At 58.6% G+C, this 113,587-nt stretch carries 107 protein-coding genes, 1 other RNA gene and 1 riboswitch (2 of these 109 running past the window's edge); of the genes, 55 read left to right on the forward strand and 53 right to left on the reverse strand.

What is annotated here, in order from left to right:
- From AC22G1_RS06115 to AC22G1_RS06135, 5 genes are all read right to left on the reverse strand, one after another.
- Positions 1-352 carry the 5' portion of a methylated-DNA--[protein]-cysteine S-methyltransferase gene (locus tag AC22G1_RS06115; protein WP_487315972.1) on the reverse strand. The gene continues 128 nt to the left of window position 1, outside the view, so 352 of the gene's 480 nt are visible here — the first part of the coding sequence; its start codon is at positions 350-352; the stop codon falls past the left edge of the window.
- A complete protein-coding gene (locus tag AC22G1_RS06120; RefSeq protein WP_487315973.1) occupies positions 349-1,752 on the reverse strand; it encodes an Ada metal-binding domain-containing protein in 1,404 nt (467 codons plus the stop codon). Before AC22G1_RS06120 ends, AC22G1_RS06115 begins: the two co-directional genes overlap by 4 nt.
- Positions 1,753-1,838: 86 nt before the next feature.
- Entirely contained in the window at positions 1,839-2,960 is a 1,122-nt protein-coding gene (locus AC22G1_RS06125; RefSeq protein WP_487315974.1) for a pyridoxal-phosphate-dependent aminotransferase family protein, read from the reverse strand.
- A gap of 70 nt (positions 2,961-3,030) precedes the next feature.
- On the reverse strand, positions 3,031-3,684 hold the full coding sequence (gene rluA / locus AC22G1_RS06130) for a bifunctional tRNA pseudouridine(32) synthase/23S rRNA pseudouridine(746) synthase RluA (protein ID WP_487315975.1): 654 nt from the start codon (positions 3,682-3,684) through the stop codon (positions 3,031-3,033).
- A 36-nt stretch (positions 3,685-3,720) separates the two neighbouring features.
- Positions 3,721-4,146: a lytic transglycosylase domain-containing protein gene (locus AC22G1_RS06135; RefSeq protein ID WP_487315976.1), complete on the reverse strand. Its 426-nt coding sequence runs from the start codon at positions 4,144-4,146 to the stop codon at positions 3,721-3,723.
- Positions 4,147-4,284: 138 nt separating this feature from the next.
- Between AC22G1_RS06135 and ffs the strand changes: the two genes are divergently transcribed.
- Positions 4,285-4,381, forward strand: an RNA gene (gene ffs / locus AC22G1_RS06140) — signal recognition particle sRNA small type.
- A 75-nt stretch (positions 4,382-4,456) separates the two neighbouring features.
- Entirely contained in the window at positions 4,457-5,545 is a 1,089-nt protein-coding gene (locus tag AC22G1_RS06145) for a tryptophan 2,3-dioxygenase family protein (RefSeq protein ID WP_487315977.1), read from the forward strand.
- Positions 5,546-5,569: 24 nt separating this feature from the next.
- On the opposite strand, the gene AC22G1_RS06150 is transcribed toward AC22G1_RS06145, so the two are convergent.
- The 5 genes from AC22G1_RS06150 to dinG are packed head-to-tail and all read right to left on the reverse strand — an operon-like array spanning position 5,570 to position 10,362.
- Positions 5,570-6,469 (reverse strand): histone deacetylase family protein, encoded by a 900-nt coding sequence (locus tag AC22G1_RS06150; RefSeq protein ID WP_487315978.1) that lies wholly within the window; start codon positions 6,467-6,469, stop codon positions 5,570-5,572.
- Positions 6,469-7,014 (reverse strand): DUF2057 family protein, encoded by a 546-nt coding sequence (locus AC22G1_RS06155; protein ID WP_487315979.1) that lies wholly within the window; start codon positions 7,012-7,014, stop codon positions 6,469-6,471. Before AC22G1_RS06155 ends, AC22G1_RS06150 begins: the two co-directional genes overlap by 1 nt.
- Entirely contained in the window at positions 7,015-7,590 is a 576-nt protein-coding gene (priC, locus tag AC22G1_RS06160; protein WP_487315980.1) for a primosomal replication protein PriC, read from the reverse strand.
- Positions 7,578-8,357: a TSUP family transporter gene (locus AC22G1_RS06165; protein ID WP_487315981.1), complete on the reverse strand. Its 780-nt coding sequence runs from the start codon at positions 8,355-8,357 to the stop codon at positions 7,578-7,580. Before AC22G1_RS06165 ends, priC begins: the two co-directional genes overlap by 13 nt.
- Positions 8,358-8,373: 16 nt before the next feature.
- The gene (gene dinG, locus AC22G1_RS06170; RefSeq protein ID WP_487315982.1) at positions 8,374-10,362 is read right to left on the reverse strand and encodes an ATP-dependent DNA helicase DinG; all 1,989 of its coding nucleotides are present in this window, start codon (positions 10,360-10,362) and stop codon (positions 8,374-8,376) included.
- A gap of 483 nt (positions 10,363-10,845) precedes the next feature.
- On the opposite strand from dinG, the gene AC22G1_RS06175 reads away from it, so the two are divergent.
- From AC22G1_RS06175 to AC22G1_RS06220, 10 genes are all read left to right on the forward strand, one after another.
- On the forward strand, positions 10,846-13,587 hold the full coding sequence (locus AC22G1_RS06175) for a TonB-dependent receptor plug domain-containing protein (protein WP_487315983.1): 2,742 nt from the start codon (positions 10,846-10,848) through the stop codon (positions 13,585-13,587).
- A 140-nt stretch (positions 13,588-13,727) separates the two neighbouring features.
- Positions 13,728-14,378, forward strand: coding sequence for a TIGR02466 family protein (locus AC22G1_RS06180; RefSeq protein WP_487315984.1), 651 nt, complete (start codon positions 13,728-13,730; stop codon positions 14,376-14,378).
- Positions 14,379-14,539: 161 nt separating this feature from the next.
- Positions 14,540-15,322, forward strand: coding sequence for a DUF3450 domain-containing protein (locus AC22G1_RS06185; protein ID WP_050657484.1), 783 nt, complete (start codon positions 14,540-14,542; stop codon positions 15,320-15,322).
- Entirely contained in the window at positions 15,319-16,677 is a 1,359-nt protein-coding gene (locus tag AC22G1_RS06190; RefSeq protein WP_050657485.1) for a MotA/TolQ/ExbB proton channel family protein, read from the forward strand. The genes AC22G1_RS06185 and AC22G1_RS06190 overlap by 4 nt, the downstream gene beginning before the upstream one ends.
- Positions 16,677-17,204 (forward strand): MotA/TolQ/ExbB proton channel family protein, encoded by a 528-nt coding sequence (locus AC22G1_RS06195; RefSeq protein WP_487315985.1) that lies wholly within the window; start codon positions 16,677-16,679, stop codon positions 17,202-17,204. The genes AC22G1_RS06190 and AC22G1_RS06195 overlap by 1 nt, the downstream gene beginning before the upstream one ends.
- 12 nt (positions 17,205-17,216) lie before the next feature.
- A complete protein-coding gene (locus AC22G1_RS06200) occupies positions 17,217-17,621 on the forward strand; it encodes an ExbD/TolR family protein (RefSeq protein WP_050657486.1) in 405 nt (134 codons plus the stop codon).
- A gap of 2 nt (positions 17,622-17,623) precedes the next feature.
- Positions 17,624-18,259, forward strand: a complete 636-nt coding sequence (locus AC22G1_RS06205; RefSeq protein WP_487315986.1) for an energy transducer TonB — start codon at positions 17,624-17,626, stop codon at positions 18,257-18,259.
- A gap of 5 nt (positions 18,260-18,264) precedes the next feature.
- On the forward strand, positions 18,265-19,533 hold the full coding sequence (locus AC22G1_RS06210) for a tetratricopeptide repeat protein (protein ID WP_487315987.1): 1,269 nt from the start codon (positions 18,265-18,267) through the stop codon (positions 19,531-19,533).
- 712 nt (positions 19,534-20,245) lie between these two features.
- Positions 20,246-22,888 (forward strand): TonB-dependent receptor, encoded by a 2,643-nt coding sequence (locus AC22G1_RS06215; protein ID WP_487315988.1) that lies wholly within the window; start codon positions 20,246-20,248, stop codon positions 22,886-22,888.
- Between the two features lie 406 nt (positions 22,889-23,294).
- Positions 23,295-25,916, forward strand: a complete 2,622-nt coding sequence (locus tag AC22G1_RS06220; protein WP_487315989.1) for a TonB-dependent receptor plug domain-containing protein — start codon at positions 23,295-23,297, stop codon at positions 25,914-25,916.
- 141 nt (positions 25,917-26,057) lie between these two features.
- Here the strand turns inward: AC22G1_RS06220 and AC22G1_RS06225 are convergent, their stop codons facing one another.
- The 3 genes from AC22G1_RS06225 to AC22G1_RS06235 form a co-directional block, all read right to left on the reverse strand.
- The gene (locus AC22G1_RS06225) at positions 26,058-27,200 is read right to left on the reverse strand and encodes a prephenate dehydratase domain-containing protein (RefSeq protein WP_487315990.1); all 1,143 of its coding nucleotides are present in this window, start codon (positions 27,198-27,200) and stop codon (positions 26,058-26,060) included.
- Positions 27,201-27,398: 198 nt separating this feature from the next.
- The gene (locus AC22G1_RS06230) at positions 27,399-27,731 is read right to left on the reverse strand and encodes a hypothetical protein (protein ID WP_487315991.1); all 333 of its coding nucleotides are present in this window, start codon (positions 27,729-27,731) and stop codon (positions 27,399-27,401) included.
- Positions 27,732-27,800: 69 nt separating this feature from the next.
- A complete protein-coding gene (locus AC22G1_RS06235) occupies positions 27,801-28,727 on the reverse strand; it encodes a tRNA-dihydrouridine synthase (protein WP_487315992.1) in 927 nt (308 codons plus the stop codon).
- 156 nt (positions 28,728-28,883) lie between these two features.
- On the opposite strand from AC22G1_RS06235, the gene AC22G1_RS06240 reads away from it, so the two are divergent.
- The 12 genes from AC22G1_RS06240 (at position 28,884) to AC22G1_RS06295 (ending at position 40,779) form a co-directional block, all read left to right on the forward strand.
- Positions 28,884-29,399 carry an HvfA family oxazolone/thioamide-modified RiPP metallophore gene (locus AC22G1_RS06240; RefSeq protein WP_487315993.1) on the forward strand — a complete coding sequence of 172 codons (516 nt, stop codon included), beginning with the start codon at positions 28,884-28,886 and terminating at the stop codon, positions 29,397-29,399.
- 45 nt (positions 29,400-29,444) lie between these two features.
- A complete protein-coding gene (locus tag AC22G1_RS06245) occupies positions 29,445-30,275 on the forward strand; it encodes an HvfB family MNIO-type RiPP peptide maturase (RefSeq protein ID WP_487315994.1) in 831 nt (276 codons plus the stop codon).
- Positions 30,272-31,000 (forward strand): HvfC family RiPP maturation protein, encoded by a 729-nt coding sequence (locus tag AC22G1_RS06250; RefSeq protein WP_487315995.1) that lies wholly within the window; start codon positions 30,272-30,274, stop codon positions 30,998-31,000. Before AC22G1_RS06245 ends, AC22G1_RS06250 begins: the two co-directional genes overlap by 4 nt.
- Positions 31,001-31,059: 59 nt before the next feature.
- A complete protein-coding gene (locus AC22G1_RS06255; RefSeq protein ID WP_487315996.1) occupies positions 31,060-31,425 on the forward strand; it encodes a YbaN family protein in 366 nt (121 codons plus the stop codon).
- A 72-nt stretch (positions 31,426-31,497) separates the two neighbouring features.
- A complete protein-coding gene (apt, locus tag AC22G1_RS06260) occupies positions 31,498-32,049 on the forward strand; it encodes an adenine phosphoribosyltransferase (RefSeq protein ID WP_487315997.1) in 552 nt (183 codons plus the stop codon).
- A 90-nt stretch (positions 32,050-32,139) separates the two neighbouring features.
- Entirely contained in the window at positions 32,140-34,428 is a 2,289-nt protein-coding gene (gene dnaX / locus AC22G1_RS06265; protein WP_487315998.1) for a DNA polymerase III subunit gamma/tau, read from the forward strand.
- A gap of 9 nt (positions 34,429-34,437) precedes the next feature.
- Entirely contained in the window at positions 34,438-34,767 is a 330-nt protein-coding gene (locus tag AC22G1_RS06270; protein ID WP_050657501.1) for a YbaB/EbfC family nucleoid-associated protein, read from the forward strand.
- 3 nt (positions 34,768-34,770) lie between these two features.
- Positions 34,771-35,373, forward strand: a complete 603-nt coding sequence (gene recR / locus AC22G1_RS06275; protein ID WP_464950481.1) for a recombination mediator RecR — start codon at positions 34,771-34,773, stop codon at positions 35,371-35,373.
- A gap of 109 nt (positions 35,374-35,482) precedes the next feature.
- Positions 35,483-37,333, forward strand: coding sequence for a molecular chaperone HtpG (htpG, locus tag AC22G1_RS06280; protein ID WP_487315999.1), 1,851 nt, complete (start codon positions 35,483-35,485; stop codon positions 37,331-37,333).
- Positions 37,334-37,525: 192 nt separating this feature from the next.
- Positions 37,526-38,170, forward strand: coding sequence for an adenylate kinase (gene adk, locus AC22G1_RS06285; RefSeq protein ID WP_487316000.1), 645 nt, complete (start codon positions 37,526-37,528; stop codon positions 38,168-38,170).
- Between the two features lie 99 nt (positions 38,171-38,269).
- A complete protein-coding gene (gene hemH, locus AC22G1_RS06290) occupies positions 38,270-39,349 on the forward strand; it encodes a ferrochelatase (protein WP_487316001.1) in 1,080 nt (359 codons plus the stop codon).
- A gap of 125 nt (positions 39,350-39,474) precedes the next feature.
- The gene (locus tag AC22G1_RS06295) at positions 39,475-40,779 is read left to right on the forward strand and encodes an inosine/guanosine kinase (RefSeq protein WP_487316002.1); all 1,305 of its coding nucleotides are present in this window, start codon (positions 39,475-39,477) and stop codon (positions 40,777-40,779) included.
- A 24-nt stretch (positions 40,780-40,803) separates the two neighbouring features.
- Here AC22G1_RS06295 and AC22G1_RS06300 read toward each other — a convergent pair whose 3' ends face one another.
- Positions 40,804-41,391 carry a hypothetical protein gene (locus AC22G1_RS06300; RefSeq protein ID WP_487316003.1) on the reverse strand — a complete coding sequence of 196 codons (588 nt, stop codon included), beginning with the start codon at positions 41,389-41,391 and terminating at the stop codon, positions 40,804-40,806.
- Between the two features lie 143 nt (positions 41,392-41,534).
- Here AC22G1_RS06300 and AC22G1_RS06305 point away from each other — a divergent pair, with 143 nt between their 5' ends.
- Positions 41,535-42,635, forward strand: a complete 1,101-nt coding sequence (locus AC22G1_RS06305; RefSeq protein ID WP_123420909.1) for a 1-acyl-sn-glycerol-3-phosphate acyltransferase — start codon at positions 41,535-41,537, stop codon at positions 42,633-42,635.
- Here the strand turns inward: AC22G1_RS06305 and AC22G1_RS06310 are convergent.
- The 3 genes from AC22G1_RS06310 to AC22G1_RS06320 form a co-directional block, all read right to left on the reverse strand.
- Entirely contained in the window at positions 42,586-43,428 is an 843-nt protein-coding gene (locus AC22G1_RS06310) for a DUF817 domain-containing protein (protein WP_487316004.1), read from the reverse strand. The two genes, AC22G1_RS06305 and AC22G1_RS06310, sit on opposite strands and share 50 nt — an antisense overlap.
- Before the next feature lie 9 nt (positions 43,429-43,437).
- Positions 43,438-44,814: an ATP-binding protein gene (locus tag AC22G1_RS06315; RefSeq protein WP_487316005.1), complete on the reverse strand. Its 1,377-nt coding sequence runs from the start codon at positions 44,812-44,814 to the stop codon at positions 43,438-43,440.
- 77 nt (positions 44,815-44,891) lie between these two features.
- The gene (locus AC22G1_RS06320) at positions 44,892-45,569 is read right to left on the reverse strand and encodes a response regulator (RefSeq protein WP_050657511.1); all 678 of its coding nucleotides are present in this window, start codon (positions 45,567-45,569) and stop codon (positions 44,892-44,894) included.
- A 132-nt stretch (positions 45,570-45,701) separates the two neighbouring features.
- Here AC22G1_RS06320 and AC22G1_RS06325 point away from each other — a divergent pair, with 132 nt between their 5' ends.
- Positions 45,702-46,397: an alpha/beta fold hydrolase gene (locus tag AC22G1_RS06325; RefSeq protein ID WP_487316006.1), complete on the forward strand. Its 696-nt coding sequence runs from the start codon at positions 45,702-45,704 to the stop codon at positions 46,395-46,397.
- Here AC22G1_RS06325 and AC22G1_RS06330 read toward each other — a convergent pair.
- The gene (locus AC22G1_RS06330) at positions 46,388-47,587 is read right to left on the reverse strand and encodes a cytochrome-c peroxidase (protein ID WP_487316007.1); all 1,200 of its coding nucleotides are present in this window, start codon (positions 47,585-47,587) and stop codon (positions 46,388-46,390) included. The two genes, AC22G1_RS06325 and AC22G1_RS06330, sit on opposite strands and share 10 nt — an antisense overlap.
- Positions 47,588-47,724: 137 nt before the next feature.
- Here AC22G1_RS06330 and acpA point away from each other — a divergent pair, with 137 nt between their 5' ends.
- Positions 47,725-49,275 carry an acid phosphatase gene (gene acpA / locus AC22G1_RS06335; RefSeq protein ID WP_487316008.1) on the forward strand — a complete coding sequence of 517 codons (1,551 nt, stop codon included), beginning with the start codon at positions 47,725-47,727 and terminating at the stop codon, positions 49,273-49,275.
- Positions 49,276-49,310: 35 nt separating this feature from the next.
- Here the strand turns inward: acpA and hisIE are convergent, their stop codons facing one another.
- From hisIE to hisG, 8 genes are read right to left on the reverse strand one after another with little or no spacing between them, the layout of a single operon-like run.
- Complete coding sequence (gene hisIE / locus AC22G1_RS06340; RefSeq protein ID WP_487316009.1) at positions 49,311-49,922, reverse strand: bifunctional phosphoribosyl-AMP cyclohydrolase/phosphoribosyl-ATP diphosphatase HisIE; 612 nt, start codon at positions 49,920-49,922, stop codon at positions 49,311-49,313.
- Positions 49,919-50,686: an imidazole glycerol phosphate synthase subunit HisF gene (gene hisF, locus AC22G1_RS06345; protein ID WP_487316010.1), complete on the reverse strand. Its 768-nt coding sequence runs from the start codon at positions 50,684-50,686 to the stop codon at positions 49,919-49,921. The genes hisIE and hisF overlap by 4 nt, the downstream gene beginning before the upstream one ends.
- Positions 50,668-51,402: a 1-(5-phosphoribosyl)-5-[(5-phosphoribosylamino)methylideneamino]imidazole-4-carboxamide isomerase gene (locus AC22G1_RS06350; RefSeq protein WP_487316011.1), complete on the reverse strand. Its 735-nt coding sequence runs from the start codon at positions 51,400-51,402 to the stop codon at positions 50,668-50,670. The genes hisF and AC22G1_RS06350 overlap by 19 nt, the downstream gene beginning before the upstream one ends.
- A complete protein-coding gene (hisH, locus tag AC22G1_RS06355) occupies positions 51,396-51,983 on the reverse strand; it encodes an imidazole glycerol phosphate synthase subunit HisH (protein WP_487316012.1) in 588 nt (195 codons plus the stop codon). The genes AC22G1_RS06350 and hisH overlap by 7 nt, the downstream gene beginning before the upstream one ends.
- Entirely contained in the window at positions 51,980-53,047 is a 1,068-nt protein-coding gene (gene hisB / locus AC22G1_RS06360) for a bifunctional histidinol-phosphatase/imidazoleglycerol-phosphate dehydratase HisB (RefSeq protein WP_487316013.1), read from the reverse strand. Before hisB ends, hisH begins: the two co-directional genes overlap by 4 nt.
- Positions 53,040-54,029 carry a histidinol-phosphate transaminase gene (gene hisC / locus AC22G1_RS06365; protein ID WP_487316014.1) on the reverse strand — a complete coding sequence of 330 codons (990 nt, stop codon included), beginning with the start codon at positions 54,027-54,029 and terminating at the stop codon, positions 53,040-53,042. The genes hisB and hisC overlap by 8 nt, the downstream gene beginning before the upstream one ends.
- Entirely contained in the window at positions 54,026-55,288 is a 1,263-nt protein-coding gene (hisD, locus tag AC22G1_RS06370; RefSeq protein WP_487316015.1) for a histidinol dehydrogenase, read from the reverse strand. Before hisD ends, hisC begins: the two co-directional genes overlap by 4 nt.
- 3 nt (positions 55,289-55,291) lie before the next feature.
- Positions 55,292-56,203, reverse strand: coding sequence for an ATP phosphoribosyltransferase (gene hisG, locus AC22G1_RS06375; RefSeq protein ID WP_487316016.1), 912 nt, complete (start codon positions 56,201-56,203; stop codon positions 55,292-55,294).
- A gap of 371 nt (positions 56,204-56,574) precedes the next feature.
- Between hisG and AC22G1_RS06380 the strand changes: the two genes are divergently transcribed.
- The 10 genes from AC22G1_RS06380 (at position 56,575) to rnd (ending at position 65,559) form a co-directional block, all read left to right on the forward strand.
- Positions 56,575-56,778 carry a hypothetical protein gene (locus AC22G1_RS06380; RefSeq protein ID WP_487316017.1) on the forward strand — a complete coding sequence of 68 codons (204 nt, stop codon included), beginning with the start codon at positions 56,575-56,577 and terminating at the stop codon, positions 56,776-56,778.
- A gap of 47 nt (positions 56,779-56,825) precedes the next feature.
- The gene (gene yoaA, locus AC22G1_RS06385) at positions 56,826-58,727 is read left to right on the forward strand and encodes a DNA repair helicase YoaA (RefSeq protein WP_487316018.1); all 1,902 of its coding nucleotides are present in this window, start codon (positions 56,826-56,828) and stop codon (positions 58,725-58,727) included.
- Positions 58,724-59,398, forward strand: coding sequence for a tRNA (adenosine(37)-N6)-threonylcarbamoyltransferase complex dimerization subunit type 1 TsaB (gene tsaB / locus AC22G1_RS06390; protein ID WP_487316019.1), 675 nt, complete (start codon positions 58,724-58,726; stop codon positions 59,396-59,398). Before yoaA ends, tsaB begins: the two co-directional genes overlap by 4 nt.
- Positions 59,399-59,406: 8 nt before the next feature.
- Positions 59,407-59,676, forward strand: a complete 270-nt coding sequence (locus AC22G1_RS06395; RefSeq protein WP_487316020.1) for a hypothetical protein — start codon at positions 59,407-59,409, stop codon at positions 59,674-59,676.
- A complete protein-coding gene (locus AC22G1_RS06400) occupies positions 59,673-60,284 on the forward strand; it encodes a M50 family metallopeptidase (protein WP_487316021.1) in 612 nt (203 codons plus the stop codon). Before AC22G1_RS06395 ends, AC22G1_RS06400 begins: the two co-directional genes overlap by 4 nt.
- Positions 60,285-60,287: 3 nt before the next feature.
- Entirely contained in the window at positions 60,288-60,926 is a 639-nt protein-coding gene (locus AC22G1_RS06405; RefSeq protein WP_487316022.1) for a Slp family lipoprotein, read from the forward strand.
- 14 nt (positions 60,927-60,940) lie between these two features.
- Entirely contained in the window at positions 60,941-61,741 is an 801-nt protein-coding gene (locus AC22G1_RS06410) for a class I SAM-dependent methyltransferase (RefSeq protein ID WP_487316023.1), read from the forward strand.
- Entirely contained in the window at positions 61,738-62,568 is an 831-nt protein-coding gene (locus AC22G1_RS06415) for an alpha/beta fold hydrolase (RefSeq protein ID WP_487316024.1), read from the forward strand. Before AC22G1_RS06410 ends, AC22G1_RS06415 begins: the two co-directional genes overlap by 4 nt.
- Before the next feature lie 154 nt (positions 62,569-62,722).
- A complete protein-coding gene (gene fadD / locus AC22G1_RS06420) occupies positions 62,723-64,405 on the forward strand; it encodes a long-chain-fatty-acid--CoA ligase FadD (RefSeq protein ID WP_487316025.1) in 1,683 nt (560 codons plus the stop codon).
- Between the two features lie 59 nt (positions 64,406-64,464).
- Entirely contained in the window at positions 64,465-65,559 is a 1,095-nt protein-coding gene (gene rnd, locus AC22G1_RS06425; RefSeq protein WP_487316026.1) for a ribonuclease D, read from the forward strand.
- Positions 65,560-65,582: 23 nt separating this feature from the next.
- Here the strand turns inward: rnd and AC22G1_RS06430 are convergent, their stop codons facing one another.
- The gene (locus AC22G1_RS06430; RefSeq protein WP_487316027.1) at positions 65,583-66,815 is read right to left on the reverse strand and encodes an MFS transporter; all 1,233 of its coding nucleotides are present in this window, start codon (positions 66,813-66,815) and stop codon (positions 65,583-65,585) included.
- 118 nt (positions 66,816-66,933) lie between these two features.
- Between AC22G1_RS06430 and AC22G1_RS06435 the strand changes: the two genes are divergently transcribed.
- The gene (locus AC22G1_RS06435; RefSeq protein WP_487316028.1) at positions 66,934-69,240 is read left to right on the forward strand and encodes a glycoside hydrolase family 65 protein; all 2,307 of its coding nucleotides are present in this window, start codon (positions 66,934-66,936) and stop codon (positions 69,238-69,240) included.
- Positions 69,237-69,887 carry a beta-phosphoglucomutase gene (gene pgmB, locus AC22G1_RS06440; protein WP_487316029.1) on the forward strand — a complete coding sequence of 217 codons (651 nt, stop codon included), beginning with the start codon at positions 69,237-69,239 and terminating at the stop codon, positions 69,885-69,887. Before AC22G1_RS06435 ends, pgmB begins: the two co-directional genes overlap by 4 nt.
- A 2-nt stretch (positions 69,888-69,889) precedes the next feature.
- Here the strand turns inward: pgmB and AC22G1_RS06445 are convergent, their stop codons facing one another.
- On the reverse strand, positions 69,890-70,894 hold the full coding sequence (locus tag AC22G1_RS06445; RefSeq protein ID WP_487316030.1) for a LacI family DNA-binding transcriptional regulator: 1,005 nt from the start codon (positions 70,892-70,894) through the stop codon (positions 69,890-69,892).
- A gap of 172 nt (positions 70,895-71,066) precedes the next feature.
- Here AC22G1_RS06445 and AC22G1_RS06450 point away from each other — a divergent pair, with 172 nt between their 5' ends.
- Positions 71,067-73,538, forward strand: a complete 2,472-nt coding sequence (locus AC22G1_RS06450) for a TonB-dependent siderophore receptor (protein WP_487316031.1) — start codon at positions 71,067-71,069, stop codon at positions 73,536-73,538.
- A gap of 69 nt (positions 73,539-73,607) precedes the next feature.
- On the opposite strand, the gene minE is transcribed toward AC22G1_RS06450, so the two are convergent.
- From minE to minC, 3 genes are read right to left on the reverse strand one after another with little or no spacing between them, the layout of a single operon-like run.
- On the reverse strand, positions 73,608-73,871 hold the full coding sequence (gene minE, locus AC22G1_RS06455; protein ID WP_487316032.1) for a cell division topological specificity factor MinE: 264 nt from the start codon (positions 73,869-73,871) through the stop codon (positions 73,608-73,610).
- Between the two features lie 3 nt (positions 73,872-73,874).
- Positions 73,875-74,684 carry a septum site-determining protein MinD gene (gene minD / locus AC22G1_RS06460; protein WP_050657534.1) on the reverse strand — a complete coding sequence of 270 codons (810 nt, stop codon included), beginning with the start codon at positions 74,682-74,684 and terminating at the stop codon, positions 73,875-73,877.
- Between the two features lie 18 nt (positions 74,685-74,702).
- Positions 74,703-75,383 carry a septum site-determining protein MinC gene (gene minC, locus AC22G1_RS06465; RefSeq protein ID WP_487316033.1) on the reverse strand — a complete coding sequence of 227 codons (681 nt, stop codon included), beginning with the start codon at positions 75,381-75,383 and terminating at the stop codon, positions 74,703-74,705.
- An 82-nt stretch (positions 75,384-75,465) separates the two neighbouring features.
- Here minC and AC22G1_RS06470 point away from each other — a divergent pair, with 82 nt between their 5' ends.
- The 3 genes from AC22G1_RS06470 to AC22G1_RS06480 are packed head-to-tail and all read left to right on the forward strand — an operon-like array spanning position 75,466 to position 77,173.
- Complete coding sequence (locus tag AC22G1_RS06470; RefSeq protein WP_487316034.1) at positions 75,466-75,741, forward strand: YcgL domain-containing protein; 276 nt, start codon at positions 75,466-75,468, stop codon at positions 75,739-75,741.
- Positions 75,738-76,724, forward strand: coding sequence for a lytic murein transglycosylase (locus AC22G1_RS06475; RefSeq protein ID WP_487316035.1), 987 nt, complete (start codon positions 75,738-75,740; stop codon positions 76,722-76,724). The genes AC22G1_RS06470 and AC22G1_RS06475 overlap by 4 nt, the downstream gene beginning before the upstream one ends.
- A complete protein-coding gene (locus AC22G1_RS06480; protein WP_487316036.1) occupies positions 76,721-77,173 on the forward strand; it encodes a YcgN family cysteine cluster protein in 453 nt (150 codons plus the stop codon). Before AC22G1_RS06475 ends, AC22G1_RS06480 begins: the two co-directional genes overlap by 4 nt.
- Before the next feature lie 44 nt (positions 77,174-77,217).
- On the opposite strand, the gene dsbB is transcribed toward AC22G1_RS06480, so the two are convergent.
- Together dsbB and nhaB are read right to left on the reverse strand one after the other, a co-directional pair.
- Positions 77,218-77,724, reverse strand: a complete 507-nt coding sequence (gene dsbB / locus AC22G1_RS06485) for a disulfide bond formation protein DsbB (RefSeq protein WP_487316037.1) — start codon at positions 77,722-77,724, stop codon at positions 77,218-77,220.
- A 76-nt stretch (positions 77,725-77,800) separates the two neighbouring features.
- Complete coding sequence (gene nhaB / locus AC22G1_RS06490) at positions 77,801-79,390, reverse strand: sodium/proton antiporter NhaB (protein ID WP_487316038.1); 1,590 nt, start codon at positions 79,388-79,390, stop codon at positions 77,801-77,803.
- Positions 79,391-79,577: 187 nt separating this feature from the next.
- Between nhaB and fadR the strand changes: the two genes are divergently transcribed.
- Entirely contained in the window at positions 79,578-80,288 is a 711-nt protein-coding gene (fadR, locus tag AC22G1_RS06495) for a fatty acid metabolism transcriptional regulator FadR (protein WP_487316039.1), read from the forward strand.
- Between the two features lie 16 nt (positions 80,289-80,304).
- On the opposite strand, the gene AC22G1_RS06500 is transcribed toward fadR, so the two are convergent.
- The 5 genes from AC22G1_RS06500 to sodB all read right to left on the reverse strand — a co-directional run bounded on the left by AC22G1_RS06500 (position 80,305) and on the right by sodB (position 86,305).
- Complete coding sequence (locus tag AC22G1_RS06500; RefSeq protein ID WP_487316040.1) at positions 80,305-81,819, reverse strand: SpoVR family protein; 1,515 nt, start codon at positions 81,817-81,819, stop codon at positions 80,305-80,307.
- 8 nt (positions 81,820-81,827) lie between these two features.
- Positions 81,828-83,096, reverse strand: coding sequence for a YeaH/YhbH family protein (locus AC22G1_RS06505; protein WP_487316041.1), 1,269 nt, complete (start codon positions 83,094-83,096; stop codon positions 81,828-81,830).
- 9 nt (positions 83,097-83,105) lie between these two features.
- On the reverse strand, positions 83,106-85,028 hold the full coding sequence (locus AC22G1_RS06510) for a PrkA family serine protein kinase (RefSeq protein ID WP_487316042.1): 1,923 nt from the start codon (positions 85,026-85,028) through the stop codon (positions 83,106-83,108).
- 145 nt (positions 85,029-85,173) lie between these two features.
- Positions 85,174-85,665, reverse strand: coding sequence for a DUF6942 family protein (locus AC22G1_RS06515; protein ID WP_487316043.1), 492 nt, complete (start codon positions 85,663-85,665; stop codon positions 85,174-85,176).
- 58 nt (positions 85,666-85,723) lie between these two features.
- Positions 85,724-86,305: a superoxide dismutase [Fe] gene (gene sodB / locus AC22G1_RS06520; protein ID WP_050657546.1), complete on the reverse strand. Its 582-nt coding sequence runs from the start codon at positions 86,303-86,305 to the stop codon at positions 85,724-85,726.
- 182 nt (positions 86,306-86,487) lie between these two features.
- On the opposite strand from sodB, the gene AC22G1_RS06525 reads away from it, so the two are divergent.
- Entirely contained in the window at positions 86,488-86,835 is a 348-nt protein-coding gene (locus AC22G1_RS06525; protein WP_487316044.1) for a Grx4 family monothiol glutaredoxin, read from the forward strand.
- A 55-nt stretch (positions 86,836-86,890) separates the two neighbouring features.
- Here the strand turns inward: AC22G1_RS06525 and AC22G1_RS06530 are convergent, their stop codons facing one another.
- Together AC22G1_RS06530 and AC22G1_RS06535 are read right to left on the reverse strand one after the other, a co-directional pair.
- Positions 86,891-88,216 (reverse strand): Na+/H+ antiporter family protein, encoded by a 1,326-nt coding sequence (locus AC22G1_RS06530; RefSeq protein ID WP_487316045.1) that lies wholly within the window; start codon positions 88,214-88,216, stop codon positions 86,891-86,893.
- 99 nt (positions 88,217-88,315) lie between these two features.
- Positions 88,316-89,425: a hypothetical protein gene (locus AC22G1_RS06535; RefSeq protein ID WP_487316046.1), complete on the reverse strand. Its 1,110-nt coding sequence runs from the start codon at positions 89,423-89,425 to the stop codon at positions 88,316-88,318.
- Positions 89,426-89,890: 465 nt separating this feature from the next.
- On the opposite strand from AC22G1_RS06535, the gene AC22G1_RS06540 reads away from it, so the two are divergent.
- The 7 genes from AC22G1_RS06540 to AC22G1_RS06570 all read left to right on the forward strand — a co-directional run bounded on the left by AC22G1_RS06540 (position 89,891) and on the right by AC22G1_RS06570 (position 98,597).
- Positions 89,891-90,496, forward strand: coding sequence for a cysteine hydrolase family protein (locus tag AC22G1_RS06540; RefSeq protein WP_487316047.1), 606 nt, complete (start codon positions 89,891-89,893; stop codon positions 90,494-90,496).
- Between the two features lie 146 nt (positions 90,497-90,642).
- Entirely contained in the window at positions 90,643-91,614 is a 972-nt protein-coding gene (locus AC22G1_RS06545; protein ID WP_487316048.1) for an HlyD family secretion protein, read from the forward strand.
- The gene (rbbA, locus tag AC22G1_RS06550) at positions 91,611-94,286 is read left to right on the forward strand and encodes a ribosome-associated ATPase/putative transporter RbbA (RefSeq protein WP_487316049.1); all 2,676 of its coding nucleotides are present in this window, start codon (positions 91,611-91,613) and stop codon (positions 94,284-94,286) included. Before AC22G1_RS06545 ends, rbbA begins: the two co-directional genes overlap by 4 nt.
- Entirely contained in the window at positions 94,283-95,395 is a 1,113-nt protein-coding gene (locus AC22G1_RS06555; RefSeq protein WP_487316050.1) for an ABC transporter permease, read from the forward strand. The genes rbbA and AC22G1_RS06555 overlap by 4 nt, the downstream gene beginning before the upstream one ends.
- Before the next feature lie 88 nt (positions 95,396-95,483).
- Positions 95,484-96,557, forward strand: a complete 1,074-nt coding sequence (locus AC22G1_RS06560; RefSeq protein ID WP_487316051.1) for an AbrB family protein — start codon at positions 95,484-95,486, stop codon at positions 96,555-96,557.
- A gap of 79 nt (positions 96,558-96,636) precedes the next feature.
- Entirely contained in the window at positions 96,637-97,374 is a 738-nt protein-coding gene (locus AC22G1_RS06565) for a toll/interleukin-1 receptor domain-containing protein (protein WP_487316052.1), read from the forward strand.
- Between the two features lie 878 nt (positions 97,375-98,252).
- Entirely contained in the window at positions 98,253-98,597 is a 345-nt protein-coding gene (locus AC22G1_RS06570; protein WP_487316053.1) for a hypothetical protein, read from the forward strand.
- A gap of 68 nt (positions 98,598-98,665) precedes the next feature.
- Here AC22G1_RS06570 and AC22G1_RS06575 read toward each other — a convergent pair whose 3' ends face one another.
- Together AC22G1_RS06575 and rimK are read right to left on the reverse strand one after the other, a co-directional pair.
- The gene (locus tag AC22G1_RS06575; protein ID WP_487316054.1) at positions 98,666-99,688 is read right to left on the reverse strand and encodes a succinylglutamate desuccinylase/aspartoacylase family protein; all 1,023 of its coding nucleotides are present in this window, start codon (positions 99,686-99,688) and stop codon (positions 98,666-98,668) included.
- A 2-nt stretch (positions 99,689-99,690) separates the two neighbouring features.
- Positions 99,691-100,596 (reverse strand): 30S ribosomal protein S6--L-glutamate ligase, encoded by a 906-nt coding sequence (gene rimK, locus AC22G1_RS06580; protein ID WP_487316055.1) that lies wholly within the window; start codon positions 100,594-100,596, stop codon positions 99,691-99,693.
- A gap of 135 nt (positions 100,597-100,731) precedes the next feature.
- On the opposite strand from rimK, the gene AC22G1_RS06585 reads away from it, so the two are divergent.
- On the forward strand, positions 100,732-101,295 hold the full coding sequence (locus tag AC22G1_RS06585) for an LOG family protein (protein WP_487316056.1): 564 nt from the start codon (positions 100,732-100,734) through the stop codon (positions 101,293-101,295).
- Between the two features lie 26 nt (positions 101,296-101,321).
- On the opposite strand, the gene lysC is transcribed toward AC22G1_RS06585, so the two are convergent.
- Both lysC and rnt read right to left on the reverse strand, forming a co-directional pair.
- Positions 101,322-102,668: a lysine-sensitive aspartokinase 3 gene (lysC, locus tag AC22G1_RS06590; protein WP_487316057.1), complete on the reverse strand. Its 1,347-nt coding sequence runs from the start codon at positions 102,666-102,668 to the stop codon at positions 101,322-101,324.
- Between the two features lie 65 nt (positions 102,669-102,733).
- A riboswitch (Lysine riboswitch) is annotated at positions 102,734-102,904 on the reverse strand.
- Positions 102,905-102,969: 65 nt separating this feature from the next.
- Positions 102,970-103,641 carry a ribonuclease T gene (rnt, locus tag AC22G1_RS06595; protein WP_487316058.1) on the reverse strand — a complete coding sequence of 224 codons (672 nt, stop codon included), beginning with the start codon at positions 103,639-103,641 and terminating at the stop codon, positions 102,970-102,972.
- Positions 103,642-103,746: 105 nt separating this feature from the next.
- On the opposite strand from rnt, the gene AC22G1_RS06600 reads away from it, so the two are divergent.
- Positions 103,747-104,628, forward strand: coding sequence for a flagellar protein MotY (locus tag AC22G1_RS06600; RefSeq protein ID WP_487316059.1), 882 nt, complete (start codon positions 103,747-103,749; stop codon positions 104,626-104,628).
- Positions 104,629-104,669: 41 nt separating this feature from the next.
- Here AC22G1_RS06600 and gloA read toward each other — a convergent pair whose 3' ends face one another.
- Genes gloA through rsxA form a run of 8 tightly spaced genes read right to left on the reverse strand, consistent with a single transcriptional unit; the run spans position 104,670 to position 111,732 of the window.
- Positions 104,670-105,077: a lactoylglutathione lyase gene (gene gloA, locus AC22G1_RS06605; protein WP_050657561.1), complete on the reverse strand. Its 408-nt coding sequence runs from the start codon at positions 105,075-105,077 to the stop codon at positions 104,670-104,672.
- A 16-nt stretch (positions 105,078-105,093) separates the two neighbouring features.
- The gene (gene nth, locus AC22G1_RS06610; protein WP_050657562.1) at positions 105,094-105,729 is read right to left on the reverse strand and encodes an endonuclease III; all 636 of its coding nucleotides are present in this window, start codon (positions 105,727-105,729) and stop codon (positions 105,094-105,096) included.
- Positions 105,729-106,424: an electron transport complex subunit E gene (gene rsxE / locus AC22G1_RS06615; protein WP_050657563.1), complete on the reverse strand. Its 696-nt coding sequence runs from the start codon at positions 106,422-106,424 to the stop codon at positions 105,729-105,731. The genes nth and rsxE overlap by 1 nt, the downstream gene beginning before the upstream one ends.
- Entirely contained in the window at positions 106,421-107,059 is a 639-nt protein-coding gene (gene rsxG, locus AC22G1_RS06620; RefSeq protein WP_050657655.1) for an electron transport complex subunit RsxG, read from the reverse strand. Before rsxG ends, rsxE begins: the two co-directional genes overlap by 4 nt.
- Positions 107,059-108,114 carry an electron transport complex subunit RsxD gene (gene rsxD / locus AC22G1_RS06625; protein ID WP_487316698.1) on the reverse strand — a complete coding sequence of 352 codons (1,056 nt, stop codon included), beginning with the start codon at positions 108,112-108,114 and terminating at the stop codon, positions 107,059-107,061. Before rsxD ends, rsxG begins: the two co-directional genes overlap by 1 nt.
- Positions 108,111-110,579: an electron transport complex subunit RsxC gene (gene rsxC, locus AC22G1_RS06630; RefSeq protein WP_487316060.1), complete on the reverse strand. Its 2,469-nt coding sequence runs from the start codon at positions 110,577-110,579 to the stop codon at positions 108,111-108,113. Before rsxC ends, rsxD begins: the two co-directional genes overlap by 4 nt.
- Positions 110,579-111,148, reverse strand: coding sequence for an electron transport complex subunit RsxB (rsxB, locus tag AC22G1_RS06635; protein WP_487316061.1), 570 nt, complete (start codon positions 111,146-111,148; stop codon positions 110,579-110,581). Before rsxB ends, rsxC begins: the two co-directional genes overlap by 1 nt.
- 2 nt (positions 111,149-111,150) lie before the next feature.
- Positions 111,151-111,732, reverse strand: coding sequence for an electron transport complex subunit RsxA (gene rsxA, locus AC22G1_RS06640; RefSeq protein ID WP_050657567.1), 582 nt, complete (start codon positions 111,730-111,732; stop codon positions 111,151-111,153).
- A gap of 93 nt (positions 111,733-111,825) precedes the next feature.
- Between rsxA and AC22G1_RS06645 the strand changes: the two genes are divergently transcribed.
- The gene (locus tag AC22G1_RS06645) at positions 111,826-112,704 is read left to right on the forward strand and encodes a DMT family transporter (protein WP_487316062.1); all 879 of its coding nucleotides are present in this window, start codon (positions 111,826-111,828) and stop codon (positions 112,702-112,704) included.
- Between the two features lie 11 nt (positions 112,705-112,715).
- Here AC22G1_RS06645 and AC22G1_RS06650 read toward each other — a convergent pair whose 3' ends face one another.
- On the reverse strand, positions 112,716-113,587 hold the final stretch of the coding sequence (locus AC22G1_RS06650; RefSeq protein ID WP_487316063.1) for an EAL domain-containing protein. It continues 925 nt past the right edge of the window; the window shows 872 of its 1,797 coding nt (coding positions 926-1,797); the start codon falls outside the window, past its right edge; the stop codon is at positions 112,716-112,718.

Below are 113,587 nucleotides of genomic sequence, written 5' to 3' on the forward strand. Positions count from 1 at the left end.
CATTGGCTGCCGCCACGGCTCGCACCGCACTGGGTTTACCCAGATCTCTCGCCAGTTCGCCATAGCTGCAGGTTTGGCCGAAGGGAATTTGTTGTAAGGCCTGCCAAACTTGGCGCTGAAAGTCGGTGCCGCGCGGCGCCAGCGGCAGGTTGAAATGGGTAAGACGGCCGGTAAAAAAGGCGCCAAGCTGGCTGGCTGCTTCCTTTAATAGCGGCTCTTGCCCGGCGCTTTGCCAATCGTCCGCCGCCGGGAAGTGCTTTTGGCCGTCAAACCAAGCGCCAATCAAAGCGTTCTCTTCGGCGACAAGGTGCAGTGCCCCCAAAGGGGTTGCGAGACTCAGGTGGGCTTTCATAACTGACTCCACAAATGCTGGGTGGCGTAGGCTCGCCAGGGGCTAAAAGCGCTCATGTAGTGGGCGAGGGCCTTGGGACTATCAAGGCCGGTGGCGGCCTTGAGGCCGTGGTCGTTTACAGGCCAGGCGTCGGGCCAATGCAGGGCGCGCATGGCGATATAGCTCGCTGTCCAGGGGCCGATGCCGGGCAGGCTTTGCAGCTTGGCCGTTATCTCGTCGATGTCGGCCGAAGGCGATAACTCAAGACCCTCCGTCACGGCGCTCGCCAGGGCCAGCATGGCGCGGCTTCGCGAACGGATAACCCCCATCTGCCCTAGCTGCTCTTGGCTTAATGCCGCTACTTGCGCTGGCGTCGGAAAGCAATGGCTCAGCCCTTCTGGTGCATCCGGGCAAGGGCTGCCCAGGGTGGCCAGCCTACCGGCCAGGGTCTTGGCCGCTGCTACCGTGATTTGTTGGCCAAGGATGGCGCGCATGGCCATTTCAAAGCCGTCAAAGGCCCCGAGGGCGCGTAGCCCCGGATTGTTAACCAATGGCCCCAGGTTGGCCGCCACTTCGGCCGGTTCGGCGTCAAGATCGAACAGGTGACGAAGGGCGCTCAGCACCGGCGGCACTGCTTTAATCAAGGCGTTGCTGAGGGTAACGGTGAGTTCATTGCCGGCCAGTGCCACCTTCAGCCAGCCCTGGTGCATCTTGCCTTGGTAATCGAGGCGCACCGTGCGCCAGTACTCATTGGCTTCGATTTTCTCGACGCCAGTAATGGCGCGATTTTTTAAAAAGGCCAGCGTTGCCTGCCAATCGAGAGGCGGCCTGAACGCCAAGCGGCAAGTCAGTTCGGTCGCCGGCGCTTCGGCTTGGCGGCGAAGCTTGGAGGGAGTGAGCTGGTAGCGCTCGGCAAAGAGGCTGTTCATGCGCCGCAAGCTGCCAAAACCGGCGGCCATGGCAATATCCACCACCGGTAAGGTGGTTTCAGCCAGCAGCTTTTTAGCCAGCAGTAGCCGCTGGGTTTGGGCGTAGGCTACGGGGGAGACGCCAAAGCGGCTGGCAAAGGCGCGGCGAAGGTGCCGGTCTGTGACCCCAAGGCGCTCGGCCAGGGTGGCGAGATCGTGAAAGTCGCCCGCCCTGATAGCCTCTTCGGCGCGGCGGGCCACCATGGCAGCACCATCGCTCCAGGCCTGGCCCGGCGCCAACTCGGGGCGGCATTTAAGACAGGGGCGAAAACCGGCGGCCTCGGCGGCAGCGGCATTGCTGAAATAACGGCAGTTCTCGGCAAGGGGTTTGCGGGCCGGGCAGACGGGGCGGCAATAAATGCCGGTGCTGAGTACGCCAGCAAAGAAGCGGCCATCAAAGCGACTGTCGCGGCTGATAAGGGCCTGGTAGCAGGCGTCATCGTTGAGTTGCATACACCATCTCCGCTGAGGATGGTGCCATGATAGCGAGCCAGCACGGTACTGGCTCGCCATTTTCGGACCTGGACTTTAAGGCGCCGTTATTTGTTCAGCACCTCGGACAGGGCGGCCAGGCAAAGGGTGACGTTCTCGCGCCGGGCGCCGTAGCCCATCAGGCCGATACGCCAGGCTTTACCGGCAAAATCGCCGAGGCCAGCGCCAATTTCCAGGTTGTAGTCATTCAAAAGAGCGGCGCGCACGGCGGCGTCGTCAACCCCTTTGGGGATGGTCACCGTATTGAGCTGGGGCAGGCGCTCGCCTTGGGGCACGATAAAATCAAGGCCCAGAGCGCCGAGGCCTTCGGCCAGCCGCTCGTGCATTTGGCGGTGGCGCTGCCAGCTTTGTTCCAGCCCTTCGCTGTGCAGTTGCACCAGCGCTTCGTGCAGGGCATAGAGGGCGTTGACGGGGGCCGTGTGGTGGTAGCTGCGCTTGCCGGCCCCTTCCCAATACCCCATCACCAGGCTTTGGTCTAAAAACCAGCTTTGCACCGGGCTTTGCCGATTTTTTATCTTCTCGACCGCTGCCGGGCTAAAGCTCACCGGTGATAACCCCGGCACGCAGGACAAACACTTTTGGCTGCCCGAATAAATGGCGTCGATGCCCCATTCGTCCACCTTGACCGGCACCCCGCCAAGGGAGGTAACGGCATCGACAATGCTGAGCATGCCGGCTTGGCGGGCCATGGCGCACAGCGCCTCAGCATCACTGAGGGCGCCGGTGGAGGTTTCGGCATGGACAAAAGCCAGGAACTTGGCGTCCGGGTGGGCGCTGATGGCCGCTTTGACCTTATCTAGCTCCACGGCCCGGCCCCAGGGGCTGTCGACCACCACCGCCTCGGCGCCAAGGCGCTTGACGTTCTCTAGCATGCGCCCGCCAAAAACGCCGTTGCGGCAGACAATCACCTTTTCGCCGGGCTCGACCAGGTTGACAAAACAAGCCTCCATGCCGGCGCTGCCGGGGGCCGAGATGGCCAGGGTCATGGGGTTGCTGGTTTGAAAGGCGTATTGGAGCAGGATTTTGAGTTCGTCCATCATGCCGATGAACAGCGGGTCGAGGTGGCCGAGGGTAGGGCGGCTCTGGGCGGCCAGCACATTGGGGTAAACATCCGAGGGGCCGGGGCCCATCAGGGTACGACGTGGCGGAATAAAAGAGTGAAAGCTCATGGTGGTTTCCCTGCTGTTTTTGCCCATGTTGGCGGCAAAAAAACAGCAGTGCAACCGCCATGGGCTGATGCTAGAACGGCAGCGGCGCCACCAGCTTGAGTTTGTCGCCGCTCACCGGATGCTGGATCTGCAGCCAATGGGCATGAAGCATCAGCCGCTCGGCCGCCGCCAGGGCCTCACCCTCGGCGTAAAAGCGGTCGCCGATAATGGGGCAGCCCAGCGCCTGCATATGCACCCGCAGCTGATGGGAGCGGCCCGTTACCGGGGTCATCTCCACCCGGCTGATATTGCCCTGCTGCTCGGTCACTTTGTAATGGGTGAGGGCGTGTTTGCCGTGCTCAAAGGACACCATCTGCCGGGGCCTGTTGGGCCAGTCGCACACCAGCGGCAGCTCCACCTTGCCCGACAGCGCCTCGGGGCAGCCCCAAATCAGCGCTTGGTAGCCCTTGTGGGTTTGGCGCTGCTGAAACTGGTTTTTGAGGTTGCGTTCGGCTTCTTTATTAAGGGCCAGCACCAGGATGCCGGAGGTGTCCATGTCCAGGCGATGCACGGCCTCGGCCTGGGGGTGGCGCACTCTTACTCGGCTGACCACCGAGTCTTTGTGCGCCTCTTCGCGCCCCGGTACCGACAGCAGCCCCGAGGGTTTGTCCACCACCAACAGGTGCTTGTCTTCAAACAGGACGGCCAGGGGATCTTGTGGGGGGCGATAAACGAGGGGCTGCATGGGGTCTCTCCGAAAAGTCGGCGACACCTTATCACATCAGCGTTTGGCCTTGGAGAACTCCAGCCAGTAACTCACCACCCGCTGCTGATACTTCTCTTTGTATTTGTCGGTTTTGGAATGGTAGCGGCCCACCGCTTCCCAGATGTCGCCGCCGGTTTCGTCGAGATGGCTGCGAAACAGCCGGGCGGCTACATGGACGTTGGTGCAGGTGTCTGTGGCCAGCTTTTGCAAGGTCAGGTGCGGGTAGTAGCGCTGCATCTCGGGCAGGTGGATGGAGTTTATCTGGGCGACGCCAAGATCGAGGGTGCCATTGGTGTTGACGTTCATGCTGCCTTTTTTGCCGCCTTCGGCCTTGATGATGGCGTAGAGCAGGGAGCTGGCCAGCTTGAAATCCAAAGCGGCCTTGGCCACACAAAGCCTGAGCTCTTGAACGGGAACGTCGGTGGGTGGTGGCAAGTCCATGGGCAAGCGTCTTATTGGTATGTTGCTAAAAAGTGTAGCTTTTGGCGCTTTCTAATAAAAGTGCCGGATTTCTGAGCGAACGAGCCATTGCGCCTTGCCGTTGGGTGGGGGGCTATGGATAATAGCGCTCGGCGACCTCTCCGGTCCCCTCGCAACGATACCCTGTGAACCTGGTCAGGTCCGGAAGGAAGCAGCCACAGCAGGTGACTCGTGTGCCGGGGTGTGGCTGGAGAGGGAGCCACCTTCCTTGCCTTACCCCTATCCCTGACGTAGCCTTCTGCCTGATTAAAACAACAGGCCACTCAAGGTTATGCGCAAAAATCTCAATGCCTGCTATTACAGCGACTACCTGCAGCTCAATAAACTGCTGGACGCCCAGGCCATGGAGAGCGAAAAACATGGCAACCCTGCCCATGATGAAATGCTCTTTATCGTTACCCACCAAGCTTATGAGCTGTGGTTCAAGCAGCTGCTCCATGAACTGCGCTCGGTGATGGCGCTCTTTGCCGGGCCGGTCTTAGACGACAACGCCCTGGCCACCGTGGTACATCGGCTCAAGCGTTTTACCGCCATTCAAAAGCTTATCAATGACCAAATTGGGGTGCTGGAGACCATGTCGCCCCAAGACTTCCTGGAATTTCGAGACTACCTGGTACCCGCGTCTGGCTTTCAGTCGGTGCAGTTTAAAGAGCTGGAAATTCTGCTTGGGCTGCGCCGCACCCAACGTACCCAGGCCGACCGGGATTTCTTCTACTCGCGCCTTAACGATAAAGACCGCAACTACCTGCTGGCCCTAGAGCGGCAGGAGACCCTGAGCGAGCAGCTGGACCGCTGGCTGTCGCGCCTGCCGCTGCTGGATTTTGAAGATTTCGCCTTTTGGGAGCACTACCGCAAAGGCGCCAGCGAGATGCTGGACTCTGACGAGGCCATTATCCGCACCACCTTTGACGGCAAGGAACGGGATAACCAACTGGCAGAGCTGGCCGCCACCCGCGACCGCTTTATGGCGCTCTTTGACGACGGCCACTACCAGCAACTGTTAAAAGAAGGGCAGCTCAATTTCAGCCACGACGCCCTGATGTCGGCGCTCTTTATCAACCTCTACCGGGATGAGCCCCTTTTTCAGTTGCCCTTCCAACTGCTGACCACCCTGATGGAAATCGACGAGCTGTTCACTGCCTGGCGTTACCGCCATGTGCTGATGGTGCAGCGGATGCTGGGCTCGAAGATTGGCACTGGCGGCTCCAGTGGCTCGGACTACCTGCGCCGCAATACCGAAGCCAACCGGCTCTTTACCGACCTCTATGCCATCTCCACCTATCTGTTGCCCAAACATGCGCTGCCGGTGCTGCCGGCGAAGGTGAAAAAGCGCCTGGGCTTTAGCCTTGGCGGTGAATAAAAAAGCGGGCTGATGCCCGCTTTTTCATGGCGCAATGCTGGCGGCGGCCTTGAACAGCAGCCGGTGCAGCGCCACCACCTTTTGTAAATCCTTTTGGTAGCCGCCGCCAATCACGGCAGCCACCGGGATATCGGCAGCCAGGCATCGGCTTAGCACTAGTAAGTCGCGCTGGTAAAGCCCCTGGCTTGAGACATTGAAATACCCCAGCTCGTCGTCGGCATGGATGTCGACACCGGCGTCATACAGCACCAGATCCGGCTGATAAAGGCGCAGCACCAAGGTCAACGCCTCTTCTACGGCCGCCAGATAAGCTTGGTCGGCAATGGAGGCTGGTAGCGCCACATCAAGGTCGGAGTCTGGCTTGCGGGCCGGGTAGTTACGCTCGGCATGTACCGACACGCTGATGCAATCGGGGTGGCCGGCCAGCATGGTGGCGGTGCCATCCCCTTGGTGTACATCGCAGTCGAACACCAATACCCGGCGCACCTTGCCTTGCGCCACCAAGGTCTGTGCGGCCATGGCCAGGTCGTTGAAGATGCAGTAGCCGCCGCCCTGGGCGTAATGGGCATGGTGGTAACCGCCGGATAGATGCAGGGCCAGGCCATGTTGCAGCGCCAGTTCGGCGGTCAACAAGGTGCCGCTGTTGGCGGCCAGGGTACGCTCGATAAGGCGCTCACTCATGGGAAAGCCGATGCGCCTTGCCATCATCGTCGGCAGGCTCTGGCTGAGAAAGCCTTCCACATAGGCTGGCTCGTGCCAGCGGCGAGGGTAGTTGGGGTCAGGCTCGGCGCTGAAATAGCGGTGGGGGTGGCCGGCCAGATCCTGGTCAAGCCAGGATCGGAGCGCCGCATACTTGCCGACCGGGAAACGGTGATTGGCCGGCAAGGGAAAGCTGTAACTGGTGTGATAAACCAGTGGCAGCATCAGTGCTGTTTGTCTAACCAGGCTTTGAAGCGGGCCCGGGTCGCGGCGTCGGCCTGGCTCCACCAGTACTGGAGTTGCTGCTCAGCCATGTTGGTGCCATCAACGGTTACCGGGGCGGCAGCTGCAGGAGCCGGGGGCGGCGGCGGTGCGTCGGGGCGGGGCGCAACGGCGGCTAAGGTTTTGCCTTTAGCGGTTTCCAGCACGAACTTGGGGGCTTTGGCCCACTTCTCGGCGGCATCGATGTCGATAAGCTCAGGAGTGGTGAGCAGGTAGTTGCCGTCTTTTGGGATATCGAGGGTGATCCAATGCTCGTCTACCGTCACTTTGGTGTGTGACTCAAAGCCATCGTCGAAGATCCAGGAGTAGCTGACCTTCAGCTGGTGCTGGCCGGGGCTGAGCTCCAGCTTGTCGGTTTTGTTCCACAGGTAGTTTTTGACTTCTTGGTTATCCAACTGGTGGACATAGACCGCGTCCGACAATGTCAGTTCGGCGGCGTGGGCCGAGAGAGTAAAGAGGGACAGGGCCAGCAAAGACTTCAAACGCATTTAGTGCCTCCAGGCGGCCTCAAGGGCCTCCAGACGTTCTTCCAGTTCGGTAATGGCCTGGCGACAGCGTCCCAGGCGTTGATACTGGCGCAGTATTTCAGCCTGATGTTGCATTGTCATGAAGCTGTCATTTTTTAATTCACGAATTTTCTGGTCCAGGCGCCGCTCGTACTCTTTGTACTCCTTGAGCTTGTCGTAAAGCGGCCGGTAGCGCCCCACCACCGCCCTTAAGGCCGGTTGCACGGCAGGGCCGGTATCGTCAGCCAGGCGCTGCTGGTTGATGGCCCGCTTAAGGGCCAGGAATTTATTCTCAAAGGCTTCCAGGCGATGGCTGATGGCCTGGGGGCTGAGCTGGGGCGCGAGGGCCGCTAAATCATCGAGGCTGTCTGATAGCTCGTCGATATAGGGCGCGAAGGCGCGGCCCTTTTGCCGGAACAACCCTTCTGGAAACAAAGCCTTGTTGGGGTTTCTAGCCAGCCGGCCCTTGCGGGCGCGTTCGCTGTCGGCCTGCGCCGCTTGTCTTGCCAGCTCGTCAAGGGCGACCCGCAGGCGGTTAACGGCTTCTAGTTGATCCACCAGGCCTCCCAGGCCAGTTTGCCGGCCATGACCAGCACCACGGTAATAAAGATGGGGCGAATAAAGCTGCCGCCAAAGCGTATCGCACAGAGGGCGCCAAGATAAGCCCCCACCATCAGCGCCGAGCCCATGGCCAGCCCCAGGTACCAATGGATATGGCCCAAGAGGGCAAAGGTGACCAACGAAGTGAGGTTGGAGATGAAGTTCATGGTGCGGGCCACGCCGCTGGCATGGAGGAGGTCGAGCTTATAAAGGGCCACGGTCGACACTGTCCAAAAGGCGCCGGTGCCGGGGCCGAATACGCCGTCGTAGGCACCCAGCACAGCGCCTTGCAGACCTTGCTTGGTGTTGAGGCGCTGCCCTTGAGGGAGGTGGCGCTTGCCCGCTGCTACCTTTGGCATCAGCAAGGTGTAAAGAGCGGCGCCCAGCACGGCCAGGGGCAAGAGTTTCTCCAGCCATTCGGCTTTTAACCAGTCGACGGTCAAGGTGCCGAACAGGGCGCCGAGCAAAGTGCCAAGGGCGGCGACTTTCCAAAGCGCCGGATCAAATAGGCGCTTTTTAAAAAAGGCCCAGGATGCGGTGCTGGCCCCGAACGTAGAGGAGAGCTTATTGGTGCCTAAAGCCAAGTGCGGCGGCAAGCCGGCCGTGAGCAGGGCTGGCACTGTTAACAGGCCGCCGCCCCCGGCGATGGCGTCGATAAAGCCGGCGGCAAAAGCCACCATTGGCAACCACAGCCAAACATCGGGCTGCAATACCAGGTCGGTCACGTAAGGCTCCTTGGGATCAGCGTGTTATTTCGCGGCGAAAGGGGGGCAGGGCATTGAGCAGTTGGGCGCCGTAGCGGCGGGTCACCAGGCGCCTGTCCAAGAGCACTATTGTGCCGTGGTCGGTTTCAGAGCGCAGCAGCCGCCCGGCGGCCTGGACCAACCGCCTGGCGACTTGCGGCAGTGCCAGGGACATAAAGGCGTTGCCGCCCTTGGCTTCGATATATTCGGCCTGGGCCTGGCTTACCGGATCGTCAGGCACTGCGAAGGGCAGCTTGGTGATAATGAGGTTGGTCAGCAGCTCACCTTTAAGATCCAGGCCCTCGGCAAGGGCGCCGGTTCCAAACAGGATGGAGCCCTGGCCGTTTTTGACCCGCAGCGCATGGGCGTCGAGCATGGCCTGGCGATTCTCGCGGCCCTGCACCAACGGCGCGATGGGTAGGCGGCCTTCGAGCTTTTTCACCACCGCTTCCATCTGCCAGTAGCTGGCAAAAAGCACCAAAGACGCCTCATCGGCCGGCAGCCATTGGGGGAGCACTTCGGCCAACTCGTCGGTAAAGGCGCTGTCGGAGGGATCGGTCTTCATGGCGGGGATCACCAGCCGCCCCTGATTGGGGTAGTCAAAAGGCGAGGGCAGCACTTTATATTGGCAACCTTCCATCTTGCCAAGACCAAGCTCTCGGGCGGCGTGGCTAAAGCCCTGGTGACTTTGCAAGGTAGCCGAGACCAGCACCGCACCGGCGCAAGGCTCCCAAAGCTTGTATTTAAGCTCGTTGGCCACCTCGATGGGGGCGGCCGAGAGGATAATGTCTTTTTCGGTGCGCTCAAGCCACTTGGCCCAGGGGATGGTTTGGTCAGCGGCCAGTGCTCCCCAGAGTTTTTGCAGGCGCTCGGCGCCTTCCATGGCTGTCAGCAGCTGCTCTTGCAGTGGCAGTAATTTCGGGGTGCTGTCGCTGTCGATAAGGGCCAATACCTGTTGCAGCTTGCCGTTGAGCTTTTGGGCGGCGGCGTGCTGATCTTCTGCCACATTCTTAAGCCATTCGGGCAATTTCCCTTCGGGAAAGCGGTATTGGGGCTCGTCAAAAAAGCGCTGGCGGCCAAGCCACTGGTAGACACTTTGCTGGCCGCCGGCCAGTTCATGGGCGGTGTCTTGCACCACCATCGTAGGGCCTACCAGGCTGTCTTTTTTAACAAAGCCCTGTAATTCATCGAGCCAGCCCGGCAGGCGGGTCAGCCAGTCTTTGTCGGCCAGCAGGCGGCTGTGCTGCTGCAAAAAGGAACGGGCGCTTTCGGCAAGGTGGTGGGCTTCGTCGATGATGTAAAAGGTGTTGTCAGGGTCGGGCAGTAAGGTACCGCCGCCCTGGGCGAGATCGGTGAGCAGTACGTGGTGGTTGACTACCCACAAGTCCACTTGCTCCTGCTTATCTCTGACTTTCCAATAAGGGCAATCGCGATGGCCAGCGCCGCTGCAACTCAAGCGGTCGCTTTCCAAGTTACGCCATTGCTCCTGGGGGATCACTTTGGGCCAGCTGTCTCGGTCGCCGTCCCATTTACCCGTTGCATAGCTATGCAGCAGCTTTTGGTAAAGGTCGGCGCCATTAAAGAGATCGGCAGCACTGGTGGCACTTTGCAGCTTATGAAGGCAGCAATAGCGCTGGCGGCCTTTGAGTAACCGCGCTTCGACCTTAAGCCCCGCTTTAACCAGTTGGTGGATGTCTTTCTTGATGAGCTGTTCTTGCAGCGCCACCGTCGCCGTTGCTACCACCACTTTGCGCTTATGGTGCCGGGCAACCGGCAAGGCGCCTATCAGATAACCCAATGACTTACCGACACCGGTGCCGGCTTCTGCCATCAGCAGCCGCTGCTGGCGGTGGTACTCGCCCCCCAGGGTTTTGGCAACCTCTGCTATCAACTGCTGCTGGCCCTTACGTGGGCGAAAGCCGGGGCTTTGTTCACCCAAAGTACGATAGAGGCGCTGGATCTCGGTCTTGGTTTTATCGGAAAGCAAAGTGGTTGGTCGGGCTAAGAGGGGTGACGGGATTGTACCTAAAAATTGTGTTTAAACGCATGTTGATTAAAAAACGGTCTTTTTGATGGTGAAAATTTAACAAATGCGGTTAGCGCCAAAAGAAATGGTTAAAAAGTGGACTGGCTAACTTAGGGAAATAAGCAAGTTGCCTGAGAAATGTACAGTCAATGACGAGGTGGCTTGGAGCTGCTTGGCCGGGATGGTGAAAAGCAGTTTACATCTTTGCTAAAAGAACCTCCTTTAATAGTCAGCTTTTACTTACTAACTCTTTGTATTTTGTGGCTTGTGTTGAGTTTGTTCACAGTTGTCGAGACTTGTTTTGTCAATTGTAATCACAGTGTTGACTGATGTTCTTTTACGTGTTTATAGTTTGGCGACGGTTGGGTTAAACCCAATAACAACAGCTGGTAATCAATACAAAGCTGAAACAATAAGCCATGAAAATGGTCCAGGGAGATAATTATGTATCGCAATAGTAAGTTGGCGAGCTCAGTCCGTTGGGCTCTGCTTGCTGGTGCTACCACCGCTGCTGTGACTTCCATTCCTACTTACGCTGCTGACGGCGACCAAACCGTAGAGCGTATCGAAGTTACCGGTTCTCGTATCAAACGTACCGATATCGAAGGTGCCTCTCCGGTTACTGTTATCGATCAGGCCGCCATCCAAAAAACCGGTATCCAAAGCCTGGGTGACCTGCTGCAAGAACTGCCTGGTGCCGGTTCTGCCCTGAACACTGCTGTTAACAACGGTGGTAGCGGTGCAACTGAGATTGACCTGCGTAACCTGGGCTCCAAGCGTGTACTGGTGCTGCTGAACGGTCGCCGTATGATCAACGGCATCGGTGGCGGCGGCGTAGGTTCTGCTGTTGACCTCAACACCATTCCGCTGGCCGCTGTTAAGCGTATTGAAGTGCTGAAAGACGGCGCTTCTGCCGTTTACGGTTCTGACGCCATCGCCGGTGTTGTTAACGTTATCACCAAAGATGATTTCAACGGTGCCGAGGCTTCTGCTTACTGGGGCCGCAACGCCAAAGAGAAAGACGGCACCATTCGCTCTTATGAGTTCACCGTAGGCACCACTGGTGAACGCGGTAACATGCTGCTGGCCGCTTCCTACACTACTCAGGCTGCTACCTGGGCTGGGGACCGTGAGATCTCCAAGTACGGTTACAGCTCCACTACTCCTAATGGCCACTTTACCGGTTTCAACAAGATCGATCCCAACATGCCTGCCAATGCGCAGCTGGTAGCAGGCACTGATGGTAGCGCAGTTAGTGACTATGAACCCTTCAGTGACTATTACAACTATGCGCCTCAGAACTACCTGCAAACCCCGCAGGACCGTAAGAGCGTGTATGCTCTCGGCAACTACGACATTACTGACAATGTCCGCCTGAATACCGACTTCCTGTACACCAACCGTCAATCCAGCCAGCTGCTGGCCGCCATGCCGCTGACCATTGGTTCGCAGTTTGGTGTTATTGCCGGGTCTGTTAACGTTGCCGCGAACAACCCCTATAACATCTGGGGTGTTGACCTGAACGGTTCAGCCCTGACTGATTACGACGGTGACGGTGTAAACGATAACGTCCGTATCCAGCGCCGTGTGACTGAAGCCGGCAACCGTATTTATCGCCAAGACGTGAACACCTACCGTTGGAGTACTGGTCTGAGCGGCGGTATCGGTGATACCTCCTGGACCTGGGACATCAACTACATCTACGGTAAATCCACCTCTACCGATACCACCACTGGTCTGCTGAACTACGATCACATCAAAACCGCTCTGGGTGATGTAGATACCTGTAATGCAACCTCCGGCTGTGTGCCGCTGAACCTGTTCGGTGGCGAAGGCTCCATCACTCAAGGCATGGTCGACTACATCACCTTTACCGGTGTTGACAACTCTGGCCAGGAACTGCGTGACATCACTGCCAACATCACCGGTGACCTGTTCGAACTGCCTGCCGGTGCCGTGCAAGGCGCCTTCGGTGTTGAACGCCGTGACGAGAAAGGTTTCGATACTCCGGATCCGCTGACTCAAATTGGTGCTTCTTCCGGTAACCAGCGTGATGCGACTGCTGGTGGCTTTAACATCAAAGAAGCCTATGCCGAATTCTTTATCCCGGTACTGGATAACCTGACCCTGTCTACTGCGGCTCGTTATTCCAAGCACAACGCGTTCGGTTCCGAAACCACCACCAAGTTTGGTATTGAGTACCGCCCGATCGACGATCTGCTGCTGCGCGCTACCAAGGCTGAAGGTTTCCGTGCACCTTCTATCGCTGAGCTGTACCAAGGTGGTTCTGACTCCTACGACAACGTAAGTGATCCTTGTAACGACGGTGGTGCAGGTGCTCCTGGTTGTGCCGGTGTACCCACTTCCTATGAGCAGTCAAACTCTCAGATCCGTGCTACTTGGGTTTCCAACCCGGACCTGAAGCCTGAGAAGTCTGACTCCTTCACCCTGGGTTTCGTGTACAACCCCAGCTGGTTGGAAGGTTTCAACGTCAGCGTTGACTACTACGACATCGAGATCAAAGACACCATCGGCCGTATCGGTTCCCAGACTATTCTGGACACCTGTGCCGAAACAGGTACTGTACTGTGCCAATACATCACTCGTGATGCTACTACCGGTGACGTGACCGAGCTGCTGAACGGCTATATCAACTCCGGTAAGACCGAAACCAAAGGCTATGACTTCACTGCAGCCTACGGCTTCGGTACTAGCTTCGGTGACTTCAAGGTCACTCTGGACGGTAACTACGTAGACGAGTATGTCGACACTGTTGTTGACCTGGCTTCCGGCATTAGCACTCCTATCCACCGTGAAGGTATCGAGTTCGGTGACGCTGGCTTCCCCCGTGTTAAAGCCAACCTGAGCCTGGACTGGAACTACGATGCATGGTCTGCTTCTTGGGAAACCCGTTACATCAGCAGCATGAATATCGATCAGATCTACGCCGAACAGTACGATTACTACATGAACAACCCGGGCAAGGTCGTATATAACGACATCCAAGCCGGTTACTTCTGGCAGGATTACAACGTCCAGTTCACTGTTGGTATCGACAACGTATTCAACGACAAGCCGACTCCCGAAGATACCGAAGACTCCCTGTCTTCCAACAACTTCGACGTCACCACTTATCGTGCGAACCTGGACCGCTTCATGTACTTCCGTGTAAGCGCCAAGTTCTAAGAATATTGGTTAAAGTAAAAAGGCTGCCTGTTGGCAGCCTTTTTTTATCGGCCCCAATAGCTCTAGCTATTTGGCCAGCTGCTCGTTTGGAGTAGCCCTGTTTGACGTCTTATAACAGGTATGTTGGAGAATCCCCATAGATGAAAATTTCACCTATTTTTGCAACGCCCTTGTGCATACATCAGGTTGAAAACAGCGAAGCCCTTAACAAAGCACTCAAAGAATTAATCCTTGATGCGGAAAGAGACCCGAGCAAATACCGTAACCCGGTGCCAACACCAACAGTGCAGGTTGGCATCTTTGAGAGTGAGCTGGAGTTGTTCAAGTGGCAACATCCAGCAGTGCAATCCCTTAAGTCCATTTGTATGATGGCGGTCTCATCTTTAATAAAAACTTTAAATGGCTATGACGACCAAACCCTGTCGAAAATGGTCATTCAAAACGAGTCTTGGTTTCATATCACCGAGAGCGGTGGTTACATCTCTGCTCACACTCACCCCATGTCATCTTGGTCAGGGGTTTACTTCGTTGATGATGGTCAGCCTGATCAGACTCGTAAGGATAATGGCATCTTGCGTTTTCTTGATACCAAGCCAGGCGCCAATATGTTCCTTGATGCGGGTAACGGGCGACTGCAATCACCATTTAGCGGCGGCTCGGTGAATCTGCCAACAACTCCAGGCACTCTGGTTATTTTTCCTTCGTATCTGAATCATGAAGTGACGCCTTTTTTCGGGACTGGGAAGCGCATCACAATTGCGTTTAGTTCATGGTGCAAAGTCGTCTCTTAGTCACGCCTGGAGCGGCTTTCTGCTGTGTTGACACCCTGAAACGAATCTGGAATCATCGACAGCTGGTGTATCTCGGGCTTTTTTCTGAGATGCAATCCTTCGAACGCCTACCACCGTTCGGTGAGTAGGGCTCTATAACGATAAGACGTTGGTTGGGAACTATGTCCAGACTAAGCAAGAGAAGCACACTCGCTGCGGCCCTTGCCGGTGCCTTTATGTTTGCCGGTAGCGCCGCTTACGCGGCCGATCCTCTTGTCTCTTCTCAAGACGTTGAGAAAAATATCAATGACGCCGCTGCGGCTTCGCAGGCCAAGATTGACAAGCTTTCGGATCAAACCCGTGACCTGGTTGCGGATTACCGCACCACCGTTGCAGAAACTGACAACCTGAAAATTTATAACGACCACATTGCCAAGCTGATTGACAGCCAGAAGCAAGAAATGGGTCGTTATAACAAGCAGATCACCAACATCACCAAGACCCAACAAGGTGTCGTGCCGCTGATGTACAAAATGATCGACGCTTTGGATCAGTTTGTTAAGCTCGATGTTCCTTTCGAAAAAGAAGAACGCACCCAGCGTGTTCAGCATCTGCGTGACATGATGGAAGATTCTTCTGTTTCTACTTCTGAGAAGTATCGTCAAATCCTCGATGCCTATCAGATCGAAGTTGAAAACGGCTCTAAGAGCTATGCCTGGCAGGGTATTCTGCCCGTCGATGGCAAACAGCTCTCCGTTGACTTCGTGCACGTTGGCCGTGTCGCCTATCTGGCGCTGTCTCTGGACCAGCAAAACGCTTGGTTCTGGAACCGCGAGAAGAAAGATTGGGAAAAACTGGGTGATGAGTACGTAACTTCCGTCCGTGAGGCCGTGAAGCTGGCTCGTAACCAGGCTGCACCTAACCTGATGAAACTGCCAATCGAAGCACCGGAGTCTGCAGAATGAAAACTGTATTGAAGAGCGTAGTGCTGGCTGCTGGTCTGGTTTTGACCGCCCAGCCTGTTCTGGCCGCAGCTCCTCAGGCGAAGACCCTAGAGCAGTTGCTGCAAGATGTTCAGAAAGACCGTCTTTCTGACAACAAAATCAACAAGCAACGCGAACAGGAATTCCTGTCCGCTCGCGCTGACAAGCAAGCTCTGCTGAGCAAAGCCAAGTCTGAACTGGCTGCCGAGCAAGCTCGTGGTAAGCAACTGGAAGCCTCCTTTGCTGACAACGAGAAGCAACTGGCTGCCCTGGAAGAGAAACTGACCCTGGCCGTTGGCAACATGGGTGAGATGTTCGGTGTGGTTCGTCAGGTTGCTGGCGATGCCCAATCCCGCTTCCAGACCTCTATCATTTCCGCCCAGTACCCTGGCCGCGACAAAGAAATGAAAGAACTGGCTCAGTCCAAAGAGCTGCCTGAGCTGCCCCAGTTGGAAGACTTGTGGTTTGCTCTGCAAAAAGAAATGACCGCCTCTGGCGAAGTGGTTAAGTTCAAAGCTCCTGTTATCACCGTTGACGGTGAGAAAAAGGAAATGGACGTAACCCGCGTTGGCGCTTTCAACCTGATGAGCAGTGACCAGTACCTGGTTTACAACTCTGAAAGCGGCACCGTTGACGAGCTGTCTCGTCAGCCTGAGTCTTACATGACTGATACCGTTATCAGCTTCGGTAAGAACACCTCTGGCTACTCGCCTCTGTATGTTGACCCTTCCCGTGGCACCATCCTGACCCTGATGACGCAAAAAGTGACTCTGCTTGAGCGTTACAACCAGGGCGGTACCGTTGGTTACATCATCACTGGTGTACTGGCACTGGGTCTGCTGATCGTTCTGGAGCGTCTGATTGTTCTGGGCGGCATGAGCGCGGCTATCAGCCGTCAGCGCAAGTCCGATACCCCCAGCGATAACAACCCTCTGGGCCGTATCCTTAAGGTTTACGAAAACAACCGTAACGTTGACGTAGAAACCCTTGAGCTGAAGCTGGACGAAGCCATCCTGAAGGAAACCCCGCGTATTGAGCGTGGCGTATCCGTCATCAAGGTTCTGGCTGCCGTAGCCCCGCTGCTGGGTCTGCTGGGTACTGTTACCGGTATGATTGACACCTTCCAGTCCATTACCCTGTTCGGTACTGGTGACCCGAAAATCATGGCCGGTGGTATCTCTACCGCGCTGGTAACCACCGTACTGGGTCTGGTTGCAGCTCTGCCGCTGATTTTCCTTCACTCCATCGTGTACTCACGTAGCCAATCCCTGATCCACCTCGTTGAGGAACAGGCTGCTGGCATCATCGCTGAGCACGCGGAGAAGGAGTCTAAGTAATGATGCTCTTCCTGATAGAGCTTTGGGAATCTGTCAGGGATTTTATGAATACCGGGGGTGTAGTCCTCTACTGGCTGGCCCTCGTGCTGTTCATCATGTGGGTTCTGATGATCGAGCGCTATCTGTACCTGACCACAGCTTTCCCCAAATTGGTGAAAACTGTGCTGGGTAACTGGGACGCCCGTGAAGACACCACATCCTGGTACGCGCATAGAATCCGTGAGGCATGGATCTCCCAAGCCAATGAAAAGTTGAACGCGCGCATGCAGCTTATCAAGACCATGGTTGCCATGTGTCCCTTGATCGGACTGCTCGGCACTGTAACCGGTATGGTGCATGTGTTCGAAATCATGGCTAACACCGGCACGGGTAACCCCCGTCTGATGGCGTCAGGTATCTCCATGGCCACCATCCCGACGATGGCAGGCATGGTTGCGGCGCTGTCTGGTGTGTTCTTCAGTTCACGCCTGGAAGCCAAGGTTAAAGTTGCAAGCCATCGCCTCGTCGATAGCATGCCGCATCACTAAGAGAGAGTAGCTATGGCACGTAGACGTGTACGGCAAGAGGAAGAAGCCAGCATTGACATGACTCCGATGCTCGACATCGTGTTCATCATGCTGATCTTCTTCATCGTGACCACCTCTTTTGTCAAAGAGTCAGGTATTGATGTAAACCGCCCAACGGCAGCAACTGCTACCAAGAAAAAAGCGGCCAACATCTTTATCGCGATTAAAGAAAACGGCGAAATTTACATGGAAAAACGCCAGGTGGATGTGGAACGTGTTCGCGCCAACGTTGAAAAAATGTTGGCCGAAACTCCTGAAGCATCTGTTGTTATCCAGGCCGACAAGAACTCCAAGCACGGTGTTGTTGTGCAGGTTATGGACCAAGTCAAAGCTGCGGGCGTCGATAAGATCTCCGTTGCCGCCGACCCTGGGAGTTAATTATGGCTAGATCCATAGCAAGCATATTGCTGGGGATTGCGGTCACGTTTTTCCTGATCTGGTTCATGGCGTATCTGATCTCTGGTGGCCCGGCGCGGAACGATACTTCTGCCGATGCCCCGACGATCGATATCTCTGTGAACAAGCAGGAGACACCTCCCCAGAATAAACAGCGGGAGCTGCCGAAGAAGCCACCACCGCCGAAGCAGCCGCCTAAGCCGCTGAAGGCTATCCCGGATGAACCGAGCAAGCCTCAGCAGCAGATGCAGAATCTGAACATTCCGAAGATGAACTTCTCATCCCGCGGTTCAGGCCCTGCGGTGGGCGCCCCCACCATTGGTGGCGGTATGGGTGGTGACGGCGATGCAACGCCTATCTTCCGCATGGATCCTAAGTATCCGGTGGAAGCGGCTCGTGATGGTAAAGAAGGTTGGGTAAAACTGAGCTTCACCATTAACGAAGTCGGTGGTGTTGAAGACATCGAAGTTATCGATGCCCAGCCGAAGCGTATCTTCGACCGCGAAGCCAAGCGCGCCCTGGCCAAGTGGAAATACAAGCCGAAGATCATCGACGGCAAGCCTGTTAAGCAACCTGGGTTGACAGTTCAACTGGACTTCAAGCTGGAGGGTAAAAAGTAATGAAGATGAAAAAACTCGCTTCTTCCTTACTGGCGGTGTTGGCCTTGGCCGGCACTGTCACCCTGTCTCAGTCCGCTGTGGCTGAAGACAACGTGGTGCAGGTCAAGCAGGTGCCAAAGCGCAAGACTCAGGCATTGTCTGAGTCTGCTGGCCGCTCAGTGAGCAAGGCGTACGACCTCTTTTCCAAAGAGGACTATGCCGGCGCGCTGAAGATCATGCTGGATATGTCGCCCCGTGATGGTTACGACAAGGCTTACGTCGATCGCTTTATCGGTACCATTTATTACTATCAGGAAAAGTACGACCAATCCCTGCAGTACCTCAAACGTGCTGCTGATTCCGGTCAGCTGAACCAGACTGAGCAAGAAGGCGTATTGCGCCAGGTTGGTCAGATGCTTCAGCAACAGGAAAAGTGGAAAGAGTCGCTCACTTATCTTGATAAATGGATGGACTATTCCGGTAAGGAAAGTGCTGACGTTTACACCATGATGGCTCAGGCTTATTACCAGCTGAAGCAGTTGGATAAGGTTGTGCCGTTGGCCGATAAAGCCATCAAGCTTTACAAAAAGCCCAACAAAAACCCGTACGTGTTGAAATTGGCGGCGTATTTCGATCGCAAGATGTACAAGCCGATGATCCCCGTACTGGAAGAGCTGGTGAAGCTTGAGCCAAAAGAGAAGCAGTGGTGGATGCAGCTTGGTCAGGCCTACATGCTGGTTAACAACACCGATAAGGCGTTGGCGACCTATGCATTGGCTTACAAGCAGGGCTTCCTCACCAAAGAGAATGAAGGCAAAGTACTGGCACAGCTTTATGCGAACCAGGACATTCCCTACAAGTCTGCGGTGATCCAAGAGAAATTCATGAAAGCGGGCCTTATCCCGCAGGATGAGTCTTCTCTGTCCACGCTGGCCAATACCTGGCATAACGCCAAGGAATTGGACAAGGCTATCGACTATTACGGTAAGGCGGGTGAAGCTGGCGATAACGGTAAAGACTTCCTGAAACAGGGCAACTTGCTGCTGGAGCAGGAAAAGTACAAGGCAGCGATTGTTGCTTTGAACAAAGCCGTTAACGCGAAAACCGGGCTGTCACACTCTGAACCGGGTCGTGCTCATCTGGCGCTGGCTCAGGCATACTTCTTCCAAAAGTCCTATCTTGAGGCGCTTCAGCAAATCAAGTTGGCGAAGAACTATGACGAGACCAAGAAGACCGCTACTAGCTGGGAAGGCTATGTGCGGGACGAAGCCACTCGAAAGGGCGTCAAGCTCTGATAAAAGCCCCTTCGGGGGCTTTTTTAATGTCTGTTTTAAGCCTCTTCACTAGGTCATCTCCTTCTTTACCTGCTTTTGTAGAGACTGTTCCTATAGTCTATTTTGATGCTTGGTAGGTCAGACCTTACCGGTCTTGCTCGTAGATGAGCTGTTGTCACGCCTTGAACTTGAGTGCTCTCCTTGCTCCCTCGTTGTGTTTTATACCTACGCTGAAGCTAACGCCCACGGTCTGGTTGTTTGTTTTTTCATCGGTAGGCGCTGTTTACAGACAGAAAGTCTCTTTGTGTGTCTCCACACACGGCTATTTTGTTTTAAATTTGATGCAATATGGTTCTTATGTTTAAATTTGTTTTTTTATTGTTTTTATTTTTTATTTTTTGTTCTTTTTCCGGCTGCCAGCTGTGAGACCAGTCACAAAAAAAGTTCCCTGTGCAAAAAAAATGGGCAAAGAGTGCATAGCTATTCAATCTATATGCCTTTTTTTATGTTGTTGTTTTATCTGATTTTATTTTTCATTTTATCTTTTTATTAACTTTTAATTGTGGTTTTGTTTTTCAAATTGCAGTTGTGGTTAAACAATAAAAACCTTTTGGCATCATGTTGTTGCGTTGACATTAAAGTGGCTCTGTTTAAGTATCAATGCGGTTTTAAAAACCCGAAAAACAACCACAAATCCTAATGCGAACAAAATATCGCCAAAGGAAACGATGTCATGATGTCAAAAAATAAAACTTCCAAAGCTGTTAGCTGGGCGTTGCTGGCAAGTGCTACTGCTGCTGTAGCCATGCCTGTCCTGGCCGCCGACAACGGTAACGATGTTGAGCGTATTGAAGTAACCGGTTCACGCATCAAGCGTACCGACATGGAAACCGCTTCTCCGGTTTCTGTTATCTCTGCCAAAGATCTGCAAGCCAGCGGTTATACCTCTGTTGCCGACGTACTGGCCGACTCCACCTTCAGTGCTGGTGCGCCTACCGGTGCCGCCTCTAACAACGGTGGTAACGGTGCTTCTCGCGTAGATCTGCGTGGTCTGGGCTCTGCTCGTACCCTGGTGCTGGTAAACGGCCGCCGTATGGTTAACTCCGGTACTGGTGCTGACTCCTCTGTCGATCTGTCTACTATCCCTGTAGGCATGATTGAGCGCATCGAAGTACTGAAAGATGGCGCTTCCGCTGTTTATGGCTCTGACGCCGTAGCTGGCGTAGTTAACATCATCACCAAAAAAGACTTCCAAGGTCTGCAAGTTGACGCTAGCTACGGTGGCACCACTCGTGGTGACGCCAACACTGGCGAGATCAACCTGCTGATGGGTGGTAGCACCGATAAAGCCAACGTGGTTATCGGCGCCTCCTATGTTGACCGTGGTCTTGCCAAGCAAAGCAACCGTGGCTGGTCTGACTGTGCCAAAGATGGCCTGCCAGACGGTGCCTGTGGTGGTGGCTCCAGCTACATCCCCGGCGGTTCCTACAACGCTGGCGACGGCTACATGCAGCAAGACGCCAGCGGCAACTGGGTACCCCAGACCGATACCTATAACTACATCCCTTACCAGTACCTGTACACTCCTCAGAAGCGTACCTCTCTGTTCGGTAACGGTTCTTATCAGCTGACCGACAACACCCAGCTGTTTACCGAGTTCCTGTACACCAAGCGGATGTCCAACCAGCAGTTGGCCCCTTCTCCGGTAAGCCTGGAGATCCCCGCTGGTGCCACCGGTAACCCGGAAAACACCGCTGTTACCTACAAGCGTCGTATGACCGACGCCGGTACTCGTGGCTACGAGCAGACTGTTGATACCACCCGTTACGTGATTGGTGCCCAGGGTTACCTGGATATCCACAACGGTCTGGATTGGGACGTGTCCTACACTTGGGGCCGTAACGACTCAGTGTCCAAGGTTTCCAACCTGCAGAACACTTCCAAGATCCTCGACACCGTTGATCCTGACAAGTGTGGCGGTGATTCTGGTATCCCCTGTGCTAACTGGTTCGTGGGTGAAGGTCAGCTGAGCCAAGACGTTCTGGATTACGTTGACTACACCGACCAGTCCACCGGCGGTAACGAGATGAACGTTATCAACGCCAACATCTCCGGTGACCTGTTCGAACTGCCTGCCGGTATGTTCAGCTTCGCTTCCGGTATCGAATACCGTCGCGAGAAGGGCTGGTTCCAGCCTGACTCTGTGACTGTAGCCGGTGACAGCGCCCAGTCTCAGCAAGATCCGACTTCCGGTAGCTACGACACCAAACAGATTTACGCGGAATTCGCTATCCCTGTTCTGTCCGACAAGTTCCTGGTTAAAGACCTGTCTATCGAAGCGGCTGCCCGTTACTTCGATTACTCTACCTTCGGTAGCGATTCCACCTGGAAACTGGGTCTGACCTGGCGCCTGAACGACGACTTCATGCTGCGTGGCGTACGTTCTACCGCCTTCCGCGCTCCTACCGTATCTGAACTGTACGGCGGTAGCGTAGGTAGCTTCGACTACCTGGACGATCCCTGTTCTGACTACGGTTCTGGCAGCGCTTCTTCTACCAAATACCAGACCTGTAACACTCAGATCGGTAACACTGGCTACAAGTATGGCGACTCTCAGATCGAAACCACTTGGACTTCCGATCCGAACTTGAAGCCTGAAAAAGCCGACACCCTGACCCTGGGGGCGGTGTGGAGCCCGAGCTTCATCAACGGTTTCTCTGCGACTCTTGATTACTACAAAATTGAGATCAAAGACGCTATCGACCGTATCGATGCTCAGGAATACCTGAACAACTGCTACAACGGCGATTCCAATGCCTGTAGTGTGCTGAAAATCGAGCGTAGCGCCAACTCCGGCGATATCACCTACATGTCTCGTCCGCTGACCAACATCGGCGACGAGAAAATCAAAGGTGTTGACCTGGATATGCGTTATGCCTTCGACGCTGCTGGTCTGGGCTGGACCATCACCTGGGATACCAGCTACCTGGACGAGTACACCAAAGAAGGTATCGACTACGCCGATACCATCAGCGGTGACCAAGGCGCCTACGCCAAGTGGAAACACAACGCTAGCCTGGCTCTGAGCGGCGACAGCTGGGATGCCAAGTGGACCGTACGCTACATCGACGGCATGCACGACGATGGCGCTTACGAAGACGGTACTCCCTACACCTTCAAGACTGACTCTGTCGTCTACAACGACCTGTCCGGTAGCTATCACTTCAATGACAGCACTACTGTGACTCTGGGCGTAGATAACGTCTTCGACGAAGATCCGGCCTACGTACCTGACTACTCTGACGCCAACACTGTGCCTGAGGCATATGACGTTCTGGGTCGTTACGTATACGCCAAGCTGAGCTGGCGCATCTAATTCCCATTAACGGGAAAATAAAAAGCGACCTTCGGGTCGCTTTTTTTATGGCTTGTTAACGAGAAAAGGTGATCTTTATCCTGCTATTGCGAGACATCCTTATTTTTTGCTTTGGCGAGGAATTAAGGATTTTTATGAAGAGTGCCATGTCGATAAATGCGTCTTTATTGTTTCTGTTTTAATTTTTATTTATCAAATGCCCATGAAGCTCAGTAAATTCAGATTTTCATTTTAACAATTGAGTATCATCTACTTCTTCCCTATTTGCTATTTTCCTCCCTAGGCGTCGTTTGACGGCCAAATGGCTGTCCATGACTATCAACTCGCTTTTTAAAACCAAGCAATAAAACAGACCGTTTTTTGCGCAACTTTCTGCGCTGACGGTTAATAAAAAAGGGAGTGTGTCATGATGTCTCAAACCGCCATTAATAAGGCTGTCAAATGGGCGCTGCTGGGCGGCGCTGCTATTACCGTGTCGCTGCCGGTTCTGGCCGCCGACGATGCCAATCAAACCGAACGTATTGAAGTCACCGGTTCACGCATCAAGCGTACCGATATGGAAACCGCCAGCCCGGTCACCGTGATCTCGGCTAAAGATCTGCAGGCGAGCGGTTATACCTCAGTTGCTGACGTGCTGGCTGATGCCACCTTCAGCGCCGGCGCGCCAACTGGCGCCGCCACCAACAACGGCGGTGAAGGGGCGGCCCGGGTTGACCTTCGCGGCCTGGGTACAGCCCGTACCCTGGTGCTGGTCAACGGCCGGCGCATGGTCAACTCCGGCACCGGCGCTGATTCCTCCGTGGATCTGGGCTCCATTCCGGTGGGCATGATTGAACGTATCGAAGTGCTTAAAGACGGCGCTTCCGCCGTGTATGGCTCCGATGCCGTGGCCGGGGTGGTGAACATCATCACCAAGAAGGACTTCCAAGGCGTGCAGCTGGATGTCAGCTACGGCGGCACCGACAAGGGCGATGCCAACACCGGCGAAATCAACCTGTTGATGGGCGGCAGCACCGATAAGGCCAACATCGTGGTAGGTGCCAGCTACGTTGACCGTGGCAGCGCCATGCAAAGCAACCGCGATTGGTCAGACTGTATCAAGGACGGTACTGCCGCCGGCAACTGCGGCAGCGGCAGCAGCTATATCCCAGGTGGCTCGGTAAACGCCGGTGACGGCTACCTGCAGCAAGATGCCAGCGGTAACTGGGTGTCCCAGACCGACAGCTACAACTACGTGCCTTACCAGTACCTCTATACCCCACAAAAGCGCCTGTCGCTGTTTGGTAACGGCTCCTACCAGCTGAACGACAATACCCAGCTGTTCAGCGAGTTCCTCTACACCAAACGGACCTCCAACCAGCAGCTGGCGCCGTCTCCGGTTGCCCTGACCATCCCTGCCGACGCTACCGGCAACATTTGGGGCAGCGACGTTTATTACAAACGGCGGATGACCGACGCCGGCGCCCGGGGTTACTCTCAGGTGGTGGATACCAGCCGCTATGTGCTGGGCGCCCAGGGGTACCTGGATATCCACAATGGCCTGGATTGGGATGTCTCTTACACCTGGGGCCGCAATGATGCGGTGAGCAAGGTGTCCAACCTGCAAAACACCTCCAAGATCCTCGACACCGTCGATTCCAGCGTCTGTGACAACGTTTCCATTCCCTGCGCCAACTGGTTTGTCGGTGAGGGTGAGCTGAGCCAGGATGTCCTCGATTACGTGGATTACACCGACCAGTCCACCGGCGGCAACGAGATGAACGTGGTTAACGCCAACATCTCTGGCGACCTGTTCGAGCTGCCAGCCGGTATGTTCAGTTTTGCCTCTGGCATCGAATATCGCCGCGAAAAAGGCTGGTACCAGCCTGATTCTGTGACCGTCGCCGGCGACAGCGCCCAGTCTCAGCAAGACGCCACCGCAGGCAGCTACGACACCAAACAAATCTACGCCGAGTTCGCCATTCCGCTGCTGTCCGACAAATTCCTGGTCAAGGACTTGTCGGTAGAAGCGGCCATCCGTTACTTCGACTACTCCACCTTCGGTAGCGACAACACCTGGAAGCTTGGGATCACTTGGCGCCTGAACGACGACTTCATGCTTCGCGGCGTGCGGTCAACCGCTTTCCGCGCCCCGACCGTATCTGAGCTGTACGGCGGTAACGTCGGTAGCTTTGACTACCTGACCGACCCTTGCTCTGGTTACGGTAGTGCCAGCACCAGCTCTGCCCTCTATCAGAACTGTAACGCCCAAATCGGCAACACCGGCTACAGCTATAGTGACTCGCAGATTGAGACCACCTGGACTTCCTCTGAAGACCTCAAGCCCGAGCAGGCCGATACCCTGACTCTGGGCGCGGTGTGGAGCCCAAGCTTCCTGAGTGGCTTCTCCGCTACCGTGGATTACTACAAAATCAAGATCACCGATGCCATCGACCGCATCGACGCCCAGTCTTACCTGGACAACTGCTACAGCGGCGACAGCGCGGCTTGTGATGCTCTGAACATCACCCGCAGCTCCGTTTCTGGCGATATCTCTTATATGTCACGCCCCTTGACCAACATCGGTAAAGAGGAAGTGTCCGGGGTGGATATCGATGCCCGTTACGCCTTCAACGCCTGGGATCTGGGCTGGACAGCCAGCTTTGACAGCAGCTATCTGGGTAAATACACCAAGGAAGGGGAAGACTACGCCGGCACCATCAGCGGTGACCAAGGCGCCTATGCCAAGTGGAAGCACAACGCCAGCCTGGCGGTGAGCGGCGACAGCTGGGATGCCAAATGGTCGGTGCGTTATATCGACGGCATGAAGGACCTGAACCTGACCAGCTACAAGACCGACTCGGTGATTTACAACGACCTGTCCGGTAGCTATCACATCAATGACAGCACCACCGTCACCCTGGGTGTGGACAACGTCTTTGACGTCGACCCCGAATACGTTCCCAGCTATTCGGACGCCAACACCGTACCTGAGGTGTACGACGTGCTGGGTCGTTACCTCTACGCCAAGCTGAGCTGGCGTCTGTAACTAAAAAGGTGGCCCTTTGGCCACCTTTTTACTCTGCTTGGCAGGTCTTGCCTGCCCAACCAACTTTCTCAGGTTCCTCCCTGGACGAGAAAGCATGGCGGCCCAGCCGTCTTTTCGGGGCTGACGTTGTCAGCCCCTTTTTTATTGCGGCAGCGGCGCGCTGGTGGCCTTGACCCGCTCGTCCGAGTAACAACCCAGCACTTTGACAAAACGGGTGATGGCGCAGAGCTCCTGGTAGGCTTGCTGCCACTCCTCGCTTTGGTCGTTGGCCTGCACATCCATGTAAAACAGCTCTTCCCAGGGGTTACCGGGAATGGGGCGAGACTCGAGCTTGGTCATGTTAAAGCCGTGCTGCTGCAATACCTGCAAGGCGCTGACCAGGGCGCCCGGCGTGTTGTGGGTGGCCATGATAAGGCTGGTTTTGGCCGGCAGCTGGCTGGGCACGGTATGGGCGTCGCGGCTGACCAGGATAAAACGGGTGTGGTTCTCCTCTTGGTTGGCAAGGTGCCGGTCAATGGCCACCAGCCCGTACAGGGCGCCGCCGCTTTCCGGGCCTATGGCTGCAATGGGCTCGTCGCTCTCGGCCACCTTGGCCATGGCATGGGCCGATGACGGGCAGGCTTCCTGCTTGAGGGTGGTTTTGCCCAGATACTGCGAGCATTGCAACAAGGCCTGAGGGTGGGAGTAGACCCGCTCAATTTTGTCGAGGCTAAGGCCGGGTTTGACCAGCAGGTGATGGTCCACCTTCAGGTAGGTCTCACCGATGATATGCAGGTGGGTGTGGCGCAGCAGATCGTAGACATCGTTGATGGAGCCAGAAGAGGTGTTCTCGATAGGCAGCAGCCCCAAGGGCGCCCGGCCGTCTTCCACGGCTTTGACGATATCGGCAAAGCTCTCGCAAGAAAGGCCCTGGAACTGGCATTGGCGGCGGCTGGCGTAACCCTGGGCGGCGAGGTGCGAATAGGTGCCGGGGCGGCCAAGGTGGGCAATATGCAGTACGCCTTTTTCATCCCCTTGCTGCATCCAGGCCTGCTGCAAAAGCACCGAGTCTTCGATGATTACGTGGTAAAGCCGGGTCAGGTAGGCAGGGTCCAGGCCCAAAGCCTGGCCTTTTTCCATCAGGCTCAGCAGCAGGCTCGCCTCGCGGGCGGTATCGCGCACCGCGCCCTGGCGCTTGGCTTTGTCTTTGGCAACCGCCAGAGCCAATTGCCGGCGCTTGGCCAGGCTGCTTAGCAGGTTTTGGTCCAGCGCTTCGATTTCCTGGCGCAGGGTATTGAGATCCATAACTCCTCCAATACAAAAAAGGCCTCCCGTTTGGGAGGCCTCATGATGCTGCTGACATAACCTCATGCCGCATCATCGCCTCCCTTGAAGGAAGCGAAGAAGCAAAAAAAGAAGAGGGCGGCAGTGTTGGTCATCGGCTCGGTTTACATTTGTCAAGTGAACACAGCATGCCTACAGCAAGGGGTATTGGCAAGTTTTTTAAACGGCTTTACCAGCGCAGCGGGCGCAGCGCTGCTCGGCGGCATCTTTGATAAGCCGCTCCATCTCGATTTCCGCTTCGCAATCGGCGCAGATCCCAAATAGCCCAAGGTCAAGCTGGCACAAGGCGGCTTCCACCTTGTTCAGGCGGTTACACAGGCCATAAAGCTGGCGGTCAGGGTAACTGGGCAGCTGCTCGCCCAAACCATCCACGCCCTGGCTGGCAAGGGCTTCCAGCAGCGCCCCCGGCGCCCCCAGTTCGATAAGGCGAGCGCGGATCTGCTGCAGCAGCTGTTGCTGTTCCTGCGCCAGCGACTGGCCAAAGTCTGTCATTTGAGGATGCCTCCACATGGATAATGGCATCAGTCTAAAGGGCTTGGGCTCAGGCTTTGCTGACCTGCATCAAGGGTTGATGCTCTCCAGCATCGCTTCTTTATCGCTAAGGGTGCGCACCTTTTGAAAAAGCGCTTCGGCCTCAGGGTATTGCAGGCGCAAAAACTGTAGCCACTGCTTGAGGCGATTGGGGTAGTAAAGGCCCTTGTCACCCCGGATCTCGAACTGGGAGTAGCGTTTTAAGAGGGCTTGCACCGCTTCCCAAGGCGCTTTGGGGGCCAGGCCCTTGATGGCGGCGGCAAGGCTGGGGCAGGCTAGGGCGCCGCGGCCGATCATCAGGTCGGTACTGCCGCTAACGGCCTGGCAGCGCTTGGCATCGTCGCTGCTCCAAATTTCACCGTTGGCGATGACATTAAGGCCAATCTCGCTGCGGATAAGCGCGATTTGCTCCCAGTAGGCGGGAGGGCGGTAGCCGTCGCGTTTGGTGCGGGCATGTACCGCCAGCTCGGTGGCGCCGGCCGCTTCAATGGCGCGGGCGTTGTCCAGCATCAGGCTGGTGTCGTCGTAGCCCAGGCGAATTTTGGCGGTCACCGGCTGATGGGCGGGCACCGCTTGGCGCACTTCGCGGATGATGGCGTACAGGGTTTCTGGCTCTTTTAACAGCACCGAGCCGCCCTTGTTGCGGTTAACGGTCTTGGCCGGGCAGCCAAAGTTAAGATCAATACCCGGCGAGCCCAGGGCTACGGCCCGGGCGGCGTTCTCGGCCAGCCACTCGGGGGACTGGCCCAGCAACTGAATACGCACCGGCACACCGCTGGGGGTTTTGGCGCCGTTGGCCAGCTCCGGGCAGATCTTGAAAAAGCTGCGCTCCGGGTAGAGCTGGTCCACCACCCGCAAAAATTCGGTGACACACAGATCAAAGCCGCCTTGGGCGGTGAGCAAATCTCGCATCAGATGGTCGACAACCCCTTCCATCGGGGCCAGGATCACGCGCATTTTTTAAGGCCAGGTAGCAAACAGGTTGGCAAGTTTACGGGATCTGCATTTTATTGAAAGACGTGTGACATGTACCGGGTCTATTAGCCTGAGACCTGCCGGCAGCCGTTACGCCGTTCACGTCATTGATACCTAAACCACTAAAGGAAATTCAGCATGAAAACTCGTAACACTGTTGCAGCAGCCCTTGGGGTATTGGCCGTTGGTACTCTGGCCAGCGCCTCTGCCAGCGCTTCACCTTTTGCCATGACCCAACTGAACCAGGGCTACCAGGTTCAGCAGTTTGAAGCCAAATGCGGTGAAGCCAAGTGCGGCGGCAGCCCCAAGCAAGAGGGCCAGGCCGAAGAAAAGATGAAAGAAGGCAAGTGTGGTGAAGACAAAACCAAGATGAAGGAAGGCAAGTGCGGCGAAGACAAAGCCAAGATGATGAAGGAAGGTAAGTGCGGCGAAGACAAGGCCAAGATGATGAAGGAAGGCAAGTGCGGTGAAGACAAAGCCAAGATGATGAAGGAAGGCAAGTGCGGTGAAGACAAAGCCAAGATGATGAAAGAAGGCAAGTGTGGCGAAGACAAGGCCAAGATGATGAAAGACGAAAAGGCCAAAATGAAAGAGGGCAACTGCGGTGAAGACACCAAGGCCCACAAAGAAGGTAAGTGCGGTAGCGCCCACTAACCGGACAGGGTGCGGCGCTTGCCGCACCCTCTACCAGGACAAGCCATGAACAGACCTATCAGCGGCGCAGGCCTTGGGCTTCGGCGGGATTTTTTAGCCGATATTGGCGACACCTTACCGGCGCCAGTCAGCTTTTTGGAAGTGGCCCCCGAAAACTGGATGAAACTCGGTGGCGGCTATGGCCGGCGTTTTCGCGCCCTGACCGAACGCCACCCCTTTGTCTGCCACGGTTTGTCGTTGTCTATCGGCAGCCCGGCAGCCCTTGATTGGGACTTTCTCAAAGCCCTCAAGACCTTTCTTGACGAACACCATATTCGCCTTTATTCCGAGCACCTTTCGTACTGCTCGGGTAACGCGCACCTATACGATCTAATGCCCATTCCCTTTACCGAGCAAGCGGTCACCCACTTGGTAGCGCGCATCCGCCAAGTGCAGGATTTTCTGGAGCGCCCCCTGGTGCTGGAAAACGTGTCCTACTACGGCGCGCCGGGCCAGGAAATGAGCGAAATTGCCTTTATCAATGCGGTGCTGGAAGAAGCCGATTGCCAGTTGCTGCTGGATGTAAACAACATCTATGTGAACGCCACCAACCACGGCTACGACGCCGAGGCCTTCTTAAAGGCCCTGCCGAGCCAGCGCATCGCTTATGGCCATATCGCCGGGCACCATCAGGAAGCGGCCGATCTTATCGTCGACACCCACGGCGCCGACGTTATCGACCCAGTCTGGGCGCTGCTGGCCAAGGCTTATCAATATCACGGTGTCTTTCCCACCTTGCTGGAGCGGGATTTTAACCTGCCGCCCTTGAGCGGGCTGCTTGGTGAAGTGGGCACTATCGCCACCTTGCAAACCCAGGCAAGAGTGGAGGTGGCATGAGCTTTTTAGAAGTGCAGCGCGCCTTTATGGCCCACCTTCGCGACCCGGAGCAGCATCCGGCGCCAACTGATGTGGAAGATAGGCGCATGGCCATTTACCGCCGACTTTTTATCAACAACATCGACGGTTTCTTAAGCTCGTCTTTTCCGGTGCTAAAAAGCCTCTATGCCGAGGGCGACTGGCAGCAACTGGTGCGCCGTTTCTATGCCGACCACGATTGCCACTCGCCGCTGTTTTTAGACATCAGCGAAGCCTTTTTAGATTACTTGGACGGCCCCGCCTTTAGCCCCCGGCCCTGCGACCCGCCTTTTATGGCCGAGCTGGCCCATTACGAGTGGCTGGAGCTGGCGGTGGGGCGAAGCGAAGAAGAGGGCAGGCTGATTTGCCCCGATATCGATACGCCGCTCAGGCTCTCTGGCGCGGCGGCGCTGGCGGCCTATCACTGGCCGGTGCACCAGATAAGCAGCGATTTTCGCCCTGATGCGCCACTGGCGGCGCCGGTGTTTTTGCTGGTCTACCGCGGCCTCGACGACAAAGTCGCCTTTATGCTGCTCTCAAGCGCCATGGCTCAGGCCTTGTCGCTGATAGAGCAATCGCCCGGCCTTAGCACCAAGGCGCTTGTCGGCCACCTGGCCGCGCCGGGGGAGGAGCAAAGGGTGCTTGCCCGGCAACTGCTGGCGGCCCTTGGCGAGCTGGCCAGCAAGGGCGCGCTGCTGGGGGCCTAAATTGATCGCCCCAGCCCCATTGGGTAAACTCTCAGCCCGGCAGGCCCTGGGGAGTAGTGATGGCGGTGCGGTTTCTTTATCTGTTATGCGGTTGGGTGGCTATCGCCCTTGGGGTGCTCGGTATTGCCTTGCCGGTGCTGCCCACCACCCCCTTTATTTTGTTGGCGGCCTGGTGTTTTGCCAAAGGCTCGCCCCGTTGCCACCAGTGGCTGCGCTCCAACCGCTATTTTGGGCAGATGGTGCAGGACTGGGAGCGGCAAAAAGGCCTGCGCCGCCGTTACCGCCGCCGCGCCGTGGCCATGATGCTGGTCACCTTCAGTATCTCCCTTATCGTGGTGCCCAAGATCTGGTTGAAGATCATGCTGGTGGGGATACTGGTGTCGGTACTTATCTATCTTTACCGCTTGCCGGTGATCGAAGATTAACTCGCCAATAATTGCCAGCGGGGCCAAAAGCCCTTACCCTTTGGCGCTTTGGCTAACGCAATTGCGTGAAAAATGAGCATGAAACAAGACAGTCTGGCCGTCATCAAAGACGCCATCAAAACCATCCCTGATTACCCCAAGCCGGGCATCCTGTTCCGTGATGTCACCAGCCTGATGCAGGACCCCCGTGCCTTTGCCGAAAGCATCACCCTGCTGGCCGAGCATTACGAGAACCAGGGCTTTACCAAAGTGGTTGGCGCTGAAGCGCGCGGCTTTATTTTCGGCGCGCCCCTGGCCCTGGCCCTGGGTATCGGTTTTATCCCGGTGCGCAAACCCGGCAAACTGCCTCGCCAGACCCTGAGCCAGAGCTACGACTTGGAATACGGCCAGGACACCCTGGAGATCCACACCGACGCCATCGTCCCCGGCGACAAAGTGCTGCTGGTTGACGACCTGCTGGCTACCGGCGGCACCATCGAAGCTACCGCCAAACTGGTGCGTGAACTGGGCGGCGAAGCCAAACATGCGGCTTTTATCGTGTCCCTGCCGGAGCTTGGCGGTATCGAGCGCCTGGAAAAACAAGACATCGAGATCTTCGACCTAGTGCAATTCGACGGTCATTGATCCCAAAGGGCCGAGCCGGTAGCGTCAAGCTGCCAGCTCGGCCTTTTGCTGTGTTAGCATGGCCCTATTGAAGCGCATAACGACGATTGCATGGCATACCAGGTACTGGCCCGTAAGTGGCGACCCCAGAATTTCTCTGCCCTGGTGGGGCAGGAGCATGTGGTAAGGGCTCTTAACAACGCCCTGGCCCAAAATCGTCTGCACCATGCCTATCTCTTTACCGGCACCCGTGGGGTTGGTAAAACCACCCTGGCGCGCATTTTCGCCAAAAGCCTTAACTGCGAAACCGGTATTACCCCCACCCCTTGCGGCCAGTGCTCCACTTGCCTTGAGATTGAGCGGGGCAATTTTGTCGACCTTATCGAGGTGGATGCCGCGTCCCGCACCAAGGTGGAAGACACCCGCGAAATCCTCGACAACGTCCAGTACCGGCCTACCCGGGGCCGCTTCAAGGTGTACCTCATCGATGAAGTGCACATGTTGTCGCGCCACTCGTTCAATGCGCTGTTAAAAACCCTGGAAGAGCCGCCGGAGCACGTTAAGTTCCTGCTGGCCACCACAGACCCGCAAAAGCTGCCGGTCACCATACTGTCGCGCTGCCTGCAATTTAATTTAAAAAGCCTGAGCCCCGAGCTTATTACCGAGCACCTGGCCTATGTGCTGGGCGAAGAAAAGCTGGGTTTTGACGAGCCGGCGCTTCGGCTGCTGGCCAAGGCGGCCAACGGTTCCATGCGTGACGCCCTGAGTCTGACCGACCAGGCCATCGCCCATGGTAATGGCGAGGTGTTGCTGGATAACGTCCAGTCGATGCTGGGCACCCTCGATAACCACCACGCCCAGCAGTTGATGCACCAGGTCGTGGCGGCTGACGGCCAGGCGCTGCTGGCGGCCATCGAGCACGTGGCGATGATGTCGCCCGATTACAACGCCCTGCTGGCCGATATCCTGGCGCTGCTGCACCAAGCTGCCATTGCCCAGCAGGTGCCGGGCAGCCAAGAGGCGCCAGCCGAGCAGCTGGCGCTGCAACTGAGCCCGCAGCAGCTGCAACTTTTCTACCAGATGGTGCTGCACGGGCGGCGCGATCTGCCTTATTGCCCCGATCCGCGCATGGCCCTGGAAATGACCTTGCTGCGGATGCTGGCCTTTGATATCGACACCAATCCTGATCTTGGTAAGGCTCAGGCTAAAGCGCCCCACAGCGCCGCTAAAGCCGCGCCTCACAGCGCCGCTAAAGCCGCGCCGCAACCAGCCAAAGCCGCGTTGGTGCCGCCCAAAGCCAGCATGGACCCCGTCGCTGGTGCCCCCCGCACGCCAATGACGGCGCCGCCGGTGGCCAGCCAAGAAGACCTTGATGCCCAGCAGGCGCATCTGATGGCCATGGCCGAGGCGCAAGGGTTCAGGGGCGCCGAGGTTGCCGAGCCGCCTTCACAGCAGTTTGAACCGCAAGCCGCGCCGCAATCGGCGCCGCCGGTTCAGGCCGAGGCCGAGCAAGGTCATTACGAGCCGGCGCCAGCGCAGGCCGCGCCGCCACTTGAGACGCCGCCCAAGGCTGAAATGCCGCCCAAGGCCGATGCGCCTCAGGGGGCAGCTAATCCCACCAGCGCCTTGCTGGCCGCTCGCCAGGCCGTTAAAGCCAAGCAGCAGGTCCAGGAGGACAAGGGCCCAAAAAAGCCTGAGGCCCAGCAGCGGGCCCCGTCTTCAACCGAACCGGCTCGCAACCCCACTCAAACTGAGGAACACTCTTCGCAGCCGCAGCCGCAGCCGCAGCCCGTTGCCCCTGAGCGCCAAGCCTCGCCGGGCTGGGACGACGCGCCGCCCTGGCTTGATGACGATGTCGTGGAACCTGACCCCGGCATGCAGCTCGCTTGGGCCGAGCAGCAACAAGCCGAAGCCCCCGCTGCCCCTGAAGCGCCCAGCGCCGAGCCAGAACCGGCGGTATTAACAGGGCAGGGCGGCGAGCCTTACCCTGGTGTCACCCTGGCCCTTGATGACGCCCGGGAAGACGACCGCTTCTGGTTTGAATGCTGCGAGCGATTGAATATTGGCGGTTTTGTCCGGCAACTGGCCCTAAACTCGGTGCTGGAGCAACACCCCGAACACTGGACCTTGCTGCTGGAGCCAAGTCAGCGCCATCTGGAGCGCAACCTTGGTGACCTGCAACAAGCCCTGGCCCAAAGTGGCACTTTTTCCGGCAATGTCTCGGTGCAGGTACAAGCCGCACCGGCCGGGCGCGAAAGCCCGCTGGCCATTGCCAACCGAATTAGCCAGCGCTGCCAGGCCTATGCCGAGCAGGTGCTGGCCGACGATCCCAGGGTCAACCAATTTGTGGCCCTGTTTGATGCAGAACTGGTGGCGGAGTCAATTCGCCCAATCATGTGAGGAACGACAATGTTTGGTAAAGGCGGAATGGGCAACATCATGAAGCAGGCCCAGCAGATGCAGGAGCGGATGCAAAAAGCTCAGGAAGAGATCGCCCTCATGGAAGTCACCGGCGAAGCCGGTGCTGGCCTGGTGAAGATCACTATGCTTGGCAACCATAACGTGCGCCGCGTTGAAATCGACCCCAGCCTGATGGAAGACGACAAAGAGATGCTCGAAGATCTCATCGCCGCCGCCATCAACGACGCGGCCCGCCGCGTGGAAGAAGAATCCAAGGCCAAGATGGGTGCCGTAACCGGCGGCATGAAGCTGCCCGGCGGCATGCAGTTCCCCTTCTAAACCATGGAATTTAGCCCACTGCTGCGTGAGCTTATCCAGGCCCTGCGCTGCCTGCCTGGGGTGGGGGGGAAATCCGCCACCCGCATGGCCTTTCACCTCCTTGAGCGTGACCGCCAGGGCGGCCTGAAACTGGCCGGCCAGTTAAAAGCGGCCATGGAAGGCATCCAGCATTGCAGCGATTGCCGCACCTTTACCGAAGAGGATAAGTGCGGCATCTGCGCCAATCCCCGGCGCCTCGAAGCTGGCCAGCTGTGCGTGGTGGAAACCCCGGGAGACGTGATGGCCATCGAGCAGACCGGGCTTTTTTCCGGCCGCTACTTTGTGCTGATGGGGCATCTGTCGCCCCTGGACGGCATAGGCCCGGCGGAGCTGGAGCTCGATAAGCTCGACGCGCTGCTGGCCCGCGAGCCCTGGCAGGAGCTTATTCTCGCCACCAACCCCACGGTGGAAGGGGATGCTACCGCCCACTACGTGGCGCAAATGGCCCGCCAACATGGGGTCAAGGTCAGCCGCATTGCCCACGGCGTGCCGGTGGGGGGCGAGCTCGAATTTGTGGACGGCACCACGCTGTCCCACTCCTTCAGCGGCCGCCAACCCCTGGCCTGATGGCTGAAAAACCCCACATCCGTGGGGTTTTTTATTACTGGTGTCTTGAAAATATTGCCCCTGCCCCCATCTACCTTCCCAGCGAGTCACACAAGAGGAATGTGGAACCATGACCACCCAAACCCATGGTTTTCAAACCGAAGTCCAGCAACTGCTGCAACTGATGATCCACTCCCTGTATTCCAACAGGGACATCTTCCTGCGCGAACTCATTTCCAACGCCGCCGACGCCGCCGACAAGCTGCGTTTCAAGGCGCTGGAAAACGCCGACCTCTATGAGGGCGATGGCGACCTGAAAGTGCGCATCAAGGCCGACAAAGACAAAGGCACCCTGACCATCAGCGACAACGGCATCGGCATGACCGAAAGCGAGATCGTTGAGCACCTGGGTACCATTGCCAAGTCCGGCACCAAGGCCTTCTTCCAGAGCCTGTCTGGCGACGCCGCCAAAGACAGCCAGCTCATCGGCCAGTTCGGGGTGGGCTTTTATTCCGCCTTTATCGTCGCCGACACCGTTGAGGTGCACAGCCGCGCCGCCGGTGCCAAAGAAGGCGTGATGTGGCGCTCCAAAGGCGAGGGCACCTTCGAGACCGGCCTCAGCGACAAGACCAGCCGCGGCACCGACATCGTGCTGTTCTTGAAAGACGACGACAAAGACTTCCTGGAAAGCTACAAGCTTGAGCAGGTGATTCACACCTATTCCGACCACATCGGCGTGCCGGTGGAGCTCTTTAAAGAGGGCAAGGAAGAGGGTGAAGAAGGCGGCTTCGAAGCGGTTAACCAAGGCACGGCGCTGTGGACCAAGTCCAAGAGCGAAGTGAGCGACGAAGAGTACATCAGCTTCTATCAGCACCTCTCCCATGACTTTGGCGAGCCGCTGACCTGGAGCCACAACAAGGTGGAAGGCAAGCACGAGTATACGTCCTTGCTGTACATCCCCAAAAATGCGCCCTGGGACTTGTACCAGCGTGAGCGCCAGAGCGGCCTCAAGCTCTATGTGAAACGCGTGTTCATCATGGACGACGCCGAGGTGTTCTTGCCCCAGTACCTGCGCTTTGTGAAGGGCCTGGTGGACTCGGCCGACCTGCCGCTCAACGTCAGCCGCGAAATTTTGCAAGACTCCAAGCTGACCCAGTCCATGAAAGGCGCCATCGCCAAGCGCGTGATTGCCATGCTCGAAAAGCTGGCCAAGGACAAGCCCGAAGAGTACGCCGGTTTTTGGAAGCACTTTGGCGCCGTGCTCAAAGAAGGCCCGGCCGAAGACTTTGCCAACCGCGAAGCCATTGCCGGCCTGCTGCGCTTTAACTCCACTCACCATGACGACACCGAGCATCTGGTGAGCCTGGATGAGTACCTTGAGCGCATGCCCGAAGGCCAGGACAAGATTTACTATGTGGTGGCCGACAGCTTTAACGCCGCCCGCTTTAGCCCGCACCTGGAAGTGCTGCGCAAAAAAGGCTTTGAGGTGTTGCTGCTGTCCGAGCGCATCGACGACTGGATGATGAGCCACCTCACCGAGTACAAGGGCAAATCCTTTGCCTCTGCCACTCGCGGCGAGCTGGATATTGAAGCCACCGACGAGGAGAAGGAAGCCGAGAAGGCCATCGAAGGGGTCTTGGCCAAGGTCAAAGACAGCCTTGGTGATAAGGTCAGCGAGGTGCGCTTTACCCACCGCCTCACCGACTCCCCGGCCTGTGTGGTGACCGACGAGCACGGCATGTCCAGCCAGATGGCCAAACTGCTGGCCTCCGTTGGCCAGGCGGCCCCTGAAGTGAAATACATCTTCGAGCTTAACCCCGAGCACCCGGTGGTTAAATCCCTCGATGGCCGCCAAGGGGAGAACTTTGAAGACGCGGTGGCGCTGCTGTTTGAGCAGGCGCTGCTGGCCGAGCGCGGCAGCCTCGAAGATCCTTCCGGTTTCGTGAAGCGTCTCAACAAGTTGATGCTTCAGGGTCTGTAACCGGCCTGTGCACAAGGGCAGCATTTGCTGCCCTTGTTCTTTTCTTAACGGCGCCGGCTGTGTACCCTATCAGGCTGTTAACAATAAATCGGCGCGATCTGCTTCACTCCCCCGAAGCACAGATGCAGCGACCGGTGGCCAGGGTGGTTACCGAAGTCGCGTCAGCTTTATCAATTAAAAAGAGAGCCACACATGCGCATTATCCTGCTAGGCGCCCCTGGCGCAGGGAAGGGCACCCAGGCCCAGTTCCTGATGAAAAAATTCGGTATTCCCCAGATCTCCACCGGTGACATGCTGCGCGGCGCCATTGCTGCCGGCACCCCGCTGGGCCTGGAAGCCAAAAAAGTCATGGATGCCGGCCAGCTGGTGTCTGACGACATCATCATCGGCCTGGTTAAGGAACGTATCGCCGAGGACGACTGCAAGAACGGTTTCCTGCTGGACGGTTTCCCGCGCACCATTCCCCAGGCTGATGCCATGAAGGAAGCCGGTGTGGCCATCGATGTGGTTATCGAGTTTGACGTGCCGGACGAAATCATCGTCGAGCGTATGGCAGGCCGCCGCGTCCACCCCGCCTCTGGCCGGGTTTACCACATCACCTACAACCCGCCCAAAGCCGACGGCAAAGACGACGAGACCGGCGAGCCGCTTATCGTTCGTGACGACGACAAAGAAGAAACCGTACGTAAGCGCCTGGGCGTTTACCACGAGCAGACCGAGCCGCTGATCGGCTACTACCAGACCGAAGCCAAGCTGGGCGCAGTCAAATACCTCAAGATTGACGGCACCCAAGCCGTTGACGCTGTCAGCAAGCAACTTAGCGAACAGCTCAATTGAGAAAAAAGGCCCCGGTAAGGGGCCTTTTTTTCGTATCCTGATGACCTGATTCGACTTTTGGCCGTATACAATCGGCCAAGACGATGTAGAGGATACGACATGGCCTTTAAGGGCAGCCCCCAGTTCAAGCACGGTCAAAGCCCCAAAGTCGGGGTATTGGTAACCAACCTCGGCACCCCCGACGCGCCCACTCCCAAGGCGCTGCGCCGCTATCTAAAAGAGTTTTTGTCAGACCCGAGGGTGGTGGAAATTCCCAAGCCCATCTGGTGGCTTATCCTCAACGGCGTCATCCTCAACACCCGCCCCAAAAAGTCGGCCCACGCCTACCAAAGCGTCTGGACCGAGCGGGGCTCACCCTTGATGTTTCACACCCAGGACCAAGCCCAGGCGCTGGCGGCGCGCTTTGCAGCAGAACACGGCGACAAGGTCGAAGTGGCCTTTGCCATGCGTTACGGCAACCCCAGCATCAGTGACGGGGTGCAGCAACTGATGGACAAGGGCGTGGACAGGCTGCTGGTACTGCCTCTCTACCCCCAGTACTGCGCCAGCACCAGTGCCTCGACCCTCGATAAGCTCAGCGATGATTTGCGCCAGCGCCGCTGGCTGCCGGAGCTTCGCTTTATCAGCCACTACCACGACTTTGGCCCTTATATCGAAGCCTTGGCCCAAAGCATCGAGCAGCACTGGCAGAGCCATGGCCGCGCCGAGAAGCTGGTGCTCTCCTTTCACGGTATTCCCAAGCGCAACCTGCTGCTGGGCGACCCCTACTTTTGCGAGTGCCACAAGACCTCAAGGCTGCTGCGCGAGCGTTTGGGACTTGAGGAAGACGAGGTGCTTACGACCTTTCAATCGCGCTTTGGCAAGGCCGAATGGCTCAAGCCCTACACCGATGCCACCCTCAAGCAACTGGCCAAAGACGGGGTGAAATCGGTGCAGCTGGCCTGCCCGGGGTTTTCGGCCGACTGCTTGGAAACCATTGAAGAAATCGGCGTGGAAAACCGCGGCTACTTTCTCGATGGGGGCGGCGAGCGCTACGAGTACATCCCGGCGCTAAACGCCAGCGAGCCCCATATCGATGCTCTCTACCAGCTGCTTTGCACCAATATGGGCGACTGGCTGGCCAGGGCGCCAGAGGCGCGCAGTATTGGCGCTGCCCGGGCCGCGGCCCTGGGGGCCTGAGCTTCTGCCCGGCCAAGGCCGGGCAGGCTTTGGGAGCGAAATCGTTTTCTCTAAAACAGTGTTGTGAGTTGGCGGCGCGGTTCTGCTACTATCGCCGCCCTCAAAGGGTCCCTTGAGTAAGGCAGATGAAATTCCCCGGTCAGCGCAAGAGTAAGCACTTTTTTCCGGTTGAAAGCCGCGATCCCCTGATGAGCGAGCTGTCGCTGCTCAACAAACCCATCGCCAGCCATATCTGTGGTATCGACCAGGTACTGGTGGACATCGAGGCCCATGTGCCCGATAGCTTTCTTGAAAAGTACGCGCTGTCCAAGGGCCACTCCATGCTCATCGCCCCGGACAAGGCCGCCGCCATCTACCAGGAACTGACCGAGCAAAACCTGATTGTCTCGGAGTTTGCTGGCGGCACCATCGGCAACACCCTGCACAACTACTCGGTGCTCTCCGACGACCGCTCGGTGCTGTTCGGGGTGATGAACGAAACCATCCGGGTAGGCAGCTCCTCTTACCGGTATCTGTGCAACACCTCGTCGAAGGTGGATCTCAACTACCTGCAACCGGCGGCGGGCTCCATCGGCCAGTGCATTACCCTTATAGCCCCCGACGGCGAGCGCAGCTTTGCCATCAACAAAGGGGTGATGGACTTGCTGGAAGTGAGCCACCTGGACCAAACCCTTATCCAGACCGGCTCGGCGCTGGTGATCTCCGCCTACCTGGTGCGCTGTGAAGACCACGAGCCCATGAAGGCCACCACCTTGCAAGCCGTGGCTTGGGCCAAGGCCGCCGGGGTGCCGGTGGTGCTGACCATGGGCACCAAGTTCATCGTCGAAGATCTCAAAGACTGGTGGCAGGAATTTATCCGCGACAACGTCACCGTCGTGGCCATGAACGAAGACGAAGCCCAGGCCCTGACCGGCGAGGCCGATCCGCTTTTGGCCTGTGAAAAGGTGCTGGAATGGACCGACATGGTGCTGTGCACCGCAGGCCCGGTTGGCCTTTATCTCGCCTCTTATGTCGATGACGAGCAAAAACGCGAAACCACCCGCCAGTTGCTGCCGGGGGCCATTCCCGAGTTCAACCACTTCGAGTTTTCCCGGCCCATGCGCAAGAGCGATTGCGACGTGCCGGTGAAGGTCTACACCCATATCTCCCCCTACATGGGCGGGCCCGATCGTATCAAAAACACCAACGGCGCCGGTGATGGCGCCCTGGCGGCGGTATTGCACGACATGGCGGCCAACGATTATCACCGCCTCAATGTGCCGGGCAGCTCCAAACATGCCGAGCGGTTCTTGGCGTATTCCTCGCTGTCGCAGATCAGCAAATACGCCAACCGGGTCAGCTTCGAGGTGCTGGTGCAGCACTCGCCGCGCCTCTCCCGTGGCCTGCCGGAGCGGGAAGACAGCCTTGAAGAGGTCTACTGGGACCAATAAAAAAGCGCCCTTCGGGGCGCTTTTTTATGAGCCGCTGCTTTGCGGTGGCGCCGCGCGCATCTTCTGGGCGGTGGCGTCCATGGCGCTTGAGTAGACCTTCATGATCTTGTTGATGGCATCGGACCCGCCTGCCAGCACGGCGCCGGTCAGCAGCACATCGACGGCAGTAAAACAGCCGTTGTTGCTGCCAAGGGTGCTCATATCCACCAGGTTACCAAGAATACGCACCCCCACCAGCGCTACAAAAATACCGATAACAAGGCCTATCCACTGGGCCATCTGCCGGGAAGCAGCGCGGTAGCGCATCCGCTGGTGCTGCAAGTCTTCAAGCTGGCTGGCAAGGGCAGGCGCCGCCTCGGGGCTGGCAGTTTTGAGGCTTTCTTGGACCAGTTTTATCTTAAGATCCTGGCGGTCGGCCTCGGTGCTTCGCACCAGTGACAGGGCAATTTCGGTTGCCCTTTCCACCACCATCGACACCAGCACCAGATAGCCAAAGAGGGTGGGCACGGCGCTGACGGCATCGGTTTTAAAAGCCAGGGTTTGCGGGTGGTAGTAGAAGGCGGCGAGGGTCAGCACTATTACCACCGCCAGGCCCATTAATTTCTTATACATCTTTAAGATTCCCTTCTCTTAAATTAGTAAGGTCAGTAGGTTAGCAAAGCCGTGATAGAAGTCTAGCTGTGCCGGTTGCATGGTTTCGGCCGAGTACAAGCCGCGCTAAAATAGCCTCTTACCATGACTTGTTGAAGAATTTAATGAGTAACAACAACGGTGTGGACTCCTTCGAGGATATCCGCCCCTACCACGATGACGAAGTCCAGGCGGTGCTGTACCGGCTGGTACACAACCCCGAATTCATTGCCCTTATCAGCCGTTACGAATTCCCGCGCCTGAGCCGTTGGCTGGGCCCGCTGATGCGGTTGGTGGTCAAAGGCCAGCTGAAAAAGCGCCTTTGCCCCATCAAGGACGTCGCTGCCTTTCAAATTCAAATTCGCGACCTCTTTACCAAGAGCCTTGGCCGCACCACCGATGGGGTCAGCTGGTCCGGGGTGGATGCCCTGGCCAAGGACAAACCCTATCTTTTTGTCTCCAACCACCGCGATATCGCCCTGGACCCGGCCCTGGTCAACTGGGTATGCCACCAAGCGGGGATGCAAACAGCCCGCATCGGTATTGGCGACAACCTGCTGAAAAAGCCCTTTGTCACCGACCTGATGCGCCTTAACAAGAGCTTTATCGTCAAGCGCTCGGCCAAGGGGGTGCGGGAGCTGGCGGCGGCCATGAACGTGCTGTCTTCTTATATCGACCACAGCATCCAAACTGGCCACAGCATCTGGATAGCCCAGCGCGAGGGCCGCGCCAAAGACGGCAACGACCAAACCGATCCGGCGCTGCTGAAGATGTTCTTTTTAAGCCACCGCAAGACGCGCAGTTTTGCCGAAATGGTAGACCGGCTCAACATCGTGCCGGTGGCTATCAGCTACGAGTTTGACCCTTGCGACAAGCTAAAGGCCAAAGAGCTGGCTACCCTGGCCCGCGAAGGCTGCTACAACAAGGGGCCGCTCGAAGATCTCAAGGCCATGGGCCTTGGGTTTACCGGCTTTAAAGGAAGGGTGCATGTGGCCTTTGGCGAGCCTATCAAGGGCGAGGGCATGGACGGCCCCGATACCCTGGCCGCCGCCATCGACGCGCAGATCCACCACAGCTACAAGCTATTCGAGTCCAACCTCTCGGCAGCTGGCGAGGGGGATCTGAGCTGGTTTAACGAACGCACCCGTGAGCTGGACGAAAAGGAAAAGGCCTTTGTTAAGGCCGCCTATGCCCGGCCGGTAGAAAACGCCCGTAAAGCCGGCTAAGTAGCGCCTCTTTTACCTTGGCGGGGGCTTGTGGCCTGTGGATGAGCGAGACCAGCACAAAGCTCAGCATCATCAACAGGTACCAAGCCCCCAGTTTGCCAATACCCACCATCTGCCAGCCGTCTACCTGATTGGGGTAGAGCCAGACCTTGCAATAGGTGGCGATGTTCTCGGCAAACCAGATAAAGAGCGCCACCAACAGCCAGCCCAGCAGCAGCGGCATCCGCCGGTGCTCGGTTTTTACCTTGAAATAGATATCCACCTGCCAGAACAGCGCGGCGACCGCGGCCAGCAGCAGCCAGCGCAGATCCCAAAAATAGTGGTGCCCGAAGAAGTTGAGGTAGGCCAGCAGCGCCAGCAGCAGCGTCCAGCGTCGCCGTGGGTAGTGGCTGAAGCGAAAATCAAACAGCCGCCAGACCCGGGCAATGTAACTGCCCACCGCCGAATACATGAACCCGGCAAAAAGCGGCACATTGCCAAGCTTGAGCACCGCCTGGCCGGGGTAGGCCCAGGCGTTGATGCCGTCCATGGTTTTAAAAAGCTCCATCACCGTGGCCACCAGGTGGAACACCAGGATCACCAGCGCCTCGCGGGGGCTTTCGAGCTTCAGGGCCAGCAGCAACCCCTGGAAGGCAAGGGCGGCCAGGAACAGAAAATCGTAGCGGTGTAATGTGGTGAACGGGTACCAGTACTGGCTGACAAGCATCAGCGCCAGCAGGTAGCCGCCAAAGAGGCAGGCCCAGGCCTGTTTAAGACCGAAGGCCCAGAATTCCAGCAATCCTTGCTTTATCAATGTCTTGGCTCAGTAGTTACCCAGCGGCAGGCTGATGGCAAAACGGGCGCCGCCCAGGCCCTCGGCCCGGCCGACCGTGAGGTAGCCATGGTAGGAGGCGACAATATCCGCCACCACCGCCAGGCCAATGCCTTGGCCGGGATTGCGTGAGTCGGCCCGCCCCCCGCGCTGGAGGATGCTTTCCCGCTTGTCTTCCGGTACGCCGGGGCCGTCGTCATCCACTTCCAGCAGCAGGTGCTGGCGCTGCTTTTTGTCCCCTTCAAAAGCGAGCTTCACATGCACCTGGCATACGCAGAGTCTGAAGGCGTTTTCCAAAAGGTTACCCAGCACTTCCATCAAATCCCCTTCGTCGCCGTCGAAGTAGCAGCCTTCTTCTACTTCCAGCTCCATTTCCACGTCCTTGGCGGCGTAGACCTTGGTCAAGGCCCGGCACAGTTTTTCGGCCATGGGTTTGGGGTCGATGCGGCTTTGGGCAATACCCTGGCGGCCCACCACCGCTCTTTTGAGCTGATAGGTGATGGTGGTGTTCATGCGCTGGGCCTGCTCGATGATGTCGGCCAAGGGATCTTTGGGCACATCGGGCAGCACTTCCAGGCTCTGGGCCGAGGCCTGAATGGCGGCCAGTGGCGTTTTCAGGCTGTGGGCGAGGTCGCCCATGGTGTTCTTGAGCCGCTCGCGAGACTCGCGCTCCCGGTGCAAAAGGGCGTTCAGTGGTCGGGTGATACGGGCAATCTCGGTGGGGTAGTGATGAGAGAGCTGGCCCCTGTCGCCGCTTTTCATCTCCGACAGTTCCCCGGCCAGGAAACGCAGCGGCTTAAAGCCCCAGCGCAAGGTCCAGGTGATCACCAGTAGCATCAAGAACAAGCCGCCGGTCATCCACAGCAGCACGATGGTGGAGAACTGGGAGGCGTCGCGCTGGTAGTCTTTGTCTTGGTACATGGTCATCAAGGTGTAGTCCTTGATGGTGTCGCCCAGGGCCAATTTTACCGATAGCTCGTACACGAAGAAGCCGTCCCCCTCTATCTTCTCGTGATAGAAGCGGCGGTTGAGGTTGTAGAACACCGGGTGGAACTTGAACTCATAGCGGTAGCTTGAGAGCGAGCGCCAGATGAGCTTGCCTTCCTGGTCGAAGATCAGGCCAATGTTGTTGGACAGCGGCTGGTTATAGCTGGGGTTGACCAGCTCATTGGGGAGCCAGCCGGTGCCTTGGGTGTCTTCCAGCAAAGAGATCAGTTCGTTGGCGTCCGAGCCCAGATTTCGCTCAATGGTGCTTTTGGTGGCACTTTGGTAGGACTTGATGATCGCCACTGAAACAAACGCCAGAAAGACCACCATGGAAACTGTGGTGGCCAGAATAACGCGGCCTTTCAGGGAAAGCGGTCGCACTCGGCGGGTACCCCTCGACGGTTAGGTGATGTGCCAGACCGTGGCCCCTCACTGGGCCACGGCCTAGTGTACCGTTTTTACTGGCAGGGGAGGCGGAACATATAGCCCTGGCCACGAATGGTTTCGATGGGCGAGAGGGCGTTGTCCGGGTCCAGCTTCTTACGCAGCCGGCCAATCAGCACTTCTACCACGTTGGAGTCGCGCTCGATGTGGTCGTCATAAAGCTGCTCAACCAGGCGCTGCTTGCTCACCACTTCCTGGTGATGGCGCATCAAAAATTCCAGCAGCTTGTATTCATAAGCGGTCAGGGTCAGCGGCTCTTCGGCGCGGAACGCCTGCTTTTTGGCCAGGTCCAGTTTGAAGGGCTCGGCTTCGATGGTGGGGCTGGCAAAGCCGGCGGCGCGCCGGGACAGCGCCTGCAGGCGAGCAATGAGCTCTTCCATCTGGAAGGGCTTGACCAGGTAGTCGTCGGCGCCGGCATCCAGGCCTTCCACTTTGTCCTGCCAGTTGCCACGGGCGGTCAGAATGATAATGGGGAAGGTTTTGCCTTCTTCACGGAAGGTGCGAATAAGGGTAATGCCGTCCATGCCGGGCAGGCCCAGGTCGATAATGGCCACATCCAGTTCGTATTCTTCGGCAAAAAAACGGGCTTCTTCACCATTGGGGGCGGCGTGTACGCCAAAGCCGCGCTCAGACAATTGCACCTTCAGGTGGTGGCGCAGCAGGTTATCATCCTCAACAACCAAAACTTTCATGGGTATCTCTCCCTCATGTAGTGTTGGAAACAGGTTAGATACGAAGCTGAACGAACACAATCGAGAAACCTGAACGAAGACAGCCGGCATTCAGCTTGACTGCCCGCAAGGCGACGAGACAAGGAGTAGACAATGGGCCGAATTTACCTGCACAGCTCCATGAGCGACTCACGGCAGTGGCGAGCTTTACATAATGATTTTGATGGGGTTTTGCATGATTTTTACGGCTATGGCGAGGCCCCGCCTGCCCCGCCGGGGCCCTTTTCCTTCGCGGTGGAAGCGGCGCGGATCCCCCTGAATACGGCGATGACCCTGATTGGTCATTCTTATGGTGCTGCCGCATCTTTACATTTGGCTTCGTTGCATTCGCAACAAACTAGACTGCTTTGTCTCTACGAGCCGGTGGCCTTTTGGCTGTTACCGGTCGAGAGCGCGGAGCGCCAGGAGGCCGAGACCCTGGCCCGGCGCATGGCCGGTGTTGACGCCGCCACCGCCGCCCGCACCTTCGTGAATTATTGGAGCGGGGCGGGCGCCTTTGAATCCCTGCCGGCCCGCAGCCAGCAAAAACTGGCCAGCCAGGCGCTCAAGGTGATGAAAGACTTCGAAGCCCTGATCGGCGAGCAATCAGACCCTTCTAATATCACAGCGCCGATGCTGCTGATGGTGGGCAAGCACAGCCCGGCGTCGAGCCGCGCCGTGGCCTTTGAACTGGCCCGGCGCCTGCCGCAGGCGGAGCTGGTGGAAGTGGATGCCGGGCACATGGGCCCCATCCAGGCGCCAGACAAGGTGTTGCCGGTAATGGCTGATTTTTTAAGACGTTACGGCTGATAGCCGTCGGTCAGGGTGCCAAGGAAGGCCTCGATATCCTGAATGTCTTGCTCGGTAAGGGCCGGTTGGTCGCCGGGTTTGCCGCCAAAGGGCGGGTCCATGTTGATGTTGCCCCAGTACTTTTTCGGTAGGTCGTTGAATTTTTGCACTTGGCCGTCAGGCCCTTTGGGGTACCAGCGGCCCGGGTTGGTGTCGCGGGTGGCGTAAAATTCGATGGCGTCGTGCAGGGTGGTTATCACCCCGTTATGGAAAAAGTGTTTGCGTAGCGCCACGTTACGAAGGCTCGGGGTCCTGAACAGGCCGCAGTATTGGGGCTTGTCGGCCAAATCCTGGCGGTAGGGGCCGCAAAGGCCCATGTCATAAAAGGCCGGGTTTTGGTTTTCGCTAATGGCGTTATTACGGGGCAGGCCCAGGGCAATCATGCCGTAGTCGCTGAATTTGGGCGGCGAGCCGGAGGCGTCGCGGCTGGAGAAATGGCAGCTGGCGCAGTTGCCTTTATCGGGGGCATTAAAGAGGGCAAAGCCGCGTTTTTCCTCGGCGCTGAACTGGGCCTTGCCTGCTTCTACGGCGTCAAACTTGCTGCTGTAGGGGTAGAACAGCGGGCTGTGCAGGTAGGCGGCCAGGCTGTCGGTGGCGCGGCGCACGATGTCTTCATCGCTGGCCAGCCGGGCCGGTTCAAACAGCGCCTTAAAGGTTGGCCAGTAGGGAGCGGCCTTGATGGCGGCGGCCAGGCTTTGATTGTTGCCGGCGGCCATTTCGTTGGCGGCAAAGAGCGGGATCAGGGCTTGGTCCTTGGCGCGGTCAACCCGGCCATCCCAAGTGAGGCCGCCGGTGGCGCCGTTATCGATGCTGTCGTTGCCGTCGTTTTCAAAAAAATGCTCGGTAAAGGCGGGTATATTCTGGGTGTAGCCAAGGCTGGGTACAGCGCGGTTGCCAAGGCGCTGCAAGGTGGCGCCGCCCGGCATCAGGGCGACAGGAGAGCTAAACGCCAGGGCCGGTTGATGGCAGCTACTGCAACTGATGGCCTTGGAGCCCGAGAGGCTGGGGTCAAAAAACAGCTTTTCTCCCAGAGCCTGCATGGCCAGCACTTGGGCCTTGCGCTCGGCAATGGCTTGGCGCTGCAACGCTTGTAAACTGGGCTCGGCTACCGCCGCGGTGCAGACCAAAACCAGTAACCATCCCCAGCGCATTCATCATACCTCTTTCACATCCGGCTGTTATTCTTGCAGTTTGTCGTATTACATCAACCCTAAGACGCCGCAGCAGGCGACCGCTTCGTCGGTTTTGCGGCACAATAGCACTTTGTGCGTTCAACAGGATGACAGTAATGAAGCCCCTGATGTTTGGTCTGGTGGCCGGTGCCCTGGCGCTGGCAGGCTGTGGCAGCCCCGAGAAAAAACAGGAAGTAACGGCCGCCGATATGGCCAAGATTGATAACGTGGTGGTTATTTTCGGCGAAAACCGCAGCTTCGATAACCTCTATGGTCTTTTCCCTGGTGCCAACGGCATTGCCAATGCCTTGAAACAGGAAGGCTATAAACAGCTGGACCGCACCGGCAAAAGGCCGCTGACTTTCTTGCCCCCGGCTTGGGGCGGCCTGACTGGCCCCGGCGTGACCCCGGTTATTACCGAAGAAATGACCGAGCGCCTGCCTAACGTGCCTTTTCAGATCAACGACAAAGGCGGCTTTGACCTGGGCGTGAACGTGCGTACCCGCGACTTGGTACACCGCTTCTACCAAAACCAGATGCAAATCGACCACGGCCGTAACGACAAATTCGTGGCCTACTCCGACGCTGGCGCCCTGGTGATGGGCTACTACGACGGCTCGCAACTGCCGCTGTGGCAAATCGCCAAAGACTACACCCTGGCCGATAACTTCTTTATGGGCGGTTTTGGTGGCTCCTTCTTTAACCACATTCGCCTGATTTGCGCCTGCTCGCCTTATTATCCCAACGCCAACCACAGCCCGGCCAAGGATAAAATTGCGGTGGTGGAAGACGACGGCGTTACCCTGAAAATTGCCGCCAACAGCCCAGAAAGCGCCATGCAGGGCCCGCCCAAGTTTGTGAATGATGGCGCTCTGACCCCGGATTACTTCGCGGTGAACACCATGCAGCCGGCCTACCAGCCAAGTGGCGTGGCCCCGGCCGCCGGTGGCGACCCGCGCTTTGCTGACCCAAGCGACCCCCACACCCTGCCGCCCCAGACCCAAAAGCACATCGGTGACATGCTCGATAGCAAGCAGGTGAGCTGGGCTTGGTATTCCGGCGCCTGGGACCAAGCCAGCACCGACCGCGATGCCATCTACCACTTCCCCGAGCCCAACTTCCAGGCTCACCACCAGCCCTTTAACTACTTCAAAGACTTAGCGCCCGGCACCGAAGCGCGTAAGGAACACTTGAAGGATGAGAAGGACTTCCTGGCCGCCATCAAGGCCGGCAAGCTGCCAGCGGTGAGTTTTTATAAGCCCCAGGGCAACCTTAACCAGCATTCTGGCTACGCCAACGTGGAAGACGGTGACCGCCATATCGCCGACATCATCCACCAGTTGCAGCAAAGCCCGCAGTGGAAGCACATGCTGGTGGTGGTGACTTACGACGAAAACGGCGGTTATTGGGACCACGTTTCGCCGCCCAAGGGCGACCGCTGGGGCCCGGGTAGCCGTATTCCTGCCATTATCGTTTCGCCCTACGCCAAGCGCGGTTTTGTTGACCACCAGTTCTACGACACCACCTCCATCCTGCGCTTTATCACCAAGCGCTGGGATCTGCCGGTGCTGGAAGGGCTGATGGTGCGAGACCAGGCCCTGAAGGCCAACAATTCGCCGGCCCTGGGGGATCTGACGAACGCCCTGGATTTTTCCAAGGCGCAATAAGCCAATAAAAAACCCCGCCTCGGCGGGGTTTTTTGTCAGTGCCGGCTTTCCAGCACCTTGATCACGTCTTTAAGGCCAAGGCCCCGCACTCGCAAGGTGAGTAGCAGGTGGTACAGCAGATCGGCGCTTTCGTTTAAAAGCGCCTCGTCGCTTTCGGCCACCGCGGCCAGGGCCACTTCCACCCCTTCTTCACCCACCTTTTGGGCCACCTTGTTGATGCCCCTGGCCGCCAGTTTGGCGGTGTAGGAGGACTCAGGGGCGTCTTTAAGGCGCTGGCCCTGGATGGCTTCCAGTTCTGCTAAAAAGGCGAGGTCGGGTTTGGCGCCGCCAAAGCAGCTGTCGGTGCCCAGATGGCAAGTGGGGCCGACGGGCTCTGCCAGCACCAGTATGCTGTCGTTGTCGCAATCGGTATGTACTGACGCCACTTTCAGCACGTTATTGGAGCTCTCTCCTTTAACCCAGAGCCGGTCCTTGGAGCGGCTGTAAAAGGTCACCAAACCCCCTTCCAGGGTTTGCTGGAGGGCGGCAAGGTTCATATAGCCCTGCATGCGAATCTGCCCGGTGGCCACATCCTGCACCAGTGCCGGCAAGAGGCCGTCGCCTTTGGCAAAATCGAGCTCAACGGCGTTATCCAAGGTCACTTTCACGGTCTTACCTCCTGGCCCTCGGCAATCAGCCAGGCTTTTAGGTCGGGAATGGCAATGATGCCTTTGTGGAACACCGAAGCGGCCAGGGCCCCATCGGCGCCAGCGTCAAAGGCGTCTTTAAAGTGGTGCATTTGCCCGGCGCCGCCAGAGGCTATGAGCGGCAGCCGGGTGGCGGCGCGCACGGCGGCCAGTTGCACCAGGTCATAGCCCTTACGCATACCGTCTTGGTTCATCATGTTCAGCACGATTTCGCCGGCGCCGCGCTCTTCCACTTCCCGCACCCAGTCGAGGGTGGAGCGGCCCGAGGTGCGGGCCTTGTCTTCGCGGCCGGTGTATTGCCAAACCTGCAACTCGCCGCCCTCTGTCACATAAGAGTCGATACCCACCACCACACACTGGCGGCCAAACTCTTTGCTGAGCTGGTTGATAAAGTCTGGGTTTTCAAGGGCTGGGCTATTGACCGAAATTTTATCGGCGCCAAAGGCCAGCAGGGTACGGGCATCTTCAACGCTACGAATGCCGCCGGCCACACAAAAGGGAATATCCAGCACCTCGGCCACCGCCGACACCCAGGATTTGTCCACCACCCTGCTGTCTGAGCTGGCGGTAATGTCGTAGAACACCAGTTCGTCGGCGCCGGTGTCGCTGTAGCGCTGGGCCAGTTCGACGATGTCGCCCACCACTTCGTGGTTTTTAAATTGCACGCCTTTCACGACCACGCCATCGCGCACGTCAAGGCAGGGAATTATGCGTTTTGCCAGCATGCGCTTGCCTCCTCCAGGGTGAATTTACCGTCTAAAAGGCTCTTGCCGAGGATAACCCCCTGCACGCCGGCGGCTTTAAGCTTGGGCAGCTCGTCAAGGCTGGCTACGCCGCCGGAGGCTTGCAGGGCAATGCCCGGGTAGCGGCGGGTGATGTCGCCATAGAGGCCAGCGTTGGCGCCGGTGAGGGTGCCGTCGCGGTCGATGTCGGTAATAAGAAAATGCTTGGCGCCGTTTTCCATGAAAAAGGCCAGCAGGCTGTCGAGGTTTTGCGTCGCCTTTTCCAGCCAGCCGTGGCTGGCGGGGAACCAATCGCTGCCGTCAAAGCGCACATCAAGGGCAAGCACCAGCTTTTCAGGGCCCAGGGCATCAAGCCAACCGGCCACCAGGCTTGGGTTTTTGATGGCAAGGCTGCCCACCACCACCCGGTTGGCACCTAGGGCGAGAAGCTGCTGCACGTCTTCAAAGCAGCGCACCCCGCCACCCACTTGCAGCGGTAGGGGGGACTGGAGAATCACATCGCGCAAAGCGCTCCACTGGCGCTCGGCGGCGTCGCGGGCGCCGGATAAATCCACCAAGTGAAAATACTGGGCGCCGGCCTTGGCGTAGGCGGCAAAGCGCTCGGCCGGATCGGCACCATAGCGGGTTACCTGGCCGTAATCGCCTTTGAAGAGGCGCACCACCTGGCCGTCGAGAATATCCAGGGCCGGGATCAGCATGGCTCTTTCTCCAAAAAGTTTTTCAGCATCAGGGCGCCGCTCTTGCCGGAGCGCTCCGGATGAAACTGGGCGCCGATAACGTTGTTCTGGGCGATGACCGCCGAGAAGGGCTCGCCGTGCTGGCTTTGGGCCAGGGTGTAGGGCCCGACCGGGGCGATGAAACTGTGCACAAAGTAGAACCAGTCGTTCTGGTCGATGCCGTCAAAAATGGGGTTGGGCTTAATGTCGGTCAGCTGGTTCCAACCCATGTGCGGCAGGCGCGGGGCGTTAAGTTCCCGCACCTCGGTATCGATGAGCCCAAGGCATGGCACGTCGGACTCGCTGCTATAGCGGGTCAACAGCTGCATACCCAGGCAAATGCCCATCACCGGCTGGGTGAGCTCTTGCAAAGTGGCGGTTAAATCTCGCGCTTCGATGTTATTCATGGCGGCGCCAGCGGTGCCGACCCCTGGCAAAAATACCCGGCGGGCGCTTTTGATGGTGGCCAGGTCTTTGGTAACCACCGGCTCCTTGCCCAGGCGTTTGACGGCGTTAAACAAGGAGCGCAGGTTGGCGCAGCCGGTATCGAGAATAACGATCACAAGGCCCCCTTGGAGCTGGGCAGCTCGCTGCCGGCAGTTTTGCTGACGGCCTGGCGCAGGGCGCGGGCGAAGGCTTTAAAGAGCCCTTCTACCTGGTGGTGGGCGTTACCTTCGGTTGAGCTCAGGTGCAGGGTGATGCCGGCGGCGTCGCTCAAGCTTCTGAAAAAGTGCGGCACCATCTCGGTGGCCAGTTCGCCCACGTTGTCGCGGCTAAAGTCCACATCCACCTTGCAATAAGGGCGGCCGGAAAGGTCCAGCACCGCTTCGCAGCGGCATTCGTCCATGGGCAGCACAAAGCCGTAGCGGCCTATGCCTTGCTTATTGCCAAGGGCCTTTTTCAGCGCTTCACCAAGGGCCAGAGCGCAGTCTTCGATGCTGTGGTGATCGTCGATGTGCAAATCACCTTCGCAGTTAAGGGCCAGGGTAAAGCCGCCGTGCACGGCGATTTGTTCGAGCATGTGGTCAAAAAAGCCGATGCCGGTGTGAATGTTGGCCTTGGGGCCACCGTCGAGGTCCACCTCCACCTTGATGTTGGTCTCGCGGGTGGTGCGGGTCACTTGCGCCTGGCGCGGCTGCTCGGTCAGTGCTTTGGCAATTTTTGCCCAGCCGAGGGTCTTGGGGTTGTACTGGAAGGCTTTGACGCCCATGGCTTCGGCCAAGGTCACATCGGTGGCGCGGTCGCCGATGACGGCGCTTTTGGTAAAGTCGACCCGGCCTTCGGTGAGGTAATGGCGCACCAGACCCAGTTTGGGTTTACGGCAGCCGCAGTTGTCGGCGTCAAAGTGCGGGCAGATCAGCACTTCGCTGAATTTTACCCCTTGGCTTTCGAGAATTTGCATCATCAGGTCGTGAGGGCCCTGGAAGGTCTCGGTGGGGTAGCTGCTGGTGCCGAGGCCATCTTGGTTGGAGACTATCACCAGCTCAAAACCGGCGCTTTGCAGTTTGAGGAGCGCCGGAATGACGCCGGGCTCGAAGGCCAGTTTTTCAAAGCTGTCGATTTGAAAGTCTTCGGGCTCGGTGATGATGGTGCCATCACGGTCGATAAAAAGAATGGGCTTAGCCATGGATGGCCTCCTGTACCTTGGCCATTTCCTCGGCCGAACCGATGGAGATGCGGGTTTTGCCGCTCAGCCGCCGGGCTAAAACGCCGCCGGCCAGCAGCTTGTCAAAAAGCGCCTCGTCGTCCACCAAGATAAAGTTGGCCGATGACGGAATGATGCGATAGCCCTTGGCCTCGAGGTTGTTGACCAGGGTGGCGCGCAGGGCGTTCACTTCCCGCACCCTATCACGCATCAGGCCAAGGCCTTCTTCGGTCATGGCCTGGCGGGCAATGGCCGCCACCGGCGTGGGGATGGGGTAGGGGGCTAGCACTTTGGCCAAGAGGCTAATCACCTCTTCATTGGCCAGCACCATGCCTAAGCGCAGGCCAGCCATGCCAAAAGCCTTGGAGAAGGTGCGCAGCACCACCAGGTTGGGGTAGTCGTTGATCCAACTGGCAACGCTCTGCGCCTCGGCAAATTCGATGTAGGCCTCGTCCACCACCACCAGGGCGCTGCCGGCAGCCCGTTCAAGCAGGGCTTTGAGGTCGCTAGCGGCCATCATCTCGCCGGTGGGGTTGTTGGGCCGGCACACAAACACCAGCTTGGCGTCGCTCAAATCCGCTTCTTGCAACGACACCGTGGTTTTTACCGCCACCGCGCAGGTTTCGGCGGTGATGGCGTACATGCCGTAGGTGGGCGGCTGGATGAGGATGGCGTCGAGCTCTGGCTCACAAAAGGTGCGAATAAGCACTTCGATGCCTTCGTCGGCGCCACGGGTAGCCAGCAGTTGGCCCGGTTTTAAGCTGCAATAACGGGCGTAATCGGCCACCAGTTCGGTGGGCTGGGCGCCGGGGTAGCGGTTGATGGCGCCGTCAAAAGCGGCGTTAACCAGGCCACCGGCCTCGTTGGCGTTAACAAACACCTGGGCCTGGCCGCCGATGCGGCGGGCCGACTGATAGGGCACCAGCTCGCGGATATTGGGGCGGGCTAAATCAAAAACGCTCATGCCTTGTTCTCCAGGCGGACTGTGACCGCCAGTCTGTGGGCATCCAGGCCCTCGGCGTCGGCCAGGGCAATCAAGGTGGGGGCCAGGGCTTCAAGTCCGGCTTGGGTAAGGGTTTGCACCGTGTAGCGGCGCATAAAGTCCAACAGGCCCAAGCTCGAATAACTTTTGGCCAGGCCATAAGTGGGCAGCACGTGGTTGGTGCCGGAGGCGTAATCGCCGGCGGACTCAGGGCTGTAGGCGCCGACAAAAATAGAACCGGCGTTTTTCAGCCTTCCCAGCAGCTGCTGGGCGTTGTCGAGCTGCAAAATCAAGTGCTCGGGGGCGTAGCTGTTAGCAATGGCCACCAGTTCAGCCTCGGTTTTCACCACCAGGGTGCGGCTGTTATCCAGGGCTTTGAGGGTAATGGCCTGGCGCGACAAGGTGGCGGTGAGTTCGGCCAACGCCTGGTTCACCCCTTGGGCCAGGGCCTGACTGGTGGTCACCAACACCACTTGCGAGTCGGGGCCGTGCTCGGCCTGGCTCAATAAGTCGGCCGCCACAAAGCGCGGGTTGGCATTGGCATCGGCCAGCACCATTACCTCCGAAGGGCCAGCGGGCATGTCAATGGCGATGCCGTCCAGGGCCACTTGGCGCTTGGCTTCGGTGACATAAGCGTTGCCTGGGCCGAAGATCTTCACCACCGGCTTGTCGCCATAAGCCATAGCGGCAATGGCCTGGGCGCCGCCCAGGGCCAGTACCTGGGGAATGCCGGCCAGGGCGGCGGCGGCCAGGATCACGTCCGGCACCGGGCCCGGGGTGGCCAGGATAATGTCTTCTACCCCGGCGATACGAGCCGGTATGGCCTGCATCAGCACCGAAGAGGGCAGCGGCGCCGAGCCGCCGGGCACATAGATACCTATACGCTCCAAGGCCTGCCAGCGCTGCTCGCAAAGAATGCCGGGTTGGGTTTCCACGGCCAGCGTCTGGGGGCGCTGGGCCTCGTGAAAACGGCTGATGTTGGCTACCGCTTGCTCCATGGCGGCGCGAAGCTCGGGCTTGATGCTGGCCAGCGCATCCTTGGTGGCCACCCAACGCGAGCCGTCGTAGTTATCCAGGGTGCCGGCGTAGCGGCTAAGGGCTGCATCGCCCTCTGCGCGCACCGCCACCAGGATATCGCTGACGATACCGCGAATGGCGGCGCTGTCTTTCTGGGCCGGGCGGGTCAGCAGGTTTTGCTGCTCTTTGGCGCCAAGGGCGGCCCAATCGATGATGGTCAGCATGGCTTACTCCAGCATTTTCTCAATGGGCAGCACCAGGATGCTGGAGGCGCCCAGTGCCTTGAGGGCTTCCATGGTTTCCCAGAACAGGGTTTCGCTGGCCACGGCGTGCAGAGCCACTTTTACCTCTTCACCCTCTTGGCCGGCGAGGGGCAGGATGGTGGGGTTTTCGGCGCCAGGTAGCAATTTGACGATTTCGCCGAGCTTGCTTTTGGGGGCGTGCAGCATGATGTACTTGCTTTCGCGGGCGCTCAGCACCCCTTGCAGGCGAGTCATCAGGGTGTCGATAAGCTGCTGCTTGGCCGGCTCAAAGGCCTGCTCGCGGGCAATCAAGGTGGCCTGGGAGCGGTAGATGACTTCCACTTCCTTAAGGCCGTTGGCCTCCAGGGTGGCGCCGGTGGATACCAGGTCGCAGATGGCGTCGGCAAGGCCGGCGCGGGGCGCCACTTCCACCGAGCCGTTCAGTTGGCAGTTTTTGAAGCTGGCGCCTTTGGCGGCGAGATAACGGCCCAGCAGGCGCGGGTAGGAGGTGGCGATGATTTTGCCGTCAAGAGCCTGGGCGCTGGCAAATTCCTCGTCCTCCGGGATGGCCAGCGACAAACGGCATTTGCCAAAGCCCAGGGCCTTGAGCTCGCGGTAGCGGGCTGGCATGGCGTCGGCCTGGCGCTCCAGCTCCACTTCTTCCAGCACGTTTTGGCCGACGATGCCCAGGTCGATGATGCCGTCCATCACCAGGGCCGGGATGTCGTCGTCACGGACCCGCAGGATGTCGATGGGCAGGTTCTCGGCGTGGGCAATAAGGCGGTTGTCGCGCATCACGAATTTAACGCCCAGCTGGGACAGCAACTTTTCGCTGTCGCGGCTTAAGCGGCCGGATTTTTGGATGGCGATGCGTAAGCGTGTTTTGTCGGTGGTCATGATGTTGGTCCTAAGTAAGTAAAAACCCCGGCTAGGTGTCCTGCCGGGGTTTTTGTCTGGTACTTATGACCTTTGACATCCGCCGGAAGGACCATAGCCTTCCAGTCGAATATCCTCCTGAAGGCTACTCGGTGGCGTGATGATGGTGCACGTTGTTCAGGAGGAAAGTGTTCATATGCGTAAATATGCGCTCAAAAAGTCAGTGCATTCACCATACCCGACCCGCCAATGGATTGACAACCCCTAAAGAGCATGAAATTTTGGTCGATAAATAAGCAGAGGTGATAACGATGATAAGTCTAGATCCGTTTTTGCCCTTTCTGCCCAAGCCAAACCCGGAGCCCACGCAACCGGAGCGCAAGGTTCAGGAGGTGCAAAAGACGCAACCTACCAGTAAAACCGAAGCGCATCCCGATGCCGTTGCCGAAACCGAAGACCGGCAAAACAAGCGCCGTGAGCAACAAGACCGGCGCCGCCGCAAACGCAAAGGCCAGGCTATGCATTATTACGATCGCCGCGGTATTGACCTCAAAGACGAAGACAACAGCGCGCCGGATGTCGATCTTTTTGCCTGAACGGCAGCGTGGTAAGCTCCCCAGCCTGTTTAGCTGGCCGTGCCCCGATGACTCTCGACGAACTTTTCTCCCCCCAAGGCCCCCTGGCCAAAGCCATTGACGGCTTCAAGCCCCGCGCGCCGCAGCTGGATATGGCGCACCTGGTGGAAGAGGCCATCGCCAACCGCAGCACCGTGGTGGTGGAAGCCGGCACTGGCACCGGCAAGACCTTTGCCTATCTGGTGCCTGCCTTAAAGGCCGGCAAGAAAATCGTCATTTCAACCGGTACCAAGGCCCTGCAAGAGCAGCTCTTTTTAAAAGACTTGCCCCGTATCCGCGACGCCCTGGGCACGGCGCCAGCGCTGTCTCTGCTAAAGGGCCGCGCCAACTATTTATGCCTGGCGAGGCTCAAGGCCCGGGAAGCCGACACCAATCTTTTGGACCCAGCGCTGCTGGCCGAATTTACCCAAGTCACCCGCTGGGCGCCGCGCACCGAAAGCGGCGACATTGCCGAGCTGCCGCTCCCTGAAGATGCCGGGGTCTTTCCTCATGTCACTTCCACGGCAGAGAACTGCCTGGGCCGCGATTGCCCGCATTTTGAAGATTGCTACCTAGTCAAGGCCCGCAAAAAGGCCATGGATGCCGACCTAGTGGTGATTAACCATCACCTCTTTTTTGCCGACATGGCCATTCGCGACACCGGCTTTGGCGAGCTGATTCCCAAGGCCGATGCGGTTATCTTTGACGAGGCCCACCAGCTGCCCGATATCGCCTGCCAGTATTTCGGCGAGTCGGTCTCTACCCGGCAAATCCAGGATCTGTGTAAAGACGTGGAAGTGTGCGTGCGCACCGAGCTCAAAGATCAGCGCCAACTGGCCCTGGCTGCCGAGCGCCTGGCCACCACCACCATGGACATGCGCCTGGGCCTGGGGGATGAGCCGCAAAAAGGCAACCTGCGGCAAATCGAAAAAGGCCTGCAGCCGGTGCTGGCCAAGGTCAATAACGATCTCGATTTTGTGGTGGAGGTGCTAAAAAGCAACCTGGGCCGCAGCGAAAGCGCCGACAATCTCTACGAGCGGCTGGCGGTGATTAAAAACCGCCTGGCCCGGGTGCTGGACACCGGCAAGCTTGGTTTCAGCTACTGGTTTGAAACCACCCGCCGCCACCTGTCGCTTAACCTGACCCCCTTGTCGGTGGCGGATAAGTTCGCTGCCCTGGTGGACGACCACCCCTCGGCCTGGATCTTTACCTCTGCCACCTTGGCGGTGGACGACGCCTTTGGCCACTTCAGCAGCCTGCTTGGTCTAAAGCCCAGTAAAACCCTTATTCTCGATAGCCCCTTTGACTACCCTCAGCAAGGTCTTTGGGTGGTGCCGCGGGACATGCCCGAGCCCAATATGCAGCGCTCGGCCGAGCAGCTGCTGGCGCCTTTACTGCCGCTTATTCAAAAGGTCGGGGGCCGCACCTTTGTGCTCTTTACCTCCCACCGCATGCTGGGCCAGGCCGCCCGCTGGCTGGAGGATAAACTGGATTTTCCGCTCTTTGTGCAGGGCACCGCGCCCAAGCGCACCTTGCTGGAGCAGTTTGTCGAGGCCGGTAACGGCGTGCTGCTGGGCACCGGCAGCTTTTGGGAAGGGGTGGACGTGCGGGGCGAGGCGCTGTCCTGTGTTATCATCGACAAACTGCCCTTCGGTCACCCGGACGACCCTTTGCTGCAAGCCCGCAGCGAAGATTGCCGCCTCAAAGGCGAAGACCCTTTTGCCACCCTGCAATTGCCTCAGGCCGTTATTGCCCTGAAGCAGGGGGCGGGGCGCCTTATCCGCGACTCTGATGACCGAGGGGTCCTGGTAATTTGCGATAACCGCCTGGTAAACCGGCCTTATGGCCAGACCTTTGTCAAAAGTCTGCCGCCATTCAAGCGCACCCGGGATTTGAACCAGGCCCTGGCGTTTTTCTCGGAGACACAATGACCGTATTGCTTGCCCTGGATACGGCAACCGAAGCCTGCAGCGCCGCGCTGCTAAAAGGCGATGAGGTGCTGGGCCGTTTTGAAGTCTGCCCACAGCAGCATACCCAGAAGATTTTGCCGATGATCGACAGCCTGCTGGCACAAGCTGGCATTGGCCTAAAAGACATCGACGCCCTCGTGGTGGGCCGTGGCCCCGGCAGCTTTACCGGGGTGCGCATTGGTATCGGCATAGTGCAGGGGCTGGCGTTTTCGGCCGGCAAGCCGGTGGTGACTGTTTCCAACCTGGCAGCCATGGCCCAGCAGGCTCTCATGCAGAGCGGCCAGCAAAAGGTGCTGGCGGCCATTGATGCCCGCATGGGCGAAGTCTATGTGGGGGCTTTCGAGGCCAAAGACGGCCTGATGCAACTGGTGGGCGAAGAAGCGGTGCTGGCGCCCCAAGAGGTAACCAGCCCCTGGCCGGCGCTGGCGGTCGGCACCGGTTTTGGCGCCTACCCGGAGCTGGTTGCCACCTTGGGGCTTGATGCGAGCGATATCACACTTCCCGATGCCCGCTTTATGTTGCCCCTGGCACAGGCCGCCTATAATGAAGGTCGCTACGCCGATGCACTCAATGTTGAGCCCGTGTATCTTCGTGATAAAGTAACCTGGAAAAAACTGCCCGGTCGGGAATAGAGCCTTAAATGCGCATTCAATCCAACCCCTATCAGCCCAGTACGCAGCCACCGGTCTCGGTACCGGCGGCCACGCCGTCGTCTTCCGACGCGGCAACGGCCAGTACTGATCTGGTGCGCTACAGCGCCAAAGGGGTGGCGGCGGCGCAGGATTATCAGGTTCAGTACGACCAACCCTCCAGCCGCAACCGCAAGGCCGTGGCCGAATATCAATCCCTCGATCGCCAGGCCCGCAAGGAAGAAGCCTCTTCCCTGCTAGGGGTGGATCTCTACGTTTGAAGCGCCTGCTACTGGCCCTGCTGGCAGCAGTTCTGCTGCAATTTATACCTATCCTCAATCTGCCATTTCTCTGGTTTACCGCTTTTTTTCATGAGCTTGGCCATGCCTTGGTGACGCTTGCCACCGGCGGTAGCGTCAGGCAATTGGTGCTGGCCGCCAATGGCGCAGGCCACACCTTGAGCGGCGGCGGCTGGCCGGTGCTTATCGGTTTGAGTGGTTACCCGGCGGCAAGCCTTGCCGGGGTGCTGCTGTGGCAAGGGGCGAGGGCAGGGCAGGCCTGGCGCTGGCTCAGCCCATTGTTGCTGGTTACGATACTGAGCGTTTTGGTTTTCTGGGTCAGGGATCTGCTGAGTGGGGTATTGCTGGCGGTTTTTGTTGCCGGTTTTGCCGCGCTCTGGCGTCTGGGCGCCAAAGGGCGCTGGCTGTGGGCGTTGCTAGCGGCCACCTTGCTGGTTAATGCCTTGTTATCCCCTTTGCAACTACTCTTGGGCACAGGTGGTGACGGCCACCTTCTCTACCAATTAACGGCAATACCTGCCACTATCTTCGTGATTTTTTGGGTTTTCATCGGTCTATCTACTGTAGTGTGGGTAGTAACTAGGAGGTAAACCATGTGGCGTAATCTGAGCCTGGCTATGGTTGTGCTGCTGGCGGGATGTGCCAGCATGCCCGACGAGCTCAAAGTGCCGGAAGGCACCAACCTCGCCGCTTATAACCTGGCCCGTGAAGGGCAGGAAGTAGGCAAAACCGCCCGTTGGGGTGGGGTGGTGACGGGGGTGACCAATCTTAAGGACAAAACCCGTATCGAGGTGATGTTCACCTCACTGACCAACAGCGGCCGGCCAAGCCTTGATAACCCCAGCCCTGGCCGTTTTTATGCCTATGTTGACGGCTTTGTCGATCCGGTATCCATTCCCAAGGGCTATCGCATCGCCCTGATTGGGACTGTCGGTCAAGCCCAGAAGGGCCAGGTAGGGGATTTTTCCTATACCTACCCGGTGCTGAACGTCAGTAACTTCAAACTCTGGGCACCGCAGCAGCAGGTGGATTATTACCCTGATCGTTGGGGTCCTTACTGGGGCTCTCCCTTCGGCTACGGCTATGGCTACTGGGGCGACCCCTTCTTCTATCACCCTTACTATTACGGGCCGCAGCGGGCAAGGGTTACCGGGCCCAAGGTACCCAAGCCGGATTACACACCCAAGCCGTTGCCACGGGGCAATAGCGACCATCCAGGGAAGCAAAAATGACAAGGACACTTTGCATGTCAGTACTCGGGGCCGTTATGGCCCTGAGTTTTAACGCCAGCGCCATCACCCTCGACGAAGCGGTGCACAACAGCGCCCGCCCCGAGGCCCAGGTGGCAAGGGACCAATACCGCCATCCGGCCGAGACCTTGGCCTTTATGGGCATCAAGCCCACCATGACGGTGGTGGAGCTGTGGCCCGGCGCCAGCGGCTGGTACAGCGCCATTTTGGCCCCTTACCTCAAAGATCAGGGGCATTTTATTGCCGCCAGTTTCTCCACCCAACCCGGCCCCAATGGCGAAGAAGGCTATTACGTTCGGGCCGGCAAGGCCTACCAGGCCCTGTTGGCGCAAAACAAGGCCAACTGGGGCAATGTTTCCCTGGCCGTGCTGGCGCCGCCCGACGAGGTGCAACTGGCAGCCCCCGGCTCTGCCGACATGGTGCTGACCTTCCGTAACCTCCATAACTGGCATAAAAGTGGCCAGCTGGACACCGTATTCAGCGCCGCCTATAGCGCTCTTAAACCGGGGGGTACCTTCGGGGTGGTAGAACACCGCGCCAAAGCCGGTACCAGCGAGGCCGAGATGGCGAGCTCAGGCTACATGGCCACCGATTACGTGATTGAGCATGCCAAAAAGGCCGGCTTTGTGCTCGATGCCAGCAGTGAAATCAACGCCAACCCCAAAGACACCAAGGATTATCCGGCCGGTGTCTGGACCTTGCCGCCAACCTTGAGCCTTAAAGATCAGGGCAGGGCCAAATACCTGGCCATTGGCGAAAGCGACCGCATGACCCTGCGCTTTAAAAAGCCGCAATGACCGAGCGCCAATTCGTATTGGCCGACCTCACACTGGCCGCCCAGTGCTGGGGCCAGGGTGAACCGGTGCTGGCCTTGCACGGCTGGATGGACAACTCGGGCAGCTTCGAGGCCCTGGCCCAGCACTGGCAGCATGGCGAGCTTATCGCCCTCGATTTGCCCGGCCACGGCCACTCCGAGCATCGCCAGGGCCCTTATTACTTTGTCGATTACCTCCTCGAGGTCTACCAGGTGGTGGAGCAGCTCGGCTGCGCCGTCCATCTGCTGGGGCATTCCATGGGGGGCATGCTGTGCAGCGCCTTTGCCGGATTGTTCCCGGACAAGGTCAAAACCTTGCAGCTTATCGACGGCCTGTTGCCCATTTCCAATCCCCCAGAGCATGCCGCGCAAACCTTGCGGGCCGCGATTTTGTCGCGTCTCAAGCATGGGCGCCGCCCCGGCCGGGTGTATCCGTCACTGCGGGAAATGGCACAAGTGCGCAGCCACAATGGGGATTTCAGCCCCCAGCAAGCCATGGCACTGGTCAGACGGGCCAGCATTATGCGTGAGGATGGCTATCATTGGCGTACCGATCCCAGGCTCAAGACAACCTCGCCGCTGCGTTTGACACCGTTGCAGGTGCAAAGCCTGGTCGCTGGTATTGCCTGCCCCGTTGCCGTGTACCTTGGGACCGACGGGCTCTATGCCAAAGACGAGGAGCGGCGCCAGCGGGAATTGACACTGCTCGGTGGAGTCGAGCCGGTATGGTTGGAAGGGGGGCACCACTGCCATTTGCAGCAGCCAGAAGCATTGGCCAGGCATTTAACCAAGATGTTAACGTTGACGTGAACTGGCTAAAGTTTGTGTCGCCATCTTGAGTAACCCCTTGCACTATGGGATGATCCGGAAAAATTCGAGTAAAAACTCAGTTGGCCCGATTTCGGGTTGTTGAGAATAAAAACAATAGATAAAGACCGGGATGGAAACCGGAAGGAGATTCTTCGTGGAAAAACTTTGGCTGAAAAGCTACCCGTCCGATGTACCCGCCGAGATTGATCCAGCCCACTATTCCTCTCTGCTCAACGTCCTTGAAGATGCCTGCCAGCAGTACGGTGACCAAAGCGCCTATGTGAACATGGGCCAGGAGATCACCTATAAGGAGCTGGACGAGAAAAGCCGTGATTTTGCCGCTTACCTGCAAAACGAGCTGAAACTCAAAAAAGGTGCCCGGGTAGCGCTGATGATGCCCAACCTCCTGCAATACCCCATCGCCCTGTTCGGGGTGCTGCGGGCCGGCATGGTGGTGGTGAACGTCAACCCGCTTTACACCCCGCGGGAGCTGGAGCACCAGCTTAATGACGCCGGCGCCGAAGTCATTGTTATCGTCACCAACTTCGCCCACACCTTGCAAAAGGTGGTGGCTCATACCCCGGTCAAGCACGTTATTCTCACCAAGCTTGGCGATATGCTGGGCCAGCCCAAGCGTACCCTGGTTAACCTGGTGGTCAAATACATCAAGAAGATGGTGCCTCATTACGAGCTGCCGGGCGCCATCAGCTTTCGCTCGGTGCTGGCCAAGGGCAAGCACCTGGGGTACGAGCGCCCCGAGGTGGACGGCGAAGACTTGGCCTTCTTGCAATACACCGGCGGTACGACCGGCGTATCCAAAGGCGCCATGCTCAGCCACCGCAATATGATTGCCAACCTCGAGCAGGCAACCGCCATTGTCGGCCCGCTGTTAACCCCTGGCAAAGAGCTCATCATCACCGCGCTGCCGCTCTATCATATCTTCGCGCTCACCGCGAACTGCCTGCTGTTTATGAAGTTTGGTGGCCGTAACCTCTTGATCACCAACCCCCGTGATATCCCGGGTTTCATCAAGGAAATGGGTAAATATCCCTTTACCGCCATCACCGCGGTAAACACCCTGTTCAATGCACTGATGAACAACGATGGCTTTGCCAAGCTCAACTTCGACAACCTCAAGTTGGCCCTGGGTGGCGGCATGGCCCTGCAGCGCCCGGTTGCCGAGCGCTGGCAGAAGATAACCGGCCACGCCATGCTCGAAGGCTATGGCCTGACCGAGTGTGCGCCTTTGGTCACCGTGTGTCCCTACAACACCCCCGGATACAGCGGCTCCATTGGTTTGCCTGCGCCCAGTACCGATATCCTCCTTAAAGATCCCGAGACCGGCGAGCTGGTAGAAGAGCTGGGCAAGCCCGGCGAGATGTGGGTCAAGGGCCCGCAGGTGATGGCCGGTTACTGGAACCGCCCCGAAGCCACCGCCGAGAGCATCAAGGACGGCTGGTTCGCCACCGGTGATATTGCTACCATGGACGCGCAGGGTTTCTTCCGTATCGTTGACCGTAAAAAAGACATGATTTTGGTGTCTGGCTTCAACGTCTTCCCCAACGAGATTGAAGAAGTGGTAGCCATGCATCCCAAGGTGGTTGAAGTGGCCGCTGTTGGCGTGCCGGACGAGCATTCCGGCGAGGTGGTGAAGATCTTCGTGGTCACCAAAGACAACAGCGTTACCGCCGACGAGCTTATCCAGCATTGTCGCAAGCACCTGACCGGCTATAAGATCCCGAAAAAGGTCGAGTTCCGGGACGAGCTTCCCAAGACCAACGTCGGCAAAATTTTGCGCCGGGCGTTGCGGGACGAAGAAACCAAAGCGGCCAGTTGATCACGACCCCAATAAGAAAAAACGCCGGCGTCATGCCGGCGTTTTGTTAAGGAGCGCTTTTGCACTATCAGATGATTGCCAGCCAGGCCGACCTAAACGCCTGCCTGGGGGCGTTGGCCCCAAGCCAACCTCTTTGCCTGGACACCGAATTCATGCGGGTCCGCACTTATAACCCCCAACTTGCCCTGGTGCAGCTTACCACCGGCCAGGACATCTTCCTGATTGACCCGCTGGCGGTGGCTGACCTCGGGCCACTATGGCAACGCCTGGTTGGCGCCCAGACGAAAGTGCTGCACGCCTGCGGCGAAGACCTGGACGTGCTGCCAAGCCCTTTGCTGCCGCTCTTTGACACCCAGGTGGCGGCGGCGCTTTGTAACAAAGGCATGTCCCTTGGCTACGCCGCCCTGGTAGAGCAGGAATTCGGGGTGACCCTGGACAAAGGCCAGTCCCGCACCGACTGGCTGAAAAGGCCGCTGACCGAGGCCCAGCTCGCCTATTGCGTCAACGACGTGCTCTACCTGCCTGAGCTGCACCAGCGGCTGGATGCGGCCCTGGTGGCCATGGGCCGCCGCGCCTGGCTCACCGAAGAGTGCGAACGCCAGGTATCGAGCCGTGCCCGGGGCGCCAACCCGGAACTGGCCTATATCGATATCAAAAACGCCTGGCAACTAGGGCCCCAGAGCCTGGCGGTGCTGCGCGAACTGGCCGGCTGGCGCCTGGGCGAAGCCAAACGGCGCGACTTGGCGCTTAACTTTGTTATCCGCGAGGAAAACCTCTGGGCCATCGCCAAGCGCCTGCCCGAGCGGGCTCACGAGATAAAAGCGCTGGTGGCCCCTCAAGAATGGCGCCACCACGGCCAAGCCTTGCAGCGGTTGGTGGAGCAGGGCATGAATGTGCCCTCAAGCGACTGGCCAGCTCCCATAGTGCGGCTGATTGACCTGCCCGACTACAAAGAGCGGTTTGCCGCCATCAAGGACAAAGTGGCCCTGGCCGCCGAGAAAACCGGCCTGCCAGAAGCCTTTATCGGCTCGAAAAAGCTCATCAACGATTGGTACAGCTACCACTACCGCCTCAGCGAGCAGGAGCGGGAGAGCGCCAGCATTCCGGTGCTGCAAAGCGGCTGGCGCCAAGAAGTGCTGGGCAGCTTGAAATAAAAAAGGCGCCGATGGCGCCTTTTTTACTGCTGGCCCTGGCGGCGAAAGCCGTAGAGGCTGGCAAAGAGCACCCCCAGGGGCACCAGCGACAGGTAAAAGGCGGTTTGGCCGCTGAAGGCGGCAAAGACGTTGCCGGTTATCAGGCTACCGGTGGTGCCCCCCAGGGCCGAAAACACAACGATAAGGCCGGTCATGGGGGCATGCTGGGACTTGGGCAGGGAAGAGAGCATGACCGAGTTGATGGCCGGGTAAATGGGCGCCATGAACAGGCCAATCAGCGGCAGCAAGAAGGCGGCCAGCGGTGCATGGCGCCAGCTTTCGTCCGCCATGGGCGCGATATTGTGGGTCAGAGGCAGGGTCAGCAGCACCAACCCGCCCATGGCCAGCAGGCAAAGGTTGAGCACCGGATACCAATGCAGGCGGCGCAGCACCCGGCCGGCCGTGAGCCGGCCAAGGGCCAGGCTGGCGGCAAAAATACTGGTGGCCTGCACGCTCATGGCCGCCGGTAGTTTCAATATTTCGTTGTTGAAGGTGGGCAGCCAGGTCCCGATGCTCTGTTCCAGCAGCACATACAAAAAGGCCGACAAAATAAACAACAACACCAGGGGCTGGGCCGCCAGGCGCAGCATGTCGACAAAATCCTGCCAGTGGCTCTGGGCCAAAGGCGCCGGTGGCGACGGCAGGCTGAGCCGGGACAGCAGCACCAGGTTGGCCAGGCACAGCGCTGCCAACAGGTAATAAACCGAAAGCCAGTGATTGCCTTCGCCGTCCAAAAAGGCGCCGAATAACCAATACCCGGCCAATACCCCCACCATGAAAAAGCCCTCAATGGTGTTGAGAAGGGCCGCATGGCCCTTGCTATCGCTGACCAGCAGCCCCACCGAGGCATAGACCGATACCTTGACCAGGGCAAAGCCCACGCCGATGGTAAAAAACAGCAGCTTGGTGGTCCAAAAAGACGGCAGCAGCGGCATGGCGAGGCAAGCGCAGGCCACCAGGGCCAGGGCCGCCATCATCGCCTTTTTGTAGCCGATACGGGGCAATAAGGACGCCACCAGGAAGGAGACGATGGCAATGGGCAGATCCTTGAATCCTTCCAGCACGCTGGCCTGCTGCTTGGTGACGTCATAGTGGCTGATCACCTGTAGGATCACGGTGCCAACGCTGTTGAGCAAGATGGCAAAAATCAGGTAGGTCAGGATAAGGGATAAGGCCAGCAGGCCTTTGTGTCTGGGTTGAGCGTCTGTTTGCTGCATGGTTTTGTTATCGTTAACGTCAATGTCAGATTGACCCAGTTTAACTTTTTTTAACAGCTTTGCAATCGATTGCAAAATCGGTAAGATGCCTCCATCGCCCTATTGAATCGAGCTCCCCATGGCGCAGCCCTTAGCCTCCTTTATTCCTGTTGAACCCTGGCAACTCAGCCTCGAGAGCCTAGAGCCGGGCCAGTTGATGCTGGCCGAAACCCTGCTGGCCCAGGCTAACGGGTATATCGGTAGCCGTGGCACCCTGGAAGAGCCTGAGCGGGTCAGTTGCGAAGGGGTTTATCTCAACGGTGTCTACCAGCGTGAGCCCATCCCGTACGGCGAGACCGCCTTTGCCTTTGCCACCCACAACAACAAGATGGTGCAGCTGCCCAATGGCAAGCGCCTGGAGCTGGAACTGGACGGCGAGCGCCTGACGGCCAGTGCCGCCAACCCCGGGCAGCGGGTGTTGGACTTGCGCGACGCGGTACTGACCCGCCGCCAGCGCCTGGTAAGCCAAACCGGCAAGGTGGTGAATCTTGAAAGCCGCCGCTTCGTGTCCCTGGCCGAGGCGCGGCTGATGTGCATGGAATGGCGGCTGACGGCAGAAAACTTCAGCGGCGAGGCGGTATTACACTCGGCCCTGGACGCCAGCTACCGGTTCAGCGTCAACAAGGACGACCCCAGGGTCGGGCAGCTGTCCATCGAGCACAGCCTGGCCCTGGCCGAGCATCACCAGCGCCCCGGTTTCAACCTGATGCGCCACCGGGTGGCTGGCACCGATTTTGTGGTCACCAGTGCCAGCCTCGATGAGGGGGACATGGCGGCGATGGCCATAGACCCCACCGAGGGCAAGGCGCTCAGCCAGCGCTATCGGTTGCAGTTCGAGCAGGGTAAGACCCTGGTGGTGAGGAAGTGGATAGCCTACGGCCACGATGAGCTGGGCGAAGGGCTCGGCCCCTGGCTGGCAGAGATGGCCGCCACCGGCTTTGCCGCCCAGCTCGAGAGCCATCGCCGCTGCTGGCAACAGTTTTGGGATGACGCCGATGTCCAACTGGACGGCGATCCGGCCCTGCAGCAGGGGCTGCGCTTTAACCTCTTTCACCTGTTTCAATCCGCCGGGCGCAACGGCATCACCAGCATCGGCGCCAAGGGCCTGACCGGCCATGGTTATGACGGGCACTATTTCTGGGACTCGGAGATCTATGTGGTGCCCAGCCTCGCCTACAGCCAGCCGGCGGTGGCCAGGAGCCTGCTTGAGTACCGCATTCACAGCCTGGAGGCCGCCAGGAATAGAGCCCGGCAGATGTCGCATCAACGGGGCGCCCTCTTTGCCTGGCGCACCATAGGGGGGGAGGAGTGCTCAGCCTATTTCCCGGCCGGTACCGCCCAGTACCATATCAACAGCGCCATCGCCTATGGCTTCAAAAGCTATTGGACCGCCAGTGGCGACAACGGACTGTTCTGGCAAGGGGGCATGGCAGTGCTGGTGGAAACGGCGCGGCTATGGCTGGAGCTGGGCTATTTCAATCCGCGCCGCGACGGCCGCTTTTGCATTGACGGCGTGACCGGCCCCGACGAATACACCGCCATCGTCAACAACAACTACTACACCAACGCCATGGCCAAGATGCACCTTGAGTTTGTGCTGGCCATGGCCAAGACGCTGGCCGCTGAAGATCCGCAGCGTTGGCAGGGGCTGGCCCTGGCCCTGGGGTTTGACGAGGGCGAATTGGCTCGCTTTGGCGAGGCGGCGGCCAAGATGTATCTGGGTTTTGATAGCACCCTTGGCATCCACCGCCAAGACGACAGCTTCCTCGATAAAAAGCCCTGGGATTTTGCCGGCACCCCCAAGGACAAGTACCCGCTGCTGTTGCATTTCCACCCCCTGGTGATTTACCGCCACCAGGTGCTCAAGCAAGCCGATGTGGTGCTGGCCAACTACCTGCTGGACGATGGGGTGAGCGGCGAGCAAAAAGCCCGAGATCTGGCCTATTACGAGCCGCTCACCACCCACGACTCGACCCTGTCGAGCTGCATCCATGCCATTGCCTTTGCCGAGGCCGGCGCCCTGGAGCGGGCCTATGGCTTTTTCCACGACACGGTGCGCATGGATCTCGACAACAACCACGGCAACACCGAGTACGGCGTGCATATCGCCTGTATGGCCGGCTCCCTGGCGGCGGTGATAAACGGCTTTGCCGGTCTGCGTCTGCGCGCCAACGGCCCCCATTTTCGCCCGCAGCTGCCAGCTCACTGGCAAGGATATAGCTTCAAGGTGCGCTACCGGGGCCGCCAGTTGGCGCTCGGTGTCGATAGAACGGGCTGTCGCTACCGGCTGTTGTCGGGGCCGCCACTGACCCTCTACCACCAGGGCCGGGCACTGAGTCTTGGCGAGCAGCCGGTTCACCTGCCGTGGCAGGAGGAGGGATTGTGACCATTCACGCGGTTATTTTCGATCTCGACGGCGTTATCACCGACACCGCCGTCTTTCACTACCAGGCCTGGCGGCAGTTGGCCCAGGGGCTGGGGGTCACCTTCACCGAAGATGACAACGAGAGCCTCAAGGGTATCGACCGTATGGGATCGTTGGCCTGGATCTTGGCCAAAGGCGGATTGAGCCTGCCCCATGAGCAGCAGCTGGCCCTGGCCGAGCAGAAAAACGCCCATTACCTGCGCCTGGTCGCCACCATGACCGCCGCCGATCGTCTGCCGGGGATCACCTCGTTGCTGGCGGAGCTGGACGCCCTGGGGGTGAAAAAGGGGGTGGCGTCGGCCAGCAAGAATGCCGCCCTGGTGCTGAGCCGGCTGGGGCTCGCCGGGCAGTTTGATTACGTGGCAGACGCCGCCAAGGTGAGCCGCTCCAAGCCCGATCCCGAGGTGTTTTTGACCGTGGCCGAGGCCCTTGGCTGCACGCCTTCACAGTGCCTGGGGGTGGAAGATGCGGTGGCCGGTGTCCAGGCCATCAAGGCCGCCGGTATGAAGGCCATCGGCATCGGCTCACCGGCGGTATTGACCCAGGCCGACTGGGTCTATCCCAGCCCGGCGCAGATCCCTATCCGGCTGCTGCTGGCCCAGGGCTGAGCCTAGCCTTGGCGTGAGGATGACGCCCTGACCACCAGGCTGACGTCAAGCTCGGTGGCGGCCGGCTCATTGCCGGCCATTTTGGCCATCAGGTTTTCAACCAGCCTGCGCCCGCCAAGGGCGACCTCCTGGCGGATGGAACTCAAGGCCGGGTGGGCATATTGGGCGATGGCCATGTCGTCAAACCCCACCAGGGCCACCTGCTGGGGAATGGCAAGGCCCAGTTCGCTAAGGGCCTTGATGGCGCCCACGCCAATGGTGTCGGAGGCGGCCAGGATGCCGTCATAGGGCAGAGCGCCGCCGGCAAAAAGCCGGGCGGTTACGGCATGGCCGTCGCCACTGGTAAAATCGCAATCCTGCTGGGCCGCATCGGGCGCACATTGGCTAAACCCCTGCCAGCGCTGGCGGATCTCCAAGTGATGAATATCGCCCAAAAACAGCAGCCGCTGGCAGCCCTGGGCCAGTAGGTGCTGAGCGGCCAGGCGGCCGCCCTTTTCGTTGTCACTGCCCACCACGTTGTAATCCAGCCCCGGCGCATTGGTGCCCCAGACCACAAAGGGCACATCTCCCAGATGCAGCTCGGCTATGCGCGCCTCCTGCTCCCCCTGGCCGATGACAATAAGGCCATCGGCTCGTTTGGCATCCAGATAGTACTTTTGCACATCGGCGCCATTGGAGCGGGTGGTGGTGAGCAGCATGTCGTAGCCCTGCTGGCTTAGCTCGTCGGCCAGGGTGCCCAGCATCGCCAGCAGGAAGGGATCGGAGATTGCCTGGCTGGAGGCGGCATCAAAAACGATGATCACCGCCACGGTGTGGGTCTTTTGCAGCCGCAGGTTGCGGGCGCTGGCGTTGATCTTGAAATGGTGCTCCCGGGCCAGGGCTTGCAGCCTTTCCCGGGTTTTGGCGTTGATCAACGGGTTGTCCCGCAGGGCGCGGGAGGCAGTGGATTCCGACACCCCGGCCAGCTTGGCCAGGTCGGCGAGAGTCTTGATAGGCGTGTTCTTCATGGCGGCGATTATAGCGATGTGACAGCGGTTAACGTTAGCGTAAAAACTTTTTGCAATCGATTGCAAAGGCGTTTAGGTTAATGCCAACAGTCAGTTAACCACCCAGTCTCCAACTTCATAACAAGGGGCGGTAACAGGCTGCTAACGATAACAATCCGTGGGGAGAACTGAGATGACCTTCAGAAAGAACGCCGTATTGTCGGCCATGGTCTTGGCGTGCGCCTTGCCCTGGCAGCCATTGTGGGCGGCACAGGCACCGGCCAGCAGCACCGACCAAGCCAAACCCGCCAGTAACGCCAAAGCCGGCCAGGACGACGATATCGAGCAGATCGTGGTAACCGGCGCCGCCGGCCGTGGTTTACGCCGCACCGAGACCAGCTATTCCGTCACCACCCTGAGCAACGCCGAGATTGAACGCCAGGCTCCCAAGAGCACGGCGGATCTTTTTAAATCCACCCCCGGCATCTGGGTGGAGTCTTCCGGTGGTGAGGGCGGCGCCAACATTTTTGTGCGGGGCTTTGCCAGCTCCGGGGACGCCGAGTTCACTACGGTGCAGATAGACGGCATGCCCATCTACCCGCCTTCTACCTTGTCTTTTCTGGAAAACTCCACCCTGTTTCGCCTCGACGAGACAGTCGAGCGGGTCGAAGGCCTGCGCGGCGGCCCCAACCCGGTTTTTTCAAACGGCCAGCCCGGGGTCACCTTCAACTTCATCCAGAAAAAAGGCACCGAGGTGCCGGAAGGCCTGGTGAAAACCACCTTCTCCGATTACGGCAGCCGGCGCCTGGATCTGTACTACGGCGGCCCGCTGTCCAAGGACTGGTTTATCAGCATGGGCGGCTTTTACCGCACCAGCGACGGCATTCGGGACACCCAGTACCCGGCCGACCAAGGTGGCCAGTTCAGTGTCAAATTGACCCATGAACTGGACAACGGCGAGCTTAACCTCTGGGCCCGTAAGACCCGTGACAAGAACGTCTGGCTGCTGCCCATTCCCCTTATTCAGACCGCCGGTGGTAACATCAAGGCCTTCCCCGGTTTTGATGGTGGCTCCGATACCCTCTATGGCTCCGACACCCGCCTGGCAGACCTGGAAGTAGGGCCTGGCCAGTACATTCGCCGGGACATGCAGGATGGCCGTGGCATCAACATCGGATTGGTCGGGGGCAGCCTGGACCTGGATCTCGATAACGGCTGGTCGCTGCTTGAGAAGTTCAGTTTCATGAGCGGCGATGCCGACTCCATGGGGTTGGTCCCGGCCACCACCCCGGTGACCGCCAAAGAGTACCTGGATGCCAAGCTGGCTGAAGCCAATGACGGCGGGATCATCCAAGGGGCAGCCGGTGGCGCGGCCAACACCGGCAGTTTTAGCTACAGCGGCAGCGGCGATGCGATGACGGACCTCAACCAGCAGGTGATGACCGCCGGCTGGTGGTCGGTGCAAAAGCAGCTCAAGAGCTTTACCAACGATGTGCGCATCATCAAGGAGCTCAACGACCAGCACACGGTGACGGTTGGCGTTTACTACGCCGATTACTCTTCGGACGACCTTTGGTACCTGGGCAACAACCAGCTGATCACCGCCGAGCCCAACGCCAAACGTCTGGATCTGGTGCTGGATAACGGTGTCAAGGCCACCCACAACGGCTTTGAAGGCGCCCCCTTCTTTGACGTCAATGCCAGTTACAACGGCCGTAACACCGCGCTGTTTTTGGCCGAACAGTGGCGGGTAACGGACCGCTTCAAGCTGGACTTTGGCTTTCGCGTCGAGAACCAAAAGGTGGACGGCACCCTGGAAAACAACGACACCGGTGTCGACCTGGATAACGATCCCACCACCTTGTACGACAACAACGCCGCCGTCCTTAATGGCAGTTTTCGCTCCATCGATTTTGACCGCACCGAGACGGCCTGGACGGCCGGGGCCAACTACCTGCTTAACGATGCCGGCGACACCAGCGTCTTTGCGCGGGTCAACTCAGGCTTTAAGATGCCCCAGTTCGATAACCTCCGTGACGGGGTGACCAACACCCAGGACATCGACCAATACGAGTTGGGCTTCAAACACATGGGCAGTCGCTACAGCGCCTATGCCACCTTGTTCTACACCGACTTCTCCGGCTTGCCGTTCCAGAACTTCATCGACGGCCAGAACGTGGTGCGCATCGGCGGCGCCACCGCCAAGGGCCTGGAACTGGAAGGCAACGTGGCGGTAACCGACAGCTTCGCCGTTGCCATCACTTCGACCTACCAGGACGCCAAGCTCAAGGACTTCGGTGAAAACACCGACCATCAGGTGATGCGCCAGCCAAAGTGGCAGGTCCGCCTTACCCCGAGCTATGACGTGGACTTTTCCTGGGGTTGGGTGAGCTTCTACGGTACCTACAGCTATGTGGGCAAGCGCTACTCTGACCTGGAAAACCAGCAGGTGCTGCCGTCCTTCGAGAAGCTTGATGCCGGGGTAGTGGCCAACATCGGGGACCACATCAAGGTCCAACTGGTGGGAGACAACCTGACCGACAAGCTGGCATTGACCGAAGGCAACCCGCGCGCCCTGGGATCTGGTGACAGCGGCGACGGGGTTATCCTGGCAAGGCCTATCCTGGGCCGCTCCTTTCGGTTGTCCCTGAGCTACGCCTTTTAACAAAAGAGGCCCTCGGGCCTCTTTTACGGGCAATAAAAAAGGCGCCGATGGCGCCTTTTTTCATCTACCTTAGCGGGGATTGTCTTCCGGCAGGGTGATGTTGAGTTCCAGCACCGACAGCTCGTCGTCGCGGTGCTCAAGGGCCACCGAAACCTGGTCGGGGTTGATGTTCACGTATTTCATGATCACCGCCAGGATGTCCCTTTCCAGATCCTGCAGGTAATCAGGACCATTACGGCGATGACGTTCGTGAGCAACGATGATCTGCAGGCGTTCCTTGGCCAGGCTCGCCGTCTTTTTCTTATTGGCACGAAAGTAATCCAGAAAGGACATGCCTTACCCTCCGAAAATCCGTTTCAACAGGCCTTTTTTCTCTTCGGTAGTAAAGCGCATGGGAATGCTTTCACCCAGCAGCCTTGCCACCGTGTCCAGGTAGGCCTGGCCGGCGTCGCTTTCCTTGTCCAGGCTTACCGGCTCGCCGGCGTTGGAGGCGCGCAGCACCGCCTGGGACTCGGGAATAACCCCCAGCAGCGGAATGGCGAGGATCTCCTGCACGTCTTCAACGCTGAGCATGTCGCCGTTGTTCACCCGGCTGGGGTTATAACGGGTCAGCAGCAGGTGCTCTTTGATGGGCTCCTGGTTTTGCTCGGCGCGGCGAGATTTGGAGGCCAGAATGCCCAGGATGCGGTCAGAGTCGCGCACCGAGGAGACTTCCGGGTTGGTAGTGACGATGGCTTCGTCGGCAAAGTACAGGGCCATCATGGCGCCGGTTTCAATGCCTGCCGGGGAGTCACAGATGATGTAGTCGTAGTCTTTGGCCAGGTCGGCCAGGACCTTCTCCACCCCTTCCTTGGTCAAGGATTCCTTGTCCCGGGTCTGGGAGGCGGGCAGGATGGACAACTTATCCACCCGTTTGTCCTTGATAAGGGCCTGGTTGAGGTTGGCTTCGCCATTGATAACGTTAACGAAGTCATACACCACCCGGCGCTCGCAACCCATGATCAAATCCAGGTTACGCAGCCCCACGTCAAAGTCGACGATAACGGTTTTTTTGCCTGCCAGAGCTAGGCCTGTTCCGATCGCGGCACTGGAGGTGGTTTTGCCGACGCCTCCCTTGCCTGACGTCACAACGATAATGCGCGCCATAAAGTCCTCTTGAATTCCTTACAATGGGCCCAGGGCCAGTTTTTCTTCTTTTAGCCAGACCTGCGTGGGCGCTTGCCACTGACTTCCTTGCAGGTCGTCGCTTAACCAGTAGGTACCAGCGACCGAAACCAGCTCTGCCTCCAGTTTATGGCAGAAGATCCGGGCTTGGGTATCACCGTTGGCACCGGCAATGGCTCTGCCACGCAGGTTGCCGTAAATGTGGATACAGCCGTCGGCGATCACTTCGGCGCCGGCGCCCACCGTACCCAGGATGATAAGGTCACGGTCTTTTGCATAAAGCTGTTGTCCCGAGCGTACCTGACCCTGATGAACCTGAGCTGCCATGTAAACCGGCCCTTGCTGAGGTTCGGCCTTGGGGGCGGCAGCTTTGGCCGCCGTGGGTTGGCGCCCCGGTTGCATCACCGCCCAACCGGTTTCCCGGGCCAGGCCTTTGAGGGCTTCGGGGCAGTTGACCAGCCCCACCGGCACCATGCCCTGATTGGCAATGGCGCTTTTGAGCCTTGCCAGGTCAGGCGCTTCGGTCAAGGCACCTAAATCCACCACCAGGGGAGCGGCTTGGAAAAAGCCGGGGGCCTGCTGCACTTTTTCAGCGACTTTATCTTCAAAGTCAGCAAGATCGGCATCGGTCAATGCCAGTACGGATAACGTAAATGAAGTGCCTTTGAACAACAGTGACATGCAGCGTCCGGGCTCACGGGTGCTTGGTCCATAGCGGCCATGGTATAGTGAGGGCCCACGCCAGGCAAGACGATGACCTCTTATGTTGTGCGCTGTATACAAAAGTGCAAAAAAAGCTGACACCTACCTTTATATTCCGGGTAAAGGGGATTTCAGCCAGGTACCGCAAGAGCTGCTGGAGCTGTTCGGTGCCCCGGTATTTGTAACCCAGCTGCTGCTCAAGCCCGACCGTCAGCTGGCCCGCCTGAGCGGCGCCGAGATGCAGGCGCAGTTGGATGAAAAAGGCTACTACCTGCAACTGCCGCCGCCCCCCGAAGACTTGTTAAAAGCCCATCGTGCCTCCCAGGGGGCGTCATGAAACAGACCTTGTTGGCGCTGACCCTGGTGGCCATGCTGCCTTTTGGCGCCAAGGCGGCGGAGCCTGAGCAAACCCCGCAGGAATTTGCCGTCTATGTGCAAAAGCTCAAAGCTGAGGCCCTAACCCAGGGCATCAAGCCCGAGGTGGTGGATGCCGCCTTTGCCGACGTCAAACTGATGCAAAGGGCCATTGCCGCCGACCGCAGCCAGCCTGAAAGCCGCCTGACCTTAGAAGGCTACCTCAACCGCACCGTGCCGGAGTGGAAGGTCAAGCAGGCCCGCGCCCAGTACCAAAAGCACAAGGAAGAGCTGGACCGTATCGCCGCGCAGTACGGGGTTAAACCCCAGTACATCGTGGCGCTGTGGGCCAAGGAGTCGAGCTTTGGCAAGGTCCAGGGTAACTTCCCGGTGATCTCCGCCCTGACCTCCATGGCATTTGAAGGGCGCCGCGAGTCCTTTTTCAAAGACGAGCTGATGGCGGCCCTTAAAATCCTCGAGCAGGGCCATGTGCCCCTGGCCGAGTTCAAAGGCTCCTGGGCCGGCGCCATGGGCCAGACCCAGTTCATGCCCAGCTCCTTCCTGGCGCTGGCGGTGGATGGCGACGGTGACGGTAAAAAGGACATCTGGCATGACACCGCCGATGTGTTTGCCTCCATCGCCAATTACCTAGCCAAAGCCGGTTGGCAAAACGACCAGATCTGGGGCCGCCAGGTCAAGGTGCCCAAAGGTTTTGACTGGGCCATGAAGGACGAGATCAAATCCCTCGACGATTGGGCCAAGCTCGGCGTGCGCCGCTTTAACGGTGGCCCGCTGCCCAAGGCTGACATGAAAGCTCAGCTCAAGGCTGTGGACGGCCCCTCAGGGCGTGTTTACCTGGTGTATAACAACTACCAGGTGCTCAAGCGCTGGAACCGTTCCGACTTCTTTGCCACCGGGGTCAGCCTGCTGGCAGACCGCATTGTCTGGCCGCCCCTGGCACCATGAGCGGCGTTCACTACTGGGAAACCAAAGGGCTCAAGGAGATGAGCCAAAGCGAGTGGGAAGGGCTTTGCGACGGCTGCGGCAAGTGCTGCCTGCATAAGCTCCAGGACGAAGACACCGACGAGATTTACCACACGGCGGTGGCTTGTGAGCTGTTGGACCTTCGCAGCGGTGGCTGTAGCGACTACGCCAACCGCTTCGCCAAGGTGCCCGATTGCCTGCAGCTGAGCGCCGATAACCTGGCCAACTTTCATTGGCTGCCGCCCAGCTGCGCCTATCGGCGCCTCTCGGAAGGCCGTGGCCTGCCAAGCTGGCATCCGCTGCTAAACGGTGGCAAGAAGCACAAGATGCATGCTGCCGACATGTCGGTGCGCCATAAATCGGTGTCGGAGGGGTTGGACTTGGACCCGGCCGATTTCATCGTTATCTGGCCCCTTGAAGATGTTGATTAAAAAAGCCCCGCCAATTGGCGGGGCTTTTTGTTGCGAGTAACTTCTCAGCGGGCTTTTTTGAAAAACTGGCCGATGATAACCACCGCTGCCACTACCAGGAACAGGGCAAAAATCACCATCATCCACTGGGGCATTGAGAGGCCTAGGAAGTGCCACACGGTTTGGGTGCAATCGCCACGGGCTTCGAACATGGCCGGCAGCCATTGGTCGACCTTGAACCAGTCAGGGAAATCCGGTTTGAAGGCGCATTGCTTGAAAGGCGAAGGGTCAAGCTGCAGGTCGACGTGCTCGTAGGCCAGTTTCAGGCCCCAGGCAGCGCTGACCACCCAGGCCGAAAAACCGGCCCAGCGCACCACCAGGTTGCCTGGGGCAATGGCGCCCAGTAAGCCGGCACCAAAGAGGCCAAGCACTGCCACCCGCTGGTAAACGCACATCACGCAGGGCTCAAGGCGCATACCGTATTGGAAGAAAAGCGCGACCATTTCTAGGAGCAGGGCGCTGGCGGCCATCAGTAGCCAAGAAGAACGTTGTGAGGCAAGTTTGGCGAGCATAACCTACTCAATTTCATTGTGATAATGGAAGGCTATTTAACAGAAAAAGCCGTGCATTAGCACGGCTTTTCTTTGGTCAATGTCCAGCAGGCAGCGGCGAGCTGCCGGGCTGGTGATGGTGTATCAGGTCGTGGGAGTAGAGCCACTGGGTCAGGTCCGGCAGGAACCAGTACACCGTGATCATGCCGACAATGGTCAGCACTATGGTGTAGGGCAGGGCCATCCACACCATGCGGCCATAAGATAGGCGCAGCAGCGGGGCGAGGGCTGAAGTGAGCAGGAACAAGAAGGCGGCTTGGCCGTTGGGGGTAGCTACCGACGGCAGGTTGGTACCGGTGTTGATGGCTACAGCCAGCAGGTCGAACTGGTCACGGGTGATGGTGCCGTTATTCAGCGCTGCATGCACTTCGTTGATGTACACCGTGCCCACAAAGACGTTGTCCGACACCATGGATAACAGGCCGTTGGCGATGTAGAACATCAGCAGTTGGCTGTTGCCCTCGAAATCCAATACCCACTCGATAACCGGTTTGAACAGATGCTGGTCGATGATCACCGCCACCACGGTAAAGAACACCGCCAGCAGCGCGGTAAAGGGCAGGGACTCTTCAAAGGCTTTGCCAAGCTGATGCTCTTCGGTGATGCCGCAGGCGGCGGTGGTGAGGATGATGACACTAAGGCCAATCAAACCGACGGCAGCCAGATGCATGGCCAGGCCTACGATCAGCCAAACGGCTACCAGGCCTTGAATGTAGAGACGGGCGACATCGCGCTGGGTGCGCTTGGCGTCCTGGGCTTTGGCGTTATCCAGCAGCACGTTGCGCACACTGTCGGGCAGCTGGGCGCCGTAACCGAACCAGCTGAATTTCTCGACCAGTGCGCAGGTCAGCAGGCCGCAGATCAGTACCGGCAGGGTCACAGGGGCCATGCGCAGCAGGAACTCGATAAACTGCCAGCCGGCGTTCTCAGCGATGATAAGGTTCTGGGGCTCACCGACCATGGTGCAAACGCCGCCAAGGGCGGTACCCACAGAGGCGTGCATCATCAGGTTGCGTAAAAAGGCCCGGAATTGGTTGAGGTCGTCACGGGTCAGCTCTTTGACGTGTTCGTCCGAGGTGTGGTCGTGGTCGTCTTTATGGGGGTCCTGGCCCGAGGCCACCTTGTGGTAGATGGCATAAAAGCCGGTGGCGACGGCGATGATCACCGCCACCACGGTCAGGGCGTCCAAAAAGGCCGACAAAAACGCCGCTGCCAGCGAGAACGCCAGTGACAACATGGTCTTGGAGCGAACGTTCAGCAGTAGCTTGGTGAAGATGGTCAGCAGCAGATCTTTCATGAAGTGGATACCGGCCACCATGAAGATCAGCAGCAGCAGCACCTCAAGGTTGGCCAGCAGCTCGGCCTTGACGTGGCCCGGGCTGGTCATACCGATGACCACCGCTTCAATGGCCAGCAGGCCACCGGGTTGCAGCGGATAGCATTTCAACGCCATGGCCAGGGTGAAGATAAACTCGACGATCAGCAGCCAGCCGGCGCCAAAAGGGCTTATCGCAAAGACAATGGGGTTGATTATCAAAAAGCAGACGATAGCCAGCTTGTACCAGTCAGGAGAGTGACCCAGAAAGTTGGCCACCAATGCCCGCGGCAGTGTTGTGGTTGACGACATGCAAGTTCCCTGTAAGCGGAATGTATTGTTTTTTGGCTATCTTAAGGACTGTTGCGGCACTTTGCACTCCTACCTGTGGCGGTTCACCGCAAAGCGTCGCAAATTCAGCCAAAAGTTTATTTTTTGGGGCGCCGCCGCTAGAATCGGCTTTCGATATCGAATAACGACAACAGGCTGCGATACCCGCATGATTATAAAAGCGCAAAGCCCAGCAGGATTTGCTGAGGAATACATCATTGAGTCTATCTGGAACAACCGTTTCCCCCAGGGCTCAATTCTGCCTGCGGAGCGCGAGTTGTCGGAACTCATCGGGGTTACCCGCACCACCCTGCGCGAAGTGTTGCAACGCCTGGCCCGTGACGGCTGGCTGACCATCCAGCATGGTAAGCCGACCCGGGTAAACAACTTCTGGGAAACCAGTGGCCTCAATATCCTCGAAACCCTGGCGCGCCTGGACCAGGACCGTTTCCCTGAGCTGGTTGATCACCTGTTGTCTGCTCGCACCAACATCAGCGCCATTTTTATCCGCAGCGCCCTCAAGCACGCGCCGGACAAATCGGTAAAGATTTTGGAAGAAGCCGAGACCATCAGTGACGACCCGGTCGAGTTCGCCCTTTACGATTACAAGCTGCATCACGCGCTGTCCGGTGCCAGTGGCAACCCCATTTATGTCTTGATCCTCAACGGCTTTAAGAACCTCTACAGCCGGGTGGGCAAGTTCTACTTCTCCAACCCCAAGGCCCGTGAGTTGGCGCGTAAATACTACAGCACCCTCAAGGAGCTGGCTGGCCAGCACAAGTTCGAAGAGGCCCTGCCGGTGGTGCGCAAATACGGGCTGGACTCCGGACGGGTCTGGGTCAGCATGCGCGGTGAAATTCCTTCCGATATCGTCGATTAAGAATGAAAAGGCGCCGTCAGGCGCCTTTTTTTAACTGCATCGGGCAGGTCAGGCGCCGCTCCACCTCGCCGTTACCGTGCTCCACATCCAAGTGCACATCAAACTTCCACAATGAATGCAGGTGCTTGAGTACCTCCTGGGCGGTGCCTTCGTGCAGCGGTATGCGGTTATGGGGCACGTAGCGCAAGGTCAATGACCGGTCGCCCCGCACGTTAACCTTGTATACCTGAATGTTGGGCTCGTTGTTGGCGAGGTTATATTGGGCCGACAGGGTTTGGCGCAGGGCCCGGTAACCATCGTCGTTGTGAATGGCAGTGACATCCAAGTAGTTCTTGTTGTCATCGTCGCGGATGGCAAAAAGCCGCAAATCCCGCATCACCTTGGGCGACAGATACTGGCCGATAAAGGACTCGTCCTTGAAGTTCTGCATGGCAAAGTGCACCGCTTCAAGCCAGTTGGAGCCGGCCAAGTCTGGGAAGAAAGCTTTGTCTTCATCGGTGGGCTCTTCGCAGATACGGCGAATGTCGCGGAACATGGCAAAGCCCAGAGCGTAAGGGTTGATACCGCTGTAGTAGCGGCTGTTGTACTCGGGTTGAAACACCACATTGGTGTGGGAGTGCAGCACTTCCAGCAAGAAGCGGTCGGTGACTTTGCCTTCGTCATATAGGTGGTTGAGCAAGGTGTAGTGCCAGAAGGTGGCCCAGCCTTCGTTCATTACCTGGGTTTGGCGCTGCGGGTAGAAATACTGGGCAATCTTGCGGACGATGCGCACTATCTCGCGCTGCCAGGGCTCTAGCAGCGGCGCGTTTTTCTCGATGAAATACAGCAGGTTTTCCTGGGGCTCTTCTGGGAAGCGGGGTTCTTCAAAGGCCGCTTCCTTGGGCTGGGGCAGGGTACGCCACAGCTCGTTGACCTGGCTTTGCAGGTAGGCCTCACGTTCCTCCTGGCGGCGCTTTTCCTCGGCCAGGGAAATTTCCGATGGCCGTTTGTAGCGGTCTACCCCGAAATTCATCAGGGCATGGCAGGCGTCCAGTAGGCTTTCCACTTCGCGCTGGCCGTGGCGTTCTTCACATTCGCGGATGTAGTTCTTGGCGAACACCAAGTAGTCGATGATGCTCTCTGCGTCGGTCCAGGTTTTAAAAAGGTAATTGCCTTTAAAAAAGGAGTTATGGCCGTAGCAGGCATGGGCTATCACCAGCGCTTGCATCGGCAGGCTGTTTTCCTCCATCAGGTAGGCGATGCAAGGGTCGGAGTTGATAACGATTTCATAGGCCAGCCCCATAAAGCCGCGCCGGTAGGACTGCTCTGACTGGATGAATTTTTTGCCAAAAGACCAGTGGCTGTAGCCGATGGGCATCCCCACCGAGCTGTAGGCGTCCAGCATCTGCTCGGCGGTGATGATCTCCATCTGATTGGGGTAGGTATCCAGGCCATAATGCTCGGCGACGGCGGCGATGGCCTTGTCGTATTGCACCAGATCGTCAAAGGTCCAATCCGGGCCGTCATTCAAGGGTTTGCGCACTTTTGCCATGGTAACTCCTAGGCGGCTTGCTTGCGGAACAGCTCCCGGAATACGGGGTAGATATCCCCCACTTCCTGGATGTGCTGCAGGGCGAAGTTGCCAAACTGCTGTGCCAGGCTTTCATATTCACGCCACAGGGTCTGGTGAGAGCGGTGGGTGATCTCGATGTAACTGTAGTAGCGCACATAGGGCAGAATTTGCTCGCTCAGCACCTTGGCGCAGGTGGGGCTGTCGTCGGCCCAGTTGTCGCCGTCAGAAGCTTGGGCGGCATAAACGTTCCACTGGTCAGGCGGGTAGCGTTTTTTCATGATCTCCACCATCAGGTTCAGCGCCGAGCTGACGATGGTGCCGCCGGTTTCCTGGCTGTAGAAGAACTCGTGTTCGTCCACTTCCTTGGCCTGGGTGTGGTGGCGGATATAGACCACATCGATGTGCTTGTAGGTCCGGGTTAAAAAGAGATAGAGCAGGATATAAAAGCGTTTGGCCATGTCTTTGGTGGCCTGGTCCATGGAGCCGGACACGTCCATCAAGCAGAACATCACCGCCCGGCTCGACGGTATCGCTACCCGCTCGAAGTTGTTGTAGCGAAGGTCAAAGGTGTCGATAAAGGGCACCTTGTCGATGGCGGCTTTGAGCTCGTCTATCTCTTGGCGAAGGGCCTTGAGCTGCTCCTGGGTGGCGGTAGGGTCTGCTTCCAGGGCCACCAATTGGGCCTGCAATTCCTTCAAGCGGCGTTTGCGCCCGGCGGTCATTGCCATGCGCCGTGCCAGGCTTTGCTTGAGCGAGCGCACCACGTTGATGCGGCTTGGTACCCCTTGGTTTACAAAGCCGGCGCGGCGGTTTTCCCATTCCACCAATTGCGCCAGTTGGCTTTTTTCAAGGTTTGGCAGTTCCAAGTCTTCAAAGAGTAAATCCAGGTATTCGTCTTTGGAGATCTCAAACACGAACTCGTCCTGGCCTTCGCCGCTGTCGGAGGCATCGCCTTGGCCGGCGCCGCCGCCACCGCTTTCCGGCGGCCGGGCGATGCGGTCGCCGGGGATAAACTGGTCGTTACCGGGGTGCACCCGTTCACGAAGCCCCCCTTTACCTTGGTGAAAGATGGGCTCGGAGATATCCCTTGCCGGAATGGAGATGGACTCCCCCGAGCTGACATCCTCCACCGAGCGTTTGGTGATGGCATCCGACACCGCCTTTTTGATCTGCGACTTGTAGCGGCGCAAAAAGCGGTTTCGGTTAACCGTGCTCTTACCCTTGGCGTTTTGACGCCGGTCGATAAAATGGGACATAGCGCCTCCTTACGAGGATTTACGCACGCGCAGATACCAGTCAGACAACAGCCTGACCTGCTTACGGGTGTAGCCCTTGTCCATCATTCGTTCGACAAAGTCATCGTGTTTCTTACGCTCTTCGGCCGAGGTTTTGGCGTTGAAGGAAATCACCGGCAACAGCTCCTCGGTGTTGGAGAACATTTTCTTCTCGATAACGGTTCTGAGCTTCTCGTAACTGGTCCAGGTGGGGTTCTTGCCGTTGTTGTTTGCGCGGGCCCGAAGCACGAAGTTAACAATTTCATTGCGAAAATCTTTGGGGTTGGAAATGCCCGCCGGCTTTTCGATTTTCTCAAGCTCGGCATTGAGCGCCGCCCGGTCAAACAGCTGGCCGGTTTCCGGGTCGCGGTATTCCTGGTCTTGGATCCAAAAATCGGCGTAGGTAACGTAGCGGTCAAAGATGTTCTGGCCGTACTCGCTGTAGGACTCGAGATAAGCGGTTTGGATTTCCTTACCGATAAAGTCCACGTATTTGGGAATGAGGTAGCCTTTTAAAAACTCTTTGTAGCGCTCGGCCAGGTCTTGGGGGAACTGCTCGCGGTCGATTTGCTGCTCCAGCACATAGAACAGGTGCACCGGGTTGGCGGCCACTTCGGAGTGGTCGAAGTTGAACACCCTGGAGAGAATTTTGAAGGCAAAGCGGGTGGAGAGCCCGTTCATGCCTTCATCTACCCCGGCGTAATCGCGGTACTCCTGGTAGCTCTTGGCCTTGGGATCGGTATCTTTGAGGCTCTCGCCGTCATAGACCCGCATTTTTGAATACAGGCTGGAGTTTTCCGGCTCTTTAAGGCGCGACAGCACCGAGAACTGGGCCATGGTTTCGAGGGTGCCGGGGGCACAGGGGGCCTCGAACAGCTCGGAGTGCTCGATGAGTTTGTCGTAGATTTTGATTTCTTCGGTCACCCGCAGGCAGTAAGGCACCTTGACGATATAGACCCGGTCCAAGAAGGCTTCGTTGTTGCGGTTATTGCGAAACGCCTGCCATTCCGACTCGTTGGAGTGGGCCAGGATGATGCCGTGAAAAGGCAGCGCCGAGAGGCTTTCTGTGCCGTTGTAGTTGCCTTCTTGGGTGGCGGTAAGCAGCGGGTGCAGCACCTTGATGGGGGCTTTGAACATCTCCACGAATTCCATCAAGCCTTGGTTGGCGCGGCACAGGGCGCCGGAGTAGGCGTAAGCATCGGCATCGTTTTGCGAGAACTCTTCGAGCATGCGGATATCCACCTTGCCCACCAGGCTGGAGATGTCCTGGTTGTTCTCGTCGCCGGGCTCGGTCTTGGCGATGGCGCATTGGTTAAGGATGGAGGGGTAAACCTTCACCACGCTGAATTTACTGATGTCGCCGCCAAACTCCTTGAGGCGTTTGACCGCCCAGGGCGACATGATCACTTCGGTCGCGCGGCGCGGAATGCCGTATTCGTCTTCCAGCAGTTTGGCGTCTTCGTTGGGGTCAAACAGGCACAAGGGATGGTCTTGCACCGGCGAGCCCTTGAGCATGTAAATGGGCTCTTTTTGCATCAGGTATTTGAGCTTCTCGGCCAGGGAGGACTTACCGCCCCCCACCGGGCCCAGCAAATACAGGATTTGTTTGCGTTCTTCCAGGCCCTGGGCGGCGTGTTTGAGGTAGGCCACGATTTGCTCTATGGCTTCTTCCATGCCGTAAAATTCAGAGAAGGCGGGGTAGCGGGCAACCACCCGGTTGGAGAAGATGCGTGACAGACGAGGATGCTGGGCGGTATCCACCATTTCTGGCTCACCGATGGCGGCCAGCAGCCGCTCGGAGGCGGTGGCGTAGGCCATTTTGTCCTGTTTGCAAATGTTGAGGAATTCTTCCAGCGAATACTCTTCTTCGCGCGCTTCCTCATAACGCTGACGATAATGCTCAATAATGCTCATAGCGCCCCCTGACTCAGCTTGGGATGATGGGTCGTCATTGGCCCTTGTCATCTATAAGCGTAGACGGGGATTTTGGATTTGCTTGTCTTTAAGATACGGAAAATTAAGTTAAATTTTCACTACTCTGTTACTTTTTCGAAGACAGTCAGGCCTCGATTAACTCCTTGAGATAAAGCAGTTTGATGTTGCTGAGCTGGCGGTAGTCAAAGTAGGGGCAAAGGATAAGCTGGCCGCCCTTGAGGGTGGCAAAACCCGGCATTTGCCAGCGCAGTGGCCCGCCGCTTTCTTCGGTCAGCCCCAGGCTATCGCCATAGCCCTTACCCAGCAGCAGCGCTTGTGGCGCCAAGGCGTTAAGGTCTGGTGGGCTGAACAGCAAGCCATAACGCGAGCCTTCTTGTAGCAGGCTGTGGTCCCGAAGGGCCTGCCAGCTGCCAAAGCCTTCGTTGTCCAGCAAATAAGCCAGTTTGGCAAATACATTGAAAATTTTTCGCCAGTGGTTGCCGGTCTGGCGGGCGATGTCGGCAATTTCTCCGGGGCGCATCGGCCGGTACAAGTCGTGCTGGTATTCGTCCAGCGGGGGGCGGTTGGCTATGTGCACGCAAAAGCGCGGCGCCTGGCCGCCAAGGCCAATGTTCATGGTGCATCTCCCAACAAAAAAGCCCTCCGAAGAGGGCTTTGGCCGGTAAAAAGGGGCATTAACCGGCGAAATTCTTGTTCACGAAGTCCCAGTTCACCAGGGCCCAGAAGGCTTCCATGTACTTGGGACGAGCGTTGCGGTAGTCGATGTAGTAGGCGTGTTCCCACACGTCGACAGTCAGCAGCGGGGTAACGCCTTCGGTGATGGGGCAACCGGCGTTGGAGGTGTTGTGCAAGCCGATGGAGCCATCTGCCTTTTTCACCAGCCAAGTCCAGCCGGAACCGAAGTTACCCACGGCGCTCTTGGTGAATTCTTCTTTGAACGCGTCAAAGGAACCAAAAGTGCTGTTGATGGCTTCGCCGATGGCACCGGTGGCAGCGCCGCCGCCGTTGGGGCTCAGGCAGTGCCAGTAGAAGGTGTGGTTCCATACCTGGGCCGCGTTGTTGAACAGGCCGCCGCTGGAGGTCTTGATGATGTCTTCCAGGGACTTGCCTTCGTTGTCGGTGCCGGCAACGAGGTTGTTCAGGTTAACCACGTAGGTGTTGTGATGCTTACCGTAGTGGTATTCCAGGGTTTCGGCAGAGATATGGGGTTCCAGAGCGTTCTTTTCATAGGGAAGTGCTGGCAGTTCAAAGGCCATGTTTCCTCTCCTTTTTCCTTGGGTTGTATTCGACATTGCTCGGCGGCCATTGTACTCACAGTCCGGCGCCTGTGAATATATAAAGCAATCTTTTTATTTAATTAGGCCTAAGCTGCGCCAAGACTTGGGTGTGGCGCCGTCTGGCAGTACAATGGCCGCACGACTTTATTGTAGAGGTTGTCATGGACACCATTGAACGCATCAAAGAGCAACTTGCCGAGCACCCCATCCTGCTGTACATGAAAGGCTCGCCCAAGCTCCCCAGCTGTGGCTTCTCTGCCCAGGCCGCTCAAGCCATGATGGCCTGTGGCGAGCCCTTTGCCTATGTCGATATCCTGCAAAACCCGGATATCCGCGCCGAGCTGCCCAAGTACGCCAACTGGCCGACCTTCCCCCAGCTGTGGGTAGAAGGCGAGCTGATCGGCGGCTGCGACATCATCCTTGAGATGTACCAAAAAGGTGAGCTGCAGCCCTTGATCAAGGAAACCGCTGAGAAGCACAAGACCGAAGAAGAAAAAGGCGCCGAATAAGCCTGCTGCTTCGTCAAAAAAACCGGCCTGTTGGCCGGTTTTTTAATGGGATTTATCAGAGCACCATGGCCGCTATCCAGCCGGCGGCCAGCAGCGGCAGGTTAAAGTGCAGGAAGGTGGGCAGCACCGAGTCGCGGATGTGGTCGTGCTGGCCGTCGGCATTAAGGCCGGCGGTGGGGCCAACGGTAGAATCCGACGCCGGTGAGCCGGCATCCCCCAGGGCCGCAGCTGTGCCGACAATGGCGGCGGTTGCCAGCGGCGAGAAGCCAAGATGGATACAAAGGGGCACGTAAAGGGTGGCGATAATGGGCACGGTGGAGAAGCTTGAGCCTATCCCCATGGTGACAAAAAGCCCAATAAGCAGCATCAGCGCCGCCGCCACCGGCTTGGAGCCCAGATCTGCCGACAAGCTTTGCACCAGGGCATCAACGCTGCCGGTGGCTTTTACCACCTCGGCAAAGCCGGAGGCGGTGATCATGATAAAGCCGATAAGGGACATCATCCGCACCCCGTCGGTAAAGGCGTCCTGGCTCTCCTTCCAGGGCACCACGCCGCCGATGATAAAGACGCAAAACCCGGCCAGGGCGCCCAAAATCACCGAGTCGCTGCTGCGCTGCAGGTAATAGGCCACCGCCAGGGCCAAAAAAGACACCAGCAGCACCCGCCAATTGGGCCTTTTTATTTCTGTTACTTCGCCTGGCACGTGGCTCGCCTGATATTGGCGCGGCTTGCGGTAGCTGAAGAACACCGCAATGAGCAGCCCCACCACCATACCCACCGCCGGAATAAGCATCGCCTTGGGCAGCTCGTTGATGTCGATGCTAAGGCCGTTGTTGGTGAGGTTGGGGTAGATAAGTTGGTTGAGGAATATCGAGCCAAAGCCCACCGGCAGCGCCATATACGGGGTGGTGAGACCAAAGGTGATGATACAGGCCACCAGGCGGCGGTCGACTTTAAGGTCGGTCAGCACCCCCAGCAGCGGCGGGATCAAAATAGGAATAAAGGCGATGTGGATGGGGATGAGGTTTTGCGACATCACCGCCATGGTCATGATCACCAGCAAAATTGCGGCCTTAACCGCGGCCTGCCGTTTGGGGCTGGGGGTCGTGCCCAGTTTATTGATGATTTGCGCCGCGCCCCACTCGGTAATGCCGGAGCGGGCAATGGCCACCGCAAAGGCCCCCAGCATGGCATAGGCCAGGGCAATTTCGGCGCCGTTACCCAAACCGCCGGTAAAAGCCTTGAGGGTAGCGTCCAGGCCAAGGCCGCCACATAGCCCCGCCGCCAGGGCCGATAACGCCAGGGCCACCACCACGTTGATGCGGCAGATGCTCAGAACAAGCAGCAGGACGACGGAGAGAATAACCGGGTTCAGTAGCATGGCGGTTCTTGTGCTGGAAAAAGGGCGAGACTACCAAGGAGATCAATCTGTTGTCGAACTGTTATCACCGCCTTTTTGAGCCATTGCACGCCCCTAGGTCTATTCGCCGGGCAACAACCTAGGAGTAAGCAATTGCAGGCAACTACCTGCCTGGGGGTCCGGGTCCCAATAACCACCATGGCTCTTCAGACCAACCAAGGTCAGTATCTGCCAAGGCCCCAGTTGTTCGTTAGCCATCAGCCGGTAGCATAGATCCTCGCAGTGAGTCTGTGGTGCAAGGGCAAAAGGCAGGTTTTGGCCCGGTCTGAACAGCTGGCTGGACAGAACATCCAGGGGCGAATGAATATTGGTCCAACTTTCCAGAGGCAGTGGCGTCTTGGGGGAGCGATTGAGGTAGTGCGGCCAGTAGGTGTTGATGAAGTCGAGGGGGCAGCCGATGGTAACCAGGTGCTTGACCGTCTGGCAAACTCGCACCGGCACCGGCCCATGGTGGGGAAACAAATTATCAATAGCGATGATGGAGCCAAAGCTATAAGCGTGGATCGCCACCGCCTTGTTACGGGTTTCGGCAATATGTTCGAGTAAGGCGCTCAAGCGCCCCTGGATCACCAGCCGCTGCTGGGCAAAGGAAAGATAATGATGCGCTGACATCATCTCGCCGGTAAGGGTTTTGACCACCGAGGTTGTGTCACCTTTGACCAGTGCCAGACCGGTAAAAATCACCAACATTCCTTGCGCCCAATGACTCAGCTGGTCAGCCCATTGCAGCTGGTCGCTTAACCACTCTTTGAGCTGGGGAAAATACCCGGCAAGAAACTCGGTTGCCGCCAACAGCGCTGCCGGTGCCAGCAAGAACAGCACCAAGCTCATCATAAAAAACAGCACCAGAAAGTAGGCTCCCTGCAGGCGGGCGGTCAGCGGCGCGTGGGCAGCGTAACCTAATAGGCTTCTCAGTGCCAAAGGCAAGCGACCCAGCAGGGTAAAGCTCAGGCTCAGGTATTGGCGCAGCGGGCTGCTTTGTTGCCATTGGGCTGTCAACCAGGGGGCGTAGCGAAATTCGTAGAACCGGTAGCGCTCTTGTTGCTGCTGGCCGTTGTCTTCCAACACACTCACCACGGTAACGGTGTCGCCACTGGCCAGGGTTTCCTCCTCACTTTTGAGCAAAAAACGCAGGCTGGCGTTGGGGTGCTGCTCGTCCAAGGCTTTCATAAAACGTCCGGCGTAGGTTTTCAGCGATGCGTTATTGAACTCGTATCCCAGGCCGGGTAGGTAAAGTATGTGCTGGCAGTTGTCCATGTTGTTCTCGCTGCTGTCCTTTGCTTGATTAAGTAAAAGTGCATGTAAAGACGACTGTCAAAGACGTTTTGGCCTTTGTTCTCAAAAAACTGAGCTGAGACTTTTCGGGAAAGGCAATCCACATTTTTGTACTGGCTCTGGGCAACGCCACCATTGGAGTAAAGCTTGAGTACAAGCAATGCTTTGTTTTTATTTAATGTTTTAGGTTAGGGATATGCCTGGAAAGAAGGTGCCATGCACCGCGGCGTGATTGTGGTGCTGATGGCGGCCATTGCCTTGACCCGGCAAGGCTGGTAAGCCTAGAGCCTGGCAAGGCGCTTATGCCTATGGCCCAACCTTGCCAGGCTCCACTCACACCCCATTGGCGAAGGAGATGTCATGACCATTCAACCCCAGACTACCGCGCTGGTGCTCATCGAATACCAAAACGACTTCACCACCCCAGGCGGCGTGCTGCACGACGCGGTGCAAGGCGTGATGGCCAGCACCGACATGCTGGCCAAAACCCAAAGCGTGGTGGACCAATGCCGCGCCTGCGGCGTCACCATCATGCATGCCCCCATCCACTTTGCTGACGGCTACGCCGAGATAACGCGCCACCCCTACGGCATCCTCAAAGGGGTGGTAGACGGCAAGGCCTTTGTCAAAGGCAGTTGGGGCGCAGCCATCTGCGACAAACTCAGCCCCAAAGCCGGCGATATTGTGGTGGAGGGCAAGCGGGGCCTCGACACCTTTGCCAGCACCAACCTTGATTTCATGCTGCGCAGCAAAGGCATTAAAACAGTGGTGCTGGGGGGCTTTTTGACCAACTGCTGCGTCGAGTCCACCATGCGCAGCGCCTACGAGAACGGCTATGAGGTGATAACCTTGAGCGACTGCGCCGCCGCCACCTCCCAGGAAGAACACGACAACGCCCTCAAGTACGACTACCCCATGTTCTCCAAGCCCATGAGCGCCAGCGAGTTCCTCACCCTGCTGAGCTGACAAAGCCCCTTCGGGGGCTTTTTTCTGGCCATTTATCCTTAAAAAGCCCTTGAACAGGCAGCCTTTTTCACTGAACTTTGATATCAAGCAAAGAGGACCGACCTGTGGCCGGTTAGGATGCACAAAACAACACAAGGATTTGAGTTATGCGCAAGGGCGTAATTGTGGTGCTGATGGTGGCCATTGCCGCAGCGGTGTGGGCCGGGCAAAAGCTGCTGGTGCCCAAAACTCCGGAAGGCTTTGCCTCTGGTAACGGCCGTATCGAGGCCACCTCACTGAACATCGCCACCAAGAACGGCGGCCGCCTGGTGGAACTGCTGGTCGACGAGGGCGATTTTGTCACCCAAGGCCAAGTGGTGGCGAAAATGGACACCGATACCCTAAGCGCCCAGCTGCGCCAGGCCCAGGCCAAAGAGCGCCAAACCCGCGACAACCTCGAAAGCGCCAAGGCCCAGGTGGAACAGGCCAAAAGCCAGCTTAATCTGGCCCGGGTGCAATTTGAGCGGGCCAAAGAGCTTTTAAAGAAAAAGCTCATCGCCCGCGCCCAATATGACGAAGCCGAGTCCAGCTTTCAGGTGGCAAGTGCTGGCCTCACTGCCGCCAATGCCCAGGCGGTTGCTGCCCAGGGCGCCATTGAAGAAGCGCAGGCTGGGGTCGAAACCCTGCAAACCCAGATTGACGAAGCCACCTTGCACGCCCCCCGTGATGGCCGCATCCAATACAAGCTTGCCAACGTCGGCGAGGTGCTGGGCGCTGGCGGCAAGGTGCTGAATTTGCTTGATTTGACCGACGTGACCATGTCCATCTTCCTGCCGCAAACCGTGGCCGGCAAAGTGGCTTTGGGCAGCGACGCGCGCATCGTGATGGACGCCATCCCCGACAAACCCATCCCCGCCACCGTGAGCTTTGTGGCCGCCGAAGCCCAGTTCACCCCCAAGCAGGTCGAGACCAAGGACGAGCGCGAGAAACTGATGTTCAGGGTCAAGGTGCGGATCCCGGTCAGTCTGCTTAAAGAACACATCAAGCAGGTGAAAACCGGCCTGCCGGGGGAAACCTGGATCAAGCTCGACGCCAGCCAACCCTGGCCTGACAACCTCAAATCGCCCTTTGCCTCATGAACGCCATCGCGCTCGATGGGGTTAGCCACCGTTACGGTGAGACCCGGGCCCTGATTGACGCCGCCCTTACCCTTAAAAGCGGCGCCAGCCTTGGCATCATCGGCCCCGACGGGGTGGGTAAATCCACCTTGCTGGACCTTATCGCCGGCACCAAGGCCTTGCAGCAGGGCAGGGTAGTGGTGCTGGGGGCGGATATGGCCTCAAGCCAGGCCCGGCGCAACGTCTGCGCCGATATCGCCTACATGCCCCAGGGTCTGGGTAAGAACCTCTATCCCACCTTATCGGTGTGGGAAAACCTCGATTTTTTTGGCCGGCTTTTTGGCCACAGCGCCGCAGAGCGGGCCCGGCGCGGCGAGCAGCTATTAAAAGCCACCCATCTTTGGGCCTTTAAAGACCGGCCAGCTGGCAAGCTCTCCGGCGGCATGAAGCAAAAGCTGGGGCTGTGCTGCGCCCTTATTCACGACCCAAAACTGCTGCTGCTGGACGAGCCCACCACCGGGGTTGACCCCCTTAGCCGCCGCCAATTCTGGGCGCTGGTTGACGGCATTCGCCGCGCCCGGCCGCAAATGAGCCTGGTGGTAGCCACCGCCTACATGGAAGAGGCGATGATGCTGGACGAGGTGATGGCGCTGGACGATGGCCGCATTCTCGCCCTCGACACCCCAAAAGGGCTGCTGGCTAAAACCGGCACCGACAACCTCGACGCCGCCTTTGTTGCCCTAAGAGCCGGCGGCGCGGCCCAGCCTTTTACGCCCTTGCCGCTTGATGACAAAGCGCGGCCGCTGGCCATTGAGGCCAAAGGGCTGACCTGCCGTTTCGGCGACTTTACCGCTGTTAGCGACGTGTCGTTGAATATCCGCCAGGGGGAGATCTTCGGCTTTTTGGGCTCCAATGGCTGCGGAAAAACCACCACCATGAAGATGCTCACCGGCCTGCTGCCGCCCACACAAGGGAGCGCCAGCATCTTTGGCGAACCGGTTACCCAGCACAGCCTGGCGATGCGGGCCAAGGTGGGGTACATGACCCAGGCCTTCTCTCTTTATGGCGAGCTGACGGTGCGGGCGAACCTGGAGCTGCACGCCAAGCTCTACCACATCGCAGCGCCTGCCGAGCGCATCAAAGCGCTGCTGGCGCGCTTTACCCTGGAAAAGGTGGCAGACCAAAACGCCGGCGAGCTGCCCCTTGGCATCAAGCAGCGGCTGCAACTGGCGGTAGCGGTGCTCCATAGCCCCCGCTTGCTTATTCTCGACGAGCCCACCTCCGGGGTGGACCCTCAGGCCCGCGACCAGTTCTGGACCCTCCTTCATGAGCTGTCGCGCCATGATGGGGTCACCATCTTTATCTCCACCCATTTTATGAACGAGGCTGGCCGCTGCGACCGCATTTCCCTGATGCACGCCGGTAAAATTCTTGCCCAGGACCCACCGGCCGAATTGGTGCAAAAAAGCGGCGCGCCAGATCTTGAAGGGGCCTTTATTCATTACCTTGAAAAGGCCCAACCGGCAGCGGCAGACGGCGAGCTGCCGGCAACCGAAGAGCCCGCCCCCGGCGCCAAACCGGCCGCCTTTTCCCTTGGCAGGCTTTGGGCCTATGCCCGGCGCGAAGGCATGGAAATCAAGCGCGACCCCATCCGCCTGGCCTTTGCCATGCTGGGCACGGTGCTGTTGATGATTGTGTTTGGCTACGGCATTTCCTTTGACGTGGAAAACCTGGCCTACGGGGTGTTTGACCAAGACCAAAGCCCCCAGAGCCGCGCTTTTGTCGAGGAGTTTCGCGGCTCGCGCTACTTTAGCGAGCAGGCGCCGGTATCCAGTGAGGCTGAGGCCCAGCGGCGCCTCAAAAGCGGCGAGCTCAAAGTGGTGCTGGCCATACCGCCGGGTTTTGGCCGCGACCTTGCGGCCAATAAACCTACCGAGCTTGCCGCCTGGCTTGACGGCGCCATGCCGTTTCGCGGCGAAACCGCCCGCAGCTATGTGCAAGGGGTCTTTAACCAGTTCTTGAGCGATCAGGGCCTTGGCAGCCACACCAACCTGAGCCTGCAAACCCGGTTTCGCTACAACCAGGATTTTAAAAGCGTCAACGCCATGGTGCCGGGGGTGATGATGCTGCTGCTGGCCCTTATCCCGGCCATTCTCACCGCCGTTGGCGTGGTGCGGGAAAAGGAGCTGGGCTCGATTTTGAACCTCTACGCCACCCCCACCACCCGCCTGGAGTTTTTGCTGGGTAAGCAGCTGCCCTACGTGCTGATTGCCTGCATCAACGCCCTTAGCATGTTGCTGCTGGCGCTGTTTTTGTTCCGGGTGCCGGTAACCGGCAACCTCTTTACCCTGCTGCTGGGGGCACTTTTGTATGTGGTGGCCACCACCGGCTTTGGGTTACTGATCTCTGCCTTTGTCAAAACCCAGGTGGCGGCGCTTTTTGCCGCCGCCATCCTCTCCATCATGCCAGCGGTGAATTTCTCCGGCCTTATCGTACCCATGGCGTCGTTAACCGGCTCAGCCAAGGTGATGGGCATGGTGTTCCCTTCGGCTTATTTCAACACCATCAGCGTGGGCACCTTCGCCAAAGGCCTAGGGGTTGATGAGCTGCTGCCAAGCCTGTTGATGCTACTGGGCTTTGGCGTGGGCTTTATTGCCCTTAGCGTGCTGGTGATGAAGGAGCAGGAAGCATGAACTGGCGTAACGTTTATGCCCTTGGGGTCAAGGAGCTTTGGAGCGTATTAAAAGATCCGGTGCTGGTGGTGCTTATTATCTACACCTTCACCCTGGCCCTTTACTCGGTCAGTAAAGGGGCCAATACCGAGGTGAAAAACGCCTCCGTCGCCATTGAAGATCTTGACCAAAGCGCGCTCTCACAGCGCCTCGACCAGGCCTTTTTACCGCCGTACTTCAAAGAGGCGCGGCGGCTTTCCTCGGGGGAAGATATCGACACCCTGATGGAGCAGGGCAAGGTTACCTTTGTGCTGCAAATTCCCCCCAATTTTGCCGCTGACCTTCGCGCCGGGCGCAGCGCCGAGCTTGCCTTGCAGGTTGACGCCTCGGCCATGAGCCAGGCCGGCTCCGGGGCCGGGTACATCCAGCAGATAGTGGCCCAGACCATCAGCGAGTATTTCAGCCTCGATTTAAGCTCCAAGGTCAGCCTGGTTACCCGCGCCTACTTTAACCCCAACCTCGACACCTCCTGGTTTAACGCCATCATGCAACTGGTGAACAACGTCACCTTACTGGCGGTTATTCTCACCGGCGCTGCCGTTATCCGTGAGCGCGAGCATGGCACCCTTGAGCACCTGCTGGTGATGCCGCTGTCGGCCAGCGAAATCATGGCTGCCAAGGTCTGGGCCAACGGCCTGGTTATTTTGGTGGCGGTGGTGCTGGCCATCTTCGGCATGGTTAAAGGGGTATTGGGGGTGCCCATTGCCAGCAGTACGGTGCCGCTTTTTGTGCTGGGCACCTTGTTGTATTTGGGCTCGGTTACCTCCCTTGGCATATTGCTGGCCACCCTGGCCCGCACCATGCCCCAGTTTGGTCTCTTGGCTATGCCCACCTTTGTGGTTATGCAGCTGCTGTCCGGCGGCACCACGCCCCTTGATTCCATGCCGGCGCTGCTGCAACACATCATGCAACTGGTGCCCTCCACCCACTTTGTGGCCATGGCCCAGGCGGTGCTCTACCGGGGCGCCGGTATTGGCATTGTCTGGCCGCAGATGCTGGCGGTGGTGGCCACCGGGCTGGTGTTTTTCTGGGTGGCCTTTCGGCGCTTTCGCAAGATGGTCAGCAGCTGATCCGTTTTTTGTAAGGGTGAATTTAGCCCGGCCGTTTTGACAGCCGGGCAGCGCTCGGGCATGTTATGGGGCCTCAAAGGAGGCTCCGTTGTTCTCTGCGCTCCCCAAAGCCCGTTCCTGGGCACTCTTGCTGCTATTATCTGCGGCCTTTTCACTGCCCCTGGATCTGCTGCACCTGCCGGCAGCCTTGCTGCTCGGGCCCATGCTGGGCGGCATTGTGATGGGGGTACGTGGCCACCGTTTGGCCATTGCCAAGCCCATTTACAGCCTGGCCCAGAGCCTTATCGGCCTGATGGTGGCCGCCGCCATTTCCGCCAATCTACTGCACAGTCTCTTAAGCGATGCCTGGCTCTATTTGGCCATTATCTTAGGGGTGCTGGTGGTCAGTTCCCTGCTGGGCTGGCTATTGTGCAAGGGGCCTTGGCTGCCCGGTACCACCGGCCTTTGGGGCATTTACCCCGGCGCCGCCTCGGCCATGGTGGTGATGGCCGAAGGTAGCGCCAATGCCGACGTGCGCCTGGTGGCCCTGATGCAATACCTGCGGGTGCTGCTGGTGGCCATCACCGCCTCATTGGTGGCGCATTTTGCAACCGAGCTGCCCCCAGGGGCGGCGACCGCCGCCGCGGCAAGCAGCGCGCTGTGGCCCGGCCTTTGGGTGACGCTGCTGCTGGCCCTTGGCATTACCTTTGCCGGGCGGCGAACCGGCTTTCCCTCCGGGCCGCTGCTGCTGGCCATGGTGATTGGCGCGGCGCTGCATCTGGGCCTCGGTTACCAACTGGTGCTGCCCAAATGGCTGCTGGCCATGGCCTATGCCACTCTCGGCTGGCATGTGGGCCTTGGCTTTACCAGCGGCACCCTCAAAACCGCCCGCCGCGCCCTGCTGCCCATTGTCCTTGCCATCGTCTTTTTGATGACCCTGTGCGCCGGTATCGGCTACCTGCTGGTGCGGTTTTTGGGCATAGACCCTTTGACCGCCTACCTCGCCACCAGCCCTGGCGGCATGGACGCTATCGCCATAATCTCGGCCGGCACCCATGTGGATATTTCCTTTGTGATGGCCATGCAAACCCTGCGCTTTTTGCTGGTGCTGATGTTCGGCCCGTCGCTGGCGCGCTTTTTGGCAAAGCGGTTTGAGGGTAAGCATCCGCTTTCGGGCGGCTAATTCGGCGGATAGGGGGTATGTCTTTTACTGCTCCGAGTTGTTGGCGAAGGAGGGGGCTGCTAACAATAGGGCCGTCGAAATGGATATCACCCTCACTCAAGATAAGGACATCACCATGCCATTACCCCAAGATTGCCCCACACTCCTTGACCCTGTACTCCTTCAAAGAGCACGAGCGCTGCAACAGCAACATGGCGTTACCCACGTTACGCTGAGCTTTGGCGCCAGAAACGGCGGCGCCTATTTTGCCCGCTGGCTGCGCTATCAAATCATGAATCGAAAAAACTGGCTGCCGTATGTTAACAGCGTCTACCTCGACACCGAATGCTTAAAAATAGTGCCCGGAACTCAACGCACCACGGTCGATGCCGCCAGGCCCTGGTTGGTTGGCGTCGCCTCCATGAACGGCGGGTGGAAGGAATACTATCGCCATGCGGTAGCCACTTCGCGGTGCATGATTTTTGTGGCCACGCCGGAATGGAGCAACTCGCCTTTTTGTAATATGGAGCGCCGCTACTTCATCTATGAAAACGCCCGGCGCCGGCGCCTGAATCTGCCTGCCTTGCGCGGTATTGAACTGGCGATGGATGGCCATCACATCAATATTCCAGGGGCCATCACCATCGAGGCCGCCAAGGAAGATGCCGAGACCCACTATCAGGAGCGCCACCAGGTCACCCACAGAGCCAACCCCGCAGCCGCGGCCCGTTTCGGGGTCACCCTGCGGCAGACCGAGTTGCCACAGAACCAGAACTTTCGTGGCAACTACACCATCGCCGGCCAGCCCCTAAAAAGATTGTTTAACCTTCTGGCATAACCCCAGAGCCCAAAAGCCCCAACCCGCCGAAAGGTGGGTTGGGGCTTTTTGTATTGCTATTGGGTGTGATGGTTTTTGGTATATCAGTGGTGCGATTTTGCTGAGCGTATTTAGCCTTTGAAGTTTGGTGTGACTCTCACCTTTGTTCTGTTCAACTGTATAGCGTCTGTCGCTTCGTAGATTTGGTGTTTTTTTCTTGATGGGTTTTATCCTGATAGTTCGCCGGGTCCCGGCCCAGCAGCCGGGTTACTTTTGTTTTGGCAAAAGTCAGCGGGGCTGCCCAACCAAAACCATTGCCCACGTTTCGCTTCTTCTTCGTCTCTGGTCGTTCCCGGGGCACCGGTTCAAACGCGCTCCCGGCACGGATGAACCTGCCTCGACATCCCTGTCTCGGCCACCCCTCCACTCCCGCCGACTCAGCGCTGCACTTAACGGGCACAAGAGCGGGCAGCTCCGTTTATGGTGCAGCTGCTGAAGTTGTCCGCTAAGCCATAACGAAGTTGCATGCTTTTCGGAGCCCCTTTAAGTGGAGCGCCTTACCGCCGGGAGTGTGAGCTGACGCGAGGCAGAACGCCGAGCGAGCGGAGGACGCGTCGGGAACCGTACGCAGCGGTCAGCGGTAAGCGACTAGAGGGAAGGACATCGCGTAACGCCGGGGCGGTGCTTTTGGGTACTTTGTGCGAAAACAAAGTACCTCGGCTGCCGGGCCGAGACCCGGCGAGTAAACAAAAACATCTGAGTAATCTGATTGGCACAGGTTAACCGCTACCCGTCGATGCATACCCCGCCAACAGCGATGGCTGTGGGGATCCCCCTATGCCCAACAGAGACATTTTGTTACCTTTCAGGCTCCACAATCTTGTTCAACGGAGGAACAGATGGCAACCCAAGCCATAGATGCAATGATGCAAGACGCCTTTACCAAGCTGCCCAAGGCGGATGCCAGCTTGAGCGAACTGCTCAGATTTAGCTTTGAGTACAACCCTTCTGAGCTTTTCATGGCCGCATGGGGTGAGGAATATCGCGAACGGGCAGAAGCGCTGTGGGCGGCGTCAACGCAGGCGTTTAAAGCGCAAAAGGCCACAGGCTACAGCCCGGAGCAAGTGCTGCTGTGCATGGCATTTGATGCGGCGATTGCCCCATACACCGGTGCGCCCGAGTCTTTAGTTCTGGCTTACCAAAGGGCCATGCTGCAGGAGCTAAGGGCAGCTGCATCTTGCTGATAGCTAGGGCTGAGTAGACACAAAAAAATCCGGATAAACCGGCTTTTTTGTGTCAGAAAGTCTGGCCATCACAAAGGTGCAAAATCACTCTCATCCAACCTTTCCAGATTGTCATAAAAATGGGGTAGGGCGGCTTCTACCAAGTCGCCTTTCTCGGTGTGGGCGACGTTATAGAGGGCTTCGCCTTCGTGTACCAAGGGCAGGGTGGCCTGGCCGATAACAATGCCGTCTACCGGGCTTTTTATCACCACCGGTGTGCTGCCGGTGGGGTCGGTAATGTGAGCCATTACTTCGCCTTTACTCACCGCATCGCCTATGGCTTTGGTGCTCAGCAAAATGCCAGAGGCATTGGCCCTTACCCAGCGGCTTTCCTGGGCGATTTGCGGGGCCAGCTGGCGGCTGGGGGCCTTGGCGGGGGGCAACATGCCCAGGTGGCGCATCACGTTAACGATGCCGCGAAGGCCGGCGCGAATGGCAAATTCGTCAAAGCGCAGGGCTTCGCCAGCTTCGTAAAGCAGCACCGGGCAGCCGTTTTCGGCGGCGGTGGCGCGCAAGGAGCCGTCGCGCAGCTCGGCGTTGAGAATAACCGGCACCCGAAACGCCTTGGCCATGGCCAGGGCGTCGTGGTCGTTCAGGGAGGTGCGAATTTGCGGCAGGTTAGTGCGGTGTTTGGCGCCGGTGTGCAGGTCAATGCCGTGGCTGGCGTTGGCCACAATCTCGCTCATAAAGGTGTGGGCGAGCCGCGAGGTCATGGAGCCTTTGGCAGAGCCTGGGAAGGCGCGGTTAAGGTCGCGCCGGTCAGGCAGGTAGCGGCTCTTGCTGGTGTAACCGTAGACATTGACCACCGGCACCAAAATCAAGGTGCCGGTGATGCGTTTAACAAAGGAGCTGGCCAGCAGCCGGCGCACTATTTCGACGCCGTTAATTTCATCGCCATGGATGGCGGCGCTGACAAAAAGCCTTGGGCCGTCTTTTTTACCGCGAATAACGGTTACCGGCATATCCAGGGCCGCGTTGGTGTAGAGCGGCGGCACCGGCAGCTTGATATCGACCCGGCTGCCGGGTTTGATGCTAACGCCGCCCAGTTCCATGGTTAGCCTTTACCTTTGGTTTTGGTGGCGTGGGGTTTGGCGGTTTTCTCGATGTACTCGATGATGGCGCCGCCCACGTCGATACCGGTGGATTTTTCAATGCCTTCAAGGCCAGGGGAGCTGTTTACTTCCATTACCAGCGGGCCGTGATTGGAGCGCAGCAAGTCAACACCGGCTACCCCAAGGCCCATGATTTTGGCGCTGCGCACCGCGGTGGAGCGCTCCTCGGGGGTAATTTTGATTGACTGGGCGCTGCCGCCACGGTGCAGGTTGGAGCGGAACTCGCCGTCTTTGGCCTGGCGCTGCATGGACGCCACCACTTTGTCGCCCACCACGATGCAGCGGATGTCGGCGCCGCCGGCTTCCTTGATGTATTCCTGCACCAAAAAGCGGCCGCCAAGGCTACGGAAGGCCTCGATGGTACTTTCGGCCGCTTTGCGGGTTTCGGCCAATACCACCCCTTTGCCCTGGGTGCTTTCCAGCAGCTTTACCACCAGCGGCGCGCCGCCCACCATTTCGATGAGGTCGTCGGTGGCTTTGGTGGAGTGGGCAAAGCCGGTGATGGGCAGGCCGATGCCTTTGCGGGCCAGCAGTTGCAGGCTGCGCAGCTTGTCGCGGGAGCGGGAGATGGCTACCGATTCGTTAACGCAGTACACCCCCATCATCTCGAACTGGCGCACCACGGCGGTGCCGTAAAAGGTGACCGAGGCGCCGATGCGGGGAATGATGGCGTCGGGGTTTTCCAGCTCTTTGCCGCCGTAGTGAATGCTGGGCCTGTGGGAGGCGATATTCATGTAGCAAAGCAGGTGGTTAAGCACCTGCACCTCGTGGCCCCGGCTTTCGGCCGCTTCCACCAGGCGACGGGTAGAATACAGATCAGTGTTTCGGGACAGGATGCCGATCTTCATGGTAATTCCCTGATAAAGTAGGGGAACCGGTCGGGCACTTACGGGCAGTGGGCGGCCGGAAAAAGGTGCTGCATCATATAGCAGTGTTGAACACTAACCTAGTGGATCTCGACGACTTTTTAAACCGGAGCAACCATGGAAACTGTAGCGGTATTTTGCGGTTCCAGGCCGGGGGTTAACCCTCTGTTTAAAAGCGCGGCCAGGGCCCTGGGCCAATGCCTGGCCGAGCGCAATATTACCTTGGTGTACGGCGGTGGCCGGGTGGGGTTGATGGGCACCGTGGCTGACGCAGTGCTGGAAGCCGGCGGCAAGGCCATCGGCGTTATTCCCCAGGCACTGGTCGATAAAGAAGTGGGCCACAAGGGGCTGACCGAGCTGCACATCGTGCGCGACATGCACGAGCGCAAGGCGATGATGGCCCAGCTCTCCGGCGGTTTTATCGCGCTGCCAGGGGGCGCCGGTACCCTTGAGGAAGTGGCCGAAGTGTGGACCTGGGCCATGCTTGGCTACCACCACAAGCCCATTGGCCTTTTAAACCTGGCCGGCTTTTACAACCCGCTGATCGCCCAGTCGCAAAACTATGTGAACGAGGGCTTTTTAGACGAGCGCCACCACCAGATGCTGATAGTGGAAACCGAGCCCGGCGCCATGCTTGAGCGCTTTTTGGATTACCAGGCCCCCGCCTCCAAGTGGGGCTAAAAAACGCCCCTTTCGGGGCGTTTTTGCTATGAGGCCGCTGCGATTTTAAGGCGCTCAAACAGCCGCTCATGGAGCCGGGCAATGGCCTGTGGGCCGTCTTTTTCTTCCACCAGCAGGCACAGGTTATGGGGGCTGGCGCCGTGGCAGATCAGCGGCACATTGATGTTACCTAGGGCATCGAACACCTCGGCCGCCACCTTGGGAGTGGTGTTGAGGTTGTCGCCCACCAGCGCCACCAGTGCCAGGCCTTCTTGTACTTCAATGGTGCCAAGGCTTTTCAGCTCTTCCAGCACGCTCTCATCCAAGGCCTGTTCCGAGCCGCGCTCGTCGAGGGTCAGGGCGATGGAGATCTCGGAGGTGGTTACCAAATCCACCGAGATCTGGTGCTTGGCCAGCAGGGTAAAGGCGCGGGCCAAAAAGCCGTAGCTGTAGAGCATCTCGGGGCTGGTTATTTTCAACAGGGTCTGGTTTTTACGCAGCGCCAGGGCCGCGTAGCGGCGCTCGCCGGTCACTTCACGGCGGATAACGGTGCCGCCGGAGGCGTCCAGGGTGGAGCCGATAAACACCGGAATATCGTGGCGCATGGCCGGCCACAGGGTTTTGGGGTGCAATACCTTGGCGCCAAAGGTGGCAAGCTCGGCGGCCTGGGCAAAAGACAGCTCCGCCAAGGGGCGGGCCTTGGGGGCCAGGCGCGGGTCTGTGGTGTACAGGCCTTTGACGTCGGTCCAAATCTCAACCCAGTCGGCATCGGCCCCTTCGGCCAGCAGCGCCGCGGAATAATCGGAGCCGCCGCGGCCAAGGGTGGTGAGATTGCCGTCGATATCGGCGCCGACAAAGCCTTCGGTTACTAGGATTTCGCCTTGATGGTCGTTAAGGGCGACCTGCACTTGTTGGCGGGTGCGGGCGACATCGGGCTCGGCGTGGCCGAACTGGCTGTCGGTGGCGATCAGGAAACGGGCCGGTAGCTGCACGGCCGGCATACCCAGTTGGCGCAGGCGCTCGGCAAAAAACAGGCTGGAAAAACGCTCGCCCAGCGACAATAACTGGTCGCGGGCCTGGCCGGTGCAGGGGCCGGAGGCGTCCAGTTCTTCCATCAGGGTCCAGTATGTGGCCTTAAGGGCATCGGGCTCGCCCAGGGCGTCGAAGAAATGCTGCTCGCGGTCGCGGATAAGATTACGGAAATTTTCGGCGGTGGCGCTGTCCTTGGCTTGGCTCAGGCCAACCAGGGCATTGGTTACACCGGCAGCGGCGCTGACCACAACGATACGGGATTCGGGTTGATTGGCTACCAGTTGGGCGCTGCGGCCCTGGGCATCGTAGTCAGCAACGGAAGTGCCGCCAAATTTCAGTACGCGGCTAGCGGGGATGTTCATAGCTCTCCTTGAATTCAAGCAAAGAGAGCGCCTGGGACCGGCAGACAACAAAAGACGAGACTGCTTGTACCAGAAGCGCTCCACCAACAGGTGACAGTCAACAGGATTCAACCTGTCTGACCGATGACAGTGCGCGCCCCCGCGCAAGATCATCTCGGCGTTTACCCCCTGGCCAGCCGTCTAAGGGAAAGGGCCCCTCGTGCTGGTTACCTGGAAAACGCACCTCTTCTGGTCCTAAAAAATTCAGGACGGCGGCAGTTTTTCAAAATGCGCCGGCAAGATCAAGCCCTCGGCTGCATTTTTATTCAGCGCTGTCGTCGCTGTCTGGTGCGTTTTGTGCTTCCGATTCTGGTGCCGGCAAAGGCCAGCCCCCCAGGGCTTGCCAGCGGTTGACGATATGGCAAAACAGCTGGGCGGTGCGCTCGGCGTCGTAGTCGGCGGCGTGGGCCTCGGCGTTGGAGAACTCCAGCCCGGCAGCGACGCAGGCCTTGGCCAGCACCGTTTGGCCAAGGGCCAGGGCCGCCAGGGTGGTGGTGTCGAAGCTCACAAAGGGGTGAAAGGGCGAGCGTTTTTGGTTGGTCCGCTCGATGACGGCGTTAAGAAAGCCAAGGTCAAAGGCGGCATTGTGGCCCACCAAAATGGCCCGCTGGCAGTCGGCGGTCTTCATGCGCTTTCGCACCTGCTTGAAGATGTCTTTGAGCGCTTCGTCTTCGTCCACCGCCAGGCGCAACGGGTGCCAGGGGTCGGTGATGCCGGTAAATTTCAGCGCGGCGTCTTCGAGATTGGCCCCTTCAAAAGGCAAGACATTGTGAAAAAGCGTCTCGACGACGAAAAAACGCCCCTGGGCGTCTACATCTATAAGGGTGGCCGCAATTTGCAACAGGGCATCGGTCTTGGCATTGAAGCCGGCGGTTTCCACATCGATGATCACTGGGTAAAAACCGCGGAAACGCTGACTAAGAGTTGTTGACATGGAATACTGTGACTAGTGGCCGGGGGGTCATTATGACAAAAGCGGGCAAATCCCTAAAGTTGCAAAAAGATCTGCCGACACAGTAGTAGAGGTAGGGGAGAGTCTATGCTGTCCAAGTCTTTACACATCACTGCTGTTGCTGCACTGGTTATCCTGGCCGCCCAACCGGCGCCTGTGGATGCCGGCGTACGCTACTACGCAGCCAGCCTGGGCCAGTCCCAATGGCAGGTAACGGCGTCAAACCCGTTGCAATGCCGGCTGGAACACCAGATCCCCAATTACGGGGTAGCGGTGTTCAGTGCCCGTGCCAGCCGCAAGGAAAACCTGCAGTTTGCCATGGCGCTTAAAGACGGCCCCAGCCAACGCACCGTTGCCACCTTGGCAAGTGTTCCCCCCGTTTGGCAACCAGGCCTCAAAGCCGAACCCCTGGGGCAGGTGTCGCTTTACCCGCGCTACCCGGCGGAAGTAACAGACGACAGAGCCTGGGACATGCTCTCTGAGCTGGACGCCGGCCGTTTCCCCACTTTGACCTACCCTGATCGCCTGGGCCGCAACAAGGTGTCGGTGGCGCTGTCTTCCGGCAACTTCAAAAAAGGCTACGAGGATTTTGTCTCTTGCCTGGGCGGCCTGCTGCCGGTGAGCTTTGAAGACATCTCCTTCTCGGTGCTCAACTACAAGAAAAATTCCTCGTCACTGACCGAAGAATCATTGGCGCGCCTGGATTTGATTGGCCAGTATCTGGCCAACGACAACCATTTTTCCAGCATCGATATTGCCGCCTACTCCGACTCCTACGGTGGCCGCTGGGCCAACGAAGAGCTCTCTAAAAAGCGCGCCAAGGCCATCAAGGAATATCTGGTGGGCAAGGGGCTGCCGGCGGATCGCATCAGCACCGAAGGCTATGGCGAGAAGCGCCATATCGCCTCCAACAACACCGAAGAGGGCAGGGCCCTTAACCGCCGGGTGGTGTTGCAAATCAAACGCTGACAAAAAAGGCACCCGAAGGTGCCTTTTTTCATGGCTTGCCGTTAGTTACCCAGGCCCTTGCCTGCGTCTTTTTTGGCAATAAATTCAATTTTGTAGCCGTCAGGGTCTTCGACGAAGGCGATAACGGTGCTGCCGCCCAGTACCGGGCCCGGCTCGCGGGTCACCTTGCCGCCTTTGGCCCGCACTTCTTCGCACAGGGCATAGATGTCGTCGGCTTCGATGGCGATATGGCCGTAGGCGCTGCCCAAGTCGTAGCTCTCGACGCCCCAGTTGTAAGTCAGCTCGATGACGGTGTGGTCGATTTCATCGCCGTAGCCCACGAAGGCCAGGCTGTATTTGTACTCGGTGTTGTCGGACTGGCGCAGCAGTTTCATGCCGAGCACTTGCGTGTAGAAGGCGATGGATTTGTCCAGGTTGCCAACCCGCAGCATGGTGTGAAGAAGTCGCATTGCTCACCTCGTTGTTTCAGATGTCGATTTTATCTTTGAATTCGCAAAGATCTTCAATGATACAAGACCCGCAGCGGGGCTTGCGCGCGATACAGGTGTAGCGGCCGTGCAGGATAAGCCAGTGGTGCACGTCCACTTTAAATTCCTTGGGTACCACCTTTTCCAGCTTGTCTTCCACCGCCCGCACGTCTTTGCCGGGGGCAAACTTGGTGCGGTTGGAGACCCGAAAAATATGGGTGTCTACGGCGATGGTAGGCCAGCCAAAGGCGGTGTTGAGCACCACGTTGGCGGTTTTGCGGCCCACCCCGGGCAGGGCTTCCAAGGCCTCGCGGCTTTCGGGCACCTCGCCGCCGTGCTCATCGAGCAGGATACGGCACATCTTGTGAACGTTCTCGGCCTTGGCATTAAAAAGGCCGATGGTCTTGATGTAGTCCTTGAGGCCATCGACCCCCAAATCCCAGATGGCCTGGGGGGTATTGGCGGCCGGGAACAGCTTGTCGGTGGCCTTGTTGACCCCCACATCGGTGGCCTGGGCCGAGAGGGTTACCGCCACCAACAGCTCGAAGGGGGTGCTGAAGTTGAGCTCGGTGGTGGGATGGGGGTTGGCATCGCGCAGCCGGGTCAGGATCTCGATACGTTTTTGCTGGTTCATCAGTCTGCCGTGGTTACCCGCACCCGCTCGGCCTTAACCACCGGCGCCGGCGCGGTTTTGCGTTGTCGTTGCTGGTCGATGACCTTTTTAAGGGCAATGAGGAACCCCAGGCCAATAAAGGCTCCCGGCGGCAGCAGGGCCACCAGGAACTTGGCGTCGAAGTGGAACACCTCGATACGCAGGCTCTTGGCCCAGTCGCCCAGCAGGAGATCGGCGCCGTCAAAGAGGGTGCCCTGGCCAATCACTTCCCGAAGCCCGCCTAGCACCACCAGCACGGCGGTAAAGCCAAGGCCCATCATCAGGCCGTCAAAGGCGGCAAGGCCCACGGTGTTTTTGGAGGCAAAGGCCTCGGCGCGGCCCATGATCACGCAGTTGGTGACGATAAGCGGAATAAATATGCCAAGAGATTGGTACAGGCCATAGGCAAAGGCGGTCATCACCTGCTCAACGGCGGTCACGAAGGCGGCGATGATCATCACAAACACCGCCATGCGAATTTCCTTGGGCACAAAGTGGCGCACCAGGGAAACGGTGGCGTTGGAGGCGATCAGCACCAGCATGGTGGCGACTCCAAGGCCCAGAGCATTGGTGAGGGTGTTGGACACCGCCAACAGCGGGCAAAGCCCCAATAGCTGCACCAGGCCCGGGTTGTTTTTCCAAAGGCCTAAGCTGGCGATTTCTTTGAACTGGCTCATTGCGTGCCTCCACATTGGCCGGTTGCGGCAAAGAGGGCGTCCTTGTTCTGCCTGAAGTATTCCACTGTGCGGCCCACCGCTTTGACCACCGCCCTTGGGGTGATGGTGGCGCCGGTAAACTGGTCAAATTGGCCGCCGTCCTTTTTCACCGCCCAAGCCGGGTCGCTGGGGCCGGTGGGAGATTTACCGGTAAATTCGTCCAGCCAGCTGGATTTACGGCGCTCGATTTTATCGCCAAGGCCGGGGGTTTCTTTGTGCTCAAGCACTTCAACGCCAAGCACGGTGCCGTCGGGGTAGGACATGCCCACCATCAGGGAGATGGCGCCGCTGTAGCCGTCTGGGGCCACGGTCTCCATGGCCAGGGCCACCGGCTTGCCGTTTTTGCGGGCGCGAAACACCGCAAGGGGGTCTTTGGTGCCCAACAGGGCCGGGTCACTCACCTCGGTGCAATCGTGGTAGAGGTCGTTGTCGTGGCTGGCCTTGGGGATCATGGCATTCAAGATTTTCAGGCGCTGGGCTTCTTTTTGCTCGGCAATGCGGTCCTTGGTCAGCTCATGGGTGCCAGCCAAGAGCGCCGTGCAGGCCAGGGCGAAGATGCCAAGGATAAGCCCGTTCTTGCGGGCGGCAGAAAACATCATGATTTGGACCCTTCCCCGAAACTTTGGGGCCTGGTGTAGTTATCCAGCAAAGGCGCCGCCATGTTGGCCAGCAGCACCGCAAAGGCGATGGCGTCAGGGTAGCCGCCAAAGGCGCGGATAAAGTAGGTCAGCACGCCAATGAGCAAACCGAAGATAAGCCGGCCCTTGGGCGAGGTGGCGGCGGTAACCGGATCGGTGGCGATAAAAAAGGCCCCGAACATGGCGGCGCCACTGAACACATGAAAAAGCGGCGAGCCGTTGCTGTCGGGGTGAATAACAAAGCCCACAAAGGCGCAGGCAAAAAGGCCGCCCAGCACCCCGGCCGGGATCTGCCAGCCAATAACGCCGCGCCACAGCAAAAAGAGGCCGCCCAGCAAGAAGGCGCCGTTAACCCAGTTCCAGCCCAGGCCCCCTAGGGCGCTAAACAGCGGCTTTTCCATGGACTCGGACACCGTTTTGCCCTGCTTAAGGTCGGTCTTCAAGGTATCGAGGGGGGTCGCTTGGCTCAGGCCATCCACACCCAGGCTCAGCTGGTGGGCGGCAAAACCGTCGGTGGTGTAGCCGGTCATGGTCAGGCTCAGGCTGTCTTGAAAACTCGGCACATGCTCGGCAAGGGAACGGGCCGGCAGCCAGTTGGTCATCTGCACCGGAAAGGAGATGAGCAGCAGTACATAGGCGGCCATGGCCGGGTTAAAGAGGTTTTGGCCGATGCCGCCGTAAAGCTGCTTGGCCACCAAAATGGCAAACACCGAGCCGATGACCAGCAGCCACCAGGGCGCGGTGGGGGGCAGGGCCAGAGCCAGCAAAATGGCGGTAAGTAGCGCCGAGCTGTCGGTGAGCTGCCACAGGCTTTTGCGGCGCAAGATAAGGATCAGCGCTTCGGCCAGCAAGGCGCTGACGGAGCACAGTACCAGGTTGATAAGCACCCCGTAGCCGAAGAAGTAAAACAGCGCGGCGATGCCTGGCACCGTGGCGTAGGCCACCAGGCGCATAACCTGGCCTGTGGTGCGGCGCTTGTGGGTGTGGGGAGAGCTGGCGATACCTAACATCAGTCCTGACCTTCTTGAGCCTGTTTTTTGGCCTTGGCTTTGGCAATGGCGGCGGCGATGGCCGCTTTTTTACGGTCCGCCTCTGACGGGGCGGGGCTGGCCGCAGCGGCCTCGGCGCCGGGCGCCGCTGGCTCGCTTGCTTCGGCCTCGGCGCTTGGCTGGGTAGCTGCCGAGCTAGCCGCTGGCTCGCTTGCCGCCGGGCTTGGCTCAGCCTGACTTGCATCAGTCTGGTCACTTTCAGCGGCTTGCGCCTGGGCCGCCTTTTTGGCCTTGGCGCGGGCGATGGCGGCGGCCACAGCAGCTTTTTTAGGGTCTACCGGCTCGCTGGTAGCAGGGGGCTCAGCATCAGTAGCTGCGCTAACCGCGGGCTCGCTTGCTACCGGGCTTGGCTCAGGCTGATTTGCATCCGCCTGGCCACCTTCAGCGCCTTGCGCCTGGGCCGCTTTTTTTGCCTTGGCACGGGCAATGGCGGCGGCCACGGCAGCTTTTTTAGGGTCTACCGGTTCGCTGGCTGCGGGAGGCTCGGCCTCAGTAGCTGCGCTAACCGCTGGCTCGCTTGTCGCCGGGGCGCTATCGGCATCCTGCGCTGCCTTCTTGGCTTTGGCGCGGGCGATGGCGGCAGCCACAGCAGCTTTCTTTGCATCTTGGGGCGGAGCGTCGCTTTGGCCTTCTGCCGGGGCGGCGGCCTCTTTTTTGGCTTTGGCGCGGGCAATAGCGGCGGCTACGGCGGCTTTTTTGGCATCAGCTGCCGGGGCGGCGCTAGGCTCGGCCTCTTGCTGGGCGGCCAGTTGGGCTTTTTTCTCGCGGGCCTGGCGTTTGCGCTCTTCGCGAAGCGCGGCCATGTCGCTGTTGTCTGGAACCAGCTCGCCCTTTTCCAGATGGGCGCCGGCTTTCGCGGCCTGCTGGGCCTTGGCCACGTCGGCATCTTTTTGGGCTTTTACCCGGGCAAGGGCGGCGGCGACGGCGTCGCTGGCCGGAGCCGCTTCTTCGCTTCGCGAGGCCATGGCGGCCTTGCGGCGCTCGGTGGCTTCCTGGTGGCGCGCTTCCCGCTCGGCCTTGTCTCGCTCCAGGCGGTCGTTGCGGGCCTCAAAGCGCTCGCGGGCCTTGTCCGATTTGCGTTTTTCTTCCTGGGCGCTGCGAATATCGGCCTTGGCCACCCGGTAGTACTGCACCAGGGGAATTTCTGAGGGGCAAACGTAGGCGCAGGCGCCGCATTCGATACAGGCCGAGAGCTTGTATTCGTCGAGCTTTTCGTGGTCTTCGGCCTTGGCGTACCAATAGAGCTGCTGGGGCAGTAGCTCGGCCGGGCAAACATTGGCGCACTCGCCGCAGCGGATGCAGCTCATCTCGCGCCCGGCTGGCTTGAGCTCCTTGGTGCTGGGCAGCAGCAGGCAGTTTACCGTTTTGGTCACCGGCGCGGCCGGGTCATTGAGGGTAAAGCCCATCATCGGGCCGCCGATAATTAGCCGCTGTTTTTTCTCGGGCTTAAAGCCGCACTCGGTAAGGGCGTGGCTGATGGGGGTGCCGATGGGCAGCCAATAGTTGCCGGGCTTTTTCACCTGCTGGCCGGTAATGGTTACCACCCGGCGAATAAGCGGCTCGCCCAGCACCAGGGCGCGGTAGGCGGCGTAGGCGGTGCCGACGTTTTGCACCACCAGGCCAAGGTCGGCCGGAATGGCGCCAGCCGGCACTTCGTCGCCGGTGAGCAGCTTGATGAGCTGACGCTCGGCGCCAGAGGGGTACTTGGTGGGCACCACCTTCATGGACACATCGTCGAGGCTTTCAATCACCCCTTCAAGAGCGGAGATGGCCTCGGGTTTGTTGTCCTCGATGCCAATCACCACCATCCGGGCGCCGACAATACGGGCCATCAGCCGGGCTCCGGCCACCACGTTTTCGGGCTCTTCGCGGAGCAGGCAATCGTCGCTGGTGATATAGGGTTCGCACTCGGCGGCGTTAACCACCAAGGCTTCGATGGGCCGGCCACCGCCGAGTTTAACGGCAGTGGGAAAACCGGCGCCGCCCATACCGGCAAGGCCGGCGGCTTTTACTGCTTTTAGCAGCAGTGCTGGGTCGGCCTCAAAGGGATTGGCCACCGGGTGCTTCTCGCCCCACTGGTTTTGGCCGTCGGGCTCGATAACCACCGCCATGTCCCAAAGGCCGGAGGCGTGGGTCAGGGGGCGGTTCTCTACCGCCACCACGGTGCCGGAGGTGGGGGCATGGACCGGCACCCCCATCACCGACATGGGCCGTGACAGAGGCTGGCCTTTTAACACCTTCTCGCCAGCCTTGACCAACACCTCGCCAAGCTCCCCCAGATGCTGGCGCAGCGGCACCACCAAAAAGGGCGCCATGGGCAGTTTGCCGATGGGCTTGTGGTTGGACAGGCTCTTAAATTCGGGCGGGTGAATACCGCCATGAAAATCAAAGACATCGCTGCTGGAAAGCCGCTCAAGCAAGGTCAACATCAATGGGCTTCCTCAGGGGCGATTTCTTTGACCGCAATGGCGTTGAGGCGCCATTTCCAGTTTTGGACCGTGGTTTGTACCGGGCGCATCTCGATGCAATCTACCGGGCAGGGCTCGACGCACAGATCGCAGCCGGTGCACTCGCTTTTAATCACGGTGTGCATGTGCTTGGCGCTGCCGAGAATGGCGTCCACCGGGCAGGCCTGAATGCACTTGGTGCAGCCGATGCACTCGTCTTCGCGGATAAAGGCCACTTTCTTGACCGCTTCCTCGCCGTGGGCGGCGTCCAGCGGCTTGGCCTCGACTCCCATCAGATCGGCCAGCTTTTCGATGGTGGCCTGGCCGCCGGGGGGGCATTTGTTGATGGCGTCGCCGCCGGCAATGGCCTCGGCGTAGGGGCGGCAACCCGGGTAGCCGCACTGGCCACACTGGGTCTGGGGCAGAATGTTGTCTATCTGGTCGACGATGGGGTCGGCCTCAACCTTGAACTTGACCGAAGCCAGGCCAAGGATGACACCGAACACCAGGGCCAGGGCGGCAAGGGCAAGAATGGCGTAAAGAATGGTCATGGTTACAGCTTAACGAGGCCGGTAAAGCCCATAAAGGCCAGGGACATCAGCCCGGCGGTGATCAAGGCGATGGCCGGGCCCTTAAAGGGCACCGGCACGTCGGCGGCGGCCAGGCGCTCGCGCATGGCGGCAAAAAGGATAAGCACAAGCGAGAAGCCCACGGCGGCGCCAAAACCGTAAATCAGCGACTGCATCAAGGTGTGGTTTTCGTTGATGTTCAAAAGCGCCACCCCCAGCACCGCACAGTTGGTGGTGATAAGGGGCAAAAAGATGCCCAGCACCCGGTACAGCATGGGGCTGGTTTTTTGCACCACCATCTCGGTGAATTGCACCACCACCGCTATCACCAAAATGAAGGAGAGGGTGCGCAGATAGCCGATCCCCAAGGGCTCGAGCAGGTAGGTGTTGACCAGGTAGCTGCATAGGGAGGCCAGGGTCAGCACAAAGGTTGTGGCCAGGGACATGCCAATGGCACTTTCCAGCTTGTTGGATACCCCCATGAAGGGGCAGAGCCCGAGAAATTTCACCAGCACGAAGTTATTGACCAGCACTGTGCCTATCAATAACAGCAGATAATCGCCCATGGGTGGCTTGGTCCCCTTCGGCCAAAGTAGAATCAGCGGGTTATTATCGTGTTTTGTCCTCCCCTAAACAACAGGGGAGTCTGTGGGGTCTTTATGCCGTTAGTTGCCCTGGTTCTGGCCATGGCCTTGTGGGCCAGCACCTTCGTGGTGCTCAAGGTGGTGTTCGTAGAGGTGTCGCCGCTTTGGGTGATCTGCGCGAGGATGTGGATAGCCGCCATTGCGCTGCTGGTCATGAAGCGGCTCTGGGGCAAAGCCCATTACCAAAAGGGCGATTGGCGCTTGTTTGCGGCTATGTCTCTGGCCGAGCCTTGCCTCTATTTCGTGTTTGAAGCCAAAGCCCTTTTATATACCTCGGCCGGCCAGGCTGGCATGGTCACCGCGGTGTTGCCGCTTCTCACCGTTGGCGGCGCAGTACTGGTGCTAAAAGAAAAGGCCTCGCCACGGTTGTGGCTGGGGCTAGCCATGGCCCTGGTGGGGGTATTGTGGCTGAGCGCGGCCGGCACTGTGTCTGCCGATGCGCCCAATCCGCTGCTGGGCAATAGCCTCGAATTTGCCGCCATGGTCTGCGCTGCCGTCTATTCGCTGTCGCTGAAAAAGCTCTCCGACCGGTACTCGCCGCTGTGGCTGACCGCCATCCAGGCCATCAGCGGCTCGCTGTTTTTCCTGCCTCTGGCGCTATTGAGCGCCCCGGTGCCGAGCGGGCTTAGCAGCCAGGCGCTGCTGTCCATGCTGTATCTGGGGCTGGGGGTCACCCTCGGGGCCTATGGGCTGTACAACTTTGCCATGGCCAGGCTCCCGGCGGCGCGGGTGGCGGTGTTTGTGAACCTGATCCCGCTCTTTTCACTGGTGATGGCCATGGTGCTTTTAAATGAGCGGCTTAGCCCCAGCCAACTGCTGGCCAGTAGCCTAGTGCTGCTGGGGGTGATGGTGAGCCAGCAGGGGGCCGCGAGGGATGAAAAAAACGCCGCATGATGCGGCGTTTTTTATGGGTTCATGGTCAGGGCTGAAGGCCCGAAGGGCACCGGCCTTGCCAGGTAATAGCCTTGCAGGCCGTCGAGGCGAAGGTCGGTCAGTACCATGCGCTCTTCTGCGTTCTCCACGTTCTCGGCCAGCACTTTGACCCCCAGGCGGTGGGCAATATCCACCAGGATACGCAGGTAATACTGGCCGTCTTTGTCCTGGTCTATGGCGCGGCTGAGCGCCGCGTCCACCTTCACAAAGTCGGGTTTCAGGGCCTTGAAGAAGCGAATGGCGCCAAGGCCGGTGCCGAAACGCTCGATGGTAATGCGGCACGCCATCTTGTGCAGCAGCTCTATAAAGCGCTGGCTGGCGCCCACCTGGCGGATAAGCCCGGCTTCTGGCACCTCAAACACCAGGTGGCGGGCAAGCTCGGGGTGAGCCAGCAGCTTGCGCTCAAGCCAAATCACAAAGTGCGGGTCTTGCACCGTCAGGGCGTTGAGGTTGATGGCGTACATGGAGCGGCCAAGGGGTTTGCCCACCAGCTCCTTGAGCGCGCATTCCATCACCAGTTTATCCAGTTGCTGGATAAGCCCCAGGCGCTCGGCCATGGCCATCACCGAGGCAGTGGGCAGCAGCCGGCCGTCTTTGTCGTGGCAGCGGGCCAAAATTTCGGTGTAGTGCACCTCGTTGCGGTTAACCCCCTGGATGGGCTGGGCCAGCAAGGTCAGGCCCTGGCCGGTGAGCAGGTATTGGATATGGTCGCGCCATTGCTGCTGGGTGCGCTGCTCAAGGGATTTATTGGGGCCAAGGCCGGCGTCCACATGCCAGCCCGGCTGGCCCTGGGCCATGGCCAGCGACAAGGTGGTGTCGGCCAGGGACAGGGCGGCGGTTAAGG

The organism is Gallaecimonas zhanjiangensis (genome assembly GCF_057624825.1).

Bases quoted from the DNA above. Each gene is read 5' to 3' on its own strand.
- AC22G1_RS06510 (WP_487316042.1), bottom strand. From the start codon at position 85,028: ATGAGCATTATTGAGCATTATCGTCAGCGTTATGAGGAAGCGCGCGAA.
- AC22G1_RS06450 (WP_487316031.1), top strand. From the start codon at position 71,067: ATGACCTTCAGAAAGAACGCCGTATTGTCGGCCATGGTCTTGGCGTGC.
- AC22G1_RS06500 (WP_487316040.1), bottom strand. From the start codon at position 81,819: ATGGCAAAAGTGCGCAAACCCTTGAATGACGGCCCGGATTGGACCTTT.
- AC22G1_RS06575 (WP_487316054.1), bottom strand. From the start codon at position 99,688: ATGGAACTGGGCGGCGTTAGCATCAAACCCGGCAGCCGGGTCGATATC.
- AC22G1_RS06505 (WP_487316041.1), bottom strand. From the start codon at position 83,096: ATGTCCCATTTTATCGACCGGCGTCAAAACGCCAAGGGTAAGAGCACG.
- rbbA (WP_487316049.1), top strand. From the start codon at position 91,611: ATGAACGCCATCGCGCTCGATGGGGTTAGCCACCGTTACGGTGAGACC.
- AC22G1_RS06515 (WP_487316043.1), bottom strand. From the start codon at position 85,665: ATGAACATTGGCCTTGGCGGCCAGGCGCCGCGCTTTTGCGTGCACATA.
- AC22G1_RS06585 (WP_487316056.1), top strand. From the start codon at position 100,732: ATGGAAACTGTAGCGGTATTTTGCGGTTCCAGGCCGGGGGTTAACCCT.
- AC22G1_RS06175 (WP_487315983.1), top strand. From the start codon at position 10,846: ATGTATCGCAATAGTAAGTTGGCGAGCTCAGTCCGTTGGGCTCTGCTT.
- rsxA (WP_050657567.1), bottom strand. From the start codon at position 111,732: ATGGGCGATTATCTGCTGTTATTGATAGGCACAGTGCTGGTCAATAAC.
- AC22G1_RS06195 (WP_487315985.1), top strand. From the start codon at position 16,677: ATGATGCTCTTCCTGATAGAGCTTTGGGAATCTGTCAGGGATTTTATG.
- AC22G1_RS06120 (WP_487315973.1), bottom strand. From the start codon at position 1,752: ATGCAACTCAACGATGACGCCTGCTACCAGGCCCTTATCAGCCGCGAC.
- acpA (WP_487316008.1), top strand. From the start codon at position 47,725: ATGAAGCCCCTGATGTTTGGTCTGGTGGCCGGTGCCCTGGCGCTGGCA.
- hemH (WP_487316001.1), top strand. From the start codon at position 38,270: ATGGCCTTTAAGGGCAGCCCCCAGTTCAAGCACGGTCAAAGCCCCAAA.
- AC22G1_RS06410 (WP_487316023.1), top strand. From the start codon at position 60,941: ATGTCAGTACTCGGGGCCGTTATGGCCCTGAGTTTTAACGCCAGCGCC.
- rsxG (WP_050657655.1), bottom strand. From the start codon at position 107,059: ATGTTTTCTGCCGCCCGCAAGAACGGGCTTATCCTTGGCATCTTCGCC.
- dsbB (WP_487316037.1), bottom strand. From the start codon at position 77,724: ATGCTCGCCAAACTTGCCTCACAACGTTCTTCTTGGCTACTGATGGCC.
- nhaB (WP_487316038.1), bottom strand. From the start codon at position 79,390: ATGTCGTCAACCACAACACTGCCGCGGGCATTGGTGGCCAACTTTCTG.
- AC22G1_RS06555 (WP_487316050.1), top strand. From the start codon at position 94,283: ATGAACTGGCGTAACGTTTATGCCCTTGGGGTCAAGGAGCTTTGGAGC.
- AC22G1_RS06150 (WP_487315978.1), bottom strand. From the start codon at position 6,469: ATGCTGCCACTGGTTTATCACACCAGTTACAGCTTTCCCTTGCCGGCC.
- AC22G1_RS06470 (WP_487316034.1), top strand. From the start codon at position 75,466: ATGTTGTGCGCTGTATACAAAAGTGCAAAAAAAGCTGACACCTACCTT.
- nth (WP_050657562.1), bottom strand. From the start codon at position 105,729: ATGAACCAGCAAAAACGTATCGAGATCCTGACCCGGCTGCGCGATGCC.
- hisF (WP_487316010.1), bottom strand. From the start codon at position 50,686: ATGCTGGCAAAACGCATAATTCCCTGCCTTGACGTGCGCGATGGCGTG.
- AC22G1_RS06645 (WP_487316062.1), top strand. From the start codon at position 111,826: ATGCCGTTAGTTGCCCTGGTTCTGGCCATGGCCTTGTGGGCCAGCACC.
- AC22G1_RS06245 (WP_487315994.1), top strand. From the start codon at position 29,445: ATGAACAGACCTATCAGCGGCGCAGGCCTTGGGCTTCGGCGGGATTTT.
- rimK (WP_487316055.1), bottom strand. From the start codon at position 100,596: ATGAAGATCGGCATCCTGTCCCGAAACACTGATCTGTATTCTACCCGT.
- AC22G1_RS06255 (WP_487315996.1), top strand. From the start codon at position 31,060: ATGGCGGTGCGGTTTCTTTATCTGTTATGCGGTTGGGTGGCTATCGCC.
- AC22G1_RS06330 (WP_487316007.1), bottom strand. From the start codon at position 47,587: ATGCGCTGGGGATGGTTACTGGTTTTGGTCTGCACCGCGGCGGTAGCC.
- AC22G1_RS06145 (WP_487315977.1), top strand. From the start codon at position 4,457: ATGCGCAAAAATCTCAATGCCTGCTATTACAGCGACTACCTGCAGCTC.
- sodB (WP_050657546.1), bottom strand. From the start codon at position 86,305: ATGGCCTTTGAACTGCCAGCACTTCCCTATGAAAAGAACGCTCTGGAA.
- minE (WP_487316032.1), bottom strand. From the start codon at position 73,871: ATGTCCTTTCTGGATTACTTTCGTGCCAATAAGAAAAAGACGGCGAGC.
- htpG (WP_487315999.1), top strand. From the start codon at position 35,483: ATGACCACCCAAACCCATGGTTTTCAAACCGAAGTCCAGCAACTGCTG.
- AC22G1_RS06230 (WP_487315991.1), bottom strand. From the start codon at position 27,731: ATGACAGACTTTGGCCAGTCGCTGGCGCAGGAACAGCAACAGCTGCTG.
- AC22G1_RS06270 (WP_050657501.1), top strand. From the start codon at position 34,438: ATGTTTGGTAAAGGCGGAATGGGCAACATCATGAAGCAGGCCCAGCAG.
- AC22G1_RS06155 (WP_487315979.1), bottom strand. From the start codon at position 7,014: ATGCGTTTGAAGTCTTTGCTGGCCCTGTCCCTCTTTACTCTCTCGGCC.
- AC22G1_RS06220 (WP_487315989.1), top strand. From the start codon at position 23,295: ATGATGTCTCAAACCGCCATTAATAAGGCTGTCAAATGGGCGCTGCTG.
- hisD (WP_487316015.1), bottom strand. From the start codon at position 55,288: ATGCTGACCATCATCGATTGGGCCGCCCTTGGCGCCAAAGAGCAGCAA.
- AC22G1_RS06295 (WP_487316002.1), top strand. From the start codon at position 39,475: ATGAAATTCCCCGGTCAGCGCAAGAGTAAGCACTTTTTTCCGGTTGAA.
- gloA (WP_050657561.1), bottom strand. From the start codon at position 105,077: ATGCGACTTCTTCACACCATGCTGCGGGTTGGCAACCTGGACAAATCC.
- minD (WP_050657534.1), bottom strand. From the start codon at position 74,684: ATGGCGCGCATTATCGTTGTGACGTCAGGCAAGGGAGGCGTCGGCAAA.
- yoaA (WP_487316018.1), top strand. From the start codon at position 56,826: ATGACTCTCGACGAACTTTTCTCCCCCCAAGGCCCCCTGGCCAAAGCC.
- AC22G1_RS06540 (WP_487316047.1), top strand. From the start codon at position 89,891: ATGACCATTCAACCCCAGACTACCGCGCTGGTGCTCATCGAATACCAA.
- rsxE (WP_050657563.1), bottom strand. From the start codon at position 106,424: ATGAGCCAGTTCAAAGAAATCGCCAGCTTAGGCCTTTGGAAAAACAAC.
- AC22G1_RS06320 (WP_050657511.1), bottom strand. From the start codon at position 45,569: ATGAAAGTTTTGGTTGTTGAGGATGATAACCTGCTGCGCCACCACCTG.
- rsxC (WP_487316060.1), bottom strand. From the start codon at position 110,579: ATGTTGACCTTGCTTGAGCGGCTTTCCAGCAGCGATGTCTTTGATTTT.
- AC22G1_RS06190 (WP_050657485.1), top strand. From the start codon at position 15,319: ATGAAAACTGTATTGAAGAGCGTAGTGCTGGCTGCTGGTCTGGTTTTG.
- AC22G1_RS06350 (WP_487316011.1), bottom strand. From the start codon at position 51,402: ATGCTGATCCCGGCCCTGGATATTCTCGACGGCCAGGTGGTGCGCCTC.
- AC22G1_RS06405 (WP_487316022.1), top strand. From the start codon at position 60,288: ATGTGGCGTAATCTGAGCCTGGCTATGGTTGTGCTGCTGGCGGGATGT.
- AC22G1_RS06430 (WP_487316027.1), bottom strand. From the start codon at position 66,815: ATGCAGCAAACAGACGCTCAACCCAGACACAAAGGCCTGCTGGCCTTA.
- AC22G1_RS06570 (WP_487316053.1), top strand. From the start codon at position 98,253: ATGGCAACCCAAGCCATAGATGCAATGATGCAAGACGCCTTTACCAAG.
- rnt (WP_487316058.1), bottom strand. From the start codon at position 103,641: ATGTCAACAACTCTTAGTCAGCGTTTCCGCGGTTTTTACCCAGTGATC.
- hisG (WP_487316016.1), bottom strand. From the start codon at position 56,203: ATGACCACCGACAAAACACGCTTACGCATCGCCATCCAAAAATCCGGC.
- AC22G1_RS06240 (WP_487315993.1), top strand. From the start codon at position 28,884: ATGAAAACTCGTAACACTGTTGCAGCAGCCCTTGGGGTATTGGCCGTT.
- AC22G1_RS06475 (WP_487316035.1), top strand. From the start codon at position 75,738: ATGAAACAGACCTTGTTGGCGCTGACCCTGGTGGCCATGCTGCCTTTT.
- AC22G1_RS06235 (WP_487315992.1), bottom strand. From the start codon at position 28,727: ATGCGCGTGATCCTGGCCCCGATGGAAGGGGTTGTCGACCATCTGATG.
- AC22G1_RS06125 (WP_487315974.1), bottom strand. From the start codon at position 2,960: ATGAGCTTTCACTCTTTTATTCCGCCACGTCGTACCCTGATGGGCCCC.
- lysC (WP_487316057.1), bottom strand. From the start codon at position 102,668: ATGAACATCCCCGCTAGCCGCGTACTGAAATTTGGCGGCACTTCCGTT.
- AC22G1_RS06525 (WP_487316044.1), top strand. From the start codon at position 86,488: ATGGACACCATTGAACGCATCAAAGAGCAACTTGCCGAGCACCCCATC.
- AC22G1_RS06300 (WP_487316003.1), bottom strand. From the start codon at position 41,391: ATGTATAAGAAATTAATGGGCCTGGCGGTGGTAATAGTGCTGACCCTC.
- minC (WP_487316033.1), bottom strand. From the start codon at position 75,383: ATGTCACTGTTGTTCAAAGGCACTTCATTTACGTTATCCGTACTGGCA.
- AC22G1_RS06225 (WP_487315990.1), bottom strand. From the start codon at position 27,200: ATGGATCTCAATACCCTGCGCCAGGAAATCGAAGCGCTGGACCAAAAC.
- dnaX (WP_487315998.1), top strand. From the start codon at position 32,140: ATGGCATACCAGGTACTGGCCCGTAAGTGGCGACCCCAGAATTTCTCT.
- AC22G1_RS06445 (WP_487316030.1), bottom strand. From the start codon at position 70,894: ATGAAGAACACGCCTATCAAGACTCTCGCCGACCTGGCCAAGCTGGCC.
- AC22G1_RS06200 (WP_050657486.1), top strand. From the start codon at position 17,217: ATGGCACGTAGACGTGTACGGCAAGAGGAAGAAGCCAGCATTGACATG.
- rsxB (WP_487316061.1), bottom strand. From the start codon at position 111,148: ATGACCATTCTTTACGCCATTCTTGCCCTTGCCGCCCTGGCCCTGGTG.
- fadR (WP_487316039.1), top strand. From the start codon at position 79,578: ATGATTATAAAAGCGCAAAGCCCAGCAGGATTTGCTGAGGAATACATC.
- hisB (WP_487316013.1), bottom strand. From the start codon at position 53,047: ATGGCTAAGCCCATTCTTTTTATCGACCGTGATGGCACCATCATCACC.
- AC22G1_RS06530 (WP_487316045.1), bottom strand. From the start codon at position 88,216: ATGCTACTGAACCCGGTTATTCTCTCCGTCGTCCTGCTGCTTGTTCTG.
- hisC (WP_487316014.1), bottom strand. From the start codon at position 54,029: ATGAGCGTTTTTGATTTAGCCCGCCCCAATATCCGCGAGCTGGTGCCC.
- AC22G1_RS06210 (WP_487315987.1), top strand. From the start codon at position 18,265: ATGAAAAAACTCGCTTCTTCCTTACTGGCGGTGTTGGCCTTGGCCGGC.
- rluA (WP_487315975.1), bottom strand. From the start codon at position 3,684: ATGCAGCCCCTCGTTTATCGCCCCCCACAAGATCCCCTGGCCGTCCTG.
- AC22G1_RS06415 (WP_487316024.1), top strand. From the start codon at position 61,738: ATGACCGAGCGCCAATTCGTATTGGCCGACCTCACACTGGCCGCCCAG.
- apt (WP_487315997.1), top strand. From the start codon at position 31,498: ATGAGCATGAAACAAGACAGTCTGGCCGTCATCAAAGACGCCATCAAA.
- AC22G1_RS06135 (WP_487315976.1), bottom strand. From the start codon at position 4,146: ATGGACTTGCCACCACCCACCGACGTTCCCGTTCAAGAGCTCAGGCTT.
- AC22G1_RS06185 (WP_050657484.1), top strand. From the start codon at position 14,540: ATGTCCAGACTAAGCAAGAGAAGCACACTCGCTGCGGCCCTTGCCGGT.
- AC22G1_RS06395 (WP_487316020.1), top strand. From the start codon at position 59,407: ATGCGCATTCAATCCAACCCCTATCAGCCCAGTACGCAGCCACCGGTC.
- AC22G1_RS06435 (WP_487316028.1), top strand. From the start codon at position 66,934: ATGGCGCAGCCCTTAGCCTCCTTTATTCCTGTTGAACCCTGGCAACTC.
- AC22G1_RS06545 (WP_487316048.1), top strand. From the start codon at position 90,643: ATGCGCAAGGGCGTAATTGTGGTGCTGATGGTGGCCATTGCCGCAGCG.
- tsaB (WP_487316019.1), top strand. From the start codon at position 58,724: ATGACCGTATTGCTTGCCCTGGATACGGCAACCGAAGCCTGCAGCGCC.
- adk (WP_487316000.1), top strand. From the start codon at position 37,526: ATGCGCATTATCCTGCTAGGCGCCCCTGGCGCAGGGAAGGGCACCCAG.
- AC22G1_RS06205 (WP_487315986.1), top strand. From the start codon at position 17,624: ATGGCTAGATCCATAGCAAGCATATTGCTGGGGATTGCGGTCACGTTT.
- AC22G1_RS06325 (WP_487316006.1), top strand. From the start codon at position 45,702: ATGGGCCGAATTTACCTGCACAGCTCCATGAGCGACTCACGGCAGTGG.
- recR (WP_464950481.1), top strand. From the start codon at position 34,771: ATGGAATTTAGCCCACTGCTGCGTGAGCTTATCCAGGCCCTGCGCTGC.
- AC22G1_RS06305 (WP_123420909.1), top strand. From the start codon at position 41,535: ATGAGTAACAACAACGGTGTGGACTCCTTCGAGGATATCCGCCCCTAC.
- AC22G1_RS06250 (WP_487315995.1), top strand. From the start codon at position 30,272: ATGAGCTTTTTAGAAGTGCAGCGCGCCTTTATGGCCCACCTTCGCGAC.
- AC22G1_RS06535 (WP_487316046.1), bottom strand. From the start codon at position 89,425: ATGAAAGCCTTGGACGAGCAGCACCCCAACGCCAGCCTGCGTTTTTTG.
- AC22G1_RS06480 (WP_487316036.1), top strand. From the start codon at position 76,721: ATGAGCGGCGTTCACTACTGGGAAACCAAAGGGCTCAAGGAGATGAGC.
- AC22G1_RS06215 (WP_487315988.1), top strand. From the start codon at position 20,246: ATGATGTCAAAAAATAAAACTTCCAAAGCTGTTAGCTGGGCGTTGCTG.
- AC22G1_RS06180 (WP_487315984.1), top strand. From the start codon at position 13,728: ATGAAAATTTCACCTATTTTTGCAACGCCCTTGTGCATACATCAGGTT.
- AC22G1_RS06600 (WP_487316059.1), top strand. From the start codon at position 103,747: ATGCTGTCCAAGTCTTTACACATCACTGCTGTTGCTGCACTGGTTATC.
- AC22G1_RS06565 (WP_487316052.1), top strand. From the start codon at position 96,637: ATGGATATCACCCTCACTCAAGATAAGGACATCACCATGCCATTACCC.